101 protein-coding genes and 5 pseudogenes (2 of these 106 only partly in view) are annotated in these 115343 nt (G+C 72.1%); 46 read left to right on the top strand and 60 right to left on the bottom strand.

The genetic code is table 11. The features are described from left to right. Together QP939_RS45440 and QP939_RS45435 are read left to right on the top strand one after the other, a co-directional pair. Window positions 1-212, top strand: the 3' portion of a protein-coding gene (locus tag QP939_RS45440) for an alpha-amylase inhibitor (protein ID WP_285453033.1). Its footprint begins 109 nt before the window's first position; the window shows 212 of its 321 coding nt (coding positions 110-321); its start codon lies beyond the left edge, outside the window; the stop codon is at window positions 210-212. Window positions 213-262: 50 nt separating this feature from the next. Further along, the gene (locus QP939_RS45435; protein ID WP_285453032.1) at window positions 263-541 is read left to right on the top strand and encodes an alpha-amylase inhibitor; all 279 of its coding nucleotides are present in this window, start codon (window positions 263-265) and stop codon (window positions 539-541) included. A gap of 72 nt (window positions 542-613) precedes the next feature. Here the strand turns inward: QP939_RS45435 and QP939_RS45430 are convergent, their stop codons facing one another. After that, window positions 614-1087: a winged helix-turn-helix transcriptional regulator gene (locus QP939_RS45430; RefSeq protein ID WP_285453031.1), complete on the bottom strand. Its 474-nt coding sequence runs from the start codon at window positions 1085-1087 to the stop codon at window positions 614-616. Window positions 1088-1138: 51 nt separating this feature from the next. On the opposite strand from QP939_RS45430, the gene QP939_RS45425 reads away from it, so the two are divergent. The 3 genes from QP939_RS45425 (at window position 1139) to QP939_RS45415 (ending at window position 3882) form a co-directional block, all read left to right on the top strand. After that, window positions 1139-2263 (top strand): MFS transporter, encoded by a 1125-nt coding sequence (locus QP939_RS45425; RefSeq protein WP_285453030.1) that lies wholly within the window; start codon window positions 1139-1141, stop codon window positions 2261-2263. A gap of 99 nt (window positions 2264-2362) precedes the next feature. After that, window positions 2363-3115, top strand: a complete 753-nt coding sequence (locus QP939_RS45420) for an SDR family oxidoreductase (RefSeq protein ID WP_285453029.1) — start codon at window positions 2363-2365, stop codon at window positions 3113-3115. After that, entirely contained in the window at window positions 3112-3882 is a 771-nt protein-coding gene (locus QP939_RS45415) for an SDR family oxidoreductase (RefSeq protein WP_285453028.1), read from the top strand. Before QP939_RS45420 ends, QP939_RS45415 begins: the two co-directional genes overlap by 4 nt. Window positions 3883-3945: 63 nt before the next feature. Here QP939_RS45415 and QP939_RS45410 read toward each other — a convergent pair whose 3' ends face one another. The 8 genes and pseudogenes from QP939_RS45410 to QP939_RS45375 all read right to left on the bottom strand — a co-directional run bounded on the left by QP939_RS45410 (window position 3946) and on the right by QP939_RS45375 (window position 10959). After that, window positions 3946-5880: an acetoacetate--CoA ligase gene (locus QP939_RS45410; protein ID WP_285453027.1), complete on the bottom strand. Its 1935-nt coding sequence runs from the start codon at window positions 5878-5880 to the stop codon at window positions 3946-3948. Then, window positions 5870-7146, bottom strand: a pseudogene (locus QP939_RS45405) (MFS transporter). The gene QP939_RS45410 and the pseudogene QP939_RS45405 overlap by 11 nt, the downstream one beginning before the upstream one ends. A gap of 29 nt (window positions 7147-7175) precedes the next feature. After that, window positions 7176-7907, bottom strand: coding sequence for an isocitrate lyase/phosphoenolpyruvate mutase family protein (locus QP939_RS45400; RefSeq protein WP_285453026.1), 732 nt, complete (start codon window positions 7905-7907; stop codon window positions 7176-7178). A gap of 31 nt (window positions 7908-7938) precedes the next feature. Further along, on the bottom strand, window positions 7939-8259 hold the full coding sequence (locus QP939_RS45395; RefSeq protein WP_285453025.1) for a DUF3870 domain-containing protein: 321 nt from the start codon (window positions 8257-8259) through the stop codon (window positions 7939-7941). Between the two features lie 47 nt (window positions 8260-8306). Next, window positions 8307-8768 (bottom strand): cupin domain-containing protein, encoded by a 462-nt coding sequence (locus QP939_RS45390; protein WP_285453024.1) that lies wholly within the window; start codon window positions 8766-8768, stop codon window positions 8307-8309. A 169-nt stretch (window positions 8769-8937) separates the two neighbouring features. Continuing rightward, a complete protein-coding gene (locus QP939_RS45385; RefSeq protein ID WP_285453023.1) occupies window positions 8938-9465 on the bottom strand; it encodes a dihydrofolate reductase family protein in 528 nt (175 codons plus the stop codon). Between the two features lie 145 nt (window positions 9466-9610). After that, entirely contained in the window at window positions 9611-10417 is an 807-nt protein-coding gene (locus tag QP939_RS45380) for an enoyl-CoA hydratase-related protein (protein WP_285453022.1), read from the bottom strand. A 29-nt stretch (window positions 10418-10446) separates the two neighbouring features. After that, window positions 10447-10959, bottom strand: coding sequence for a hypothetical protein (locus QP939_RS45375; RefSeq protein ID WP_285453021.1), 513 nt, complete (start codon window positions 10957-10959; stop codon window positions 10447-10449). Window positions 10960-10996: 37 nt separating this feature from the next. Here QP939_RS45375 and QP939_RS45370 point away from each other — a divergent pair, with 37 nt between their 5' ends. Continuing rightward, window positions 10997-11431 carry a MarR family winged helix-turn-helix transcriptional regulator gene (locus QP939_RS45370; RefSeq protein WP_285453020.1) on the top strand — a complete coding sequence of 145 codons (435 nt, stop codon included), beginning with the start codon at window positions 10997-10999 and terminating at the stop codon, window positions 11429-11431. Between the two features lie 92 nt (window positions 11432-11523). Then, window positions 11524-14580, top strand: coding sequence for a glycoside hydrolase family 2 TIM barrel-domain containing protein (locus QP939_RS45365; protein WP_285453019.1), 3057 nt, complete (start codon window positions 11524-11526; stop codon window positions 14578-14580). 43 nt (window positions 14581-14623) lie between these two features. Here QP939_RS45365 and QP939_RS45360 read toward each other — a convergent pair whose 3' ends face one another. Next, a complete protein-coding gene (locus QP939_RS45360; RefSeq protein ID WP_285453018.1) occupies window positions 14624-15403 on the bottom strand; it encodes a hypothetical protein in 780 nt (259 codons plus the stop codon). A 245-nt stretch (window positions 15404-15648) separates the two neighbouring features. Continuing rightward, a complete protein-coding gene (locus QP939_RS45355; RefSeq protein WP_285453017.1) occupies window positions 15649-15939 on the bottom strand; it encodes an antibiotic biosynthesis monooxygenase in 291 nt (96 codons plus the stop codon). 60 nt (window positions 15940-15999) lie between these two features. On the opposite strand from QP939_RS45355, the gene QP939_RS45350 reads away from it, so the two are divergent. From QP939_RS45350 to QP939_RS45335, 4 genes and pseudogenes are all read left to right on the top strand, one after another. Further along, window positions 16000-16632 (top strand): TetR/AcrR family transcriptional regulator, encoded by a 633-nt coding sequence (locus QP939_RS45350; protein ID WP_285453016.1) that lies wholly within the window; start codon window positions 16000-16002, stop codon window positions 16630-16632. A gap of 65 nt (window positions 16633-16697) precedes the next feature. Next, a pseudogene (locus tag QP939_RS45345) lies at window positions 16698-18349 on the top strand (AMP-binding protein). Further along, entirely contained in the window at window positions 18349-19308 is a 960-nt protein-coding gene (locus tag QP939_RS45340; protein ID WP_285453015.1) for a phosphotriesterase family protein, read from the top strand. The pseudogene QP939_RS45345 and the gene QP939_RS45340 overlap by 1 nt, the downstream one beginning before the upstream one ends. Window positions 19309-19350: 42 nt before the next feature. Next, window positions 19351-19974 (top strand): TetR/AcrR family transcriptional regulator, encoded by a 624-nt coding sequence (locus QP939_RS45335; RefSeq protein ID WP_285453014.1) that lies wholly within the window; start codon window positions 19351-19353, stop codon window positions 19972-19974. Here QP939_RS45335 and QP939_RS45330 read toward each other — a convergent pair. Then, window positions 19971-20837: an alpha/beta fold hydrolase gene (locus QP939_RS45330; RefSeq protein WP_285453013.1), complete on the bottom strand. Its 867-nt coding sequence runs from the start codon at window positions 20835-20837 to the stop codon at window positions 19971-19973. The genes QP939_RS45335 and QP939_RS45330 overlap by 4 nt on opposite strands. A 219-nt stretch (window positions 20838-21056) precedes the next feature. Next, window positions 21057-21230 (bottom strand): hypothetical protein, encoded by a 174-nt coding sequence (locus tag QP939_RS45325; protein ID WP_285453012.1) that lies wholly within the window; start codon window positions 21228-21230, stop codon window positions 21057-21059. A 93-nt stretch (window positions 21231-21323) separates the two neighbouring features. On the opposite strand from QP939_RS45325, the gene QP939_RS45320 reads away from it, so the two are divergent. From QP939_RS45320 to QP939_RS45310, 3 genes are all read left to right on the top strand, one after another. Next, window positions 21324-22841, top strand: a complete 1518-nt coding sequence (locus QP939_RS45320) for a PucR family transcriptional regulator (RefSeq protein WP_285453011.1) — start codon at window positions 21324-21326, stop codon at window positions 22839-22841. A 120-nt stretch (window positions 22842-22961) separates the two neighbouring features. Next, window positions 22962-24209: an NAD(P)/FAD-dependent oxidoreductase gene (locus QP939_RS45315; protein WP_285453010.1), complete on the top strand. Its 1248-nt coding sequence runs from the start codon at window positions 22962-22964 to the stop codon at window positions 24207-24209. A gap of 18 nt (window positions 24210-24227) precedes the next feature. After that, complete coding sequence (locus QP939_RS45310) at window positions 24228-24659, top strand: GreA/GreB family elongation factor (protein ID WP_285453009.1); 432 nt, start codon at window positions 24228-24230, stop codon at window positions 24657-24659. 59 nt (window positions 24660-24718) lie between these two features. On the opposite strand, the gene QP939_RS45305 is transcribed toward QP939_RS45310, so the two are convergent. The 6 genes from QP939_RS45305 to fabG form a co-directional block, all read right to left on the bottom strand. Then, window positions 24719-25813 (bottom strand): acyl-CoA dehydrogenase family protein, encoded by a 1095-nt coding sequence (locus tag QP939_RS45305; protein ID WP_285453008.1) that lies wholly within the window; start codon window positions 25811-25813, stop codon window positions 24719-24721. Continuing rightward, on the bottom strand, window positions 25810-26994 hold the full coding sequence (locus QP939_RS45300; RefSeq protein ID WP_285453007.1) for an acyl-CoA dehydrogenase family protein: 1185 nt from the start codon (window positions 26992-26994) through the stop codon (window positions 25810-25812). Before QP939_RS45300 ends, QP939_RS45305 begins: the two co-directional genes overlap by 4 nt. After that, window positions 26991-28214: an acyl-CoA dehydrogenase family protein gene (locus QP939_RS45295; RefSeq protein WP_285453006.1), complete on the bottom strand. Its 1224-nt coding sequence runs from the start codon at window positions 28212-28214 to the stop codon at window positions 26991-26993. Before QP939_RS45295 ends, QP939_RS45300 begins: the two co-directional genes overlap by 4 nt. After that, the gene (locus tag QP939_RS45290) at window positions 28215-29240 is read right to left on the bottom strand and encodes a phosphotransferase family protein (RefSeq protein ID WP_285453005.1); all 1026 of its coding nucleotides are present in this window, start codon (window positions 29238-29240) and stop codon (window positions 28215-28217) included. 104 nt (window positions 29241-29344) lie between these two features. Further along, window positions 29345-29797 carry a MaoC family dehydratase gene (locus tag QP939_RS45285; protein ID WP_285453004.1) on the bottom strand — a complete coding sequence of 151 codons (453 nt, stop codon included), beginning with the start codon at window positions 29795-29797 and terminating at the stop codon, window positions 29345-29347. Between the two features lie 5 nt (window positions 29798-29802). Beyond that, window positions 29803-30564 (bottom strand): 3-oxoacyl-ACP reductase FabG, encoded by a 762-nt coding sequence (fabG, locus tag QP939_RS45280; protein ID WP_285453003.1) that lies wholly within the window; start codon window positions 30562-30564, stop codon window positions 29803-29805. A gap of 668 nt (window positions 30565-31232) precedes the next feature. Here fabG and QP939_RS45275 point away from each other — a divergent pair. Next, complete coding sequence (locus QP939_RS45275; protein ID WP_285453002.1) at window positions 31233-31448, top strand: hypothetical protein; 216 nt, start codon at window positions 31233-31235, stop codon at window positions 31446-31448. Between the two features lie 306 nt (window positions 31449-31754). After that, complete coding sequence (locus QP939_RS45270) at window positions 31755-32594, top strand: phosphatase PAP2 family protein (protein ID WP_285453001.1); 840 nt, start codon at window positions 31755-31757, stop codon at window positions 32592-32594. On the opposite strand, the gene QP939_RS45265 is transcribed toward QP939_RS45270, so the two are convergent. From QP939_RS45265 to QP939_RS45245, 5 genes and pseudogenes are all read right to left on the bottom strand, one after another. Next, complete coding sequence (locus tag QP939_RS45265) at window positions 32499-33440, bottom strand: DMT family transporter (protein WP_285453000.1); 942 nt, start codon at window positions 33438-33440, stop codon at window positions 32499-32501. The genes QP939_RS45270 and QP939_RS45265 overlap by 96 nt on opposite strands. A gap of 5 nt (window positions 33441-33445) precedes the next feature. Beyond that, window positions 33446-34348 carry a universal stress protein gene (locus QP939_RS45260; RefSeq protein ID WP_285452999.1) on the bottom strand — a complete coding sequence of 301 codons (903 nt, stop codon included), beginning with the start codon at window positions 34346-34348 and terminating at the stop codon, window positions 33446-33448. 36 nt (window positions 34349-34384) lie between these two features. Beyond that, window positions 34385-34498: pseudogene (locus QP939_RS45255) on the bottom strand (hypothetical protein); the annotation flags it as partial. Window positions 34499-34563: 65 nt separating this feature from the next. Then, a complete protein-coding gene (locus tag QP939_RS45250; RefSeq protein WP_285452997.1) occupies window positions 34564-34761 on the bottom strand; it encodes an RGCVC family protein in 198 nt (65 codons plus the stop codon). Beyond that, on the bottom strand, window positions 34758-35798 hold the full coding sequence (locus QP939_RS45245) for a fatty acid desaturase family protein (RefSeq protein ID WP_285452996.1): 1041 nt from the start codon (window positions 35796-35798) through the stop codon (window positions 34758-34760). Before QP939_RS45245 ends, QP939_RS45250 begins: the two co-directional genes overlap by 4 nt. A gap of 550 nt (window positions 35799-36348) precedes the next feature. On the opposite strand from QP939_RS45245, the gene QP939_RS45240 reads away from it, so the two are divergent. Beyond that, complete coding sequence (locus QP939_RS45240; protein ID WP_414641912.1) at window positions 36349-36540, top strand: SDR family oxidoreductase; 192 nt, start codon at window positions 36349-36351, stop codon at window positions 36538-36540. A gap of 101 nt (window positions 36541-36641) precedes the next feature. Here the strand turns inward: QP939_RS45240 and QP939_RS45235 are convergent, their stop codons facing one another. The 6 genes from QP939_RS45235 to QP939_RS45210 form a co-directional block, all read right to left on the bottom strand. Further along, window positions 36642-36794, bottom strand: coding sequence for a hypothetical protein (locus QP939_RS45235; protein WP_285452995.1), 153 nt, complete (start codon window positions 36792-36794; stop codon window positions 36642-36644). Window positions 36795-36817: 23 nt separating this feature from the next. After that, window positions 36818-38143: a tachylectin-related carbohydrate-binding protein gene (locus QP939_RS45230; RefSeq protein WP_285452994.1), complete on the bottom strand. Its 1326-nt coding sequence runs from the start codon at window positions 38141-38143 to the stop codon at window positions 36818-36820. Window positions 38144-38207: 64 nt separating this feature from the next. Beyond that, the gene (locus tag QP939_RS45225) at window positions 38208-39521 is read right to left on the bottom strand and encodes a tachylectin-related carbohydrate-binding protein (RefSeq protein ID WP_285452993.1); all 1314 of its coding nucleotides are present in this window, start codon (window positions 39519-39521) and stop codon (window positions 38208-38210) included. Window positions 39522-39658: 137 nt separating this feature from the next. Then, the gene (locus tag QP939_RS45220; RefSeq protein WP_285452992.1) at window positions 39659-40462 is read right to left on the bottom strand and encodes an ABC transporter permease; all 804 of its coding nucleotides are present in this window, start codon (window positions 40460-40462) and stop codon (window positions 39659-39661) included. After that, window positions 40459-41220, bottom strand: a complete 762-nt coding sequence (locus QP939_RS45215; protein WP_285452991.1) for an ABC transporter permease — start codon at window positions 41218-41220, stop codon at window positions 40459-40461. Before QP939_RS45215 ends, QP939_RS45220 begins: the two co-directional genes overlap by 4 nt. A gap of 3 nt (window positions 41221-41223) precedes the next feature. Then, complete coding sequence (locus QP939_RS45210; protein WP_285452990.1) at window positions 41224-42216, bottom strand: ABC transporter substrate-binding protein; 993 nt, start codon at window positions 42214-42216, stop codon at window positions 41224-41226. Between the two features lie 129 nt (window positions 42217-42345). Between QP939_RS45210 and QP939_RS45205 the strand changes: the two genes are divergently transcribed. Then, a complete protein-coding gene (locus QP939_RS45205; RefSeq protein ID WP_285452989.1) occupies window positions 42346-43044 on the top strand; it encodes a class I SAM-dependent methyltransferase in 699 nt (232 codons plus the stop codon). A gap of 9 nt (window positions 43045-43053) precedes the next feature. On the opposite strand, the gene QP939_RS45200 is transcribed toward QP939_RS45205, so the two are convergent. Together QP939_RS45200 and QP939_RS45195 are read right to left on the bottom strand one after the other, a co-directional pair. Further along, a complete protein-coding gene (locus tag QP939_RS45200) occupies window positions 43054-44196 on the bottom strand; it encodes a M48 family metalloprotease (RefSeq protein ID WP_285452988.1) in 1143 nt (380 codons plus the stop codon). A gap of 239 nt (window positions 44197-44435) precedes the next feature. Further along, a complete protein-coding gene (locus QP939_RS45195) occupies window positions 44436-44990 on the bottom strand; it encodes a TetR/AcrR family transcriptional regulator (RefSeq protein WP_285452987.1) in 555 nt (184 codons plus the stop codon). A 64-nt stretch (window positions 44991-45054) separates the two neighbouring features. Here QP939_RS45195 and QP939_RS45190 point away from each other — a divergent pair, with 64 nt between their 5' ends. The 6 genes from QP939_RS45190 (at window position 45055) to QP939_RS45165 (ending at window position 62233) form a co-directional block, all read left to right on the top strand. Next, window positions 45055-45933, top strand: coding sequence for an alpha/beta fold hydrolase (locus QP939_RS45190; protein ID WP_285452986.1), 879 nt, complete (start codon window positions 45055-45057; stop codon window positions 45931-45933). Between the two features lie 78 nt (window positions 45934-46011). Beyond that, window positions 46012-49638, top strand: coding sequence for a CHAT domain-containing protein (locus QP939_RS45185; protein ID WP_285452985.1), 3627 nt, complete (start codon window positions 46012-46014; stop codon window positions 49636-49638). A gap of 33 nt (window positions 49639-49671) precedes the next feature. Next, a complete protein-coding gene (locus tag QP939_RS45180) occupies window positions 49672-50430 on the top strand; it encodes a hypothetical protein (RefSeq protein ID WP_285452984.1) in 759 nt (252 codons plus the stop codon). 92 nt (window positions 50431-50522) lie between these two features. Then, entirely contained in the window at window positions 50523-50909 is a 387-nt protein-coding gene (locus QP939_RS45175) for a helix-turn-helix domain-containing protein (RefSeq protein ID WP_285452983.1), read from the top strand. Continuing rightward, window positions 50910-51218, top strand: coding sequence for a hypothetical protein (locus QP939_RS45170; RefSeq protein WP_285452982.1), 309 nt, complete (start codon window positions 50910-50912; stop codon window positions 51216-51218). A 92-nt stretch (window positions 51219-51310) separates the two neighbouring features. Then, window positions 51311-62233: a calcium-binding protein gene (locus QP939_RS45165; protein WP_285452981.1), complete on the top strand. Its 10923-nt coding sequence runs from the start codon at window positions 51311-51313 to the stop codon at window positions 62231-62233. Between the two features lie 309 nt (window positions 62234-62542). Here the strand turns inward: QP939_RS45165 and acnA are convergent, their stop codons facing one another. The 5 genes from acnA to QP939_RS45140 are packed head-to-tail and all read right to left on the bottom strand — an operon-like array spanning window position 62543 to window position 68344. Continuing rightward, window positions 62543-65128 (bottom strand): aconitate hydratase AcnA, encoded by a 2586-nt coding sequence (gene acnA / locus QP939_RS45160; RefSeq protein WP_285452980.1) that lies wholly within the window; start codon window positions 65126-65128, stop codon window positions 62543-62545. Beyond that, on the bottom strand, window positions 65125-65985 hold the full coding sequence (locus QP939_RS45155) for an amino acid ABC transporter permease (RefSeq protein ID WP_285452979.1): 861 nt from the start codon (window positions 65983-65985) through the stop codon (window positions 65125-65127). The genes acnA and QP939_RS45155 overlap by 4 nt, the downstream gene beginning before the upstream one ends. Continuing rightward, on the bottom strand, window positions 65982-66626 hold the full coding sequence (locus tag QP939_RS45150; protein WP_285452978.1) for an amino acid ABC transporter permease: 645 nt from the start codon (window positions 66624-66626) through the stop codon (window positions 65982-65984). The genes QP939_RS45155 and QP939_RS45150 overlap by 4 nt, the downstream gene beginning before the upstream one ends. Before the next feature lie 13 nt (window positions 66627-66639). Next, window positions 66640-67581, bottom strand: a complete 942-nt coding sequence (locus QP939_RS45145; protein WP_285452977.1) for a transporter substrate-binding domain-containing protein — start codon at window positions 67579-67581, stop codon at window positions 66640-66642. A 25-nt stretch (window positions 67582-67606) separates the two neighbouring features. Further along, window positions 67607-68344, bottom strand: a complete 738-nt coding sequence (locus QP939_RS45140) for an amino acid ABC transporter ATP-binding protein (protein WP_285452976.1) — start codon at window positions 68342-68344, stop codon at window positions 67607-67609. Window positions 68345-68470: 126 nt separating this feature from the next. Between QP939_RS45140 and QP939_RS45135 the strand changes: the two genes are divergently transcribed. The 6 genes from QP939_RS45135 (at window position 68471) to QP939_RS45110 (ending at window position 73937) form a co-directional block, all read left to right on the top strand. Next, window positions 68471-69301, top strand: coding sequence for a dienelactone hydrolase family protein (locus QP939_RS45135; RefSeq protein ID WP_285452975.1), 831 nt, complete (start codon window positions 68471-68473; stop codon window positions 69299-69301). A 44-nt stretch (window positions 69302-69345) separates the two neighbouring features. After that, window positions 69346-70254: a MurR/RpiR family transcriptional regulator gene (locus tag QP939_RS45130; RefSeq protein ID WP_285452974.1), complete on the top strand. Its 909-nt coding sequence runs from the start codon at window positions 69346-69348 to the stop codon at window positions 70252-70254. 177 nt (window positions 70255-70431) lie between these two features. Next, window positions 70432-71175, top strand: coding sequence for a hypothetical protein (locus tag QP939_RS45125; protein ID WP_285452973.1), 744 nt, complete (start codon window positions 70432-70434; stop codon window positions 71173-71175). Continuing rightward, the gene (locus QP939_RS45120; RefSeq protein WP_285459993.1) at window positions 71124-71636 is read left to right on the top strand and encodes a CopD family protein; all 513 of its coding nucleotides are present in this window, start codon (window positions 71124-71126) and stop codon (window positions 71634-71636) included. Before QP939_RS45125 ends, QP939_RS45120 begins: the two co-directional genes overlap by 52 nt. A 37-nt stretch (window positions 71637-71673) precedes the next feature. Then, window positions 71674-72516: an alpha/beta hydrolase family protein gene (locus QP939_RS45115; protein ID WP_285452972.1), complete on the top strand. Its 843-nt coding sequence runs from the start codon at window positions 71674-71676 to the stop codon at window positions 72514-72516. Further along, entirely contained in the window at window positions 72513-73937 is a 1425-nt protein-coding gene (locus tag QP939_RS45110; RefSeq protein ID WP_285452971.1) for a serine hydrolase domain-containing protein, read from the top strand. The genes QP939_RS45115 and QP939_RS45110 overlap by 4 nt, the downstream gene beginning before the upstream one ends. Here the strand turns inward: QP939_RS45110 and QP939_RS45105 are convergent. Beyond that, window positions 73927-74853 (bottom strand): NADP-dependent oxidoreductase, encoded by a 927-nt coding sequence (locus tag QP939_RS45105; protein WP_285452970.1) that lies wholly within the window; start codon window positions 74851-74853, stop codon window positions 73927-73929. The genes QP939_RS45110 and QP939_RS45105 overlap by 11 nt on opposite strands. Window positions 74854-74944: 91 nt before the next feature. On the opposite strand from QP939_RS45105, the gene QP939_RS45100 reads away from it, so the two are divergent. Then, window positions 74945-75718 (top strand): AraC family transcriptional regulator, encoded by a 774-nt coding sequence (locus QP939_RS45100; RefSeq protein ID WP_285452969.1) that lies wholly within the window; start codon window positions 74945-74947, stop codon window positions 75716-75718. A 5-nt stretch (window positions 75719-75723) separates the two neighbouring features. Here QP939_RS45100 and QP939_RS45095 read toward each other — a convergent pair whose 3' ends face one another. Beyond that, the gene (locus tag QP939_RS45095; protein WP_285452968.1) at window positions 75724-76605 is read right to left on the bottom strand and encodes a MurR/RpiR family transcriptional regulator; all 882 of its coding nucleotides are present in this window, start codon (window positions 76603-76605) and stop codon (window positions 75724-75726) included. A gap of 10 nt (window positions 76606-76615) precedes the next feature. Next, window positions 76616-77068: a hypothetical protein gene (locus QP939_RS45090; RefSeq protein ID WP_285452967.1), complete on the bottom strand. Its 453-nt coding sequence runs from the start codon at window positions 77066-77068 to the stop codon at window positions 76616-76618. Between the two features lie 156 nt (window positions 77069-77224). Between QP939_RS45090 and QP939_RS45085 the strand changes: the two genes are divergently transcribed. After that, complete coding sequence (locus QP939_RS45085; RefSeq protein WP_285452966.1) at window positions 77225-78757, top strand: MFS transporter; 1533 nt, start codon at window positions 77225-77227, stop codon at window positions 78755-78757. Between the two features lie 219 nt (window positions 78758-78976). Here the strand turns inward: QP939_RS45085 and QP939_RS45080 are convergent, their stop codons facing one another. After that, complete coding sequence (locus QP939_RS45080) at window positions 78977-79312, bottom strand: cupin domain-containing protein (RefSeq protein WP_285452965.1); 336 nt, start codon at window positions 79310-79312, stop codon at window positions 78977-78979. Between the two features lie 71 nt (window positions 79313-79383). Here QP939_RS45080 and QP939_RS45075 point away from each other — a divergent pair, with 71 nt between their 5' ends. Continuing rightward, entirely contained in the window at window positions 79384-80319 is a 936-nt protein-coding gene (locus QP939_RS45075) for a GlxA family transcriptional regulator (protein ID WP_285452964.1), read from the top strand. A 66-nt stretch (window positions 80320-80385) separates the two neighbouring features. Then, the gene (locus QP939_RS45070) at window positions 80386-81336 is read left to right on the top strand and encodes a zinc-binding dehydrogenase (RefSeq protein ID WP_285452963.1); all 951 of its coding nucleotides are present in this window, start codon (window positions 80386-80388) and stop codon (window positions 81334-81336) included. Window positions 81337-81422: 86 nt separating this feature from the next. Here QP939_RS45070 and QP939_RS45065 read toward each other — a convergent pair whose 3' ends face one another. Next, complete coding sequence (locus QP939_RS45065; protein ID WP_285452962.1) at window positions 81423-82334, bottom strand: LysR family transcriptional regulator; 912 nt, start codon at window positions 82332-82334, stop codon at window positions 81423-81425. A 131-nt stretch (window positions 82335-82465) separates the two neighbouring features. On the opposite strand from QP939_RS45065, the gene QP939_RS45060 reads away from it, so the two are divergent. The 3 genes from QP939_RS45060 to QP939_RS45050 all read left to right on the top strand — a co-directional run bounded on the left by QP939_RS45060 (window position 82466) and on the right by QP939_RS45050 (window position 85681). Then, window positions 82466-83167 (top strand): SDR family NAD(P)-dependent oxidoreductase, encoded by a 702-nt coding sequence (locus QP939_RS45060; RefSeq protein WP_285452961.1) that lies wholly within the window; start codon window positions 82466-82468, stop codon window positions 83165-83167. 29 nt (window positions 83168-83196) lie between these two features. Then, window positions 83197-83556: a YybH family protein gene (locus QP939_RS45055; RefSeq protein ID WP_285452960.1), complete on the top strand. Its 360-nt coding sequence runs from the start codon at window positions 83197-83199 to the stop codon at window positions 83554-83556. 115 nt (window positions 83557-83671) lie between these two features. Beyond that, window positions 83672-85681: a phosphocholine-specific phospholipase C gene (locus tag QP939_RS45050; RefSeq protein WP_285452959.1), complete on the top strand. Its 2010-nt coding sequence runs from the start codon at window positions 83672-83674 to the stop codon at window positions 85679-85681. A gap of 52 nt (window positions 85682-85733) precedes the next feature. Here QP939_RS45050 and QP939_RS45045 read toward each other — a convergent pair whose 3' ends face one another. Both QP939_RS45045 and QP939_RS45040 read right to left on the bottom strand, forming a co-directional pair. Continuing rightward, on the bottom strand, window positions 85734-86909 hold the full coding sequence (locus tag QP939_RS45045) for a sialidase family protein (protein WP_352249139.1): 1176 nt from the start codon (window positions 86907-86909) through the stop codon (window positions 85734-85736). A 105-nt stretch (window positions 86910-87014) separates the two neighbouring features. After that, the gene (locus QP939_RS45040; protein WP_285452958.1) at window positions 87015-88016 is read right to left on the bottom strand and encodes a zinc-binding dehydrogenase; all 1002 of its coding nucleotides are present in this window, start codon (window positions 88014-88016) and stop codon (window positions 87015-87017) included. Window positions 88017-88135: 119 nt separating this feature from the next. On the opposite strand from QP939_RS45040, the gene QP939_RS45035 reads away from it, so the two are divergent. Beyond that, a complete protein-coding gene (locus QP939_RS45035; protein ID WP_285452957.1) occupies window positions 88136-88912 on the top strand; it encodes a helix-turn-helix transcriptional regulator in 777 nt (258 codons plus the stop codon). Here the strand turns inward: QP939_RS45035 and QP939_RS45030 are convergent. Further along, on the bottom strand, window positions 88883-89362 hold the full coding sequence (locus QP939_RS45030; RefSeq protein ID WP_285452956.1) for a helix-turn-helix domain-containing protein: 480 nt from the start codon (window positions 89360-89362) through the stop codon (window positions 88883-88885). The genes QP939_RS45035 and QP939_RS45030 overlap by 30 nt on opposite strands. A 19-nt stretch (window positions 89363-89381) precedes the next feature. Next, window positions 89382-89630: a hypothetical protein gene (locus tag QP939_RS45025; RefSeq protein WP_285452955.1), complete on the bottom strand. Its 249-nt coding sequence runs from the start codon at window positions 89628-89630 to the stop codon at window positions 89382-89384. A 111-nt stretch (window positions 89631-89741) separates the two neighbouring features. Here QP939_RS45025 and QP939_RS45020 point away from each other — a divergent pair, with 111 nt between their 5' ends. Genes QP939_RS45020 through QP939_RS44995 form a run of 6 tightly spaced genes read left to right on the top strand, consistent with a single transcriptional unit; the run spans window position 89742 to window position 95082 of the window. Then, window positions 89742-90386, top strand: coding sequence for a helix-turn-helix domain-containing protein (locus QP939_RS45020; RefSeq protein WP_285452954.1), 645 nt, complete (start codon window positions 89742-89744; stop codon window positions 90384-90386). 37 nt (window positions 90387-90423) lie between these two features. Beyond that, window positions 90424-91575, top strand: coding sequence for an NAD(P)/FAD-dependent oxidoreductase (locus QP939_RS45015; RefSeq protein WP_285452953.1), 1152 nt, complete (start codon window positions 90424-90426; stop codon window positions 91573-91575). Beyond that, window positions 91572-91865 (top strand): (2Fe-2S)-binding protein, encoded by a 294-nt coding sequence (locus tag QP939_RS45010; protein WP_285452952.1) that lies wholly within the window; start codon window positions 91572-91574, stop codon window positions 91863-91865. The genes QP939_RS45015 and QP939_RS45010 overlap by 4 nt, the downstream gene beginning before the upstream one ends. Further along, window positions 91862-93172 (top strand): FAD/NAD(P)-dependent oxidoreductase, encoded by a 1311-nt coding sequence (locus QP939_RS45005; RefSeq protein ID WP_285452951.1) that lies wholly within the window; start codon window positions 91862-91864, stop codon window positions 93170-93172. The genes QP939_RS45010 and QP939_RS45005 overlap by 4 nt, the downstream gene beginning before the upstream one ends. Next, window positions 93169-94080, top strand: a complete 912-nt coding sequence (locus tag QP939_RS45000) for a dihydrodipicolinate synthase family protein (RefSeq protein ID WP_285452950.1) — start codon at window positions 93169-93171, stop codon at window positions 94078-94080. The genes QP939_RS45005 and QP939_RS45000 overlap by 4 nt, the downstream gene beginning before the upstream one ends. Further along, the gene (locus QP939_RS44995) at window positions 94081-95082 is read left to right on the top strand and encodes a proline racemase family protein (RefSeq protein ID WP_285452949.1); all 1002 of its coding nucleotides are present in this window, start codon (window positions 94081-94083) and stop codon (window positions 95080-95082) included. It begins immediately after the preceding gene. Here the strand turns inward: QP939_RS44995 and QP939_RS44990 are convergent. The 7 genes and pseudogenes from QP939_RS44990 to rocD all read right to left on the bottom strand — a co-directional run bounded on the left by QP939_RS44990 (window position 95079) and on the right by rocD (window position 103851). Beyond that, a pseudogene (locus tag QP939_RS44990) lies at window positions 95079-95790 on the bottom strand (integrase core domain-containing protein). The gene QP939_RS44995 and the pseudogene QP939_RS44990 overlap by 4 nt on opposite strands. Window positions 95791-95926: 136 nt before the next feature. Next, window positions 95927-96277: a darcynin family protein gene (locus QP939_RS44985; protein ID WP_352249131.1), complete on the bottom strand. Its 351-nt coding sequence runs from the start codon at window positions 96275-96277 to the stop codon at window positions 95927-95929. Beyond that, a complete protein-coding gene (locus QP939_RS44980; protein WP_285452948.1) occupies window positions 96274-97164 on the bottom strand; it encodes an SDR family oxidoreductase in 891 nt (296 codons plus the stop codon). The genes QP939_RS44985 and QP939_RS44980 overlap by 4 nt, the downstream gene beginning before the upstream one ends. A gap of 103 nt (window positions 97165-97267) precedes the next feature. Beyond that, entirely contained in the window at window positions 97268-98824 is a 1557-nt protein-coding gene (locus QP939_RS44975; protein ID WP_285452947.1) for a glucuronyl esterase domain-containing protein, read from the bottom strand. 99 nt (window positions 98825-98923) lie between these two features. After that, the gene (locus tag QP939_RS52340; RefSeq protein ID WP_285452946.1) at window positions 98924-101743 is read right to left on the bottom strand and encodes an aldehyde dehydrogenase family protein; all 2820 of its coding nucleotides are present in this window, start codon (window positions 101741-101743) and stop codon (window positions 98924-98926) included. Continuing rightward, window positions 101740-102552 (bottom strand): GDSL-type esterase/lipase family protein, encoded by an 813-nt coding sequence (locus QP939_RS44965; RefSeq protein ID WP_285459990.1) that lies wholly within the window; start codon window positions 102550-102552, stop codon window positions 101740-101742. Before QP939_RS44965 ends, QP939_RS52340 begins: the two co-directional genes overlap by 4 nt. 107 nt (window positions 102553-102659) lie before the next feature. Further along, window positions 102660-103851: pseudogene (gene rocD / locus QP939_RS44960) on the bottom strand (ornithine--oxo-acid transaminase). A gap of 72 nt (window positions 103852-103923) precedes the next feature. Here rocD and QP939_RS44955 point away from each other — a divergent pair. Beyond that, a complete protein-coding gene (locus QP939_RS44955) occupies window positions 103924-104697 on the top strand; it encodes a PIG-L deacetylase family protein (protein ID WP_285452945.1) in 774 nt (257 codons plus the stop codon). Window positions 104698-104778: 81 nt separating this feature from the next. Here the strand turns inward: QP939_RS44955 and QP939_RS44950 are convergent, their stop codons facing one another. The 4 genes from QP939_RS44950 to QP939_RS44935 all read right to left on the bottom strand — a co-directional run bounded on the left by QP939_RS44950 (window position 104779) and on the right by QP939_RS44935 (window position 109535). Next, window positions 104779-106182: a family 2B encapsulin nanocompartment shell protein gene (locus tag QP939_RS44950; protein ID WP_285452944.1), complete on the bottom strand. Its 1404-nt coding sequence runs from the start codon at window positions 106180-106182 to the stop codon at window positions 104779-104781. A gap of 14 nt (window positions 106183-106196) precedes the next feature. Beyond that, a complete protein-coding gene (locus QP939_RS44945) occupies window positions 106197-107294 on the bottom strand; it encodes a family 2 encapsulin nanocompartment cargo protein terpene cyclase (protein WP_285452943.1) in 1098 nt (365 codons plus the stop codon). A gap of 27 nt (window positions 107295-107321) precedes the next feature. Next, entirely contained in the window at window positions 107322-108173 is an 852-nt protein-coding gene (locus QP939_RS44940; protein WP_285452942.1) for a geranyl diphosphate 2-C-methyltransferase, read from the bottom strand. 264 nt (window positions 108174-108437) lie between these two features. Continuing rightward, complete coding sequence (locus tag QP939_RS44935) at window positions 108438-109535, bottom strand: AI-2E family transporter (protein WP_285452941.1); 1098 nt, start codon at window positions 109533-109535, stop codon at window positions 108438-108440. Between the two features lie 129 nt (window positions 109536-109664). Between QP939_RS44935 and QP939_RS44930 the strand changes: the two genes are divergently transcribed. Next, the gene (locus QP939_RS44930; protein WP_285452940.1) at window positions 109665-110606 is read left to right on the top strand and encodes a glycoside hydrolase family 43 protein; all 942 of its coding nucleotides are present in this window, start codon (window positions 109665-109667) and stop codon (window positions 110604-110606) included. 698 nt (window positions 110607-111304) lie between these two features. Here the strand turns inward: QP939_RS44930 and ligD are convergent. The 3 genes from ligD to QP939_RS44915 all read right to left on the bottom strand — a co-directional run. Then, window positions 111305-113266 (bottom strand): DNA ligase D, encoded by a 1962-nt coding sequence (gene ligD, locus QP939_RS44925; protein WP_285452939.1) that lies wholly within the window; start codon window positions 113264-113266, stop codon window positions 111305-111307. A 47-nt stretch (window positions 113267-113313) separates the two neighbouring features. Next, window positions 113314-114891, bottom strand: a complete 1578-nt coding sequence (locus QP939_RS44920) for an FUSC family protein (protein WP_285452938.1) — start codon at window positions 114889-114891, stop codon at window positions 113314-113316. Window positions 114892-115045: 154 nt separating this feature from the next. Beyond that, window positions 115046-115343, bottom strand: partial view of a TetR/AcrR family transcriptional regulator gene (locus QP939_RS44915; protein ID WP_285452937.1) — the 3' portion only. Its footprint extends 260 nt past the window's final position; 298 of the gene's 558 nt are visible here — the last part of the coding sequence; its start codon lies off the right edge, out of view; the stop codon is at window positions 115046-115048.

The following is a 115343-nucleotide window of genomic DNA, read 5'->3' as shown; positions in this document are numbered from 1 at the left end:
TCCGCATCGAGCAGTGGGAGACGCAGGACGTCAAGAACAAGGAGTGGAACTCCTGGGCGAAGATGACGAACACCTGCGACGACACCTACACCGTGCGCATGATCTGGTCCTGGGCCCGCGACGGCGACTGCCGGATCCTCGACCCGGGCCGGTCCTGGACGGAAGGGCGGTTCGGCCCGCACCCGTCCGTCACGGAGTTGCGGCTGTGCTGAGGGAAGGGAAACCGCTCGTGCGCGCACGCTGGTGGACATCCGTTTTCGCCGTGGCACTGGGAACGGCGCTGCTCACCCCCGCCGAGGCCATGGCCGCGCCGGCGGACGCCGCGCCGGGCTGCGTTTCCGTGCGGCAGTGGGACGACTGGACGATCACCGGCTACCGGTCGTATGCCGAGGTGAAGAACAACTGCCTGTGGGAGTACCGAGTGCGGGTCATCTGGAAGAACGACCTCGACGGCTCCTGCAAGTCGGTCCGGCCCGGCGCCGGCTTCACCGAGTGGCGCCAAGGCAAGATGCCCTCGGTCGACGAGATCCGGCTCTGCTGACGCGCCCGAGGCGGAGCCCGCGCGGCGCTCAGAAGTCCACCGGGTCACCGATCCGTGAGCGGCCCGAAGCCGTCATCGCCGTCCAGCTTGGCGGGCGTGGCGCACGGAAGTCGTGTCGCTCGTCAACCGCGTGCCGTCCGCGGTTGCCGGGACGAGCGGCGGGACCACCTCGCCGTCCGGGTCGACCAGGAGCGAATGGGGTTCTCCGTCGGCGAAGGCGTGCCGCTCGCCCCACTGCCGGAGCGTGACGATCACCGGGAACAGGTCCTTGCCCGCCTCGGTCAGCGCGTACACCCGGCGTTTGCCCGACGGCGCTTCGACCTGGGTCAGGAGGCCGTGGGCGGTGAGCTTGCGGAGCCGGTCGGTGAGGATGTTGCGGGCGATCCCGGTGCGCTGCTGGAAGTCGGTGAACGAGCGGGCGCCGTCCATCGCGTCGCGGATGATCAGCAGGCTCCAGCGGTCGCCGACCACGTCCGCCGTCCGCGCGAGCGGGCACTCCGGGTCCGTCCACACGGCTTCCTCCTGTGAGTTGCGTTCTGAAACCATTCTGACCTAACCTCCGAAGAGTTGCAAACTGCAACCAATTGGAGGTGGGGGATGAGGCTGCTGCCGGCCGCCGTGTGCGCGGTGGCCGTCGCCGGGGTCTACGCGGGGCAGCCGGTACTCGGCCCGATGGGACGCGACCTTGGCGTCGTGCCGGGCGCCGTCGGGTGGTTCGTCGCCGCGGGGCAGTTCGGCTACCTCGCCGGGCTCGTCCTGCTCGTGCCGCTGGGGGACATGCTCGACCGCGGTCGTCTCATCGCCGCGCACCTGACGCTGGTCGCGGCCGGGCTGGCGGTCACGGCCTTCGCGCCCGTCGGCTGGGTGGCGTTCGGCGGGCTGGCCGTCGCGGGCCTCTTCGCGGTGGTCGTGCAGACGGCGGTCGCGTACGCCGCCGCGCTCGCCCCGCCCGGCGAGCGCGGCCGGACGCTCGGCGTCGTCACCTCCGGCGTGGTGGCCGGGATCCTGGGGGCCCGGGTGCTGACCGGGGTACTGGCCGACGTCTGGGGCTGGCGCGCCGCCTACCTCGCCCTCGCGGTCCTCGCCGCCCTGCTGGCCGTGGTCTGTTTCCTGGTGTTGCCGCGCGATGTCCGTGCCGGGGCCGACCGGTACGGGCAGGTGCTCCGTGCGTTGGTCGGGTTGTTCACCCAGCGCGTGTTCCTCGGCCGCGGGCTGATCGCCTTCTTCCTCTTCGCGTCCTTCGGCACGCTCTGGAGCGGGATGGCGTTGCCGCTGGCCGGGGCGCCGTGGCACCTCGACGAGACGCGGATCGGGCTGTTCGGCGTCGCCGGGCTCGCCGGGGCGCTGGGCGCCGCCCGCTCCGGGCGGTGGAGCGATGGCGGGCACGCCCGCCGCGTCACCGGCGGTGCCCTCGTCCTGCTGCTCGGCTCGTGGCTCGCGATCGGGCAGCTCGGCTGGTCATTGGTCCTGCTGGCCGTCGGGGTGCTGGTGCTCGACTTCGCCGTCCAGGCTGTGCACGTCGGCAACCAGCACGTCCTCACCGCCGCGTACCCGGCCCGCACGAGCAGTGCGATCGGCGGCTACATGGTTTTCTACTCCCTCGGCTCCGCGCTCGGCGCCGCCGCGACCACCGCGGTGTACGACGTCGCGGGCTGGACCGGCTGCGCCGTTCTCGGTGCGGTCTTCGCGCTCGGCGCGCTCGTCGTGTGGGCGCGGGTGTGACGTGCGTCAGCCTTGAGACCATGGCAGCATCGCGCATAATGGGCACCTGACCGACCGCTTGGTATGTGCCGGGCACCACAGCGAAGGAGACACACTGCCGTGAACTCGTTCAAGGATCGCGTCGCGATCGTCACCGGGGCCAGCCGGGGCATCGGCCTCGGGATCGCGAAGACGCTCGTCGAGCGCGGCGCCAAGGTGTGCATCACCGCGCGCAAGCCGGAAGCCCTCGAAGAGGCGGCCAATTCGCTCGGCGGCCCGGACGTCGCCATGTTCGTGCCCGGCAAGGCCGACGACACAGACCACCAGGACGAAGCCGTCGCGAAGACCATCGAGACCTTCGGCCGCCTCGACTACCTGGTCAACAACACCGGCATCAACCCGGTCTACGGGCCGACGCTGGACATCGACCCGGCCGCCGCGGCGAAGATCCTCGGCGTCAACGTGCTCGCGCCGCTGGGCTGGACCAAGCGCGCCCGCGACGCGTGGATGGGCGAGCACGGCGGCGCCGTCGTCAACGTCGCGTCGGTCGCCGGGCTCGGCGCGTCGCCCGGCATCGGGATGTACGGCGTCAGCAAGGCCGCGCTGATCCGGCTGACCGTGGAGCTGGGTGCCGAGCTGGGGCCGAAGATCCGGGTCAACGCCGTCGCGCCGGCGGTCGTCAAGACGAAGTTCGCGACCGCGCTCTACGAGGGCCGCGAGGAGGAGGTCGCCTCGGCGTACCCGATGAAGCGGCTCGGGGTGCCGTCCGACATCGCGGGCGCGGTGGCGTTCCTGCTGTCCGACGACGCGGGCTGGATCACCGGCCAGACGATGGTGCTCGACGGCGGCGTCACCCTCGGCGGTGGCCTGTGACGGGCGTCGTCGTCACCGGGGGCGGCGGGGGCATCGGCGCCGCCCTGGCCCGCCGCTTCGCCGCGGACGGTGCCCAGGTGCTGGTGGCGGAACTCGACGGCGACAAGGCCGGGGAAATCGCGGCCGAAGTCGGGGGCACGGCGTTCGCGGGCGACGTCGCGAGCCCCGAGGGCGTCGCGAAGCTGATCGACAGCGCGCGCGAAACCCTCGGCGAGATCGACGTTTTCTGCGCGAACGCGGGCATCGCGCCCTTCGGCGGCGCCGAGAGTTCCGAAGAGGTCTGGGCGCGCACGTGGGACGTGAACGTGATGGCGCACGTGCGCGCGGCGAACCTGCTGCTGCCGGCGTGGCTGGAGCGTGGCAAGGGGCACTTCATCGCGACGGTGTCCGCGGCCGGTCTGCTGACGAGCCTCGGTTCGGCGCCGTACTCGGTGACGAAGCACGGCGCGCTGGCGTTCGCCGAGTGGCTTTCGGCGACCTACCGGCACCGCGGGATCACGGTGCAGGCGATCTGCCCGCAAGGGGTGCGCACGGCGATGCTGGAGAGCACGGGCACGGCGGGACAGCTGCTGATGGGCGCGTCGGCGATCGAGCCGGAGCAGGTCGCGGACGCGCTGTTCGCGGCGATGGCGGAGAACCGGTTCCTGGTGCTGCCGCACCCGGAGGTGGCGGGCTATTACGCGGCGCGCGCGACCGAGACGGATCGCTGGCTCGGCGGGATGAACAAGCTGCAACGCAAGGTCGAGGCGGCGCTGGAGGCCGAGTAGGCGTCGTGAGTGTTCAGGGCGGTTAGAACCGCCCTAAACACTCACGAGAAGGTGACCACGGGCTCAAGCGGTGGCGGCCCGGCGGCGGTGGAGGTCGACGAACGTCGCGACCGCCCCGTGGCCGGTCGTCGCGCCCGTGTTGATCACCTCCGCCGCCGGTCTTCCGCGCAGGATCTGCTTGACCGGGGCCTCCAGCTTCTTGCCCGTCAACGTCCGCGGGATCGCGGGCACCACCTCGATCACGTCCGGCACGTGCCGCGGCGACAACTGGCCCCGCAACGCCGCCTTGATCCGCGCCCGCAACGCCTCGTCGAGCCGCACCCCGTCGGACAGTGCCACGAACAACAGCAGCTCGCCCGGCCCGCCACCCGAATCCTCGAGGTGCACGACCAGGCTGTCCGCGATCCCGGGCAGGTCCTCGACCACCGCGTAGAACTCGGCCGTCCCCAACCGGACGCCGCCGCGGTTGAGCGTCGCGTCGGACCTACCGCTGATCACGCAGCTTCCGTGCTCCGTGAACCGCACCCAGTCCCCGTGCCGCCACACCCCCGGATACGTGTCGAAGTAGCTCGCCCGGTACCGCTCGCCGCCCGCGTCGTTCCAGAACGAGACCGGCATCGAGGGCAACGGGGCCCGCACCACAAGCTCGCCCAGCTCGTCCACCACCTCGCGGCCGTCCGGGTCGAACGCCGCGACGTCCACCCCGAGGCACGGGCCCGGGATCTCGCCCCGGTACACCGGCAACCACGGATTCCCCGCCACGAACGCACTGCAGATGTCCGTGCCGCCGCTCATCGAGTTGACCGCGACCCCGAGCCGCCCGGCCGCCCAGTCGAACCCCTCCGCGGGCAACGGCGACCCCGTGACGCCGAGCGTGCGCAACGACGGCACCTCCGGCTCGACACCCTCCGCACGGCACGCCATCAGGTACGCCGGGCTGGTCCCCAGGAGCGTGGCCTCCGCGCGGGCGGCGAGCCGCCACTGCGCCGTCAGGTCCGGCCACTGGGGATTGCCGTCGTGCAGGACCACCGTCGCCCGCCGCACCAGCGCCGACACCAGGATGTTCCACATCGTCCACGCCGTCGTCGTGAACCACAGGACGCGGTCGCCCGGGCGCGTGTCCATCGTGAACGCGTGCAGCTTCAAGTGCTCGAGCAGGATCCCGCCGTGCCCGTGCACGATCGCCTTCGGCAGCCCGGTCGTGCCCGACGAGTACAGCACGTACAGCGGGTGGTCGAACGGCACCGGGAGGAATTCCAACGGCTCCTCGGAGGCCAGCAGCGCGGCCCACGTCAGGGTGCCGCTCGGCACCTCCTGCCGTCCATGGGGGACGCCCACCACGTGCCGTAACGTCGGCAGGCCCGCCCGGATCGCCGCGACGTCGCCGGCCTTGTCGACGTCCTTGGCGCCGAACGCATACCCTGGCACGGCGAGCAAGACCTTCGGCTCGATCTGGGAGAGCCGGTCGAGCACCGAGCGCGCCCCGAACTCCGGCGCGCACGACGCCCAGACCGCGCCCAGGCTCGCCGTGGCCAGGAACGCCACCAGCGCCTCGGGGATGTTGGGCAGGTAGGCCGCGACGCGGTCGCCGGGGCCGACCCCGAGCCGTCGCAGGCCCGCCCGGGCCCGGGCGACCTCGGCGCGCAGCTGCCCGAAGGTCAGCCGCCGCTCGGCACGACTGTCCGAATAGGACACCACGGCGAGTGCGTCGTCGTCGCCGTGGACCAGGGCGTGCTCGGCGTAATTCAGAGTAGCGCCGGGAAACCACTGCGCGCCCGGCATCGTCGCGGACGCGAGCACGCGCTCGTACGGCTCGTGGGCGCGCACGCCGAAGTGGTCCCAGATCGACGCCCAGAACGCTTCCGGCTCGTCGACCGACCAGCGCCACAGCGCGTCGTAGTCCGCAAAGGACAGTCCGCGCTCCGCGGCCAGCCAGTCGGCGTAGCCGCCGAGCGCCGTGCCCGCGAGGCCGGGCGCGCGCAGGATCTCAGGCGACATCGAGCACCGCCTTCTCCGGCACCGCCGCGACGGCCGTCCGGCGGACCCGGAAGTCCAGCAGCAGCGCCAATCCGGACGAGGCCAGGAGCGCCACCCCGAGCACCAGGACCGCGACCGTGTAGCTCCCGCTGACTCCGCGCAGCACGCCGGTGATCTGGGGCCCGAGGTAGCCGCCGATGTTGCCGAGCCCGTTGATCGTCGCCAGGCCCGCGGCCAGCGCCGGGCCGGACAGGAACGTGGACGGGATCGCCAGCTGCGTCGGGATGCACGCGTACAGGCCGATCCCGGCCACGCAGAACCCGGCGACGGCGGCCGCGGGCTGGTGCAGCAGGAACCCGGCGGCCAGGAACCCCACCGCGGCCGTCGCCGCGGCGGCCGCGTAGTGCCGGGCGCGTTCCTGCTTGCGGTCGGAGTGGCGGGCCCACCAGATCATCGGCCCGACCGCCAGCAGCGGCGGCAGCGCGGCCACCCAGCCGACGGCGTTCGTGCCCAGCCCGAACTGCCGGAGGATCTGCGGGAGGAAGAACTGGTAGCCGAACAGGCTGAACGTGAACAGCAGGAAGACGACGACGAGGACGGCGACCCGCGGGTTCAGCATCCCGTGCCGGAATCCGTGCCCGCCAAGGGTTTCCCGGGCCGTCTCCGCGCGCAGCCAAGCCCGCTCGTCCGGGGCGAGGAACGTCGCGTCGGCCGGGTCGTCGCGGATCACGCGGTAAAAGACGAACCCGAGGACCACCGCGGGCAGCCCGGTGATGAGGAACAACCAGCGCCACCCCGCCAGCCCGCCCAGGCCGTCCAGCCCGGTCAGGATGTGCGCCGAGATCGGTGTGGTGATGGCGGAAACGGGCACCGCGGCCGCCATCAGGGCCATCGCGGCCGCCCGGCGGCGCGGCGGGAACCAGCGGGCGATGAAGAACAGCATGGCGGGGAGAAGCCGGCTTCGGCGATGCCGAGCAGCAGCCGCAGGCCCAGCAGGCTGCCGGTGCCCTGCGCGGCCGCGGTGGCCATCGTGACCACGCCCCAGCTGACGATGATCCGGGCGACCCAGATCCGGACGCCGATCCGGGACACGACGTAGTTGCTGGGGATTTCGAACAGCGCGTAGGTCCAGAAGAAGACCCCGGCGATGAGCCCGTAGGCGGCCGGGCCGATGCCCAGCTGCTCGTTCATCGTCAGCGCCGCGACCGACACGTTCAGCCGGTCCAGGTAGAGCACGAGGTAGCAGAGGGCGATCAGCGGCAGGAACCGGCGCGCGACCTTGCGCATCGTCCGGTCTTCGAGGGTCGACGGCGTTGTCATGGACCCGGCCTCCTGGTCAAGACGCGCTCGAGCGGTTCGGTCGAGCGGGGGAGCGAGACGGCCGTGACGAACACGGCCTTGATGCCGGCGGGCAGCTCGTCAGCCGGCGGCAGTTCGTCGCCGTGCCGGGAGTGCACGGCGAGCGTGCCGCCGACGGCGGCCGCCAGTTCGGTGATGGTCGCCCGCAGTTCGTCGCGGGTTTCGGTGCGGAGTGCGGAATTCAGCAGCGGCAACGTGATCTCGGCACCGGCGTCGGCGTAACGGCGGAGCCGGGCGGCGGTGTCGGCCCGGTCGTGTTCGAGGCCGTCGGCGCGGGCGACGAACACGACGGCGGACACCGCCCGACTCCGGCCGATCGCCGCCGCGAGCTCGTCGGCGGCGCACAGGACGCCGTCGTCGCCGGAGTCGCCGATGACCACGCCCGCGGCACCGGCGTCTTCGACCGCGACGCAGGTGGCCACGGGGTCACCGAAGCCGTCCTCGCCGTCGACGATCACCGGCACCGGCGAGCTCGCGCAGACGAGCCGCAGGTACTCGACGTAGGTGTCCCGGCCCGCGCGCGGGATCGCGGGCGCGTCGAACAAGGCGCGGCCGACGGCGCCGCCGGACAGGAACACCGCGCGAGCCCCGGCCTGTGCGGCCAGCCGGGCACTCAGGGGGTCGTGACAGCCCGGGACGACCACGGGCCCGTCGGCCAAGGCCGCGCGCAGGCGCGTGCTTGCGGACATACTGGTCCTCCGGAAGGAAGCGCGGAACCCGCTAGTGCGCGCGGTGCGAGGCGTAGCGACGCCAGGCGTCGTGGATCGCCTGCTTCAGCGAGCCGGTGGCGTTGCTGAGGTAGTTCGCGTCGATCTCGGCGAGCACCGGCGTGATGTCCGCGGTGAAGTCGACGCCCAGCAGCAGCTCGGAAACCCAGGTCCGGACCATGGCGCTGATCGCCGTCGAGTCCACTTCGACGACCGCGCCGGTTTCCCGGTCGATGCGCAGGCTGACCGAGAGGAACTCGTGGACGCCGTGCGCGGCGGAGGTCTTGGGCACCTTGGCGTACCCGACGACGATCAGGCTGGCGCGGCGTCCCATGGGGACAGTCTCGCACCACCCGCGCCCGTCGCGGGGGAGGACGGCGGTCATTCCGCCAGCTTCTCGACGACGGCGGCGTCGAAGCCGTCGGTGACGAACTCCGTGACCGGCGTCCCGGCGAGCGCGGGCGTCTCCCGCTCGTCGAACAGGCCGACGGCGAACTCGCGGATCGTCGGGTCCGCCTGCAGGCCGGGGCTGTGCACCTCGACCATCTCGCACGGCGCGTCCGACTTGTTCCACGCCCAGTGCACGGCCCCGGCCGGGATCCGCAGGAAGTCGCCGGCCTTCAGGTGGAAGGCGCGGTCCTCGATGAACACCCAGACCGCACCGGCGCGCAACAAGTTCAGCTGTTCGCAGTCGTGCCGGTGCGGCCTGGAGTGGTAGCCGGGCGGGCGGGTCGCGAACATCAGCGACGCCGAATTCCCGTAGACGGCCTGGGTGCTGAACGACGTGTCACCCATGTCGGCGACTTCTTCGTGCACCTGGTCGCCGGGTACGTGCAAGGGCATGCCGGACTCCCTCGGGACCGCGGACGCGCGAGGTCCGCGTGGCGGCACACGACGCGACGCCGGCCAAGGGAGAGGATCCGACCGTGGTGCGGGTGGTCCGGCATCGCCGGTCAGGCCGCACCGTCGGGATCGTCTGTTGGTCGGCCCAGGCTAGACGCAGGACCGGCGGCTACACAAGACGCGGCCCGGCGACCCGGTACCAGTTCGGCCGGAGCGGTTCGAGCGCGATGGTGGTGCCGCCGGGGTGGTCGAACATCCGCACGCCGTCGCCGAGGAGGACGGGCACGGGCAGGGCGAGGATCTCGTCGAGCAGCCCGGCTTCGAGGCACTGCCTGCCGACGTCGGCACCCAGGACGTTGACGTACTTCTCCCCGGCGGCCGCCTTCGCCGCTTCGACGGCTTCGGCCAGGTCGCCGACGAAGGTGACGCCCGGCGTCGCGGGGGCGGGGCGGCGGGTGAGCACGAACTGGGGGCCGTCCCAGCCGCCGCCGAAGGCTTTGCCCTCGGCTTCGGTGCCGCGGTGCGGGTCATCGCCCTCGAAGGTCCGGCGGCCGACGAGCAGCGCGCCGATGTCGGGGATCAGCTCGTCGACCACCGGGTCCGGGCCGAGGTGCGGGGTCAGCCAGGACATGTCCCCGCCGGGCCCCGCGATGAAGCCGTCGACCGAGCAGCTGAACGCGTAGAGCAGTTTCGCCATGGTTCCCACCTTCGCCGGTTGGTGCGGTCAGTGGTACTGACGGCGGTGGGGGCGAAAAGTCATCGGCGTGGGCTGAAGGGGACGTTCAGTGCATCTGATGCGGTGAAGGGCCCTTTCCTCGCATCAGATGCCAGGAAAGTCCCCTTCAGCTCACGGCCGGGTGGGGCGGGAACTCCGGTGGGCGCCGCTCGTTCCAGCTCGCCAGCCCTTCGGCCAGCTCGGGACGGCCGAACGACTCGATCATCAACGCCGTCGCCTCGCGCGCCGCCTCCTCCAGTGGCAGCGCGGCCTCCCGCTCGAACTGCGCCTTCATCACCGCCATCGACCGCGGGGCGCTGTGCGTCGCCAGCTCCGTCGCGTACGCGTGGGCGCGCAGCCCCAGCTCCTCGGCCGGGACCACCTCCTGGACCAGCCCGTACTCCTTGGCCTGCTCGGCGGTGAACGTCCGCCCCGAAAGCAGCAGGTCACGGGCCCGGCCGCGGCCGACGAGCTCCGGCAGCAGCTTCGCGATCCCGTACTCGGCGATCAGGCCGCGGCGGGCGAACGCCGTCGTGAACTTCGCGCCCGCCGCCGCGAACCGGACGTCCGCCGCGCACGCGATCACGAACCCGAGGCCCGCGCAGCCGCCGTTGATCGCCGCGATCACCGGGACGCCGACCGTGGCCGCCGCCAGGACGTCGCGGAAGTTCTCGTGGCCGCCGCCGTCCGACGGGGGTTTCGCCGCGAGGTTGTCCAGCAGGCCCAGGTCGGCGCCCGGGCAGAACGCCTTGCCCGCTCCGGTGACGACGACCGCGCGCACCGCCGGGTCCGCGTCGGCCTGCCGCAGCAGCGCCCCGTAGCGGGCCTGCATCGGCACGTCCATCGCGTTGTTGCGCTCGGGCTTGGTGAAGGTCACGGTCGCGACGGGGCCGTCCGCCGCGTACCCGACACCATCCACAGTGGACTCGCTCATCGGCCGCCTCCTCGGGGTCGGCCACCATACTAAGCGGTTGCTTGGGGATCCGTCACGCGCCGGGCGTGGAAGCGCTGCCGGACCCGGGGCGCCGTCGACCCGGGCGGGGTCTCCTCGGCGCGCCACTCGAAGCTGTCGGCGGTCAGCTCGGAAAAGATCCACGACCGGCCCTCGGCGTCGATGCGGAACCCGTCCTCGGTCGGCGTGCCGACGAACGGGATCACCCAGCCGCGTACCGGACCCAGCCAGGTGGAGCGGAACTTCCCGAGCGACGGGTCGTAGAAGCGCAGGCTCATGCCCCATTCCCCGTCCGAGCCCGCGGCGGCCCGCGTCGCGCGCGACGGGCTGATCCACACGTCGGTGAGCGCGCGGCCGTCGAGTGCCCAGCCGAAGTGCCACTCGCCGTCGGTGACGTCGACGCCGCCGTCGTCGCGGACGTTCTCCACGACGAGCGACCAGCTGCCGATCAGCGGCGCGAAGACGGACAGGTGCTCGGCCAGTTCGGAGCGGGGCGCGTCGGCGAGGAGGACGTCGGCAATCATGACAGCATGATGTCGAATAGGTAGTATGCTGTCAATTATGGACGAGGTCACCGGATACCGCCTGCTCATCGCCGACGTCTACGAGCTGGCCGGGCTGAGCCGCCGGATCAGCGAACGCGAAGCCGCGGCGCACGACACGACCGTCGCGCGCTGGCACGTGCTCAGCGCGGTCTCCGAGGAAGCCTTGACCGTGCCCGCGATCGGACGGCGGCTCGGCCTGGTCCGGCAGGCCGTCCAGCGCGTGGTCGACGACCTCGTCGAGGCGGGCCAGCTGCGCGCCGAGCCGAACCCGGCGCACCGGCGCTCGCCGCTGTTCGCCTGCACGCCCGAAGGCGCGGACGTCCTCGACCACCTGTGGGCGGAAAGCGAACCCGCCCGGCGGGAGACGGTGGCCGCGGCCGGGGTGACCGTCGGCGAGCTCCGCGAGGCCCGCGCGGTGTTACGCCGGTTGATCGACGCGCACGAGGGCTGAGAGTTCGAAACTATCGAACCCTTTGGTCAACCGGAAACCCTTGTGCAATAGTGCTTTTCGCCCGACAGCACCGCCGCGGAAGGGACCTGCCGATGCCGAACTCCCCGAGCCGACGTCAGGTGCTGGGCGGTGTCGGCGCCGCCGTCGTCACGTCCGCGCTCGCGCCGGTCGCCCGGGCCGCCGAGACGCTCACCCGGCCGGACCTCGCGCTCACCGGCCGCGTCACCGACCTCGGCGCCGGGTGGCGGTTCGCGCTCGCCAACCCCGACGGCGTCACCGATCCGGACGGCCGGTTCGCCCGGGCCATGGACCCGGCGTTCGACGACACGGCGTGGCAGGTCGTCGACGTCCCGCACGACTGGAGCATCGAACTCCCGCCCACCGCGGAGGGCACCCAGAGCGGGTCGGGCTTCTTCCGCGGCGGTCTCGGCTGGTACCGCAAGACGTTCACGCTGCCGCCCTCAATCGCGGGCAAGCGCGTGTCGGTCGAGTTCGACGGCGTCTACTCGGACGCGCACGTCCACCTGAACGGCGAGCTGCTCGGCAACCACCCGTACGCCTACACGGGCTGGAGCTGGGACCTCACCGGCAAGGCGCACACCGACGGCCGGACGCCGAACGTCCTCGCCGTGCGGGCGGCGAACCCGCTGCCGAGCAGCCGCTGGTACTCCGGCAGCGGCATCTACCGACGCGTCCGCCTGGTCGTCACCGAGCCGGTGCACGTCGCCCGGCACGGCACCTTCGTCACCACCCCGGACATCGCCGCCGGGCGCGGCACCGTGCGGGTGGCCACGGACGTCGCGAACGACTCCGGCGGTGCGGTCGCGGCCGAAGTGCGCACCACGGTCACCGATCCAGCGGGCCGGGTGGTCGCGAGCGGCTCGGCGACCGTGGGAGTACCCGCCGGGCAGACGGTCACCGCGGTCACCACTCAGCGCGTCGACGAGCCGAAGCTGTGGTCGGTCGAGCAGCCCGTGCGGTACCGGGTGCGTACCGACGTCGTCGTGGCCGGGCGCGTGCTCGACACGACGACCACCACGTTCGGCTTCCGGTACACGGAGTTCCACCCGGACAACGGGTTCTCGCTGAACGGCGAGCCGATGAAGCTGCGCGGGGTCAACCTCCACTCGACGCAGGGCGCGCTGGGCGCGGTGGTCGACGCCGCCGCGCTCGAGCACCAGATGCGGCTGATGCTCGCGATGGGCGTCAACGCGCTGCGGACCGCGCACAACCCGCCCGACCCGCAGCTCGTCGAGATCTGCGAACGGCTCGGGATCCTGATGATGGTGGAGGCGTTCGACTGCTGGCGCACCGGCAAGCTCGAGTTCGACTACCACCGGGACTTCGACGCGTGGAGCGGGCGTGACATCGCCGAAATGGTGCACGCGGCCAAGAACTCGCCCGCGGTCGTGCTGTGGTCGATCGGCAACGAGGTGCCGGACGCGTCGATGGCGGGCGGCCCGGCCATCGCCGCCGAGCTGATCGCGGCGGTGCGCGCGATCGACCCGACGCGGCCGGTGATCATGGGCTCGGACCGCTACCGGAGCGTGCCCGCGCCGGGGTCGCCGCAGGACCTCATCCTCCGGCAGCTGGACGGCCTCGGCGTCAACTACAACACCGCCCAGTCGATCGACGGGCTGCACGCGGCCTACCCGGACAAGTTCTTCTTCGAGTCGGAGTCGTCGTCGGAGACCTCGACGCGCGGGGTGTACCAGGAGCCGGACCTGCTCAACACGGGGGAGAACCACACGCCCGGCAAGCGCGCGACGTCGTCCTACGACAACAACCTCGCGTCGTGGACGTTCAGCGGCGAGTACTCGCTGAAGAAGGACCGCGACCGGAAGTTCTGCCAGGGCCAGTTCCTCTGGGCCGGGCAGGACTACCTCGGCGAGCCGACGCCCTACGACGTCTTCCCGGTCAAGACGTCGTTCTTCGGCGCCGTCGACAGCGCCGGCCTGCCGAAGGACGCCTTCCACCTCTTCCGCAGCCAGTGGACGACGGCGCCGATGGTGCACCTGACGCCGATGGACTGGACGACCCACCGGCCCGGCGAGCCGGTCAGCGTGTGGGTGTACTCCACTGTGGATACCGTCGAGCTGGTGCTGAACGGGAAGTCGCTCGGCGTGCGGAAGTTCGACCGGAAGACCACTGTGGACGGACGGCCGTACCTGGAGACGAGCGAACCCGCCGGCGACGACAAGAACGACCCGTCCGGCAGCTACACCAGCCCGAACGGCGGCACCGGCAAGCTGCACCTGACCTGGACCGTGCCCTTCGCGCCCGGCACGCTGACGGCGATCGCCCGGGCGGGCGGGCGCGAGGTCGCCCGCGACACGCTCGTCACGGCCGGGCCGCCGCACGCCGTCACGTTGACCGCCTCGCCCCGGAGCGAGGGCGGGGCGATGTCCTTCGTGACCGCGACGGTCGTGGACGCCCACGGCGTCGTCGTGCCCGGCGCCGAGCCGGTGCTGCGGTTCGCCGTCCGCGGGCCGGGGCGCGTCGCCGGGGTGGACAACGGCCGGCAGGAACTGGCGCAGAGCTACCAGCAGCCGACGATCCCGGCGTTCCGCGGCCAGGCCGTCGCGGTGATCGCGGCGACCGGCGGCCGGCGCCCGATCACCGTGACGGCGACGTCGCCCGGCCTGGTGGCGGGGACGGTCACCGTGCCGGGAACGAGTCTCGGGCAGCGCAACGGCCCCGGCGCGCGAGCCGTGGAAGTGCCCGCACCGCCGGAGTTCGCGGCGGCGGACGCGAGCTATTCCGGCGCCCCGGACACGCTGCCGTCGGCGATGCTCGACGGCGACCCGGCCACCGGCTGGTCGAACGCCTACACCAAACAGGCGACGGCGACGTTGAAGGCGGTCAGCCGCCCGCGTCCGCGGGACTGGGTGTCGCTGGCGTGGCGGCAACCGCGGCGGGTCGGCATGCTGACGGCGAACTTCGTCGTGGGCGCGACGTTGGCGTTGCCGGACACCGCCGAGGTCTCCTACCGGACGGCCCGGGGCTGGGAACCGGTGCGGAACCTGAAGGTCACGTGGGGCACCGACGCCCCGACGACGTTCACGTTCGACCCGGTCGTCACCACGGAACTGCGGCTCACCATGACCGCGAAGTCCTTCCTCCGCATCAACGCCCTGTCCGTGTCGTGAGTGTTTAGGGCGGTTAGAACCGCCCTAAACACTCACGACCGGGTCAGCGGGTGCAGGGGGCCAGGGCGTCCAGGCCTTGGGGTTTGGCGGCCGTGCGGCCGATCGCCGTCGCGATGCGGTTGATCGTCGCGACGCGCTTGTCTTCGAGCGGGCCGAGGATGGCGTTCTGGACGAAGTTCGGGCCGCCTTCACCGGCGCTGGTCACCAGGCGGTTGTTGGCTTCGGCGATCTGGGTGTCGAGCAAGTCCAGGTTGCGCTGGACCTCGGCTTGCGCCTGAGCCGGGATGGCGGGGAGCCGGCTTTCCACGTCGGGGCAGGAAATCTGACCAGCTTCGTTCTGAACGGGCGGTGGGGCCTGAGAGGTGGTGCCCGGGGCGGACTGCCCACTCAGTGAGCACGCCGCCAGGCCGCCCAGGTTCCGCGGTTTCTCGCCCTGACGGCCGATGGCGATGGCGATCCGGTCGATGGTCGACGTGCGTTTGTCCTCGAGCGGGCCGAGGATGGCGTTTCGCACGAAGTTCGGCCCGCCCTGGCCCACGCTGGTGGCGAGGCGGTTGTCGGCTTCGGCGATCTGGGTGTTCAGCAGGTCCAGGTTGCGCTGGACCTCGGCTTGTGCCTGGGCGGGGATGGCGGGGAGCTGTCCGGCGACGTCCGGGCACGTGATCCGTCCGGCCGCCTGGCCGCCGGAAGCGGCGTTGGCGCTGCCGGGCTCGCCGACGGTCGTGGCGACCACCAGCGCCCCGGCCGCGATCGCGAGCCCGAGGGCGGCCGTCGCGATCTTCGTCCGCCGGGAAAGGCGATGTCGTCCAAGGGAGGCAGGCATGAACGACCCACTTTCGAAAGAGATGGCGTTAGCGCGAACACAGGGCCGGCCGACGCCATGGTGGCCTTTCTGCCTGCGGTTTGTCCAGGGTCAGGACGTCGGAAAAGAAGATCTGAACCATTTCGAACCGCGGTCCGTGTAGTGCGGTGAAGGGCGACGTCCGGCCGCATTGTTTTCGGGCGTCCCGTGATTGTCGTGCGCCATTTCCGGGAAAGCGGCCGCCCGGGGATGGGCGGTCGGTCCGGTCACTGTTCGTCGACGATCTGCACTTCCTCCGCGGTGACGTCGGAGACGAGCGCGAACGCGGCCGCCGCCTCCGGCCGGTCGGCCACCTGCCGCCGGACGGCCTGCAGGTGCTCGGCCGAGTCCCAGCGCCAGATCCCCACCCACGTCCGGTCGTCCAGCCTGCCCAGCCGCGCTTCGGAGAGCCCGTCGGTCAGCGACCGGACCGTCGAAACCAGCGTCGTGTGCCGGGCTTGCACTTCTTCCGCGTCGGCCGGTTCGGCCTGGAACCGCGTGATCGCCACCATCGTCATGTCCGCCATCCTTCGCTAGAGTTGACTTCTAGTGAGCAACTCTAGAGGTAGGCTAAGGTCATGACCGAAGTCAAGCGACCGAACAAGCGGGCCGAGAAGGCCAAGGAGACCCGCCGGCGGATCCTGGCCGCCGCGCACGACCTGTTCGTCGAACACGGGTACGGCGCGACCAACCTGCAGGACGTCGCCGCGCGGGCGGGGGTGGCCGTCCAGACGATCTACTTCGTGTTCGGCAACAAGCGGACGCTGCTCAAGGAGCTCGTCGACGTCACGATCGCCGGGGACGACGAGCCGGTCGCCACCATGGGCAGGCCCTGGTTCCGCGAGGCCTTGGCCGCCGAGACCGCCGACGCTCAGCTGAAGGTCCACGTCGCGGGGACGCGGGCGATCCTGGAGCGGGTCGCGCCCATCTCCCGCATGGTGGCCGCCGCGGTCGCGGCCGACGCGGACGTCGCCGAACTGTGGCCCCGAGGCGACACCCCGCGGCTCGAGGTCCACACCGCCGCGGCGCGGGCGCTGGTCGCCAAACCCGGTGCGCGCCAAGGGCTTGCCGCGGACTACGCCGCCGACGTCCTGTACGCCCTGCTCAGCACTCAGTGCTACCTGCTGTTCGTCGAGGACCGCGCGTGGACGCCGGCGCGGTGGGAAGAGTGGACCCGCGACACCTTGCGCGCGCAGCTCTGCACCCCTTGACGCGGACCACCGCGGCCTCCTAGCGTCGACATACCGACCGGTCGGTGTCCAAGGGAGGTCGCTGGATGAGCTGGTACGACGCGAAGCCCTGGCTCGCGAGCTACGACGAACGGGTGCGCGCCGCGGGACCGGCGAAGCCCACCACGCTGCCGGAAGCGTTCCGCCGCGCCGCGGACCACGTGCCCGACCGGACGGCGATCGCGTACTTCGACGCGCGGCTGAGCTACCGCGAAGTCGACGAGCTCTCCGACGGCGTCGCCCGCTACCTCGCGCTGCACGGCTTCGAGCGCGGCGACCGGCTCGCCTTGGTGCTGCAGAACATCCCGCAGTTCGTCATCGCGCTGCTCGGCGCGTGGAAGGCCGGCGGGATCGTCGTCCCGGTCAACCCGATGTACCGCGAACGCGAGCTGACGCATGTGCTCACCGACGCGGGTGTCAAGGCGGTCGTCTGCTCGCAGCGGGGCTGGAACGCCTACATCGGCGAGACGGCGGCCGCGAACGGCGTCGGCATCACGCTCACCACCAGCGAGCTGGAGTTCCAGACGCGCGACGACGAGCGCGTCTTCGCCAAGATCGAGAAGGAAGAGACCCCGGGCGCCGTCGAGCTGCTCGAAGCCGCCGTCACGCCCGGCCCGAAGCCGCCGGAACCCGCGTTCGCGCTCGGCGACACCGCGCTGATCAGCTACACCTCCGGCACGAGCGGCACGCCGAAGGGCGCGACCAACACCCACGGCAACATCGGCACCAACGCCGCCGGGCTCGGCTCGTTCAGCGGACTTCCCGCGGGGTCGACGCTCTTCGGGCTCGCGCCGCTGTTCCACATCACCGGCATGGTCTGCGAAGTCGGGTCCGCGATCGACATCGAGGGCACCCTCGCGCTGGCCTACCGCTTCGACCCCGGCGTCGTGCTCGACGCGTTCCTCGAGCACAAGCCGTCCTACACCGTCGGGCCGTCCACGGCGTACATGGCGCTGATGGCCCACCCGTCCTTCAGCCGCGAACACTTCGAGTCGTTCGCGCTGCTGTACTCCGGCGGCGCCGCGCTGCCGCCCGCCGTCGTCGAGGCCTTCCGCGCGAAGACCGGGCACTACATCCACAACGGCTACGGCCTCACCGAAACCACGGCGGGCTGCATCGTCGTCCCCGGCACGCTGGAGGCGCCGATCGACCCGGCGTCCGGCACCATCTCGATCGGCCTGCCGGTGCCGGACACGATCGTCCGGATCCTCGGCGAGAACGGCGAAGAGCTGCCGTTCGGCCAGGCGGGCGAAATCGCCGTCGAGGGCCCGATGGTCGTCTCCGGCTACTGGAACCGTCCCGACGCGACGGCCGAGGCGCTGCCGGGCGGGCGGCTGCTCACCGGCGACATCGGGTTCATGGACGAGCGCGGCTGGGTCTACGTCGTGGACCGCAAGAAGGACATGATCAACGCGTCCGGCTTCAAGGTGTGGCCGCGCGAGGTCGAAGACGTCCTGTACACGCACCCGGCGGTGCGAGAGGCCGCCGTCGTCGGGATCGCCGACGAATACCGCGGCGAGACGGTAAAGGCCTACGTCAGCCCGGCGCCGGGCGCGACGGCCGACCCGCAGGACTCGTCGCCTGGTGCAAGGAACGGCTCGCCGCCTACAAGTACCCGCGCACCATCGAAGTGCTCGACGAACTGCCGAAGACGACCAGCGGCAAGATCCTGCGCCGCGAACTGCGGGCGAGGGGCTGATGGTCGAGACGGTTCGCGGCGCGATCGCGCCGGAAGCACTGGGCCGGGTGCTGATGCACGAGCACCTCTTCGTGCTGAGCCCCGAATTCGCCGAGAACTACCCGGAACACGAAGGGTTCCGCGAAGACGAGCACGTCCCCGAAGCGATCCGGCGGCTCAAAGAACTGAAGGACGCGGGGATCGACACGATCGTCGACCCGACGGTGATCGGGCTCGGCCGCTACATCCCGCGCGTGCAGCGGGTGGCCGCCGAGGTCGAGGTCAACATCGTCGTCGCGACCGGTCTCTACACCTACAACGACGTGCCGCACTACCTGCACTTCCGCGGGCCCGGCACGCTGCTGCAGGGGGAGGACCCGCTGGTCGGGATGTTCGTCGGCGACATCCGCGACGGGATCTCCGGCACCGGCGTCAAAGCCGGGCTCCTCAAGTGCGCCACGGACGAACCGGGCGTGACGCCGGGCGTCGAGCGCGTGTTGCGCGCGGTGGCGAAGGCACACGTCGAGACGGGCGCGCCGATCATGACGCACACCCACGCGGGCACCCGGCGCGGACTGGAGCAGCAGAACGTCTTCGAGTCCGAGGGCGTCGACCTGGGCCGCGTGCTGATCGGGCACTCCGGCGACTCGACCGACCTGGGGTACCTGACCGAGCTGGCCGACCGCGGGTCGCTGCTGGGCATGGACCGGTTCGGCCTCGACCTGCTGCTGCCGTTCGAGGAGCGGGTGAACACCGTGGCGGCGATGTGCGAGCGCGGGTACGCGGGCAGCATGGTGCTCTCGCACGACGCGTCCTGCTACATCGACTGGCTGCCCGCCGAGCAGCTGCCGGCGCTGACGCCGAACTGGCACTACCTGCACATCACCCGGGACGTGCTGCCGGCGTTGCGGGAGCGCGGGGTGTCCGAAGCGGACATCACGACGATGCTGGTCGACAACCCACGGCGGTTCCTGACCTGAGCCGTTATCCTGGTGCGTCCGCGACGGAGAGGGGGTCTTGCCGTGACCCGAGCAAGCACCCGCAAGCCGGGCGAAGCGACCGGCGACGACCAGGCCGCCGTGCCCCGGCGGCTGCTGGAGCACGCGACGAAGCTGTTCGCCAAGAAGGGCTTCGACCGCACGTCGGTCCAGGAGATCGTCGAGGCGGCGGGCGTCACCAAGGGCGCGATGTACCACTACTTCGGCTCGAAGGACGACCTCCTCTACGAGATCTACGCGAGGGTGCTGCGCGAGCAGACCCGCCAGCTGGAGAGCGTGGCCTCATCGGGAGCCCCGCTGCGCGAGCGGCTGGCGGCGGCGGCCTCCGACGTCGTGGTGTCCAGCATCGACAACCTGGACGACAACACGATCTTCCTGCAGTCGATGCACCAGCTGTCGCCGGACAAGCGCAAGGCCGTGCGCGCGGAGCGCCGCAAGTACCACGAGCGCTTCCGCGGGCTGATCGAAGAAGGACAGGCGTCGGGCGAGTTCCGGACGGACAAACCGGCCGACGTGATCGTCGACTTCTTCTTCGGGTCCGTGCACCATCTCGGGTCTTGGTACCGGCGGAGCGGGTCGTTGACCGCTCGGCAGATCGGGGATCACTACGCCGATCTGCTGTTGGACGCCCTGCGGCCGCCCGGCTAGTGGCGGCCGAGGTGGTCGAGCAGCAGGGCGATCACCTCGTCCGCCGCCTCCAGGGCCATCCACTGGCTCGCGCCCTCGACGATGTGGAACCGGTACTCCGCGTCGATGTGGTGGACCGTCAGCTCCGCCGCGCCCTGGCCGAGGTACGGGTCCTCGCTGCCCCACAAGTACAGCGTCGGCACCGTGACGCGGCCCGCCGGGACCGCGGAAAGGTCGTTGGCCGCGCTGCGGTACCAATTCAACGTCGCCGTCAGCGCGCCCGGCTCGGAAAGGCGGGCCACCGTGCGTTCGAGGATTTCGACTGGAATTCGGCGGCCGTAAACCGCGCGTAGTTGCGCGGCCTCGTCGCGTAACAGGAATTTCTCCGCTTTTCCCGCGCCGTGGCGGAAGAAGCCGATGTAGCCGAGGTCGTGGGCCTGGCCGTCGTCCATCGCGATCGCCTGCCGCAACGCCGCCGGGTGCGGGGTGCCCAGCACCGTCAACGACCGCAGGCGGTGCGGGTGCCGCGTCGCCAGCGTCCAGGCCACCATGCTGCCCCAGTCGCGGGCCACCACGTGGAAGCGCCGCGCGCCCTGGCTGTCCGCGAACGCCAGCGCGTCCGCCACCAGCAGGTCCAGCGAGTACTCCTCGACGTCTTCCGGCCGCGCGCCGCGGGCGTAGCCGCGCTGGTCGACCGCCACCGCGCGGTAGCCCGCCTCGCCGAGCGCGTGCAGCTGCTCGGTCCACGAGTCGGCGAACTCCGGCCAGCCGTGCAGGAACAGGACGAACTCGCCCCGCTCCGGCCCCGCCGCGAGCGCGCTGTGGTGGTGACCGCCGACGGCGATCGTCGTTTCCTCCAGCGGCCGCGCGACAGCGAATTCCATGGCGCCAAGGCTAAAGCCGGAACGCCGGGGGAAACCATGGGAAGAAGGGCACTTTCGGCACCCTTTTGCATCCGAGTGTCCTGGCTCACAGCATTTTCGCTCAGATGAGCGAAAATTCGTGAACCGCACGCCAGGGCGGCCGGGGGGAGGGGGCCGCCCTGACGGCGGGGTGTGTCCGTACGCGCCGGGTCTCGTTCGCGCCGGTTCGCACAGACAGCTTCAGGACGGCCGTTCGGGCTCGCGCCGTCGCAGCAACGCCATGTCGCTCGCGTAGCCCGCCGCCACCCGCATGAGCATGTCGCGCTCGACGCGCAGCAACGCGTTCTCCTTGCGCAACCAGGCCAGCTCGGTGCCCGCGTCGGGGTCGGGCGGGAGGGGTGACTCGGCGGTCATGTCCCCAGGATGACCCGGCTCGCGCGGCCGCCGATTGTCGGATCGGCACAATCACGGCCGAGTAGAGTGTCGGATCTCGACAGAGGAGTGGTGATGGTCAGGCTGGACCGGCTGGTGAACGTGCTCGGCGGGTACGGCCTGCGGCTGGCCCGGTGCCCCATCCCGCGGTCCACCGAACTGGGCAGCGTGGTCCTGCGCGAGGAGGTCGGCGGGCAGGCCGCGGTCGGCGACGTCCTCCTCGCCATCGGGGCCGGCTCGGCCGAGCAGGCCGTGCGCTGGGCCGTGGCCGCGCGGGCCTCGGTCGTGCTGGTGCGGGACCCGGGCACCGTCCCCGACGGCGACGAGCCGGTCGCCGTCGTGGTCGTCGACCCGGCCGTGTCCTGGAGCGCCGTCGCCGCCGTCGTGTACGGGCTCGTGCTGGAAGGCCGGGAGACCGAGTCCGGCCGCGGGCCCACCGACCTGTTCGCACTGGCCGACAGCCTCGCCGAAGCCGTCGGCGGCGCCGTGACCATCGAGGACCGCCTCTCCCGCGTGCTCGCCTACTCCCTGCTGCAGCGGCACGCCGACCGCGCGCGGGCCGAGACCATCCTCGGCCGGCAGGCCCCCGAGCCGCTGCTGGCGTCCTTCGCCGCCAACGGCGTGCTCGCGCACCTCGGCTCGTCCGACGAACCCGTGTTCGTCCCGGCCGATCCCGGTCACGGGCTGAACGGGCGGATGGCCGTCGCCGTGCGGGCCGGGCGGGAACTGCTCGGCTCCGTGTGGGTGGCCTGCCCCGAGCCGCTGGACGGCGCCCGGCGCACGGCCTTGACCGACGGCGCCCGGACCGCCGCGCTGCACCTGCTGCGCTCCCGGGCCAGCGCCGACCTCGAACGCCAGGTGGAGACGGACCTCGTGCTGCGCCTGCTCGAAGGGACGGCGGACGCGGCGGTCGTGGCGAGCAGGCTGGGCCTCCCACCCGGGCCGGTGCGCGTCGTCGCCGTCCGCGCCGGCCTCGCCGGGCAGGAGCGGCACGCCGCCTTGCTGCTCGCCTTCGACCGGGCGACCACCGGGTTCGGCTGGTCGCGGCCGGGACGCAGTGCCCTCGCGGCCGACAGCCTCTACACCCTGCTGCCCGGCGACGACGTCGCCGCCGCCCGGACCTTCGTAGCGTCGCTGCGCACCGCGGTCGAGCCCAGGGGCACGCTCCGCGCGGGCATCAGCGCGCCCGCGGAGGCCGGCGACCTGCCCGCGGCCCGGCGCGAGGCGGACGAGTGCCTGGCCCTGCACGAGACGCGCCCCGCGGACCTGGTGCCCCCGGCGTACGAGGAGTCGTGGGACGACATCCTGCTCCAGCGCCTGCGCACCGCCGCCCACTCGGGCCGCGCACCCGCCCGGGGACCGGTGGCGGAGCTGCGGCGGCACGACACCGAGCACGGCACCCGCTACGTCGCCACCCTGACCGCCTGGCTGCACGCCCAAGGTGATCCGGCAGCGGCCGGGAAACGGCTGGGCGTCCACGAGAACACCGTCCGGTACCGGCTGCGCAAGATGACCGAGCTGACCACGCTCGACCTGCGGGACGGGAGCAAGCGGCTCGCGCTGACCATCGAGCTGGCAGCCCTCGACGCCTGACCGTTTGGAGCTTCTCGCCAAAGCCTCCCGGCCCGTTTGTCGGATCCGGACAACCGGCCCGTCCGTCGCCGCCACCACCATCGGAGGCGAAGGCACCAGAGCGGTGCCGTGGAGGTGGTCGTGGACAACTTCGGGGACGGCCCACGCTCGGTCGTGGTCGTCGGCGCGGGCGTCGTCGGCTTGTCGACCGCGTGGTTCCTGCAGGAACGCGGCGTCGCGGTGACCGTCGTGGACCGCGACCGGGTCGCGGCCGGGGCGTCCTGGGGCAACGCCGGCTGGATCTCGCCCGGGCTGGCCATCCCGCTCAACGAACCGGCGGTGCTGCGCTACGGCCTTCGCGCGCTCTTCGACCGGCAGGCGCCGCTGCACGTCCCGGCGACCGCCGATCCGCGCCTGTGGACGTTCCTCGCGAAGTTCGCCGCGCACTGCACGCCCCGGTCCTGGCACCGCGCGGTGCGCGCGAACCTGCCGCTCAACGAGGAGTGCGTGGAGGCGTTCGACGTACTGACCGCCAACGGCGTCGACGCGCCGACGACCGAAGCGCCGATCACGGCGGTCTTCGAGTCCGCGGCCCAGGCCGACGTGCTCCGGCGGGAACTGGAGCGGCTCGTCGCCGCCGGGCAGGACATCGACTACGCGGCCGTCGACGACGTCCGGGAATTCGTCCCGCAGGCGAGCGAGCGGATCCGCGCGGGCATCGTGCTGCGGGGCCAGCGGTACGTGAACCCCGGCTGGTTCACCGAGTCGCTCGCGCGGTCGGTGGTCGGGCGGGGCGCCACCATCCGCCACGGCTTCGACGTCCGGTCGATCCGGCGGCACCCGCACGCGTTCTCGGTGCGGTCGGCCACCGGTCAGTCGGTTTCGGCCCAGGCCGTGGTGCTGGCGACCGGCGCGTGGCTCGGCAAGCTGGGAAAGCCTTGGGGCGTCAAGGTTCCGGTGCGCGCCGGGCGCGGCTACTCGTTCACCGTGCCGACCGACCGGCCGGTCGCGGGCCCGGTCTACCTGCCGGACATCCGGGTGGCCTGCACGCCCTACCACGGCGGCCTCCGGGTCGCCGGGACGATGGAGTTCCGCGGCGCCGACGCCGCGCTCGACCCGGCGCGCATCGACGCGATCATCGCGTCCGCGCGGCCGCTGCTCACCGGCGTCCGCTGGGACGAGCGGAGCGACGCGTGGGTCGGGCCGCGCCCGGTCAGCGCCGACGGGCGGCCGCTCATCGGGGCCACCGCCGATCCCGGCGTCTTCGTCGCCGGCGGGCACGGCATGTGGGGGCTGACCCACGGCCCGGTCACCGGACGGCTGCTCGCCGAGCGGATCACCACCGGCAAGCAGCCCGAGGCGTTGCGCGAGTTCGACCCCGCCCGCTGACTCCCCGAGGAGAGCACGATGACCTGGCTGACCCCGGCAACCCACGCGCGCCTGCGCGCCGAACTGGCCGAACTGCTCCGCACCGGCGCCCCCGGCGACGACTTCGCCGAGGTCCAGTACCGCCAGACCCGCGTCCGGCAGCTGCAGGACCTGCTCCGGGACGCGGTGGTGGGCGAGGACCCGCCGGACGACGGCGTCGCCGAGCCCGGCATGGTGCTGACCGTCCGCTACGACGACGACGCGACGACCGAGACGTTCCTGCTGGGCTTGCGGGACGACGCCGCCGACCTGGAGGCGTGCTCGCCGGACTCCCCGCTCGGCCTCGCCCTCACCGGCGCCCGGCCGGGGGAGCGGCGCACGTACCGCGTTCCCAGCGGCGGCACCGTGGGCGTGACCCTGCTGGACGCCGCGCCCTACAGCCGCCACCGCGACGTGGCCCCGGCTCCGTGAAGGCCTCCTTCCTGGGCAAAAATGCCGGTAAGGAGGCCTTCACGGACTGCCGGGCGGGGTCAGGCGGGCAGGTTCACCAGGTCGGCCAGCCGGGCGCGGTGCTTGCCCGGCGTGCCCAGCGCGAGCTCGTCCGCCTTGGCGCGCTTCAGGTACAGGTGCGCCGGGTGCTCCCAGGTCATCCCGATGCCGCCGTGCAGCTGGATCGCCTCTTCGGTGGCCTTCACCGCGATCGGCGCGTTGCGGGCCTGCGCCACCGCGACCGCGATCGGCACGTCGGTGCCGGTGGCCAGCGCGTCGGCCGCGTTGCGCGCGGCCGCGCGCGCGAGGACCAGGTCCGTGTAGAGGTTCGCCAGCCGGTGCTTCAGCGACTGGAACCCGCCGACCGGGCGGCCGAACTGGTAGCGCCCCTTCAGGTACGAAACCGTCTCCGTCAGCGCCCACTCCGCGACACCGGTCTGTTCCGAAGCGAGGATGCCCGCGCCGAACAGCAGGGCGTCCTCCAGCGCGGCGGCCGCTTCCGGGCCCGACGCGACGAGCGTCGCCGGAGCGTCCGAAAAGGACACGTCGGCCACGCGCCGGGTCAGGTCGAACGAGACCAGCTCCGAAACCGTCGCGGCCGAGGCCTCGACGACGTACAGCGCGGGCCCGTCCGGACCGGCGGCCGGGACGACGAGCAGGTCCGCCACCGACGCGTCGGCCACCGTGCCCACGCGGCCGCTCAACGTCCCGGAAGCCGACGCCGTCACCGACGACGGGAAGCCGGCGCCCGGTGCCGTGGACAGCGGCACCGCCAGCGCGCCGATCGCCCGTCCCTCGGCGAGCCGCCGGACGAAGTCGGCCGCACCCGCGCGGACCAGGGCCGTCGTCGCCAGCACCACGCTGCCCAGGAACGGCACCGGCGCGACGCTGCGGCCCAGCTCCTCGGCCACCACGGCCACCTCGCGGGCCGACGCGCCGTGCCCGCCCAGCTCCTCGGGCACCGCCAGCCCGGCGACGCCGACCTCGTCGGCCAGCGTGCGCCACAGCTTCAGGTCGTAGCCCTCGGCCGTCTCGATGCGCGCCAGCAGCGCCTCGGCGCCCGCCTTGTCCTTGAGCAGGTCGCGGACCGAAGCGCGGAGGTCTTCCTCGACGTCGGAATAGAGCAGATCGGTCATCGGGGGAGGTCCTTCCAGGCGACGTCCTTGTCGACGCGCGGCTCCGAGGGCAGCCCCAGCACGCGCTCGGCGATGATGTTGCGCAGGACCTCCGAGGTGCCGCCCTCGATGGAGTTGCCCTTCGCGCGCAGGTAGCGGTAACCGGCTTCGCGGCCGGTGAAGTCCACAATGGCCGGACGGCGGAACGTCCAGTCGTCGTAGGCCAAGCCCTCTTCGCCGAGCAGCTCGACCTCGAGGCCGGTGAGGGCCTGGTTCAGCTCGGAGAAGGCGACCTTCATGGCCGAACCCTCCGGCCCGGGCGCGCCGACCGCGAGCTGCTGGCGCAGCCGGGTCCCGGCCAGCCGCAGCGTCTCGGCCTCGACCCAGCGCTGCACGAGCCGGTCCCGCAGCTCCGGCGTGCGCAGCTCGGGACGGTCGCGCCAGGTCTTCGCGACGATCCCGATCAGCCCGCCTTCGCGCGGCTGGACGTGCCCGCCGATGGCGACGCGCTCGTTCATCAGTGTGGTCTGCGCGACCTTCCAGCCTTCGCCGACCGCGCCGAGGCGCTGGGTGTCCGGGATCCGGACGTCGGTCAGGAAGACCTCGTTGAACTCGGCCTCGCCGGTGATCTGGCGCAGCGGCCGGACCTCGACGCCGGGCGCGGTCATGTCGCACAGGAAGTACGTCATGCCCTGGTGCTTCGGCACGTCCGGGTCGGTGCGGGTGACCAGGATCGCCCACTGCGACTCGTGCGCGCCGGACGTCCAGACCTTCTGGCCGGTGACGATCCAGTCGTCGCCGTCACGGACGGCCCGCGTGCCCAGCGCGGCGAGGTCGGAGCCGGCGCCCGGCTCGGAGAACAGCTGGCACCACACCTCCTCGCCGGTCCACAGTGGACGCAGGTAGCGCTCGCGCTGCTCCGGCGTGCCGAAGGCGAGGATGGTCGGCGCGGCCATGCCGAGGCCGATGCCGATCCGGCGCGGGTTGTTGTCCGGCGCGCCCGCGTCGGCGAACGCGCTGTCCACAACGGACTGCAGGGCGCGCGGCGCGTTCTGGCCGCCGAGCCCGGCGGGGAAGTGGATCCAGGCGAGCCCGGCGTCGAACCGCGCCCGCAGGAACTCCAGCCGGTCGGTCGACTTCGGGTCGTGCGACGCCAGGAACTCGTTCACCTGGCGGGTGAGGTCTTCGGCGGTGACAGTCACTTCGCGCCCTCCGAGAGGTACTTCTTGAGTTCACGGCGGGCCAGGGAGCGCTTGTGCACCTCGTCCGGCCCGTCGGCCAGCCGCAGGGTGCGGTTCCCGGCCCACATCGCCGCCAGGGGGAAGTCCTGGCTGACGCCGCCCGCGCCGTGCACCTGCACGGCCTTGTCGAGGATCCACTCGACGGTGATCGGCGTCGAGATCTTGATGGCCTGGATCTCGGTGTGCGCGCCCTGGTTGCCGACGGTGTCCATCAGCCACGCGGTCTTGAGCACCAGCAGCCGCTGCTGCTCGATCTTGACGCGGGACTCGGCGATCCAGTCCTGCACGACGCCCTGCTGCGCGATCGGCTTGCCGAACGCCTCACGCGAAATCGCGCGGCGGCACATCAGTTCCAGCGCGCGCTCGGCCATGCCGATGGCGCGCATGCAGTGGTGGATGCGGCCGGGGCCGAGCCGGGCCTGGGCGATGGCGAACCCGTCGCCTTCACCGGCGATCAGGTTTTCGACCGGCACGCGGACGTCCTCGAAGAGCACCTCGGCGTGGCCGCCGTGGTCGCTGTCGTCGTAGCCGAAGACGTGCATGCCGCGCTTGACCGTGACACCCGGGGTGTCGCGGGGGACCAGGATCATGCTCTGCTGCTTGTGCGGCGCGGCGTCCGGGTCGGTCTTGCCCATCACGATGAAGATCTTGCACGCCGGGTTCATCGCGCCGGAGATGTACCACTTGCGGCCGTTGATGACGTACTCGTCGCCGTCGCGCCGGATGGCGGTCTCGATGTTGCGGGCGTCGGAGGAGGCGACGTCCGGCTCGGTCATCGCGAACGCGGAGCGGATTTCCCCGTTCAGCAACGGTTCCAGCCACTGCTTCTGCTGCTGCTCGTTGCCGAACATGGCCAGCACTTCCATGTTCCCGGTGTCCGGCGCGGCGCAGTTGAGCGCGGTCGGCGCGAGCCGGATGCTGCGGCCGGTGATCTCGGCCAGCGGCGCGTACTGCAGGTTGGTCAGGCCCGCGCCGTGCTCGCCGGGGAGGAAGAAGTTCCACAGGCCGCGCTTGCGGGCCTCGGCCTTCAACTCGTCCATGACCGGCGGGATGGCCCACGGGTCGTCGCGTTCGGCGAGCTGCTGCTCGAACACCGGCTCGGCGGGGTAGATGTGCGAGTCCATGAACTCGAGGAGCTTCCCGCGCAGCTCCTCGGTCTTCTCGTCGAACGCGAAGTCCATTTACTTCTCCTCTTTGAGAATCTCGTTGCCGTGCGCGATGAGCAGCGGGACCCCGGCCCCGACGCCGTCGAAGCCCGCGCCGACCGTCTTGCCCTGCGTGTAGCGGTAGTGGATGCCCTCCAGGATCACGGCCAGCTTGAAGAAGGCGAAGCTGACGTACCAGTTCAGCTGCGAGACGTCCCGCCCGGAACGTTCGGCGTAGCGCTGGACGACTTCGTCGGTCGTCGGGTAGCCGGGCGCCGAGCTGGCGTTGGAGACGAACTGCAGCGACACCTTGTCGCGTTCGGCGTAGGCCACCAGCAGCGCGAGGTCGGTCAGCGGGTCGCCGAGCGTCGACATCTCCCAGTCGAGCACCGCCGAGATCTCGTCGTTCCGGTCGACCAGGACGTTGTCCAGACGGTAGTCGCCGTGGATGATCGACGGCTTTCCGGACACCGGCACCGCCGCGGCGAGCCGGTCGTGCAGCTCCTCGATGCCGTCGAGGTCGCGGCTGCGCGAGGCGTCGAGCTGCTTCTTCCACCGCCGCAGCTGCCGCTCGAGGAAACCCTCTGGACGGCCGAAGTCGCCGAGCCCGACCGCGGCCGGGTCGACGGCGTGCAGGTCGACGAGCGTGTCGACCAGCGCGTCGGCGATCACCCGGGTGCGGGTTTCCCCGAGCGCCGCCAGCTCGTCGGCGGTCCGGTAGGGCGTGCCCTCGACGAAGCTCATGACGTAGAACTGCGCCCCGACGACGTCGGCGTCCTCGCACAGCAGGATCGCTTCGGGCACCGGGACCGCGGTGTCGCGCAGGCCGGAGATCACCCGGAACTCGCGGGTCATGTCGTGCGCGGTGGGCAGGACGTGCCCCAGCGGCGGGCGGCGCACCACCCAGCGCGACCGGCCGTCGCCCACCACGTAGGTGAGGTTCGACCGGCCGCCTTCCACGACGTCCGCGGTCAGCTCCCCGGCGACCAGGCCGGGCCGGTGCGCGTCCAGGTGGGCGCGCAGGCGGCCCAGGTCGAGACCCGGCGGGTCGGTCGGGTTCATGCAGTCTCCTCTTCGTCGAGGGGAGCATACCGACTAGTCGGTATGACGTACAGAGACCAGCGGGAAGCGTCACTTTCGTAGGGAAAGTGACGCTTCCCGGGGTGTCACGCGAGGAACCGGGTGACCCACTCGGCGACGCAGGCGGGCTTCGCCTCGCCGTCGATCTCGACCGTCCACTTCGACACCGCCTGCTTGCCGCCCGGGATGTCGGTGATCTCGACCAGCTCGGCCCCGGCGCGCACCTTCGAGCCGACCTTCACCGGCTGCGGGAAACGGACCTTGTTGAGGCCGTAGTTGATGCCCATCTTGATGCCGTTGACCTTGTAGATCTTCGGGCCGAACGCCGAGAGCAGCGACAGTGTCAGGAAGCCGTGGGCGATGGTGCCGCCGAACGGGCCCGCGGTCGCCATCGGCTCGTCGACGTGGATCCACTGGTGGTCGTCGGTGGCGTCGGCGAACAGGTTCACCCGGTCCTGGGTGACCTTCAGCCAGTCGCTGTACCCGAGGTGCTCGCCGACCGCCGCGGCGAAGGCGTCCAGGTTCTCGAACTCGCGCATCGGCCTCAGTCCTTCGGTCCGCCGGCGGCGTAGATGACCTGGCCGGAGATGAACCCGGCACCCTCGCTGACCAGGAACGACGCGAGGTGGGCGATGTCGTCGGGCGTGCCGACGCGCTGCACGGGGATCTGCGACGCGGCGGCGGCCTTGAAGTCCTCGAAGCCCATGCCGAGGCGCTCGGCCGTCGCGGCGGTCATGTCGGTCGCGATGAAGCCGGGCGCGATCGCGTTCGCCGTGACGTTGAACTTGCCCAGCTCGATGGCGAGGGTCTTGGTGAAGCCCTGCATGCCGGCCTTGGCCGCGGAGTAGTTGACCTGGCCGCGGTTGCCCAGCGCCGAGGTGCTGGAGAGGTTGACGATCCGGCCGTATTTCTCCTGCGTCATGTACTTCTGCACCGCGCGAGTCATCAGGAAGGAGCCCTTGAGGTGCACGCCGAGCACGGAGTCCCAGTCCTGCTCGGTCATCTTGAAGATCAGGTTGTCGCGGGTGATGCCGGCGTTGTTGACCAGCACGACGGGCGGACCGAGCTCATCGGCGACCCGGGTGACGGCGGCCTCGACCTGCTCGGCGTCACTGACATCCAAGGCAACCCCGACGGCCTTGCCACCCTTCGCGACGATCGCCTCGGCGCCCTGCTTGACACCGGCCTCGTCCAGGTCGAGCAACGCGACGGCGAAGCCGTCATCGGCCAGGCGCGCCGCGACGGCGGCACCGATGCCACGGCCGGCACCGGTGACCACGGCGACACGGGAAGGAGAATCGGTCACGGGGGACCTCCTCGTCGTTGAGAAGCGGGCTCGTGCCCGCGAGCCTACTAAGCAGTTGGTCACCCGACCATACGCGGGAGTGATCCCGTGGGTGGGACCACATGCGCAGGATCATAGTTGCGGCCTTGGGCCGGAACGGGATTGCTCCGTTCGGCTGACCGCATCAGGTAGTCCGGCCTCGGTTGGTCTTGACGTGCGGAGTGTCGCCCTTGATGTCAATCCGACCCGCCTCCGCGGCATGACCAGCGCGTCGCCGCGGGCTACGGCCGCGATCACCCGGCGGTGGAGGCCTTCCGTGGCCAAGGCGGCGCGCCGGGACACCATCACGTGCGGGTGCGCCGCGTAGGACCGCAGGTCCAGGCGCCGGGCGCACGGGGGCCCGGCGCATCGCCACGACCAGCGGGTCCTCCGCGGAGTTCTCGGCCAGCACCCGGAGCCGGGCCCGCGGCGCCCGCTCCTGGAGGTGGCCGATCAGCTCCGCGCCACCGAGTCCCCGTGCCCGCACGGGGACTCGGTGGTGAGAGCGATCGCGTAGGTCCGGATAGCCGGACTGTGTCCGCATTGATGGGCGAAAGGTCCGTTTCGTCCTGGTATGGTGGCGCCCGTTGCTGCGCTCCGCAACCGGCTGATCGCGCAGGGTTGTACGCATCGATCGGAAAGGGCACCAGATGAGCCTGTTCGACATGATCAAGGACAAGGCCGCCGAACTGCTGGGCGGCGCGAGCGAGAAGGTCGGCGAGGTTGCCGACGGGGTCGCGCAGTCGGCCGCCGACGTGACCGAGTCGGGGCGGCAGATCGTCGACTCGGCGAGCGCGCAGGGGATCGACGCCCTCGGTGCGACGGGCGCGGTGGACGACGCGATCGATCCGAACGCGCGCGGCTGAACCACCCCGCGCGGTGATGGCGGTGTCCGTCGACTTCCTCGGCGGGCCCGGCACCAGTGGCGGCCTGGCCGCGCTTTCCCGCGTGGGCTGGGCCCGTCGGGCCACCCGTTCCGCACCGGAGCCAAGCCGGAATTCCTGGCCGGCGAAACGGTGCGGTTCCGGCGAGCGCCACGCCGAGGCGGTGGTCGTCGGGTTGGGTACTGGACGTCGCGGGTCATCGGGACCGCCGCCGGGCGGCGGAGGGTCCGGAGCCGAGCACAGCTCTCAGCCGCCGCGGCACTCCGCGGTAGTCGCTAGGGTGGTCGGGTGACCGCACCGCCGTGGACACGCGTGCTCGTCCGGGGTACCGGTGGGCGACCCGGGGTGCTCGTCGAGCTGATCCTTCTGCTGCTCTGCTTTTGGCTCTTCACCCTTCTCGGCGCGGCCGCGGGCACGGATTTCGCGGCCGCCGAAGCAAATGCACAGGCGGTTCAGTCCGCGGAACACGCGATGCACCTCGACGTCGAGCGGAGCGTGAACGGCTGGCTGGCCGGGAATCCGGTCGCGAGCCGGATCGCGGTGTATCCCTACCGGCTGTACTACGCGGTGGTCGCCGGCACCCTGCTGTGGGTGTTCGCCCGGCACCCCGAGGTCTACCGCAAGGTCCGTTCGACGATGGTCGCGATGATGGCGCTCGTCCTGCCGGTCTACTGGGCGGTGCCGATGTCGCCGCCGCGGTTCGCGCTACCGGGTGCCGTCGACATCGTTGCCCGGTACGACATTCTGGGGGAGGGCGCCCGGTACGGCTGGACGCATCCCAGCCACCACACGGCGATGCCCAGCATGCACGTGGGCTGGTCGCTGTGGTGCGCCTACGCCGTGTGGTGCGCGCTGCGGGGCACTCGTCCACGCGCGGCGCTGGTGGCGTGGTTGTTCCCGGCGCTGATGGTGGCCGACGTGCTCGCCACGGGGAACCACTACGTTCTCGACATCGTGGGCAGTGTCGCGCTGCTGGCCGTGGCGATCGTGGCCGCGTCGCTGTGGGGCCGCCTCGCGGCGCGCACGCGGCGGTCACGGTCGCTGCCGGCCGCCGGAGCCGGATGGCTTGCGGGAGATGAAACAGGCACCGGCCAGGATCGCCGCGCTGCCGGTGATCTGCCACGGTGAAGGGCGTTCGCCGAGCAACACGGCGCCGAGCGCCAGCGCACCGATCGGGGTGAGCATGAGCAGGGCCGCGCCCACCTCGCCGGCCAGCCGCGGTGTCGCGAGCGCGACGAGCAGCCACCCGGCGACCTGGCCGCCGAAGGCGACCAGGACCAGCCAGCCGAGCTGTGCCCAGCCCGGCGCCAGCGTCATGCCGTTCCAGAGGAATCCCGCGCCCAGTGCCACCAGCGCCGCGCTCGCGACCACGTACTGGTAGGACTGCACGGTCCGGCCACCGCTGCCGCCCCGGCGCAGCAGGAACAGGAACCCCGAGTAGCACGCGGCCGCCAGCAGCGCGTGGACCGTGCCGGCGAGCGGGTCGCGGCCGCCGGCCCCCTGCTCGAGGACGCCGCCGGTGAGCACGATGCCGATGATCATGACGGGCAGGATCGCCAGGAACCGGCGGCTGACCGGCTCCCGGTCCACGACCAGGGCGAGCAGCGGCACGATCACCACCTGGGCGTTGACCAGCACGGTGGACAGGCCGGCGCCGACTTCGCCGATCGCCTGGGTCCACCACAGCGCGTCGCCCGCGAACAGGGTCCCGGCGGCCAGCGCGTACCCACGCTGCCGGTTCGTCGGCGTGCCTTCGCGGCGCCATTCGAAGATAACCAACGGCACCAGCATCACCGCGGCCAGCGCGCAGCGGTAGAAGGTCGCCGTTCCCGGCGAGGCGCCCGAGATGCCGATCAGGACCGCCGAGGTGGAGACGCCGAGCGCCCCGGCGGCCATCGCCCACGGCGACGAGAGGATCGACGGCCACGGCGTGGCCGGCTTCGTGCGGCCCCGATGCGTCGTTTCCGCGGGCATCGGCGTCACCCGGCGTGCACGACCGCGACCGGGCACGGGGCGTGGTAGATCATCGCGTGGCTCACGGAGCCGAGCAGCAGCCTGCCGAAGGTGCCGCGGCCGTGGCTGCCGACGACCAGCAGGGCGGCGCCGTCGGCGGCGGCGTCCAGCAAGGCGCGAGAGGGCCGGTCCACGCTGACCGTCCGGCGGACGACGACACCGGGATGCCGTTCCGCGTGGCCGGCGAGGGAATCGGTGAGCAGCTGCTGCCCGCGCCGTCGGATGTCCGGCCAGTCCTCTGCCCAGCCGCCGACGGGTTCCATGGCGTGCATCGGCAGGTCGGTCCAGGCGTGCACGGCCAGCAGCTCACGCCCGCGCCGGTCGGCGAAGTCGTAGGCGAAGGCGACGGCCGCGGAACTGATGTCCGATCCGTCGACGCCGACCACCACCGGCCCGGCCGCGCCGGCCGCGTCGTCCGGCCGGACGACGACCACCGGGCGTTCGCAGGTGTGCACGACTTCGGCGGCCGTCGAGCCGAGCACGGCCCGCGGCAGCGCACCCTGCCCGGACGCCCCGATCACCAGCGCCTCCGCTCGCTGGGCGACGCGGGCGAGCGTCTCGGCGGTCCGGCCCTTTTCGACGCGGGTCCGCACGGTCAGCTCCGGCCAGGACCGGCGGAGTTCGTCGCCGATTCCGGACAGCAGGCTTTCGGCGTGCGTGCGCGCAGTCAGCTCCTGCTCCGCCGCCACGGTGCCGGGGACCGGGTGCGGACCGGACGACGGCCAGTGGACGACGTACACGGCTTCCAGCGCACAGCCGCGGCTGCGCGCCTCGGACGCCGCCCACTCCACGGCCGCCCGGGCCTGCTCCGACCCGTCGTAGCCGGCCACCACCCGGCGCTCGCCGACCGGAGGTTCGGGCTTGTCCATGGGAACCGGCTACCCGGCCGGGGCCACGCTAACCGTGGCTCCGGCCGCCGGGTCGTCGAACAGCCGCCGCGCGCCGAAGCCGACGACGTCGTTGCCGACGTCGCGGATCGGCCAGACCCGGCGCCGGTGGAAGCGGTCCATCGGGCCCCGCGGCGCAGGCGGCTACCGTCCCCGGCGAAGCCGCGCACAGCCGGCGGTGGGTCCGGCGCCACCGGTCATGCGGGCCGCGGCTGGTCGCCGGTGGTCTCGACGTGGTCCTGCGCCGTGCCGCAGACGCAGCCGCGATCGGTTCCGCGGCCCGCCGCCGTCGCGGCGCAGTAGCGGTGCGCTATCGCGTCGTGCGTGCCGAGGGGGTGCGGGCAGCTCGGGCACTGCGTGCCGGAACGGGGCACCCCCGGCGCCGGGGTGTTCACGCCGCCACCTTCGCCTTCCGCCGCAGCGGTTCGCCCGCCTCGTGCAGGTGCTGCAACACGTACCCGTAGGACCGCCTCCAGCCGCACTGGGCGTAGGAAATCTCGTGCCGGGCGCAGAAGTCCCGGACGATCACCTGCGCGTGCTTGAGGTTCGGGCGGGCCATGCTCGGGAACAGGTGGTGCTCGATCTGGTAGTTCAGGCCGCCGAGGGCGAAGTCCGCGACCGGACCGCCGCGGACGTTGCGTGAGGTCAGTACCTGCTTGCGCAGGAAATCCAGCGTGTGCCCGGCCGAGACCATTTCCATGCCTTTGTGGTTGGGCGCGAACGAGCAGCCCATGTACAGCCCCCACAGGAACTGGTGCACGAGGATGAAGATGATTCCGGTGAGCGGCGAGAGCACGACGAACACCGCGGCGAGGTAGGCCGCCAGGTGCGCGATCAGCAACGCGGACTCGAGCTTGTGCCGGCGGACATCCTTGCGCCACACGGCTTTCACGCTGGACACGTGCAGGTTGAGGCCTTCGAGCAGCAGCAGCGGGAAGAACAGGAACGCCTGGTACTTCGCCATCCACCGCAGGAACCCGCGCTTGCGCGAGCTCTGCGCCTTGCTGAACGCGAGCGCGGCGATGTCGACGTCGGGGTCCTCGTCCTCGTTGTTGGGATTGGCGTGGTGGCGCGCGTGCGTGCCGATCCACCAGCCGTAGCTCAGTCCGGTGAGTCCACCGTGGACGAGCCCGGTGGCGTCGTTCGCCCGGCGGCTGCGGAAGATCTGCCTGTGCCCGGCGTCGTGGCCGATGAAGGACAGCTGCGCGAACATCATCGCGAAGAACGCGGCGAGGAACAGCTGCCACCAGGAGTCGCCGAGGTAGGCGAAGGCGACCCAGCCCCCGCCGAAGGCGACGAGGTTGAGCCCGATGCGCACGGCGTAGTGCCGGCGCCGTCGCTGGAGGAGGCCGGCGGCCTTGACCAGCCGGGACAGCTCGGCGAAGTCACTGCCGGCCGCGGCCGGTGTATCCGGAAGTCGGGTGGAAGTCATCGGCGTCACCGCTCTGGTTAAGTCACAAAGGCTTGTCCAGCAACGGTTTCCGTCCCCGACGGGGGCCGGGTCCGGTCCGGGAAAAGGGCACTGGGGCCTGGTCGCGGTGGTACCGCGTCCTGCCAGCAGCCTCCCACTCCGCGGCCTTGCTGGCAATTCCCCGCGGACCGCCGAAGAGGTGTACAGTCGGCCGCATCGGGATGACGGTGACTTACCGCACATCCGTGATCTTCCGGCCGGATCGCTCCGACCGGGGACAGGAGCCGAGTACGGGCCGGGAACCGCTCGTACGCAACCGTGCCGGCCGATCGGCCGGCGAGCAGCCGCCCGTAGTCGCGCAGAGCGACACCCGAGGCGCCCAGTTGGGTTGCTGCAGCGTGTTTGTCCCGGTGTGGCTCCGGTCAAAGGTGGCTCGTCGGCGAGCTTCGGCGTCACCGCGCTTCGGCGCGCCGACGAGCCACCACCCTCACGAAGGAACGTGCGAGAGGGGCAGCCACCCGTCGATCAGGGACTCGTGGGCGGCGAATCGCGCCAGGCGTTCAGGAAATCGGTGATCAGCCGGTGGTCGGCGGCCGCCCGCTTCGCCGCCAGCATCCCGATGAGGCGCATCGGGAAGCCGGAAGAGGTCGCGCGGGCCGCCCTTTTCCTCGCGTTCGACGCGACCTACACCACCGGCGCCGAGCTCGTCGTGGACGGTGGCGGCACGCGGGTCCGGGTCCCCGGACGGGACGGGATGCCGTGACGGTGAAAAGCCGGAAGCCGTCCTGTGCGTGCGGGAGCTGCTCCCTGAAACGCGCGAAGGCACGCCGGCGGGGGCCGACGTGCCTTCGATCGAGGATCCCGTCACTCGGTGCGAGCCGGGTCCGGGTGGTTCTCCTCCTTCGGCTCCGGGCTCCGCACCCAGTGCAGGTTGTCCGGTTCGGGCCACCACCCCTGCGGGTCCGGGCGGGGCCCGCCGCTCTTCTCGCGCCACCAGGGTGCCGGTTCGTCTCCCATGCCGGGACCGTCCGGGCCGGCGGTCAGACGCCGAACGGCTGGGCCGACAGCAGCGTCTGCGTCCAGCCCCCGGTGTCCACCGGGTCCGTGCCGAAGCCCTGGATGTCCGAGCCGTCGAAGTCGAACGGGTTGTGGTCGTGGTAGCGGTACAGCGCGCCGTCGCGGGTCTGGCCGTAGTACAGGCCGTAGCCGGGTGAGACGATCTGGTCGAAGCTGCTCCAGCGGTCCGCCAGCGTCACTCCGCTCCACGTGTAGTCGGCCGCGATGTGGTACGACCGCAGGACACCCGTGGTGCTGATGCCGATCAGCCAGTCGTCGCCCGTCGCCGCGATCGTGCGCATCGTGAACCCGCTTCCGATCACCGCTCGCTGGCCGATCTGGGTGCTCGCGGGCTTGGGCCGGGACACCACGTACGACATCAAGGTGCTGCCCGCGATGCCGTAGAGGTGGCCGTGGCCGTCGTAGGTCAGCATGTCGTGGGTCCAGCCGCTGCCCAGCGCCACCGGGGTGCCGAACTGCAGCGAGTTGTTGTTCGTGATGATGTCGACGCGGTAGAGCACGCCGGCCGGCGACGTCGCCAGCACGGTGTTGAAGTTCAACGTCGCCAGCGCCTTGGGCACGAACCCGAGGTTGTCACTCGAGACGAGCGTCTTCGTGCGGTCGCCGGTCTGCGAGTTGATCGTGCTGTAGGTCAGCCGGCCGTCGGCCAGTGAGCCGTAGACCGACACCGTCGTCGAGGCCGGGCTGCTCAGCTCGTCGACGATGCGCTGCGCGTCCGCGGCCTGCGGCTGGTAGCGGTCGGGGTAGGCGGAGCGCTGCACCCGCCGGCAGACGTCGCCGATCGTCGCGGTGCGCCAGCTGCCGTTCGGGTAGAAGTCCTCCATCACGTCCAGGAACGCGTTGGTGGCCCAAGCCGGGTTGAGCCGCTGCGTCGCCGTTCCCCAGGAGTCGAGCTGCTGGAACAGGCCGAGGCTGGTGTGGTCGACCTGCTCGCTGATGTTTTCGATCGTGGATTCGACGATGGTGGTGGTGATCGCGATGACCGCGGCGCGCTCGTCGAGCCCTCGGGCCTGCACGGCGTTGATGACGGCCCGGGCGCAGGACACGCGGTACGGCGTCATGTAGCCCTTCAACGCACCCGTGAGGACGCTGTTGAGGCGGGTGGCCGCCGCGCTGTCCGCCGCCGTCGGGCCGCCCGTGACGCACGGCGCCGTCGTGTAGGCGGCCAGCTGCTGGACGCGGGCGGCCATGGCGTCGGTCTCGGTGGTGGCGCTCGCGGCGGTGGCGCCGGCGGTCAGGATGGACAGCGCGGCGAGGCCCGCCGCGATCGATCTCGTGGTGATGCGCATGGGAAAGCTCCAGGTGGGCGGGGCGGTGCCGCGGCCGGGCCGCGGCACCGCCTGGGGGAAGGGGTCAGGCGCCGGGCGGGGAGACGTAGCCGGAGATCAGCACGTTGTCCGCGCCGGACCGGGCGGTGTCGGGGTCGATGACCCGTCGCGTCACCTTGTTGCTGACGTTGCCGCCGACGACGGTGAGCGTGCCGTCGGGGTGCACGGCGGTGATCACGTCGACGTGCCCGCCGGTGGTGCCGTCCGGCGCGCCGTAGATGACCCAGTCACCGATCTTCGGGCTGCCGTGGGTGCTGCTGGAGCGGTACTTGAACAGGCCGTGGTCGACGCCCCACTTGCCGAGGGCGCGGGCGACGTAGGTGCTGCGCGGCACGCCGGAGACGCCGGCCGCGGACCACGTCCAGGTCGCGAACATCGCGCACCAGTCGAGCGCGCCCTGGTTGCAGGCGTCGTTGTACTTGTCGCAGCTCGCTTCGGTGGTGCCGACCTCGCCGGTGGCGAGGGTGGCGATCTTCGAGCGCAGCGGCTGGACCGGCGTCGTGCTGGTGCAGCCGGCGGGGTCGGCCGAGAGCAGGTACTGCGTCCAGCCGCGCGAGGCGACCGGGTCGTCGAGGTGGTAGGCGATGTCCGTGCCGGAGCCGTCGGCCGGGTTGTCGTCCTCGTACCAGTACATGGCGCCGTCGGGGTTCTTGCCGTAGTACAGGCCGCCGCCGGGGGAGACGAGGTTCTCGAAGCTCTGCCAGCCGGCGTCGTCGAGCTGGGCGCGCGTGTAGGTGGTGCCGGTCTGCGAAACGGCGTAGCTGATCAGCTGGCCGTCGGACGCGGTCGCGATGAGCCGGTCGTCCCCGGCCGCGGCGAGCGTCTTGAGCGCGAACCCGCCGCTGCCGATCTCCCGGCGCTGCCCGATCTGGTTCGTCCCCGGCTTGGTCGCCGAGACGAGGTACTGCAGCAGCGAACCGCCCGACGTCGTGCCGTAGAGGTGACCGTGGCCGTCGTAGGACAGCAGGTTGTGGGTCCAGCCGTGCTGGAGGTCGATCGGGTCGTTGAAGGTGAGGCTGGCGCTGTTGGTGACGACGTCGACGCGGTAGAGCACACCGGCCGTCGAGGTCACGAGCACCGTGTTGAAGTTGAGCGTGGCCACCGCCTTCGCGGTGAACCCGAGGGTCCTGGACGAGACGACGACGTGCGTGATGTTGCCGTTGTCCGGGTCGATCGTGGTGTAGCTGAGCCGTCCGTCGGGCAGCACGCCGTACACCGAGACCCCACCGGCGCACGACGCCGCGGCGGAGGCGGGGGTGGTGGTCAGCACGGTCGTGGCCAGGCCGCTGAGCAGCACGAGAAACGCCAGCACAGCGGCGCGAACTCTGTTTCCGAACATGGGAAACCCTTCGTGGAATGGAAGAATTGTGTCGGCCGCGGCCCCGGGAAGGCGGCTCGACGGGACAGAGCTTATGAGGGGTTTCCGGGTCGCCGCATGAGCGAAGGAGGCCATTGGCCGCATGCGGACAAGACGGCTCAGCGGAGCGCCCGGCCGCCGAGGACGCGGTTTTCGGCGAGCAGGAACAGCCAGTTCAGGAGGTTGCCGAGGATGCCGACCAGCGCGATCCACGCCCACACCGCGGGCAGGTCGAAGCTCTGGCTGGCGAGCTGGAACCGGTAGCCGATCCCGTTGGTGGCGCCGACCAGCTCGGAGATCACCATGAGCACGAGCGACAGGCCGAGCGCGATCCGCAGGCCGGAGCAGATCTTGGGCAGCGACGCCGGGAGGACGACGGTGAACAGCAGCCGCGCCGGCGAGGCGCCGTACACCCGCGCCGTGTCGACCATGACCGGCTCGACCGACTGCGCGCCCTGCACGGTGTTCAGCAGCACCGGCCACACGACGCCGAACACGATCGTCGCCAGCTGGACCGGGGTGCCGATCTTGAACAGCACGAGGAAGACCGGGAGCAGGGCCGGGGCCGGCAGCGCGCGGCCGAAGTTGACGACCGCGTCGGCGTAGTCGAGCCCGGCGCGGGACCGGCCCAGCACGAGCCCGAGCGCGATGCCGGCCGCGCCGCCGGCGAGCCAGCCGCCCAGCAGGCGCCCCAGGCTCGGCACGATGTCGTCGACCGCCACCGTCGTCAGGAACAGGTGGCTCGCCGGGCCGGAGAACCACAGCTCGTGCATCTTGCCGGCGATCTCGAGCGGGGTCGGGAAGTACGCGTCGTCGAAGTACGCGGTCAGCGCCTGCCAGACGAGCACGCACCCCGCGAACACCGCCCACCGCCGGACGAACCCCGTCACGAACCGGGCCGGCGCCTCCGTCCGCTCGGTCACCGCGGCTCCCCGGGCGCCCACACGACGAACTTCCGTTGCAGGGCCGCGAAAGCGCTGTTGCTCAGGTAGCCGAGCACCCCGGCGAGCACGGCGCCGGCCAGCACGATGTCCAGCCGTCCGCTCTCTTCGCCGTACCGGATCAGGTAGATCCCGATGCCGCGGTCGCCGCCGAACACCAGTTCCGTCGAGAACACCACCAGCAGCGCGAACGTCGCCGCGATGCGCAGGCTGGTGATCGCGAACGGCACCACGTCGGGCAGCTTCACCCACAGCAGGACCGACAGCCGGCCGAGCCCGAACGACCGCGCGGTTTCGACGTACCCGCGGTCGACTTCGCCGAGGGCGTAGACGATGTTGAGCAGGATCGGCCAGACCGCCGCGTACACCGCGAGCGTGATCTTCGTCCGCGGTCCGTCCACGAGGACGATGGAGAACAGCGGCCACCACATGATCGCCGGGATCGGCCGCAGGAACTCGATCACCGCGCCGACCGCCGTGCGCACCACCGGGATGCTGCCGAGCACCAGGCCGGCGGGAACGGCGACCAGCACGGCGACGCCCACTGCGATCAGCCACGCGAGGAGCGTCGCGACCAGGTCGAGCAGGAACTCGCGCTCGCCCAGCATCCGGACCAGCGCGACGGCGACCTCGGACGGCGGCGGGAAGTACTCCCGCGTGATCACGCCGGAGCGGCTGAACCCCTCCCAGGCGAGCAGGAGCGCGGCCACCCCGGCGAGGCGGCGGAGGAACCGGCGCATGACCTACGGCGCCGGTGCCCGGTAGACGATCGGGGCGACGTCGAACTTCCGCTTGAGCTCGCCGTAGGTCAGCATCAGGTCGGCGACCTTCTGCAGCCGGGCCGGGTCGACCGAGGTCGGGAAGACCCCGATGCCGACGGCGTTCGCGACCGCCGGTTCGAGCTTGGCGTAGTCCTGCAGGGTCTTCCGGACCGTCTGCTGGTCGGCGAGGTCTCCCTGGCCCTTCGCCATGGCGCGGGCGAAGGCGGCCGTCGTCTTCGGGTTGTTCTGGACGAAGCTCGCCGGCGCGACGTAGCCGCTGATCGAGAAGTCCGCGACCGGCCCGGTCGCCCGGTCGGCCACGACCTTGACGCCGAGCTTCTGCTTGGCCGTGGTCAGGTTCGGCTCCTGCAGCGACATGACGTCGATCTGCCCGGTCTGCAGGGCGTTGAGCGCGTTCGCGGTCGGGATGACCTTGAACTGGACCTGGCCGGGGTCGGCACCGGCGGCTTTGATGACCGCCTTGCTGGTGAGTGTCACGTTGCCGACCAGCGCGTTGACGCCGATGGACTTGCCCGCCAGGTCCTTCGCCGAGTTGATCGGCGACTGCGGCATCGCGACCAGGGCCGTCATGCCCTCCTTGGCCTGCAGGCCGTCCGCGACCGCCCGGAGATCGGCCGTTCCTTCGGACTGGGCCGCGAGGAACGACGTCCAGTTGCCGAAGGCGAAGTCCAGCTCGCCCGTCTTGAGCTTGGGCACCGCCTCGGTGGCGCTCTTGATGGTGACGAGCTCGACCTGCAGCCCCTCGGCGCCGAAGTAGCCCGCACCGCGGGCCCGCTCGAAGCCGGCGATGTCGATCAGCTGCGGGATGATGCCGACCTTGACGGTGGCCTTCTCGACCTTGTCGTTGCCGCCCGCGGCGGTGTCGTCCGACCCCCCGAGCAGGCCGCAGCCGCCCAGGGCGGTGACGGCGACGACGGCGACTGAGGCGGTGATCCACCGCCGGAATGTGCGCATAACCCCTCCCTCGGTCACGGGAGGGGAGAATACCGGGTAATTGTCCACACGCTGGGCGGCAATGGGGAAAATGAGGAGACATCGGTGTCCAAAACGGACGAATTTCGCCCCGAGAACAGAATCGGCGCGGTGCTCGTGAGTTCGCGCTCGCTCGACGAGTACCGCCGGATGTTCGCGCTCACCGACGCCGACCTCGCCGGGCGCGTCCTCGACTGCCCCGGCGGCGCGGCCAGCCTGACCGCCGAGGTCACCGCGGCGGGCGGGACCGCGCTGGCGTGCGACCCGGTGTACGAGCACCCGGTCGAGCAGGTGCGGGCGACGGCGCTGGAGAGCCTGGGCCGCGGATACGCCTACCACCAGGCCAACCCGGACGAGTACGTGTGGACGTACTTCCGCGACCCGGACCACTACCTCGAGTCGCGGACCCGGTCGGTGGAGCTGTTCGCCGCCGACCGCGCCGCGCGCCCGGAGAACTACGTCCGGGCCGCGCTGCCCGCGTTGCCGTTCGCGGACCGGCGGTTCGACCTGGTGCTGAGCTCACACCTGTTGTTCAGCTACGCCGACCGGTTCGACCGCGAGTTCCACGTGGCGAGCCTGCGCGAGCTGGCCCGGGTCGGCCGCGAGGTCCGCGTGTTCCCCTTGGTGCCCATGGGGATGACCGAAAACCCGGAACTGGCGCCGGTGCGCGCCGCGCTGGCGGCCGCCGGGCTGCGCACGAGCGTCCGGCCCGTGGACTACGAATTCCAGCGCGGCGGCAACGCGATGATGACGATCACGCGGGAAAGCGGGCCGTCACCCCGGATCGGGGGAGACGGCCCGCTGACCTGAACCCGGGACTCAGCCGTGCGCCGCGGCCAGCGCGGCGGCCGGCTGGTCGGCCGGTGGCATCAGCTTCGGGTACACCTTCTGGAACTTCTCGATCATCTTGGCGGACGGGACGACCCGGTTCGGGTTGTCCTGGCTCGTCGCCTGCTTTTCGCCCCAGGCGCCCGCGGCCTTGCGCTGGTCGGGCGTGCCGTGGCTGTGGTAGCAGTCGCCGATGGACGCGTCCAGGTAGGTGACCTCCTGCTGGGTGCGCGCGTCCCACGCGTAACCCTTGGCGTGCGCGACGAAGTAGCCGCCGTAGGCGTCCGGGCCCATCTCGGAGGACTCGTTGCGCGGGTGGTTGTCGTGCGCGAAGTCGACCTGGTGGCCGTATTCGTGGCCGACGACGGACTCCACCGAGACGTCGTCGAACCCGAGGAGGTTCACCGTGTCGAGCAGGCCGTCCCCGAGCGCCACGCGCTTGCCGCCGAGGCTGTCGGCCGGGGCGGCGAACGCGTTCAGGGTGAGCAGCGGGTTGCGGCCGCCCTGCAGGCCGGGCACTTCGTAGAGCACCTTGGTGGCGAGCGCGGCGGCGTCCTTCACCTTCGACGGCGCGAGGCCGAGGCTGAAGGTCTGCGCCATCTTCGCCTGGCTGCCGAGATCGGTGCCCTTCCAGGCGACGAGCTGGATGTTCCAGCTCTCGATGTCCCAGAATCCGCGCAGTTTCCCGATCGTGTCGGTGGCGCGGGCGGTGTACTGGCCGTCGGTGCCGAAGACCTGCGGGGTCTTGTCGGACGCGACGCCCTGGACGTAGAGCTGGCCGAGCGCCGACAACGCGTCGAGCGCCTGCCCTTCGAGCGGGGTGAGCTGCGACGCGAGCTTGTTCGCGTACGTCAGCAGCGAACCTTCGGTGCACCCGGGGATCGGGCCCTGCGCGGCCCGGCTCCGGGGGCCGATCCGCGGGACCGGCGACTCGATGAGCCGGTCGACGCCGCGCACGGCGTTCGCGGGCAGTCCGTTGTAGAGGTCGGTGACGTCCTGGTAGAGCTGCGCGACGTCCTGTTCGACGGTGGACGGCGCGGCCGCGGCCGCGGGAACGGCCGTGGCGAGCGCGAGTGCCGCCGCGGTGCCCGCCGCCGCGAGCGTGCCGCCGAGGAATCTTTTCCGGCTGGGCAAAGTGGTCCCCTCTCCTGATCCGTTTCAAGATCACCAAGCACCGCCACAGTAGGGCGGTGATCGACGACGAAACCGGCGCCGGAACAAGAACCCCGAGATGGCTCACGACGTTCGAAGGGTTTTCGCCGTGCGGAGATCGGCCGAAAGTACTAGGTGCGAGACTGATCGCGGTCAGGTGTAACTTCCGACCGGATCCGGGTTCCCGCCGGATTCGACCTCCGTCTGATGTGGACTGCCGGCTAGGCCTCCGGGACGAGGGAGCGCACCGCGCGCTCGACGGCCGGGCGCACGTCGAGTGCCGGGTCGATCGTGAGGCGGTGCAGCAGCAGGCCGTCGCCGAGGGCCATCAGCGCCCGGGCCGCCGGGACCGGGTCGGGGATGCCCACCGCCGTGACGATCCGCTCGGTCCAGCGCTCGAACTCCTGCCGCTGGCGCCGCAGCGGGGCCCCGAGTTCGGGGTCGGGCGCCAGCTCGAGGAAGAGCGCGTAGCGCGCTCGGGTGCGCACGGCGAACGGCCCGGTCAGCAGCTCGGCCATCGCGCAGAGGCCGTCGATCAGCTCTTCGGGGCCCGTCACGAGCGGCAGGCCCGCCGGAGCGAAGTCGGCGCGCTCGTGCTCGGCGATCCAGTCGACGACCCCGGCCAGCAACGCCCGGCGGGTGCGGAACCAGTTCGACGTCGAGCCGGCGGGCAGCTCGGCGCGCGCGTCGACGCGGGCGTGGCTGAGCGCCCGCACGCCCTCGGTGCCCAGCAGTTCGACGGCCGCGTCGAGCGCGCGCTCCCTGGTCGTGGGCATGGACTCCCCTCCGGCGCCGGCCTACTATGAACATAGTATCCGCCCGGGGGGCGAAGGAGCCGGCATGTCCACATCCGAACCGCCGTTACCCGAGGCACCCGGTTTCACGCATCTCTTCGTCGAAACGCCGGGCCTGCGCAGCCACGTCGCGACCGTCGGCGATGGCGAGCCGGTCGTGCTGCTGCACGGCTTCCCGCAGCACTGGTGGCAGTGGCACGCGATCGCCCCGGTGCTCGCCGGCAGGGGCTACCGGGTGCTCTGCCCCGACCTGCGCGGCGCCGGGTGGACGACCGCGGACGACCCGCGCATCGAGCGCGAAACCCGGCTCACCGACCTCCTCGGCGTGCTCGACGCGCTCGAGGTCGGGCGCGCGCACTTCGTCGCGCACGACATGGGGGCGATCACCGCCGTCCAGCTCGCCTACGGCCATCCCGAGCGGGTGCGCACGCTGGTGCAGCTCTCGGTGCCGCCGGTGTTCATGTCCTTCAGCCCCAAGCTGATGTCGGGCATGCGGCACATGCCGGGTCTGATCTGGCACCGCCCCGGCCGCTCGCTCGCGGGCCTCTTCTCCGCCGGATACGTCGCCCGGCCGATGCCGGCCGAGACCCTCGCCACCCACCTGGCCCCCTTGGCTCGCCCCGAAATCGACGGCGCGGTGCGACGGCTGTACCGCGGAATGGTGCTCCCGGTGTCGACGCAGTTCGCACGCGGGGTGTTCAGCAAGCAACGGCTGCGCCCGCCGACGCTCGCGGTGTTCGGCCGGAAGGACCACCCGTACGACGAAGGACTCGTCCGCCGCCTCTGCGGCGACTCGGCGAAGTACGCCGAGCGCTTCGAACTCGCGTTCATCGACGACGCGGCGCATTTCATCACCGACGACGCTCCCGACGCGGTCGCCGAGCTCGCGCTCGACTGGTTCGACCGGGCGGAGCCCGCCCGCTGAATTTCCCGGTTCCGGACCGGTCCCGGAAGCGAAACGCTAACCTCGTGCGGGCCGGGTCACGCGCGAGGAGTCTTTTGCATGGTCATACCGGGAATGGACGTCGACGATCCCATCGTGCAGTTGTCCGGCCGGATCACGGCCCGCGTGAACGGTGACGATCCGCGAGCCGCCCTCGACCCCGGTCTGCTCGACGAAGTCGCCGCCCTGCGACGCCTGGTCGCCGGACGAGGAGGCGATCGCCAGGCACGCAAAGTGTTGTCCCTGCTGACCGACTACACCGCGGCCTGCGTGCACTTCGCCCGCCACCGGCAGCTCGGCGCGCGGGACGGCGAACAGGATCTCCGCGCCGCGATCGAGCTTTTCCGGTCCGTCCACGAATACCTGCCCGAATACGTGCCGTGGTCGCTGCGGAGCCTGTTCGGAAAGGGGGCGGAGGTCGTCGACGGCACCATCGTGGAACGGGCGGAAACCCTGGTCCGGGAAGGCACCCGGCTCGTGCGGGAGGCCACCGCCCGGCACGATTCCGAGCTGCTCCACCGCGGTGTCGCCGTGCTGCGGGAGGCTGTCGATGCCACCCCGGCCGGGCACCCGCTGCACGGGCAGCGCCTGACGAGCCTGTGCGCCGGGTTGCTGGCCCAGCAGGAGCTGACCGGCGACGCACAGGCGGCGGCGGACGCCGTGGCCACCGCACGGAAAGCCGTCGCCGTCACGAAGCCGGGCTCGCCCTTCCACGCCGACAGCCTGCACAACCTCGGCCGCGTGCTGCGGGCGCGGGCGATCGTCACCGGGGACCAGGCCGTCGAAGACGAGGCGGCCGAGGCGCTCGACCGGGCGGCCGCCGCGCTGCCCGACGACCACCCGGACCGGGCGGACTGCCTGCGCGAGCTCGGCCTCCTGCTGGTCCTGCGGGCCGAAGCCCGGAACGACGGGGCCGCGATGGCGCGCGCGGTCGACACGCTCCGCCGGGCTGTCGCGGCCGCGGGGGAGGCGCACCCGGGGTACTTCGAGCTGCTCGAGCAGTTCGGGCTCATCCTCGCGCTGGCGCACGACCGCACCGGCGACCGGCGGCACCTGGCCGAGCACGCCGAGGTGTTCCGCCGCGCCGTCGCGCTCATGCCCGCCGCGCACCCGGAGCGTCCGCGGTTCCAAGGCCGGCTGGCCGCCGCCTGCCGCCAGCTGTTCGCGAACACCCGTGACCCGGCCGCCATCGAGGAAGCGGTGTCCGTGTCCCGGGCCGCACTGGCCGAAGCCCGCTCGACGGCGCGCCGCGCGTCGGCCCTCGGTGAGCTGGGGTCGGCCTTGACCGAGCGGTTCTCGGTGACGGGCGACCCCGCCGACCTCGACGCGGCGGTCGATGCCTTGCGCCAGGCCATCTCCGCGGACCCGGCCGAACCGCTGTGGCGGTCGGGACTGGCCTCGGCCCTGCTCGCCCGGCACCTCGCGACCGGCGACGCGGCGTGCCTCGACGAGGCGGTCCGGTCCGCACGGGCGGCGGTGGCGGCCAGCTCGGCCGACGATCCGATGCGCCCGCTGCGGCGGAACCTGCTCGGCCGGGTCCTCTGGCACCGCGGCGATCTCACCGCCGACCGCGAGTCGCTCGCCGAAGCCATCACGACGCTCGGCGCGGCGGCCGAGGAACTGCTCGACGACCGGCCCCTCCAGCTCACCATCCGGACCAACCTCGGGTCCGCCTTCGGAGTCCTGTACCGGCTGACCGAGGCCGCGGACGCGCTTCACCGGGCCGTCGCCGCCTTCCAGTGGGTGGTCGACCACCTGCCCGCCGGCCACGTCAAACGCGGGTTGTACCTGGGAAACCTGGGCAGCGCCCGGTTCCGGATGTACCGGCTCACCGGGGAGCGGGCCGACCGCGACGCGGCGATCGGCATCCTCGCGGAGGCGGTCCGCCTCCGCGAGCTGCCCGACCCGCCGGGGTTCCTCGCGAACCTGGCCACCGCGCTGATGGACCGGTACGACGAGACCGGCTCCGCGGCCGACCTCGACGTCGCCGACCGCTCGGCGCGGCACGCGCTTTCGCTGCTCCCGGACGACCACCCGACGCGATGCGTCGTGCTCACGACGCTGGGGCGCCTGCAGCTGGCCCGCCACGTGCGCGACGACGACCCGGCGGAGCTGACGCGGGCCCTCGCCACGCTGCACACGGCCGCGACGATGCCGACGGCCTCACCCGAGGCCCGGATCCTGGCCGCGCGACTGGGTGGCGACGCGGCCTTGAACGCCGGGAACGCCGAGGCGGCACTCGCCGCGATGACGGTCGCCGTCGAGCAGCTCCCGCTGGTGAGCGGCCGGCAGCTGAGCCGCCCGGACCAGGAGCTCCAGCTGGCCCGCAACCCCGGCGTCGCGTGCGACGCGGCCGCGTGCGCGATCGCCGCCGGACAGCCGGAAAAGGCCGTCGAACTGCTCGAAGCGGGACGCACGATCCTGCACGCCCGGGTCCTGGAAGGACGCGGCGACCTCGCCGACCTGTCCGCTCGCGCGCCGGAGCTCGCGCGCCGCTTCGCCGAGCTGCGCGACGACCCGGCGCTCACGGGCTCGGTGACCGCGGTGGCCCCGGACGGTGCCGAACACCTGGACCGGCGGCACGAACTCGCCCGCGAATGGGCCGGTTTGGTCGCGACGATCCGCGCGGAATACGGTGATGCCGCCCTGTTCCGGTCGCCCCGGTTCGCCGACCTGGTGCCCGCCGCCGCGGACGGCCCGGTCGTCGCGATCAACGTCAGCCGCTACCGGTGCGACGCGCTCGTCCTGACCGCGTCGGGGGTCCGCGCGGTCGCGCTGCCCGGGCTCGAGCTCACGGACCTGGTCGAGCGGGCGGGCGAGTTCCTGCAGGCGCTCGACGTCGCGTGCGGCGGCGCGAAGACCGCCGCCGAACTCGACGCCGCCGAGCAGACCGTCGCCGCGACGATCGACTGGCTGCGGAGCACGATCACCCTGCCGGTCATGGCGACGCTCGACACCCCGGTCCCGCGGATCTGGTGGTCACCGACGTCGGTGCTGTCCTTCCTGCCGGTGCACGCCGCCGTCGCCGACCCGACGGTGTCCTCGTACACCCCGACCGTCGGCGCGCTCCTGCGGGCTCGTGGCCGCGGTCGGCCGGAGACGCCCGGCCGGGGGATGGTCGTGGCCATGCCGCACACGCCGGGCCACGCCCGGCTGCCCGGCGTCACCCGCGAATGCGACCTGCTGACCGAACTGTTCCCGGAGACCGTCGTGCTGCGCGGTCCGGACGCGACCCGCGCCGCCGTCCTGCGCGAGCTCCCGGAGCACGGGTGGGTGCACTTCGCGTGCCACGGCCGCAACGACGTCGTCCAGCCCTCGGATAGCAACGTCCGGCTCTGGGACGGCCCCCTGTCGGTCCGGGACCTCGCCGAGCTGGACACCGACTGCGGCGTCCTGGCCGTGCTGACCGCCTGCGAAACCGCGCAGGGCAGCACGCTGCTCGCCGACGAGGTCCTCCACGTCGGTGGCGCGTTCCACCTGGCCGGGTACGTTCACGTGATCGCCACGCTCTGGTCGGCGCACGACACCGCGTCAGCCGAGCTGACCGAAGCGTTTTACCGTGAGCTGGGCGGTGCCGGGGATGCCACCGGCAGCGCGCGGGCCCTGCACGCCGCCGTCCGGGAACTGCGCGAGCGGTACCCGGACCGGCCGTCGCGCTGGGCCCCGTACCTCCACGTCGGCCCCTGAGCCCCGATCGATCCGCACCGAGGAAGGCCTGCCGTGGCAGCGATGTTCGAGCAGTACACCCGCGAAATGCGCGCGCAGTTCGACTACCTGTCGGCCTGGCCGCCCCACACCCACCTGGAGCTCGGCGACGTCGGGATCCTCCGCCGCGACAAGTTCGAGCGGCAGACCACGCTGACCGAGCTCGGCATCCCCTTCAAGGTCCGGCAGCGCAGCCGCGACATCGACCTCGACTACTGCTCGGCGGGCAACGTCAGCATCACGGTCTCGGGTTCCGCCGACGCCGTGGCGGCCGGGCCCCTGCGCATCGCGGTCTCCTTCGCCCGGGAGCACGGCGTCGTCTTCCAGGCGAAAGCCTGTCACAGCACGGAAATCGCCGACCGCTACACCCTCGGCCGCACCGTGCTCGCGCTCGCCGAAGCCGGGCGCTGGCCCCGGGACCACGTGGTGATCACCGAACTGCTCGGCACCGGACCGGCCGTGGTGCTGGTCTCCAGCAACCACGACGCCCGGATCGAACTGGCCGCGACCGTCCCGGCGCCGCTCGACGCCCTGCCGCTCGCTTCGGCGTCCGCGGCACTCGATGTCGTCAGCTCACGCGGGATCGGCGTCAAGTTCATCGCCCCGGACGGCCTCACCCCGCTGTTCCGGGCTTCCGGCGTACGGCGGCGGTTCTTCGGCGAGGACCGCTTCGAACACCGCGGTGAGGACAACGGCAACGGTGCGCCGCTCGCCGGCGACCTCCCCGGCGCGCCCGCCGAATTCGTCGAGTTCGACTACGAAGACCTCGCCTGAGTCCCCCGGGTGGCTGGCTCCCCGTAACGTCCTCGTGGCGTCGTGCGACTGTCACCGCGGCGGGGCCATCCGGCCCAATACGGGAGGCGCGGATGCTCACGGACGGCTCTGACCTGCGCTTGACCGAAACCGACGCCGAGGGGGACGCGGGCCGGGCGAGAGGGCGGAGTGTGCTCGCCGGGGCCTTCGCGCTGCTGGAAGTGCTCGCCGACGCCGAAGCCGAGCTCGGCCTCACCGAGGTCGCGCGGCGGGCCGGGCTGCCCAAGTCGACCTCGCACCGGTTGCTCGAACAGCTCTGCGGGATGGGCGCGGTGGAACACCGGATCCGGGGCTACGGTGTCGGGCCGATGTTCGGCCGCCTGTGCGAAGGCCGCGGCCGGACCCACGCCTGGATCCGGGCCGCCGTCGGGCGGCCCGCGGTGCGGCTGGCCAAGCTGACGCGGACCGACGTCGTCGTCGGGGTGCTTTCCGGCTCCTAAGTGCTCGTGGTCGCCACCTTCGCCGGGCACTCGGCGCGGCTTCCCGTGATCCGGCCCGGTACCGTCCTGCCTTCGCCGACCCCGCTCGCCGACGTCCTGCTCACCGGCGCGGACGTCGGTGCCCGGTCCGAACAGGTCGCCGGGCGCAGCTGTGCCGCGGCCCCCGTCCACGCCCCCGACGGCCGGGTCGTCGCCGCGCTCGGGGTGCTGAGCTCGTGCCCGGGTGAGCTGGCGCGGCTGCGGCAGCTGGTCGGGATCGCCGCGGCCGAAGCCGCGCGTGAGCTGACCGGCTTTCCGCGGGTCCGCTGAGCGGACCCGGGCCTTCCCGGAGATCCGTCCCGTTTGTCAATCTCGCCCGGCGGCGCCCGGCTTCCGTGCGCCCGCGGACGTGGAGGGTGACCATGGGCTCGAGAAGGTGGCTCGGACTGACCACGGTGTTCGCGCTGGCGTTCGGCGGCAGCGTCGTCACCGCCGCGCCGGCGCACGCCGCGAGTCCCGGCGTCGGCACGCTGGTGAACGCGCTCGCCGCCCCGGCGAACAGCTTCGCCGCGTGGTCGAAGGGCCTGGGCACCCTCGGGCAGCTCGCCAAGCCGCTGCCCGCCGTCCAGACCAGCCCGGGTGCCGCGCTGGGGTTCGACACCCTGGCGCAAGACGCCTTCCACACCGGTGACAAGAAGTTCGCCGACGCCGTCGGCGACGCCGATCTCGACATCGACCAGCCGATCACCCTGTCCGGAGATCGCACCGGGACGCTGAAGACGACGCTGAGCACCGTCGGCGAGGACAAGAAGCTCGACCTGACCCTGACGGTCTCCCGGGTGCTGAACGACCAGGCGCTGAGCGTCCCGATCCCGATCGGCGACGGCACCAACGCCCCGCAGTCGGCGTTCTCGTCCACCGGCGGCGTGCGGCTCACCGTCGCCGCCACGCTGAAGTTGACCGTGGTCTGGGACAAGGCCCATGACAAGGCGTACTTCGTCAACGACGGGACGACCCCGGCCCTGACGGTCGACGCCGAAGCGAACATCGCCGACGCCAAGGCCGTCAAAGCCGCGGTCGGCATCCTCGGGGTCAAGCTCGTCGAGGCCGACTCCTCGCTCAGCCTCAAGGCGCACTTCGCCGCCACCGTCAACGATCCCGACAACGACGGCAGGCTGGCCTTCACCAACTTCGACGGCACTGCGGGAGAACTCGCCCAGAACGGTTCCCTGGCCGGCCTCGTCAGCTTCGGCTTCGCGAGCCCGGCCGGATCCCTGACCGGTTCGCTGCACCTCGCCGCGGCCCCCGCCAGCTCGTTCTCCCTCGACCTGCCCGCGGTGGACGCCAAGATCGGCCTCAACTGGCCGGACATCGCCACCGGCACCCCGCAGATCACGCCGGAGGGCATCGGCACGGTCGGCCCGTTCCTCAACATGACCCCGCGCGACCTGGCCACCGGCCTGGCACAGCTGGCCACGACGCTGACGTCGATCCAGCGCGCGAAGTGGGGCGACGCGGCCAACCCGATCGGCAACCTCGACCTGCCGTTCCTCAAGGGCTCGCTGGCCGACGCGATCCAGCTCAACGAGTCGATCAAGAAGTTCCTGACGGACAACACCAAGACCGCGGCGGACCCGGCGCAGGCGGGCGAGCCGAAGTTCGTGTCCCTGCAGGAAATGCTCGACAAGCTCAACACCGCGGCGAACCTGCCGGGTGACTCGAAGATCGGCATCTCCGACGTCCACTTCCCGCCCGGCACGACCAAGCTGGACTTCAAGATCACGTTGTCCCGCCAGGCCCCCGCGACGGCGATCGACCTCAACGCGGCCGCCGCGGCGTCGTCCGGCCCGGCGGGTAGCCCGGCGAAGACGACCTACACGCAGACCACCCTCAAGGACGAGAACCAGAAGTGGAAGCCGGGGGAGTTCGCCGGGCGGCACGTCGTCGCCGGCGCGGCCGGGGCGACGGTCGAGAACAACGACGAGCACACGCTCTTCCTCCAGGCGCCCGGCTGGACGCCGGTGATCCCGGTGGCCAACGCGCCGTACACGATTTCCGGGATGCAGGGCGACGTCGGCGTCGTCCAGCTCGGCAACGACCTGAAGAGCGGCGGGCGCGGTGTCGGTGAGGCCAACGCGGTCAACGCCACCGCGAAGGTGAAGCCCAGCTACGCCGCCGCCGTCACGCTCGTGCTCGACCTGCAGAACCCGACCGTGCACAACCCGCCGATCGAGCAGAAGAACCCGGACGGCAGCACGACGCTCGTCGGCGCGACGCCGACCGGGCCGGACCGGGTGCTGCTGCGCACGTCCGGCAGCCCCTCGCTGTTCACCGCGGACTTCCCGATGGACGCGGGCATCGACCTGTTCGCCAACGCCGGCTTCCTGCAGGTCGAGCTGAAGGGCGCGGCGCACGTCTGCCACCCGGCCGCGGGCGCCGACTGCGCCGGGACCCCCGCCGCCGACGACCACATGCTCCAGGTCACCCTCAAGGACCAGGGCGACCTGACCTTCGGTGGCGTCGTCGACAAGCTGCTGCACGACCCCGGTTCGCTGCTCGACTTCCAGGTGCACGTCCGCGGCGCGGGCGGCGTCGACGCGAGCGCGCCGGGCACCGGTGACTTCCTCAAGGGCGCCACCGCGCACGCCGGGTTCACCTGGAACGACCTCACCAAGCTGTCCGGGTCCGAGGGCCCGCAGTTCAGCACGAGCGACCTTTCCGAGCTGGCGAACTTCGACTTCGACCCGGCCAATCCGAAGGCGCTGTTCTCGATCATCCTCAAGACGCTGCAGACGCTGAACGCGTCGATCAGCGACGCCTCCCCGGCCGGGGCCGCGGTGTTCGGCACGAAGATCCCGCTGGTCGGCCGTTCGCTGCGGGACCTGCTGCGGGCCGACGAATCCGGTTCCGGCCCGACGGTGACCTACGGGCCGAACTTCGTGAAGGACGCCGCGCGCAGCGTCGAGAAGGGCAACGCGTTCCCGCCGACGCTCGTCGGGCGCACCGTCGTCGCCGGGACCCAGGTGGGCATCGTCGGCAGCGTCAGCGCGGACACCCTCACCCTGGCCGCGCCGTGGGCCAGTCAGCCCTCGCCCTCGACGGCCTACGTGATCCGGTCCGAACTGGACGACGTCATCTCGATGCTGGAGGCGGCGCCGTCGGACAACCTGCAGCGGCTCGTCCAGACGGTCAACGACCGGTTCAAGGGCAGCGTGCCGGTGCAGTTCGAGTACGCCGACCTCGCCGGGACGCCGTCACTGATCATCCGGCTCGACTGGAAGCGCGCGTACCACACCAGCACGCCGGTGCAGTTCGACTTCAGCCTGCCCGCGGGCAACCAGCGCGTCGCCGGGGTGCAGGGCGACGGCTCCGTGTCGCTCGGCATCGGCGGCGAGGTCAAGATGGGCCTGGTCGTGCCGCTGGCACCCGGGCCCGGCCCGGCCGACGCGAACGCGCTGCGCATCCTGGACGACTCGTCGATCGGCGTGAAGCTCGACGCCGCCGTCGAGAACGCCACCATCGCCACCACCCTCGGCCCGCTGACCGTCTCGCTCGGCAACCCGAAGTCGCCCGACAAGGCGACAGCGAAGGCGTCCTACTCGCTCGACCTGGCGAAGAGCGGCGGCACCGGCGCGCCGGTCACGTTCTCCGAATTCGTGGGCGCGGTCGGCCCGTCGGTCAACGCCGCGAGCACGGCAGTGAACTGCGGGCTCGACGGCAGCACACCACTGGCCCTGTGCGCCAAATTGCCGCTGTACATCAGCGAAGACGGCGGCGCGACCTACACCAAGGTGATCACCGACGAGACCAAGGCGAACGACTTCGCGTTGCGCCTGCCCAAGTCGACGACACCCGATGATTACTTCAACCTGGCCGGCGCGGCCATCGACGGCCACCCGCGGCTGGAGACCCCGGATCCGACGCTGCTGGGCCAGGAACTGGGCAAGCGGCTGATCGACTTCGGCAGGCTCGACGGTCTCGACAGCTACCTCAACCTGGCGGAGCAGGCACTCAACACCGCCAGCTTCGGCGGCAAGCTGCCGCTGCTCGGCGACGACCTCCAGCAGGGCGCGGACTTCATCGGCAAGCTGCGCACGGCGATCCACACCGCGCTGGACCAGCTGCCCGCGGACGGCCACTTCACCGACATGGCCGCGGTCCGCGGCTGGGTGAACGACCAGCTCGGTGGGAAGCTCGCCGCCGCGGGCCTCAACCCGGACACCGTCACCGTCGACACGTTGTGCAAGACGCGGCTGGGCACGGTCGGCGTTCCGACGGTCAAGCTGCACGACGGCGCCACGGCGGCGGACAAGACCTACCGGTACGTCGTCGCCTCCTACGCGACGATCAACGGGGAGAAGAAGCAGGCCAAGGCGAGCGACCCGGGCTCGATCACGAACGGCCCGGCGGCACTGTCCACAACGGACTCTCTGGACATCTCGTGGGAGCCGGTCGACAGCGCTTCGGGGTACATGGTGTTCCGTGAGGAAGTCGGCGTCTTCAAGCTCATCGCGGACGTCACCGACACCAAGACCACCGACACCGGTGCTGCCGCGATCGGCGGGGCGCCGGAGAACCCGGCCGACAACCCGCAGCCGCACGATTGCGCGTATAACGACCTAGACGCCGTGACCATCAGCCTCAACGTCAGCCAGGGCGACTTCAGCGGCGACCTGCTCAACTGCACCGGACTGCCCGCGGGCCACGAGTGCCTCAAGAAGTCCGTGCCCCTGGACCTGGGCATCCCCGGGTTCTCGCTCAAGGCCGACGGCGGCGCGGGCCCCGAGGTCCAGCTCGGCTGGCGGCTGCACCTGGCCATGGGCATCAGCCGCAGCGAAGGGTTCTTCGTCAGCACCAAGGACTCCGCGCAGCCGGAGTTCGCGGTCGGGCTGAACGTCACCCTGCCGCAGAAGATCAACGCGCAGCTCGCGTTCATCAACATCACCGCGGAGAACTGCACCAAGGACTTCAGTGCCGACGACTGCAACGCCGCGGCCGCGCCCCCGGCCAACGCCGTCCTGCCGCTGTTCGGCGGCGCGTTCAAGATCGACCTGATCGCGCCGGACGACCCGACCAACGGCCGGCTGCACCTGACCGACCTGCAGAACGCCGGGCTGGACCGGCTCGCCGACGTCAAGCTGCACGCGAGCGCGGACATCAACTGGCTGCTCAAGGCGCGGCCGGGCGACGACGCCGGGTTCCCGGGCATCCAGGCGAACTTCCGCCTGCACTGGGCGTGGAACAACGCCAAGCCGGGCACCAACAGCGCCGACGGTGGCAACAGCCCGCTGACGCTGGCCTTCGACAAGGTCGCCATCGACAGCGGCGAGATCTTCGGGAAGATTCTCAGCCCGATCGTGAACAAGATCAAGCAGGTGACCGGCCCGCTCGACCCGGTGATCAAGACGCTGTACGCGCCGATCCCGGTGCTGTCGGACCTGTCCCACCTGGCCGGCGGCGGCGACGTCACGCTCGTCTCCCTCGGCAAGGCGTTCACCACGATCGCCGGTGGCCCGGACCTGAAGTTCGTCGACACGATCGCCGGGGTCGTCAACTTCATCAACAACTTCCCGACGTGCACGACGAAGTGCCTGATCCCGCTCGGCTCGTTCGAGCTCGGCGGGCAGAAGGCCCTCGACACCACGGCGACACCGGACAACACGGAAAGCCTGATCAGCGGCAAGAAGGACGCCGGTGGCGGCACGACGTTCGCGCCGCTGCTCGACACGATCAACGGCAAGAACTCCAACACGAAGTCGGTCAACCCGATGACCACCCAGGCGTCGGCGGCCGGGTTCAGCTTCCCGGTGTTCGAGAAGCCGGCGTCCCTGTTCAACGTGCTGCTCGGCGGCGACGTCGACCTGGTCAAGTTCGACTCCGGGCCGCTGCGCCTCGGCTTCGACTGGCGCCAGCAGTTTGGGCCGGTGTACGCGCCGCCGCCGGTGGTGATCACCCTGCACGGCTCGGCGACGGTGTCGCTGCGGATCGTCGCCGGGTTCGACACCTACGGCATCCGCAAGGCGTTCGAGGCGGCCCGCGCGGGCAATCTCGACTTCGGCAAGGTGGGCAACGCCTTCCTGCAGAGCTTGTTCTTCTACACCACGGAAAACGGCAAGCCGATCCCGGTCGTGTCCTTCACGGGCGAGATCGCGGCCGGCGCCGCGGTCACGGCGGTGATCATCACGGTCGGCATCGAAGGCGGGCTCGGGCTCACCGTGTCCTTCCTGTGGAACGACCCCAACCACGACGGGAAGTTCCGGATAACGGAGTTCCTGCAAACCGCGTTGAACAACCCGATATGTCTGTTCACCGTGTCCGGGCGGCTCTACGTCTTCCTCAAGCTGTACGTGACGGTCGGGTTCGGCCCGTTCTCGGTGTCGTTCAGCTTCACGATCGTCGACGTCACGCTGCTCGACTTCACCGCGACCCCGAACTGCACACCACCACCGCCGAAGCTCGGCGGGCTGAGCGGGGACGGCAAGACGTTGGTCGTGTACGCGGCCGCGCTCGGCCACACCACGCAGCGCGGCGGCGGCGCGGGTGACCCCTACGAGTCGGACAAGCAGGAGAAGGAGACCGTCAAGATCACCTCGCTGCACGACTACGCCAACGCGGCGAACCCGGCGTTCACCGGCGTGGCCGTGGACATGCTCGGCATCCGGCGCGAGTTCCGGAACGCGAACATCGAACGGGTCGTCGTGGACGGCCGCGGCTACACCAAGCCGATGAGCGTGACGTTCATCGGGGACGCCAAGGCCGACACCGCGAAGGACGGCCCACCGCCGCCCACCGCGCAGTTCGACCGCGACGCGATCGTGTTCGGCGGCACGCAGAACGACCAGATCAAGACCGGCATCGGCAACTCCTGGATCGACGGCGGTGGCGGTGACGACGTCATCGTCACCGGCGACCGGACCGTGCTCGCCGCGAACAAGACGAGCTACGTCCGCGACGATGCGAAAGCCCGCGTCGCGGGTGGCCCCGGCGTCGACAGCATCACCGTCGGCAACGGCGTGGACGTCGTCGCGGGCGACTCGAGCCTCGGCGCGCCGCCCCCGCTGACGTCGATCGGGCTCAAGGAGCTGCCGAACGACGGCCGCGACGGCGGCGACCCGATCGCCGACGGCAGCGGCGGCCCGACCGTCTCCGTGCCGAACTGGGCCTCGCTGCCCGATCCGGCGGGCGGCACCGGGACCGGCGACGCCGGTGACACGATCAAGCTCGGCCTCGCGAAGTCCACGGCGTACGGCAACGGCGGCGACGACACCCTGAGCGTCGCGGCCGACGACCCCCTCAAGGACGTGCCCACGTATCCGCAGGCGCTGTTCGTCTCGCAAGGGGCGACGCTCGTCGGCGGCGACGGCAGCGACCGGTTCGCCGGCGGCACCGGGGCCGACCAGATCTACCCGGCGGGCCAGGTCGATCCCGGCATCGACGGCTACGGCTCCGACGACGCCAACACCACCGGCGGACCCGCGGGCGGGCCGATCAACACCATCGACACCGGCAGCGGCAACGACACGGTGTACGGCGGCAAGGGCCAGGACCGCGTCACCGGCCACTCCACCAAGGACCAGCACGACGACTTCCGCGGTGGCGGCGGCAACGACATCCTGTTCGGCGGGTACGGGCCCGACACGCTCTACGGCGGGCCGGACGACGACTACGTCATCGCCGAACCGTCCACCTTGGACTTCCCGAACCCGGGGAAGACCGACGGCTTCGGGCCGTTCTACGTCGTCACGCACACCCCGCTGCCGACGGGGATCACCCCGTCCCACAAGACGCTGGTCGGCGGCCTCGGCTTCGACCACGTCATCGGCGGCGACGGCGGCGCGGACGTCTACGGCGACAAGCAGACGACCCCGTGCAAGGCGGGGACGCCGATCCCGTCGACCCCGGTAGACGAGTCGGTCGATGACCCGCTCGACGGCAACGACCGGATCATCGGCGGCGCCGGCGTGGAGAACGTGCGCGCGGGCGGCGGTGACGACAACGTCGATGCCGAAGCGGGCGATGACCTGGTGTGCGGCGAGAAGGGCAAGGACGCCCTGCACGGTGGCCGCGACGCGGACCAGGTCTGGGGCGGCTCGGACGACGACGCCGTCTACGGCGATTCCGGCGCCGACACGCTGTACGGCAACGGCGGCGTCGACACGATGTTCGGCGGCGACGACCCCGACACCATCGAAGGCAACGACGGGAAGGACTGGGTCTCGGGTGGCCTGGCCGGCGACACGATCGTCGGCGGCACCCGGGCGGCCGGGCAGGCCGACGACGGCGACCAGCTGTTCGGCGACAGCGGCCCGGACACGATCATCGGCGACAACGGTGATCCGCTGGCGGCCGGCGGCCCGGTGTTCGACCTGGCCAGCACCGACCCGGCGCTGGGCGGCGACGACACGATCTCCGGCGGGTTCGACAACGACGCGCTGTTCGGCGGGCTGGAGAACGACACGGTCTTCGGCGGGAAGGACCCCGACCGCATCGAAGGCAACCCGGGCGCCGACAAGCTGAACGGCGAGGCCGATGCCGACGACATCATCGGCGGCAGCCACCAGACGCCGGGCAACCCGGCGGTCAAGAACGCGACCGGCTACCCGGACGCCGGCGACACGATCTCCGGCGGCGGCAGCGACGACGTGATCGCCGGCGACAACGCCACGATCACCGGCACCGGCGGTGGCGACACCGGCGACCCGGTGACGCGGGGCCGCGGGCTGTCGGCCGGACGGCACGTGGTGCTGTTCGACCTCGGCTACACCCCGGCGGCGGGCACCTCCGGCGGCGACTCGATCTACGGCGGCGAAGCCACGGACGTCATCTACGCCCAGGGCGGCGCGGACACCGTGCACGGCGACGCCGGGGACGACTACGCCGAAGGTGACCAGGACGCGGACAAGCTGTTCGGCGAGTCCGGGCAGGACGACCTGGTCGGCGGCTCCTCGTACGTCGAATCGGGCACGGGCCAGGGCACCGCGGGTCAGCTCGACGCCGGGGACACCATTTCCGGTGGCGACGACGCCGACCTGATCACCGGTGACAACGCGCTGCTCACGCGGGACGCGGGCATCCCGAAGAGCCCGATCACGCAGGGGCGCTTCGACACCGACGTTCCCGCGTCGGCCCCGATGGTCCAGCGCAGCATCCAGCTGTACGACCTCGGCGACGGACCGGTGCCGAACACCTCAGGCGGCGACGACATCACCGGGGACAACGGCTGCGACGCGATCCTCGGCCAGTCCGGCAACGACCGGATCAAGGGCAACGCCGACGGCGACTACGCCGAAGGCGGGCCCGGCCGGGACTGGCTCGAGGGCAACGGCGGCGACGACGACCTCGTCGGCGGCAGCTCGGTCATCTTCGGGACCGACACGGCGTTGACCACCCAGGGCCAGCCGGACACCGGTGACGCCGTGTTCGGTGGCGCGGGTGACGACGTGGTGCTCGGCGACAACGCGATCACCGACCGGATCGCGCCGCCGTCGCCGTACCTGCTCCGCGTGGGCAGCAACGGGACGTTCGAGACACAGCGTTCGCTGCGGCTGCTCGACCTCTCGTGGAGCAACGGGTTCCTCGGCGCGCCCACGCGTCCGGTGGCGGGCGGCGACCAGCTGTCCGGTGGCGGCGGCGTCGACGTGATCTTCGGCCAGGACGGCGACGACCAGATCTCCGGCGGCGCGAACGACGACTACGCCGAGGGCAACGGCGGGCACGACACGGTGTTCGGCGACCGCACGCTGGCCGAAGCCGGGATCGCGATCGCGCCGGCCACCCCGGCGTGGCCGGGCACGGCGTCGGACGACCTCGGTGACGTCTCCGCGCCGAACGGGCAGGACGACCTGCTCGGCGGCAGTTCGCTGGCGGTCTTCCGCGACACGGCCGACGACGTGCACGGCGACGGCGCCGCCGACTTCATCCTCGGCGACGGCGGCACCGCGGTGCGGGACATCGTGGACCAGACGGGAAAGCCGGTGGCGCTCGGCGACGACCTGTCGAAGGTCTCCCTGCCGCTGACCAACCGGATCTACGCCAAGCGCTACCCGGCGACCCCGCCGGCCGGGGCGGCGTTCGTCCGCCACGGCGCGGGTGGGGCTCCGACCCGCTTCTGCACCACCACGCAGGCCACCTGTGAGGCGCCCGGCGCCTGGGGTGCGGACAACCTGTGGGGCGACGCGGGCGAGGACACGCTGTACGGCCAGGACGGGAACGACCTGATGTACGGCGACACCGGCACGGCGACGGCTCCGGGTGACGGCGCCGACGACATGTACGGCGAGCTGGGTGACGACCGGATGTGGGGCACCGGCGGCGACGACGCCATGGTCGGCGACCGCGGCGGCATCGTCGACGTGTACCAGGACGGTTCGAACAAGTTCGTGATCGACAACAGCCAGGTGCCCCAGATCCACTACGAGGGATTCCTGGCCGGCTCGGTCACCCGGCAGGTCGACCTGCAGCACGACGTCAACGGCGACGCGTTCGCCGCACCCGGCACCGCTCCGGCGATGCCGCACCGCGGCGACCTCGAAGGCGGCACCGACCGCATCCGCGGCGGCGACGACCACGACTCGATCCACGGCGGCTACGGCGACGACCTGGCCAACGGCGATTCGGGCGGGGACAACGTCTTCGGCGACGACGGCGCGGACGTGCTGTGGGGCGGCAAGGGCGGCACCGACGCGGCCAACCCGAACGACCGCGGCGTCAACGACTCGCTCGTCGACTACGTGCTCGGCGGCAAGGGCGCGACGACCGGCCCGTCGGTCGACCCGGTGACGGGAGCGCTGGGTTCGGACATCATCGACTGGCGCCCGCGCGGAACGTACGGCACACCGGGATCGTCGACGTGCTCGGCGAACCCGTGGCCGCAGACGTTCGGCAACGGCAAGAACGCGGTCACGGTGGACCCGTGCACGTGGTTCGAGATGACCAACCTCGACAACGCCGACGTCGCGGACAACCAGCACCACCAGGGCATCGACTGGATCTACGGCGGCTGGGACCGTGACGTGCTGCAGGCCGACGTGGCCGACAACGGCCCCAACCAGGGCGACCGCCTGCTGGACTGGGGCGGGGCGTACAACCTGTACACCCACTGCAATGCGGCGTACGGCGGGTACAACGACGTTCGGCAGTGGAGCCCGACGCAGCAGGACTTCCTGCAGCGGTGGGCGCACTCCCTGGGCGCGGGCCAGGCCCCGGCCGACGTGACGACGACGGGCACGTCGGCGTACGACGAGCTGGCGCTGGTGTACCAGGCGGACCTGCAGGACCACGGGGCCGGACCGGCGTTCCCGACCACGCCGGGCCACTTCGACAACCCGAACGCCTGCGCACCCTGAGAGGAGAGCGATGACGAGCGGGCGCCCGGATTCCGGGCGCCCGCTCGCTATGCGGATTCCCAGGCGCTGTACTTCCACGGCTCGATCGGCACCTTTGACACGCGGAAGGAGACGATCGGGTTGGCCGGCGCGGTGAGCAGCGATTCGCCCATGATCGTCCCGAGCCCGACCGCCGCCGTGAGCGCTTTGTTCGTCTGCGAGCTAGCTATTGCACACGCCCGGGCCAGAGGTGCTCGCCTGGTGAGCGATCGGCCGTGATCATGCCCGAATGGCTTAGTGTCGCCTCGGCTGACGCCTGCGTGAGGTCGGTCAGCCGGCCGCCGTGGTGCGGCCCGATCCGGCGTCCCCCACGAAATGCCGCAACACCTGGGGCAGCACGCCGCCACTCGCGTAGTGCACCGCCTCCTGCGGGGTGTCGAGCCGGGCCCGCACCGCGAACTCGAACGCGGCCCCCTCCCGCGGCCGGACTCGCACGGTCACCGGCCGCTCCGGGTCGGCGACCGCCTCCGGGATGCCCAGCAGGTCGAACTCCTCCGTGCCGTCCAGGCCCAAAGAGTCCGCGCTCTGCCCCTCCGCGAACTGCAGCGGCAGCACACCCAGCTGCACCAGATTCGACCGGTGGATCCGCTCGAACGACTGAGCCAGCACCACCCGGACCCGCAGCAACGCCGTGGCCTTCGCCGCCCAGTCGCGCGACGAACCGGTGCCGTACTCGCGGCCCGCGACCACCAGCAGGGGAGTCCCCGCGAACGACCGGGACGCCTCGTACACCGGCACCGCCGCACCCGTGACGTCGCGGGTCAGGCCGCCCGGCGCGAGCCGGTTTTCCAAGCGGGGATTGGCGAACCCACCTCTGACCATCACCTCGAAGTTGCCGCGGCGGGAGGCATACGTGTTCAGCTCGGTCTCGCCGAGCCCAGTCAGGTACCGGCCCGCGCAGCTCGACGGCGGGATGCGGCCCGCGGGGCTGATGTGGTCCGTCGTCACCGAGTCGCCCAGCAGCAGCAACGCCCGGGCGCCGGTCAGGTCGGCCGGGGGCGCGGCCGGGACGTCGAGGAACGGTGGCCGCCGCAGGTAGGTCGAGCCGGACGGCCAGGCGAACCGGTCGCCGTCCGCCGCGGGCACTTCGGCCCACAGCGAGTCGCCGTCGAAGACGTCCGCATACGCGTCGCGGAACAGCTCCGGCGTGAGGTGTGCATTGACGACCGCGTCGATCTCCGCGTCGTCCGGCCAGATGTCCGCGAGGAAGACGGGGGAGCCGTCCGGGTCCGTGCCGAGCGGCTCGGTCGTCAGGTCGGCCGTGACCCTTCCGGCCAGCGCGTACGCGACGACCAGCGGCGGCGAGGCCAGGTAGTTGAGCGAGACGTCGTTGTTGATCCGGCCGTCGAAGTTCCGGTTCCCCGACAGCACGGACGCGACGACGGTTCCGCGTTCCGCGACCGCCGCCGCGGCTTGGGAGAGCAGCGGGCCGGAGTTGCCGATGCACGTCATGCAGCCGTAGCCGACCAGCTGGAAGCCCAGCTCGTCCAGCGGTGCCGTCAGCCCGGCCCGCCGTAGGTATTCCGTGACGGTCTTCGACCCCGGCGCCAGGCTCGTCTTCACCCACGGCTTCGCCGAGAGGCCGCGCGCGCGGGCGTTGCGGGCGAGCAGCCCGGCGGCGACCATCACGTGCGGGTTGGACGTGTTCGTGCACGACGTGATCGCCGCGATGGCCACCGCACCTTCCGGCACCGGACCGTCCGAAGTGGACCCCAGCGCGCGGCTGACGCTCGCAGGGACGTCGGCGAGCGCGACGCGGTCCTGCGGCCGCCGCGGCCCGGCGAGGGACGCGGTCACCGCGGAGAGATCGATCCGCAGCCGCTCGTCGTAACGCGGGTCCGCGTCGGGGTCGTGCCAGAGGCCTTGCTCCTTCGCGTACGTCTCGACGGCCGTGACGTGGTCCGCGCGACGGCCGGTCAGGCGCAGGTACGCCAGTGTCGTGCCGTCGATCGGGAACAACGCCGCGGTGGCGCCGAACTCCGGGCACATGTTCGCGATCGTCGCGCGGTGGGCGAGCGGCAGGCGCGCCACGGCCGGGCCGGTGAACTCGACGAACTTCCCGACCACCCCGTGCGCCCGCAGCCGCTCGACGACGGTGAGCACCAAATCGGTCGCCGTGGTACCGGTGCGGAGCTCGCCGGTCAGCTCGACGCCGACGACCGGCGGCACGAGCAGGCTCAGCGGCTGCCCGAGCAGCGCGGCCTCGGCCTCGACCCCGCCGACACCCCAGGCCAGCACGCCCAGCGCGTTGACCATCGTGGTGTGGGAGTCGGTGCCGGCGCAGGTGTCCGGGAACGCCCAGCCGTCCCGCTGCTCGACCACGCTCGCCAGGTGCTCGAGGTTGATCTGGTGCATGATCCCGGTGCCCGGCGGGACCACGCGCAGGCCGAGCCGGTCGCCCCACTTGAGGAAGCGGAAGCGTTCGCCGTTGCGCGCGTACTCGATTTCGACGTTGCGCCGCACGGCGTCCGGCCGCCCGGAGACCTCGGTGGCGATGGAGTGGTCGACGGTCAGGTGGGCGGGCACGCGAGGGCGCACCGCGGCCGGGTCGCCGCCCGCCTCGGCCACGGCGTCGCGCAGCGCGGCCAGGTCGGTCAGCACCGGGACGCCGTTGGTGTCGTGCAGGAAGACCCGCGACGGCGAGAACGCGACGACGCCCTTTTCGCCGCGCGCGAGCGAGGAGATCCGCTCGGCGGTGACGGTCCGGCCGTCTTCGTGGCGCAGCAGGTTTTCCAGCAGGATCTTGTGGCTCAGCGGGAGCCGGTCCGAGCCGGGCACGGCGTCGACGCGGTGCACGCGGTACCGCTCGCCCGCCAGCTCGAGCTCGGACCGGCTCCCGAAACTGTTCCCCGTCACGAAACGCTCTCCACCACGGCCGCCGGTACCGGTGAGTCGGCCCGGGCGACGCGGGCTCGCCGACGCCGTCGCGGCGGCCGGTCCAGCAGGTCGGCGATCCGCGACAAGCCGAAGTTGATGACGATGTAGAACGCGGCCGTCAAGGCGTACGCCTGCAGGAAGTTCGCGTTGTACTCGCCGAGGACCTGCCCGTTGCGCAGCAGTTCCGGGTAGCTCACGACGTAGCCGAGGCTCGACTCCTTGAGCGTCCGGATCACCTGCGTCACCAGGGCCGGGCGCAGCGCGCGGAACACCTGGGGCAGCACCACCAGCCGCAGGGCCTGGCCGCGGTGCAGTCCGATCGCCGCCGCCGCGTCGAACTGGCCGCGGTCGAGGGAGTTCACGCCGGCGCGGACGATCTCGGCGAACACCGAGCCCGCGTGCAGCACGATCGGGATGGACAGCACCCAGAACGGCGGCAGGTTCCACCCGAACGCGGGCAGGCCGATGAGGAAGAAGTACACGAGCAGGATCAGCGGGATCGCCCGGAACAGCTCGATCGCGGCCGCGCACGGCACGGACAGCCAGCGACGCGGCGACAGCCGGCCGAGGCCGAACACCGTGCCGAACACCAGCGACATCGCCGCGCACGACAGGCCGATCCGCAGCGTCATGCCCAGGCCGTCGAGCAGGTAGCGGATGTTGGGCCAGGACGCCAGCGGCGCCCACAGCCGGGACGAGAGCTGGCCGACGTGGCCGAGCTGGGCGATGGCCCCGGCGAGCAGGCCGAGTACGACGAGAGAAGCGACGACTGTCGCGATGCGAAGCCGTTTCTTCCCCCGGGGACCCAGTTCGTCGAACAACACGGTGGACTTCATCGCCGGATCCGGACCTTCCGTTCGATGACCCCGGTCAGCTGCCCCGCGGTGAGGGTGATCAGCAGGTAGCCGATCGCCGCCGCGATGAAGCTGGGGATGGGCTGGGCGTGGTCGAGGTTGAACTGCCGCGCGGAGCCGGTGAGCTCCTGCACGCCGACGGCCGCGCCGAGCGCCGAGGCGAGGCAGACGTTGATGAAGATCGAGCCCAATGGCTGGGCCATGGACCGGAACGCCTGCGGCAGCACGACCTGCCGCAGGACGCCGGAGAACGGCAGCCCGAGCGCGCGGGCCGCTTCGATCTGCCCGGTGGGGACGGCCGCGATGCCCGAGCGGACCGTCTCGCACACGTAGGCCCCGAAGTACAGCCCCAGGCCGAGGACGACCGAGCCGAACAGCGGCACGGTCGCCCCGACGTAGGGCAGCCCGAACACCACCATGACCAGGACGAGCAGCAGCGGTGCGTTGCGCAGGCACTGGACGTAGAGGCCGGCCGCCGCCCGCAGCGGGGCGATCGGGCCGACGCGGCAGACGCCGAGCACGGTCCCGATCAGCACGGCGAGCGGGAAGGCGAGCACGGCCAGCTCCAGGGTCACCAGCAGGCCGGTGAGCAGCTCACCGATGTGGTCGAACAGGACGGACATGGTGGTTGGCCTCTCAGGAACCGGGCACGGAGCCGATCTGCGGCGGCTGCGGCGCCGGCGTCTTGACGAGCTTGCCGACCGTGGCCTGCCAGAGCTTGGTCCACGTCCCGTCGGCCTCGATCGTCTTCAGGAACTGGTTGACGACGTCCTTGAACGCCGGGTCGTCCTTGGGCAGGCCGATGCCGAACGGGTTCGACCCGAACGTCGCGTCGAGCAGCTTGACGTCGTTCTTGGTCGCGACGACCCCGTACAGCGACGCGTTGTTGAGCGTCATGGCCTCGGCGCGGCCCTGCTCGACCGCGGCGACGCACTGGGCGGCGGTGTCGAACAGCACCGGCTGCGCGGTCGGCACGGCCTTCAGCAGCGCGTCCTTCGCCGCGCCCGACTCGGTCGCCACCTTCTTGCCGGCGAGGTCGCTCGCCTGCTTGATGGTCGTGTCGGTCGTCTTCACGACGATGCCGCTGGCCGCCATGTAGTAGGGGCCCGCGAAGTTGACGAGCTTCGCGCGGTCCGGCGTGATCGTGTAGGTCTGGATCGCGGTGTCGATGGTGTGGTTGCCCAGCAACGCTTCCCGTGTGTCGGAGCCGCCGCTCTGCAGCTTTGCGTTCGGCTTGCCGAGCAGGTACTTCGCCAGCAGCTGGGCGATGCCGGCGTCGAAGCCGGACAGCTTGCCGCTGGCCGGGTCGAGCTGGGAGAAGCCGATCGTGTTGCGGCTGCCCGCGAACGACAGCTCGCCCTTCTGCCGGATCTTGTCGAGCATCGGCGTGCTGGGCAGGTTCTGCCCGACCGGGCCGGCGTCGACGACGGCGGACTGGTCGATCCGGCCGGCGATTTCGGCGCCGGCCGGCTTGGCCGCGGCGCCGGGGGCCTGGTTGGGGGCGCTGCCGCAGGCGGTCAGCGCGGCCAGCAGGGCGGCGGTGAGGACCGCGGTGCCTGCCGTGGTGCGGAGGGTCATGGGTGCTCCCGGGGAGTGGTGGGGGTCAGTGCTGGAGGACTTTGGACAGGAAGTCCCGCGCCCGGTCGGTGCCGGTGCGGTCGAAGAACTCTTCGGGGGTGCCTTGCTCGGCGATCCGGCCGTCGCTCATGAAGACGACGCGGTCGGCGGCGCGGCGGGCGAAGCCCATTTCGTGGGTGACGACGACCATGGTGGTGCCGTCGGCGGCGAGCGAGGTCATCACGTCGAGGACTTCGTGCACCATTTCGGGGTCGAGCGCGCTGGTCGGTTCGTCGAACAGGACGAGCTTCGGGTTCATCGCGAGCGCGCGGGCGATCGCGACCCGCTGCTGCTGCCCGCCGGAGAGTTCGGCGGGCAGCTTGGCGGCCTGGTCCCCGACGCCGACCCGGTCGAGCAGGCGGCGGGCTTCGGTTTCGGCGTCCCGCGGCGACATCCCGCGGACCTTGATCGGCCCGAGGGTGACGTTGTCGAGGATCGTGCGGTGGCCGAAGAGGTTGAACGACTGGAAGACCATGCCGACGTCGGCCCGCAGCCGCGCGAGCCGCCGACCCTCCGCGGGCAGGGGTTCCCCGTCGAGGGTGATGGTCCCGGAGGTGGTCCGCTCCAGCCGGTTGATGCACCGGCAGAGCGTCGACTTCCCGGATCCGGACGGCCCGACGACGACGACCACCTCACCGTGGTGGATGTCGAGGTCGACGTCGTGCAGCACTTCGATGTCGCCGAAGCTCTTGCACAGGCCGCGGATGCTGACGAGCGGTGTCATGGGTGGCCTTCCAGACGGAAGTGATCGCTACATTTCATGAGATGTTGTAGCCTGAGCTACGGATAAGATAGACCGCGCTACCGAAATGTCAACACCTGTCGTAGCCGCTACAGCCGAGGAGCAGTCATGACGAGTCCGCGTCCCAGTGCCGGCGCGCGAGTCCTGGATCCGGTCGAGTACTACCACTCGGGCGCGACCGCGTTCTTCGCTTCGCAGCGCGACCAGCGGTTCTCGTACTGCCTCTACGTGCCCGGCGCGCACCGGACGGCGAAGGCGCCGCTGCCGCTGACCGTCGTCGTCCACGGCACCCAGCGGATGGCCGAGCGCTACCGCGACGCCTACCGCGGCTTCGCCGAGGAGCGCGAAACCGTCGTGCTGGCCCCGCTCTTCCCGGCGGGCATCGGCGAACCGGGTGACCTCCACGGTTTCAAGCGGCTCAGCTTCCACGGCGTGCGCTTCGACCGGGTGCTGCTCGACATCGTCGACGAGGTCGCGCGGCGGTACCGCGTCGATGCCGCGAAGTTCGCGCTGCACGGGTTCTCCGGCGGCGGGCAGTTCGTGCACCGCTTCGCCTACCTGCACGCGCACCGGCTCTCCGCGCTGTCGATCGGCGCACCGGGCCGCGTCACCCGGATCGACCCGCGGGTGCCGTGGTGGCCGGGCACGGCCGACCTGCGCGAGCGGTTCGGCGTGGACCTGGACCTGCCCGCGCTGCGCGCCGTCCCGGTGCAGATGGTCGTCGGCGCGGAGGACACCGAGACCTGGGAGATCGCCGAGCCGGGGGTCGACGCCGGGGGAGACACGCGGGTCGAGCGGCTCGCCTCGCTGCGGGACAACTTCACGCGCCACGGCATCGACGTGCGCTTCGACGTCGTGCCGGGCCTGGCGCACCGCGGGCTCGAGCTGCAGCCCGTCGTGCAGGACTTCTTCGCCGGGGTCCTCGCCGGGCGGTCGTGACCGGCGTGGACGACTACGATGCGGCGGTGCCGAGGGGAGAGCAGATGACCGAGCAGAGCGGCGAAGACCGTTCGCTGAGCGCGCGGATCAACCAGAGCCTGGCCGGGATGTCCCGGGCCGAGCGGATCGTCGCGGAGTACCTGCGCGACCACGCCCGGCACGCCATCTTCGCCACCGCGGAGCAGATCGGCGGCGCGACGCGGACCAGTGACGCGACCGTCGTGCGCACGGCCAAGTCCCTCGGGTTCGACGGCATGCTCGACCTGCGCCGCACGCTCGCCGCGGAGGTGGTCGTCGAAACCAGCGCGGTGCACCACTTCCAGGTCGATCGCGCGGACGACGACGGCGACTCGGCGATCGCCCGCGTGTTCACCGAGGCGGCCGAGCGGCTCGCCTCGACCTGGCGGCTGGTCGACGAAGACGACTTCGCCGCCGCCGTCGGGTTGCTCGACGAAGCCCGCGAGGTGCTCGCGTTCGGGCTCGGCGGGTCCGGGCTGGTGGCCCGCTACCTCGCCCTGCGGCTGACGCGCATGGGGCGGCGGGCCCGCGCCAGCTGGGCGACCGGGTTCCAGCTCGCCGACGACCTGCTGGGCCTGCGCGCCGACGACGTCGTCGTGCTCTACACCCCGAGCCGGCTGCTGGCGGAGATCGAAGTGGTGCTCGACCACGCGCGCACCGTGGGCGCGCGGGTCCTGCTGGTCTCCAGCACGCTGCAGGCGCAGTTCGCCGACCGCGTGGACGTGACGCTGACGGCGCCCCAGTCGGCGAGCAACTTCACCGGCGAGATGCTCGCCGCCGAGGTGCTGACCGACGCTCTGGTGCTGCAGCTGGCTTCCCGCGACGAAGCCCGCTCCACCCGGGCTTCGGAGCTGCTGACGTCCCTGCGGTCGGAGCTCGTCCAAGGCGGCGAGCGCTCGGCCCCACCGAAGCGAAGGCGCAAGCGTCAGGCCTGACGTCCGTTCCCCGCGCCGCCGTGCACCCGCTCGGGGGCGCCTTCGGCGTGCCCGGAATCCACAGTGGACGTCGCGGAGTCCTTGCCCGCCAACGTTGTAGCGAATATTTCAGTCTTCCATTTCAGGAAGGATCGGCTACACTTCCGGCATCCCCCTACTCCCGCCGAGGAGATCGCCGTGATGTCGTTCCTGCTCGCGCAAGTCCCGGCCGCCGTCGCCAACCCCGTACCCGCAGCGTGGCGGGTCATCACCAAGATGGCCTACTTCGCCGGGTTGATCGGGTCGATCGGCGCCACGATGCTCCACCTGCTCGTGCTCCGCCCGGTCCTCAAGCGACGGTCCGTCGACCCCGCGGACCGCGCGGTGCTGCACCGCCGGACCAGCCTCCTGCTCGCCGTCATCGGGACCTGGTTCCTGGTGGCCCTGTACTTCCAGATCGCCGGCAAGGCCGCCCGCGTGAAGGGCGTCGAAATCCCGTACAGCCAGGCATTGCGGCCCGGCACGATCGCGAAGTACGTCAGCGTGCCCGCCAAGCGCGGTGAGTGGGTTTCCTCCGGCGCGCTCACGCTCACCCAGTACCTGCTCTGGGGTGCCTCGGCCGTCGTGCTGATGCTGCTGTGGTCGCCGAAGCTGCGCGCGCACCTGACCGGCATCGCGTTGTCCGGGCTCGTCCTGAACTTCGTCGCCTACCAGGTCACGTTGCTGCCGACCGACTTCGGCAAGGAGACGGTCGACTCGCTCGTCGACAGCCTGCTGGACCACCTGCACGTGTTCGCCGTGTCCACGTGGGTCGGCGGGATCGCCTCCCTCGTCGTGCTGGCGACGGCGCGGCGGCGGCTCACCCCGGCGCCGGCACCACCTGGGCCGGGATCTGGACCCGCTTCAGCACGGTCGCGCTGTGCGCGGTCGGCTGCCTGCTGATCAGCGGCCTCTACCTGGCCTGGTCGCTCGTCGGCAGCCCCGGCGAGCTGCTCACCACCAGCTTCGGCCGGTTCCTGCTCGTCAAGGTCTGCCTGGTGGCGACCATGATCGGCATCGGCGCGCTGAACGAGTTCGTCCTCATGCCCCGCATCGGCCGGGCGCGGGCCGCGGGCGCGGAGGGTTCGGTCTTCCGGCTCGCCCTGCGCGTGTTCCCCGGCTTCGTCACCGCCGAGGTGGTGCTCGCCGTCGGCGTGCTCTTCGTGCTGTCGTTCCTGACCGGTTCGGCCCGCGTCGAGGCCGGCGACCCCGACCCGACGCTCAGCGGCGGCATCGTCGGCATCGGCGTGCTGCTGGCCGTTTTGCTCGCGATCTCCTTCGTCACCACGGCGAAGCTGAGCGAGCGGCTGTCGCGCCCCGCCGCGGCCCCGGCGCCCGAACCGGTGCCGAGCGCCGAGTTCTGACCCCGTTCGTCACGACGTCCCAGGAGGACACCGCTCCATGACCGGCACGACCGACCTCGCCTCCGAACGCGCCCACTTCGTCGGTGGCACGCCGTTCTTCGCCTCCCAGCACGACCAGCGCCTGTTCTACGCGCTGTACGTGCCCAAGGACCACACGCCGGACGCCGAACCGCTGCCGCTCGTGGTCGTCCAGCACGGCACCGGGCGGTCGGCCGAGCTCTACCGCGACCGCTGGAAGCAGTTCGCGATCGAGCACCGGTGCGTGATCCTCACCCCGCTGTTCCCGGCGGGCCTGATGGAGCCGGGCGAGCTGCACAGCTTCAAGTTCCTCGAATACCGCGGGCTGCGCTTCGACGAGGAGCTGCTGCACATCGTCGACGAGGCCGCCGCCGCGTTCAACGCGCGGCCCGAGCGGTTCTTCCTGCACGGGTTCTCCGGCGGCGGCCAGTTCGCGCACCGGTTCTACTACGCGCACCCGGACCGCCTGGCCGGCGTGTCGATCGGCGCGCCGGGCCGGATCACCCAGCTCGACGACAGCCTGCCGTGGTGGCTCGGCACCGGCGGCTTCGAGGACCGCTTCGGCATCCGCATCGACCTCGACGCGCTGCGCCGGGTGCCGGTGCAGATGGTGGTCGGCGAAGAGGACGTCGAGACGTGGGAGATCACCAACCCGGGCGGTCCGAACTGGATGGACGGCGTGGAGACGACCGGCAGCACCCGGGTGGAGCGGCTGGAAACCCTGCGCGACAACTTCGTCGCGCAGGGCATCGCGGTGCGGTACGACGTCGTCCCCGGCGTCGCGCACCGGGGCACCGGCGTGGTGCCCGTGGTTCAGGACTTCTTCGGCGGGCTGCTGGTCGAGGCGCGGAGCGTCCGGTGAGCGCCGCGGTCGCGTCCCTTTTGGACACGCTGGCCGAGCGGGGCATGCGGGTGCACTCGCTGCTCGTGCACCGGCACGGCGAGCTGGTTCTCGACCTGTGGCGGTGGCCGCACGAACCGGGGCTGGTGCACAAACTGCACTCGGCCACCAAGAGCTTCACCGCCGCCGCGGTCGGGTTCGCCGAGGCCGAAGGGTTGCTCGACCTCGAAGACCCGGTCGTGGACTTCTTCCGCGGCCGCCTGCGCGAGGCACCGGGGGAGAACCTGAGCCGGATGCGCGTGCGTGACCTGCTGACCATGCGGACCGGGCACGCGCGCGGCCTGTCCGGTGCGACGACCCGCCTGCGCAAGACCGGCTGGGTCGACGAGTTCCTGGACGAGCCGGTCGTCGACCGCCCCGGCCGCGGCTTCCGGTACAGCAGCACGACGAGCCACGTGCTGTCGGCGATCGTGCAGGAGGTCGCGGGGGAGCCGGTCGACGAATACCTGCGGCCGCGGCTGTTCGAACCCTTGCGTATAACGGACTACACGTGGGAACGGGATCCGGCCGGGGTGTCCAGCGGAGGCAACGGCTTGTCGCTGCGACCGCACGACCTGCTGTCGTTCGGCGTGCTCCACCTCCAGGACGGCGTGTGGGACGGCCGCCGCGTGCTGCCCGCCGGGTGGGTGCGGAAGGCGTCGGGCCTGCACGTGCGGCGGGCGGTGAGCGGCGAGTGGAACGGCAAGGAGCTCGTCCCGCCCGGCCCGGACGCGGTCGCGGACTCCGGCTACGGCTACCAGTTCTGGGTGACCGAGGACGGCGTCTACACCGCGTCCGGGCTGTTCGGGCAGGAGTGCATGGTGTTCCCCGACCACGACGCCGTCGTCGTGGTGACGGGCGCGATGCCCGATCCGGAGTACCACGACCTGCCCGGCATGCTGCGCGAGACGTTCCGCGAAGCGTTCGACGCGGACGACGGGTTCGACGGGCTCGCCGGGCGGCTTTCCCGCGAACCCGACTCCCTGGAGTCGCCTGTGGACGGTCCGCGGTTCCGGCGGGCCTACGGCTTCGCACCGAACGATCAGGACGTCCGGTCCCTGGTGGTCGAGGTGGACGGCGACGCCGTGCGGCTCGAGGTCGAGGACGACCGGGGGACGCACGTGCTCGAGCACGGGCTGGGGAGGTGGGTGCCGCAGCGCACGGGCGTGAGCGTCTGGCGGCTGCACCACTCCTACCAGGACGACGCGGCCCCGGTGCTGGCGGGCGCGCGCTGGTCCACTGTGGACGAGCTGGAGCTGACGTGGCACTTCCTGGAGGGCCCGTTCATCGACCGGCTGACGCTGCGGTTCGACGGCGACGACGTCGTGCTCGACCACGGCGTCAACTGCAACTCCGGCCCGACGGCGCTCCCGTCCGCGAAGGGATCGGTGATCAGACGGTGAGGACGACCTTGCCGCGGAGGTGACCGCGCTCGATCAGCCGGTGGGCGTCGGCGATGCGCTCGAACGGGAAGGTCTCCTGCACGTGGACCCGGAGCTTGCCCTGCTCGACGAGCTCGACGAGACCGCGCAGGGCGACCGGGTCCGGATCGACGCCGATGCCGCTGAAGCGCTTGCCCGCCGCCTCGAACTTGGCGGCGAGCACCGTGTCCTCATCGGCGACCGCCGTCACGAGGTGACCGCCGGGGCGAAGCACCTCGAGCGAGCGCTCGGCAGCGTCGCCGCCGAGGGTGTCGAGCACGACGTCGATGTCCCGGACCACCTCGGCGAAGTCGGTCGTCGTGTAGTCGATCACCTCGTCGGCGCCGAACCCCTCGACGAACTCCCTCTTGCTCCCGCTGGCGGTGGTGACCACGTGCGCGCCGAGCGCCTTCGCGAGCTGGATCGCGACGTGGCCGACCCCGCCGCCTCCGCCGTGGATCAGGACGCGGTGGCCCTCGGTCACGCCGCCGTGGTCGACGAGGCCCTGCCACGCGGTCAGCCCGACGACGGGCAACGCCGCCGCCTCGACGTGCGAGAGGGACGGTGGCTTCCGCACCAGGTGCAAGGCCGGCGCGGCCACGAACTCGGCGTACGCACCGGCCGCCCGCGGGAACAGCGGCATCCCGAACACCTCGTCGCCGGGCCGGAACCGCCACGTCGCCGCCGTCTCGACCACGCCGCTGATGTCCCAGCCGAGGACGAACGGCGGCTGCCCGAGCAGCGGGAACTCACCGGCACGCAGGCGCGGTTCCAGGGGGTTCAGCCCGATCGCCGCGACCCGGACGAGGACTTCGGTCGGCAGCGGCCGGGGCGCGGGCGCGTCGACGACGGTGAGGACCTCGGGGCCCCCGAAGCTGTGCTGGGTGATCATTCGCATGCCTCGACGATGTCCTGCCGGGACCCGGGCGTGCCACCGGTGTCGCGCCGGAGAATGCCGGAAACCCGCCACGCGGGCTAGGGTGGTGGCCGTGACCGAACTTGTCCACGAGCCGGTGTTGTCGACCGACGATGCGGCCTCGTGTGGGCCACTGGCCCACGGCCAGGACGTCGCCGCGCACTTCCACGACTTCGGTCAGCTCAGGTACGCCGCCTCCGGGGCACTGGTCACGACGACCGAGGCGGGCACCTGGGTGGCGCCCGCCAACCGCATCACCTGGGTGCCGCCGTTCCACGTGCACAGCAGCCGCTCCTACGGTGAGACCGACGTCCGGCTGCTCCGGGTGCCTGCCGAACTGGCCGGGCAGCTGCCCGCCGAACCCTCGGTGTTCACGGCCAGCGCGCTGCTGCGCGAGGCCTACCTGGCGAGGACCGGCGACCCCGAGCCGGTCGACGGCGCCCGCGCCCGGCTGCTCCTCGACGTCGTCCTCGCGGAGCTGGCGCGTGCCCGGCGGGAGCCGCTGCGCCTCCCGGAGCCGGGCGACGCCCGCCTGAAGGCCGTGACCGATTTGCTGCACGCGGACCCGGCCAGCCCGGCGACCCTGGCGGAGCTGGGCCACCGGACCGGGTCGAGCGAGCGCACGCTCAGCCGCCTGTTCGGCAGCGAGCTGTCGATGAGCTTCCACCAGTGGCGGACGCTGCTGCGCATCCAGCGGGCGCTGCTCGAACTCGGCGCGGGCACTTCGGTCACCGACACGGCGATCCGGCTGGGGTGGTCGAACCCCAGCAGCTTCATCGAAGCGTTCACCGAGCTGGTCGGCCAGACACCCGGCCGCTACCGCGCCGCCGCACGCGGCCACGGCTGACCTGGTCAGTCGCGGCGGGAGCGGAGGTCACGCGGGGCGAGCCGGTCGCGCAGGTCGGCGAGCAGTTCCGTGTTCGCCGACATGGCGCCGGGGTCCCGCTTGGCGACCGCGAGCAGCAGGCAGTCCAAGACAAACGTCGTGGTGAGGCCTTCCTGCGTGAGCCCGGTCCCCGAGCGCACGGCGGGGAGCGTCACGTCGACCAGACTGTCCAAAGTGGCCCCGAGCGAGTCGGTGAGCAGCAGTACCCCAGCCCCGGCGGCACGCGCGTGGCGGGCGGCGGTCGTCATCTCCGGCAGCAGGCGCAGGGGCGCGTTCAGCACGAGGACGTCGCCCGCCTCGACGGTGAGCAGCTCGTCGGCGAGCCGGAACCCGGTGGCCGAGGTGCTGCGGGCCCGGCGGCCGAGCCGCCGCAGCCGCGTGGCCAGGTAGCGCATGGGCAGTTCCGAGACGCCGAGCCCGTACCCGACGACTTCCCGCGCCCCGGCGAGCAGCTCGACGGCGGCGGTGAAGGCGGGCTCGGCGAGCATCCGCCGGGTCTCGGTGAGCCGGTCGATCGATTCGGCGAGCAACTGGTCGAGCTGCGACCCGCTGTCGTCGCCCGCTTGCTCGACGCGGTGCCGCAGCTTGGTGGCGGGCGTGTCGGAGACGACCTGCTCGCCCACGGCGCGCTTGAGCTCGGGCAGCCCCGAGTAGCCGAGCGACTTGACGGTCCGGACGACGGTGGCGTCACTGGTGCCGCTGAGCGCACCCAGCTCCCCGGCGGTGGACAGCACGATCATCCCGGGGTGCTTCCACAGGTATTCGGCCACCCGCCGCTCGGCGGCCGAGAGGCTGCCGATGCGCTGCCCGATCCGCTCGGCCAGCGGGCCGGATGGTGCTTCGCTCACGCCGGGCAGCCTACCGAGCCGACCCCGGACACGGCCCGAAGTACAGGCATTCGACGACCGCCCGCGCGTCGAGGTCGCGGGCCCGCGACTCCAGCGTGTCCAGCAACGCGGCGACCGGCGCCAGATCGACTCCGCCGTCCGCGGTCAACGGGAAGAACCGCTCGCGCGTGTCGTGCTCGGCGCAGCCGCTGCCGCGCAGGTTGCCCGCCGCCACGATCGTGAACACCTCTTCGCCCTCCTCGCCGAACGTGAAGTAGCCCTGCAGCGGGACCGGCGTCGTGTCCGAGACCTCGTTGATCCGCTCGCCGCCGAAGCTGGCCGGGTAGTGCCAGCCCGCGTTCGGGTCGTTCGCGAACCACGCCTCGCCGGGGTCGCTGTCGCCGTCGAGGTGCCAGCCGCGGGCGGTGAGGAACTCGTGCACGCTCCGCTGGCGGGTGAACCGCGGGTCGGTCGGCGTCGTCATCGGGGTCCCTTCGAACGCGGCGGTCTGGGCACGCTCAGTGTCGCGCCCGCCCGTTCGCCACGACCGGGTGACCCTCGGCCGGAACCGAGACGCGGACGCCCGGGCAGTCTCGAATCCCGTGGGTAGCGTCGGACCGACCGACGACGGAGGAGGGGTATGCGAGCGGGTTCGCGGCTCGCGGACGAGGTCGCGGTGCCGCCCGGCCGCCGCGCGTGGACGGTCGGCGTCATGTGCACGGCGGTCGGCCTGGTGATCGCCATGGTGACCATCGTGAACGCCGCCCTGCCCGCGCTGGCCTCCGGCACCGGCGCGACCCAGGCCGAGCAGACCTGGATCGTCGACGTCTACACGCTGGTGCTCGCCGCCCTCGTCCTGCCCGCCGGCGCGGTGGGGGACCGGCGCGGGCGCCGCGGGGTGCTGGTCGCCGGGCTGCTGGTGTTCGCCGCCGGGTGCGCCGCGCCCGTGTTCCTCGCGACGCCGTTCTGGCTGGTCGCGGCCCGTGCGGTCACCGGGCTCGGTGCGGCGATGATCATGCCCGCGACGCTGTCGATCATCAACGCGAGCTTCCCGCCCGAGCGGCGGGGACGGGCGATCGGGATCTGGGCGGCCGTCGCCGGGGTCGGCGGGCTCGGCGGGCTGGTGCTCGCGGGGGTGCTCCTGCGGCACTTCTCGTGGCATTCGGTGTTCCTCGGCCCGGCGGCGCTGTCGGTGGTCCTGGTGGCCGCGAGCCTGACGGTCCCGACGTCGCGCGACGGCCACCCGCGCCGGTTCGACCTGCCGGGCGCGGTGCTCGGCGCCGCCGCGATCGGGGCGGTCGTGTTCGGGATCCTGCGCGTCGCCGACCTCGGCTGGGGCCACGGCCTGGTGCTGGGCTCGATCGCGGGCGGCCTGGTGCTGGCCGCGCTGTTCGTGGTGCACGAGCTGCGGACCGAGGCGCCCCTGCTGGACGTGCGGTTGTTCGGCGACGCCGCCTTCGCGACCGGCTCGGTGTCGGTGACGGTCCAGTTCACCGCGGCGTTCGGCATGTTCTACGCGCTGGCGCAGTACCTGCAGCTGGTGCGGGGGTATTCGGCGCTGGACTCGGGGCTGGCGTTGTGGCCGGTCGCGGTTTCGCTGTTCCCGCTGTCGCTGGCGTCGGCGCCGCTGGTGCGCCGGTTCGGGCTGCGGGTGGTGACGTGCGCCGGGCTCGCGGTGGTCGTCGCGGGCATGGTGCTGATCGGCGCGCTCGACGCGGACAGCGGCTATCCGGAGCTGGCGGTGGCGGTGTGCGTGCTGGGCGCGGGGATCGGCGTGACGGCCCCGGCGGCGACGAGCGCGATCCTCGACAACGTCCCGCCATCCCAGTACGGCGTGGCATCGGCGGTCAACGACGCGACGCGCGAAATCGGTGCGGCACTGGGGATCGCGCTGGTGGGCAGCGTGCTTTCGGCGGCGTACACGGATTCCGTCGGCACGGCGACGGCGGCGCTCCCACCGGCGGCCCGCGAGGCGGCCGAGGGCTCGCTCGCGGGCGCGCTGGCGGTGGCGTCGACGGCGGGTCCGGCGGGCGGCTCGGTGGCGGTCGCGGCGCGGGACGCGTTCACGCGCGGGATGGGGATCAGCATGCTGGCGCTGGCGGTGTTCGTGACGGCGGGCATCCTGGCGGCGGCGGTTTTGGGCCGACGGCGGCGGGTTCAGCCCCGGGGGTAGCTGGTGGCCCCGGTCGGCGAGGCGGCTGAGGGATCGCGCGCGGGCGCGCTGGCGGCGGCCGCTCAGCCCCGAGGTAGCCGTTGGTCGCGGTCCGCGAGGTGATCGAGGGCGCGGGCGTGTTGGCGTGGCGTCGGCGGGCCGCCCAGCCCCGGTCGCCGCGGCCCGCGAGGCGGCCGCGGGTCGCTCGCGGGCGCGCTGGCCATGGCGGCGGCGGGCCGCTCAGCCCTGCGGATAGAAGAGGAACAGCGTGCAGCCCGTAGCCGACTGCGGCAGGTGCCAAGAGCCCGCCGGAGCGTGCAAGAACGTGCCCGCCGGGTAATCCCGCGCCCCGTCGTTGAACGTCCCGGCCACGACGTACACCTCCTCCGGCCCCGGCTCGTGGACGTCGCGGCGCGGCCACGTCGTGCCCGGGTCCATCTCCAGCACGTTGGCGTGCGCGCCGTCCGGTCCGGTCCACAGTGGACGCAGGCGGATGCCGGGGAACAGCTCGCGGACGCGGGATTCCGTGACGGAGACGGCGGTGTAGCCGTCCTGGGTGAGGATTTCCGGGTGCATGTCTCCCACCGTGCCGCGGGCGAGCCGCGCCGGACAGCGTCGGGAACGACACCATGGGGTACTTTCCTGCCATGCATCGCGTGGTGGCCCTCGTGCGGCCGGTGCAGTCGACCTTCGAGCTCGGCATCGCCGCCGAGGTCTTCGGCACACCCCGCGCCGGGGTGCCCCAGCACTACGTCTTCGACGTCTGCACGGAAACCCCGGGCCCGGTGCCTACGTCGGCCGGTTACGCGATGGCGGTGCCGCACGGACTCGACGCGCTCGCCACCGCGGACACCGTCCTCATCCCGGGCTGGGCGCCGCTCGAGGCGCCGCTGCCGGACGCCGTGCGCCGCGCGCTGCTGCGAGCGCACGCCCGGGGCGCGCGGCTCGTCACGATCTGTTCCGGCGTCTTCGCGCTGGCCCGCACCGGCCTGCTCGACGGCCGCTCGGCCACCACGCACTGGGCCCGCGCCGAGCAGCTGCGCCGCGAGTTCCCGCAGGTGCGCGTCGAGCCGGATGCGCTGTACGTCGACCACGGCGACGTCGCCACGAGCGCCGGGGCGGGTGCCGGGATCGACCTGTGCCTGCACCTCGTGCGCACGGACCACGGCGCCGCGCACGCCGCCCTCGTCGCGCGGCACATGGTGATGCCGCCCCACCGCGACGGCGGCCAAGCGCAGTACGCGCCACCGTCGTCGCCCGCCGACGCGCTCGACGGCCTCCTCGAGTGGGCCGGGGCCCGGCTGGGGACGCCGTTGTCGGTGGCGGAGCTGGCCGCGCGGCTGAACGTCTCGCCGCGCACGCTGGCGCGTCGGTTCGCCGAGCAGCTGGGCACGAGTCCCGGTGCCTGGTTGCTGGCGCGGCGGGTCGCCGAGGCGCGGACCCTGTTGGAGGAGACCGACTTGCCGGTGGAGGCGATCGCGGTCCGGGTCGGGCTCGCCAGCGCGGTGAACCTGCGACGTCGTTTCCGTGCCCTGGTGGGCACGACTCCCGGCGCCTACCGCCGCGCCTTCCGGCGGTACTGAGGCAGAACTCCGGCGGCCGCTCTCACTTCCGGTTCCGCCGCCCGGATCGCGCCTAGCGTCGCGGACGTGAAGACAGTGGTGATCAAGCGGTTCGGCGGTCCCGAAGGCCTGGCCGTCGCGGACCGGCCGGAGCCCGTGCCCGGCCCCGGGGAAATCTCCGTCGCCGTCGAGGCCATCGGGGTCGGCGGGGTGGACGTGCTCATCCGCAGCGGTGCGCTCGCCGCCTACGGGTTCGGCGAAGGCCACATCCCGGGCGGGGAGGTGGCGGGCACGGTGACCGCCGTCGGCGCCGGGGTCGATCCGGTGTGGAACGGCCGCCGCGTGTGGGCGTTCACCGGCACCGGGGGCGGTTACGTCGAACAGGCGGCCGTCGCGGTCGACGACGCCGTTCCGCTCCCGGACGGCCTCTCCGCCGTCGACGCCGTGACGCTCGGCAGCGCCGGGGTGGTGGCCCACTTCGGGCTGGCCCACGCGCGCTTCGCCCCCGGCGAGTCGGTGCTGGTGCGTGGCGCGGCGGGCAGCATCGGGATCACGGCGGTGCAGCTCGCGGCGCGCGGCGGGGCGGGCGCGGTGGCCGTCACGACGTCGTCGCCCGCGCGGGGCGAGCGGCTGCGGGAGCTGGGCGCGACGCACGTGCTGGACCGGTCCGGCACCGGCGGCGAGGGCTACGACGTGGTCTTCGATGTCGTCGCGGGCGCGGACCTGCCCGCCTTCCTCGGCAGGCTCAACCCGAACGGGCGCCTGGTGGTGGTCGGCGCGGTCGGTGGCCAGCCGCCGCCGGACTTCGGCACGGCGCTGATGACCGCGTTCCGGAAGTCGCTGACGTTCGCCACGTTCAGCGCGGACACCGTGCCCGCTTCCGAGCGCCGGGCCGTGCGGGCCGCGCAGTTCGAGGCCGCGGTGCGCGGGGAGCTGGTGACGGTGGTGCACGAGGTACTGCCGCTGGCGGAGGCGGTCGCCGCGCACCGGATGGTGGACGCCGGTGAGGTCTTCGGCCGGATCGTGCTGGTGCCGTAACGGGGTGCGGGCCGCGCGGTTCGGGACGGGTCCGCGGCGACCTCCCGACGTGCTGCCGCCGCCGAGGACTCCGGCCGGATCGCGCTCTAGCGTCGTGCGGTGTGCGGGTCGTCGGCGGGCAGCCACCCGGCCGGGTCAAGCACTCCCGGCCCGACCTCCCGGCTGAGCGCCTCCACCGCCGCCAGGACCGGCGCGCGGGTCTCGTCCTGCCGCGACACCAGCGACCACGTCCAGAACGGCGCCGGGTCCACCACCGGCCGCCGGGCGAGGTCCGCCGGGACCGGGGCCGTCTGGCCCTTCGGCGAGTTGAGGACCGGCCGCCGCAGCCGTCGCACGTGGTCGAAGAACGCCGGGCCCGTCACCCCGCCGTCCTCGGTGCGCACGACGGTCGCGCCCGTGTCGCGGGCGAACTCCTCCGCGAAAGCGTTCCAGGAAGCCCAGCTTTCCGTGTCGTCGTCGACCAGCACGACGACGTCCCGGGCGCGGACCGGGCCAGTGCCGGTGCCGATCGCGTGCAGGCGGTCCGCGCCGAGCAGCCGCCCGGCCAGCCCGTGCTCGGCCAGCTCGGCCGCGCGGGCCCAGCAGATCGCCAGGTCGAGGCTGCCGTCGGCGACGCGGCGCAGCTGGGCGTGCGACGGCAGCACCCACGTGTCGACGTGCAGGTGCGCCACCCCCGCCACCCGGTCCATCAGGTCGGCCGGATGCCAGTTGACGTAGCCCAGCCGGACCGGTTCCCGCGCGGCGATGCCCGCCGCGGTCCGGCGCAGCTCGTCCGCCTGCTCCAGCAGGGCCCGGACCCGGGGCAGCAGCGACTCGCCGCACTCGGTGAGCGTGACCGACCGGCGGTCGCGGTCGAACAGCCGGACGCCGAGGTCCCGCTCCAGCGCCTTGATCTGCTGGGACAGGGACGGCCCGGCGATGCGCAGGCGGTCGGCGGCCCGGCCGAAGTTGAGTTCTGTGGCGACGGCCACGAAGTACCGAAGCTGGCGTAGCTCCATTGTGGCAGCTTAATGCGGTGGGAGGACAGACCTCCCAGCTGGGAGCGAACCGGTCGTGGCGAAGCCGCCCCGGCCCGCCGCACAGTCGGCTCAGGACGAACGAACCATTCCCCCACAGGAGGTCCACAGTCATGAGCACGCAGAAGGTCGCGGTCGTCACCGGCGCCTCGCAGGGCATCGGCGCGGCACTGGTCGAGGCGTACCGCAAGCTCGGCTACCAGGTGGTCGCGAACTCGCGGTCCATCACCCCGGCCGGCGACGCCGGGATCCTGACCGTCGCCGGCGACATCGCCGACCCGGCGGTCGGCGCCCGCGTGATCGAGCGCGCCCTCGAGACGTTCGGCCGCGTCGACACGCTGGTCAACAACGCCGGCGTCTTCGTCGCCAAGCCGTTCACCGAGTACACCGCCGCCGACTTCGACCTGGTGACCGGCGTGAACCTGCGCGGCTTCTTCGAGGTCACGCAGCGGGCCATCGCGGCGATGGCCGACGGCGGGCACGTCGTCAGCATCACCACCAGCCTCACCGACCACGCGAACAGCGCCGTGCCGTCGGCCTTGGCGTCACTGACCAAGGGCGGCCTCAACTCGGTCACCAAGTCCCTCGCGATCGAGTATGCGACGCGCGGGGTCCGGGTGAACGCCGTGTCGCCCGGCATCATCCGCACCCCGATGCACCCGGCCGAAACCCACGACGCTCTCGCGAGCCTGCACCCGGTCGGGCGGCTGGGGGAGATCGGCGACATCGTCGACGCCGTCCTGTTCCTGGAGAACGCGCCGTTCGTGACCGGGGAGATCCTGCACGTCGACGGCGGCCAGAGCGCCGGCCACTGACTTCCCTGGCCGAGGAGAGGAAAACCACCATGACCACCGCACGGGACATCCTCACCGGCGTGCTCGACGGCTGGCGGTCGGCCGTCGGCGCGCACGACCCCGACCGCGTCGCCCGGCACTTCACCGAGGACGCGATCTTCCAGGGCCTGCACCCCTACAGCGTGGGCCGCGACGGCGTCGCGAAGTACTACGACGCCCAGCCGCTCGGCCTGACCGCCGACTACCGGGTGCTGGAGGCCCGCCGCCTCGCCGACGACCTGGTGCTCGGCTACGCGGGTGTCGAGTTCGGCTTCACCGACCGGCCGCCGCTCCCGGTCCACCTCGGCGTCCTGCTCCGCCGGACGGGCGACACCTGGCTGATCGCGCACTACCAGGTGTCGCGGCTCTGACCGGACGCCAGGCGTTCACGAGGGTTTCTCCTGGAGTTGGCTCCGGGCCGGGCCTAGGTTCTCGGTGTACCGAAGATACTGGCCCGGCTCTCCACCACGAACCCCCGGAGTCCTCATGACCGACGTGAACCGTCGACGGTTCCTGCAGCTGGCCGGCGGCACCGCCGCCCTCTCGGCCCTGTCCACCAGCATCGCCCGCGCGGCGGAAATCCCCGCCCACCACCGCACCGGGACGGTGCGCGACGTCGAGCACGTCGTGGTGCTGATGCAGGAGAACCGCTCGTTCGACCACTACTTCGGCACGCTGCGCGGGGTGCGCGGCTTCGGCGACCCGCGGCCGGCGACCCTGGCCAACGGCAAGGTGGTCTGGGCGCAGTCGGACGGCAAGCGGGACATCCTGCCCTTCCGGCCCGAAGCGGACAACCTGGGCCTGCAGTTCATCCAGGACCTCCCGCACGGCTGGAACGACACGCACGCGGCGTGGAACGGCGGCAAGTACGACAACTGGGTGCCCGCCAAGGGCTCGACCACGATGGCGTACCTGACCCGCGAAGACATCCCGTTCCACTACGCGCTCGCCGACGCGTTCACCGTGTGCGACGCCTACCACTGCTCGTTCATGGGCTCGACCGACCCGAACCGCTACTACATGTGGACCGGCTACACCGGCAACGACGGCGTCGGCGGCGGCCCGGTCCTCGGCAACGACGAAAAGGGCTACTCCTGGACGACCTACCCCGAGCGGCTCGAGCGGGCCGGGGTGTCGTGGAAGATCTACCAGGACATCGGCGACGGCCTCGACGCCGCCGGCGGCTGGGGCTGGATCGAAGACGCCTACCGCGGCAACTACGGCGACAACTCCCTGCTGTACTTCAACTCCTACCGCAACGCCAAGCCCGGCGACGCGCTGTACGAGAAGGCCCGCACCGGCACGAACGCGAAGGCGGGCGAGGGCTACTTCGACCGCCTCCGCGCCGACGTCAAGGCGAACCGGCTGCCGCAGGTGTCGTGGATCGCGGCGCCGGAGGCGTTCTGCGAGCACCCGAACTGGCCGGTGAACTACGGCGCCTGGTACATCGCGCAGGTGCTCGACGCGCTGACGGCGAACCCGGAGGTCTGGAGCAAGACCGCGGTGTTCATCACCTACGACGAGAACGACGGCTTCTTCGACCACGTGATCCCGCCCTACGCCACCGCCGGGCAGTCCACTGTGGACACCACGGGCGAGATCTACACCGGGTCGGCGCAGCAGCCCGGCCCGTACGGGCTCGGCCAGCGCGTGCCGATGCTGGTGGTCTCGCCGTGGAGCAAGGGCGGCTGGGTGTGCTCGGAGACGTTCGACCACACGTCGATCATCCGGTTCATCGAGGGGCGGTTCGGGGTCGAGGAGCCGAACATCTCGGCGTGGCGGCGGTCGGTGTGCGGCGACCTGACCTCGGCGTTCGACTTCGCGCGGACCGACACGAAGGTGCCCGCCCTGCCGGAGACCGCCGGTTACTTCCCGCCGGACCGCGAGCGGCACCCGGACTACGTGCCGAAGGTCCCGGCCCAGGCCGTGCTGCCCAAGCAGGAGCGCGGGCTGCGGCCGGCCCGGGCGCTGCCGTACGACCTGGCGGCCGACGCGGTCGTGTTCGGCGGCGACCTCAAGGTGACGTTCGCCAACCACGGCCGCGCGGGGGCGTCGTTCTACGTCGTCACGCCGTCGGGTGCGCCGCGGACGTACACGGCGGGGGCGGGCCGCTCGCTCACCGCGGCGCTGCCGGCGTCGGGCGGCTACGACTACACCGCCCACGGGCCGAACGGTTTCCTGCGGCAGTTCCGGGGGAGTGCCGCCGGACCCGAGGTGAGCGTGCGCCGCGAAGGCGATGACCTCGCCTTGGTGCTGACGAACCCCGGCACGGCCGCGGTGAAGCTGACGGTGACCGACGCGTACGGGCACCACACGACGACCCGGCGGCTGCGGCCCGGCGCGCGGGTGGTCGAGACCGTGCCGACCCGGCGCAGCAACAACTGGTACGACGTCACGATCACCGCCGACCACGACCCGAAGTTCCTGCGGCGGCTGGCCGGCCACGTCGAGACGGGCCGCCCGAGCACGAGCGACCCGGCGATCCTCACGGACTGAGCGCGAGCCGCGGCGTCGACCTCCGGGACGGCGCCGCGGCTGCGTCTTCGCATCAGCCCAGCTGGCCCAGCGGGAGCCGCTGGAACACGATGCGCTCGTAGGGACCGGCAGTCCCCGTCTCGTACAGGACCCCGACCGTGCCGGGGCCCGGCTGGACGAGGTCGGAGTAGGCCGCCGGGCCGGTGGTCAGCGTCCGGCCGGGCTGCCAGGTGTGCCCCCGGTCGGTGCTGAGCCGCAGCCGCATGACCGTTCGCGTGGCGGGGTCGGCGGGGCCGGAGAACACCAGCAGGCCCGGGATCGTCGTCTGCAGCACGCTGCCCTCGACCTTCGGCCCGGACAGCGTCGGCTGCACCTGGTACGGCCGCACGAGCGTCCGGCCGCCGTCGGTGCTGTAGCCGTCGACGCGGTGTTCGGCCGCGGAACCCTGGTTGCGGCTGGAGAAGTAGAGCGTGCCGTCGGGCAGCTCGGTCGCCGTCGTCTCGTTCGCGGCGACGACCCCGTCGGTGCGGTCGCCGGTGAAGCCGATGTGCCAGGTGCGGCCGTCGTCGTCGCTGTAGAGGTCGTGGCCGCCGTAGTACTTCGCCTCGGTGCCGACGTCGGCCGAGCCGGGCGGCGGCGCGCTGGAGTGGTTGGCGGGCACGACGATCCGGCCCGCGTGCGGCCCGTGCCGCAGCAGGGTCGCGTGCCCGGGGCCGGTGGCGTACCAGCGCCAGTCCGGCAGTTTCGTCTCCGCGGTGATGTCGCGCGCGGCGCTCCACGTGCGGCCGTCGTCGTCGCTGCGCCGGACGAACACGCGCCGGGTGTCCTGTGCGGACGCTTGCCCGGACATGATCTGCTTCTCCGAGACGAGTCCGTTGTGGACGGTCAGGAGCACGAGGTCGCCGTCGCGCGCGAGCACCGGCGTGGGGTTGCCCGCGGTGGCGTCGCCGTTGTCGTCGACCACCGACAGCGGGCTCCACGTGCAGCCGCCGTCGCGCGAGGTGCGGGACACGGTCTGGATCGCGCCCGAGTCACCCGCAGAGTCGCGCCGGCCTTCGGCGAACGCGACCAGCGCGCCGTCCCCGGCGCGGACCACGGCCGGGATGCGGAAGGTGTCGTAGCCCTCGGTGCCGGAGGTGAAGGGCACCGAGGACGTGCACCCGGTCGCGGCCGAAGCCGCGGGGACAAAGGGTAACCACGCGGCCGCCGCCGCGAGCAGAATCGTGCCGAACCTGCGGATCGGTGCCACCGGTACCGCCTCCTCGCCGAGGGGACATGGGATGTCTGACGTCCTATGTCCGGACAACCTAAGGACCGGCACGCGGTTCGTCAAGGAGCTGTCGGCGCCTCGTGCTCACGGCACGAGCGCGACGAAGCCGAGGCCCGTCGTGCGTTCCGCCAGGTCGAGGGCGGCCGCCGGGTCGTCGAGCCCGGCCGTCAGCAGCTCGATCGCGGACAGATCGAGGAGCCCGGCGCGGACGAGGTTCCACACCGTGCGCACCGTGTCCGCGTCGCTCATCCAGGAGCCGCGGAGGGTGATCCGGCGGTGCATCAGGTCGCCGTACGGGATGGGGAGGTCCTGGCGCACGCCGCCGACGAGCACGAGGGTGCCGCGCGGGCGCAGGCTGTCGTAGGCGGCCATGGTCGCGTCCGCGGTCGGGGTGGCGCCGAGCGCGTCGAGGGCGACGTCCACCGGGCCGATGCCTGCCGCGTCCGCCGCCCGGTCGCCGGTCAGCCGGTGGACACGCACGCGGGGGCTCAGCTTCGCGAGGCGGTCGAGCGCCTCTTCGTTGCGCCCCACCGCGGTCACGGTCGCGGCGCCTTCCGCCAGGGCGACCAGCACCGCCGCGCCGCCCAGCTGACCGGTCGCCCCGAGCACCGCGACGTCACGGCCGGTGAGCGAGCCCGCCGCGTGCAGGCCCGCGGCGGCGATGCAGAGCCACGGCAGGAACGCCAGGCGAGCGAGGTCCGGGTGGTGTTCCGCACCGGGCAGCTTGATCATCGTCTCTTTGGGACAGAGGGCCTTCTCCGCGAAGACACCGTCGCGCCACACCGCGCGCATCCGGTCGGTGCGGGCGCTGCCGTCACCGGAACCGCCCAGGCCGACCCAGCCGACGAGGATCTCGTCGCCTTCGCCCGCGTCGAGCAGGGCCGTGTCGAGGACGATGTCGCCCGGGGCGACGTGGAAGACGTCGGGAGCCACGTCGAGCACGCGCCCGACGCACGAGGGCCCCAGCGTCAGGGGGACGGGCAAGCCGCCGCGGTTTCCCTTCACCACCGCTTTCGTGTACGCCGGGAGGTGGGCGGCGAGCACCTCCACGAGCACGCCACCGCCGCGGAGGGCAGGCTCCGGCACGTCGGAGAGGCGAACGTCGTCGTCTTGTGCAGCAACAGTCCAAGCACGCATGAGATCAGCCTCGCGCGGCGTTAAGCTGGTATCCAGAATCCGGTTATTCTGGTACTGGAGGTTCCAGGGTGAGTGTCGAGCTGGGCACGTTCCTGCGCAGCCGCCGAGAGCGGCTCACGCCGGCCGACGCGGGCCTGCCGGTCACCGGACGGCGTCGGACGCCCGGGTTGCGCCGCGAGGAGCTGGCGCTGCTGGCGGGCATCAGCGCCACTTGGCTGACTTACCTCGAGCAGGGCCGCGCCGTCCGTCCGTCCGATCAGGTGCTCGACGCGCTGGCCCGGGCGTTGAGGTTGTCCGGCGCCGAGCGGGAGCACTTGCGCCGCCTCGCCGGTGGGGCCGAGACGCCGGATTCGGACGTCCCCGAGGAGGTGGCGCCCGAGGTCGCGGGCGTCCCGGCCCTGCTGGGCGACAACCCCGCGTACGTGACCGGCATCTGTTACGACGTCCTCGCGCACAACGCCGCGGCCGAGGAGCTGTTCCAGGGCATGGCGCCGGGCGGCAACGTCGTGCGCTGGATGTTCACCGAGCCCGCCGCGCGCGAGGTCCTGGTGGACTGGGAGCGCGAGGCCCGCACGATCCTGGCCCGCCTGCGCGCGATCGCGGGCCGCAACCCGGAGCACCCCCGCGTGACGCGGCTCGTGGCCGAGTTGACCGAGGCGAGTTCCGAGGTGCGCGCGTGGTGGCCGCGGTACGAGATCCGGTTCAGCCAGGCGGGCCACAAACGCCTCCGCCACCCGCGGCTGGGGGTGGTCACCGTGCCGCACGCTTCGTTTCATGTGGCCGAGCGGCCGGAGCAGACCTTGGTGGTCTACGACCTACGCGCGGCCGTCGACGGCGGCGCGTAGGAAGCTGTCGCGCTCCGCCGACCCCGGCCGCAGTCCCAAGGCGTCGGCCAGCTGCCGCACCGTGTCCACCACGAGGCCGAGGGCGTCCCCGCTCTCGAGCCGCCGGACGGTGCGCACGGACACCTCCGCGCGATCCGCCAACCGTTCCTGCGTCAGGGACTTCTGTTTGCGTACCTGGCGGAGCAGTTCGCCGAACTCGCCGACCGGCTCGATGACCGCGTCCGCCTCCGGGAAGCCCGCCGTCCTCAGGAAGGTCTCGCGGTCGGCCGGACCCAGATCCAGCGCGTGGGCCAGCCGCTGCACTGTCTGGAACTGAGGCCGGGAATGGTCGCCTGCCTCCAGCCGGCGGACGGTGCGGACCGACACGTCGGCGTCCCGGGCCAATTCCTCCTGTCCCAGGGACTTCCGCTTTCGCGCCTGCCGGAGAAACACCCCGAATTCGCTGGTCACCGCCGTGCTCCCGACTCGGTCACCAGGCCAGGGAACCGGCAAAGCGTGGCAGGTTGACCGCTTTTTTTTGGAGGAGCGCGCGCTTCGAGCCCTTCCGGGGCTTCAGCTCCGCGCACCACGCGGTGCCGGTGAGCGTCAGCACCATGATCCCCAGCCAGACGAAGTGCGCCGTCGACGGCTGCCCGGTGTACGCCGCGAGCGCACCGAACGTCGGACCCGCGGCAGCCAGCAGCCCCATCACGGGCGCGGGCGGTCGGCGAGGCGTCACCCGTCCAGTGTGGCAGCTCGGCGCCGGTCCGTGCCACAACGGCGTCGGGCGGGCGGTGCCGTGGCATCATGGCCCTGGCCCGATCGGCAAGCCGAACGAAGGACCGGGCGAATGTACGCTTTACCGAACGGCAGGACGAACGTGGCAGAAGACGGCGGGCCGTCGATCCGCGACATGCTCGCGGTGAACCTGCGCGAGGCGCGCTCCGCCAGGGGCCTGTCGCTGTCGGAGCTGTCCCGGCGCTCCGGGATCGGCAAGGCGACCCTCTCGCAGCTCGAGGCCGGCACCGGCAACCCGACCATCGAAACCGTCTTCAGCCTGTCGCGGGTCCTCGAAGTCGCCATCTCCGACCTGCTGGACCACCGGCCTCGCGGCGGGCTGACCGTCGTGCGCGCCGCCGAGGTCGAGGTGCTTCGCGGCGAGGGCGTCGACCTGCGGCCGCTGCGGCGGATCGAGGCCGACGACAGCGTCTTCGAGGTCTACGACCAGGTCGTCCGCGGGGACGCCCCGCAACGCTCGCAAGGCCACGTCGGCGTCGAGCACACCGTCGTGCAGGCCGGTGAACTGCACGTCGAGGTCGCCGGGCACACCGTCGACCTCGGGCCCGGTGACTACGTCGCCTTCGACGCCCGCGAGCCCCACAGCTACACCGCCCTCGCCGCCCCCGTGCACTCCGTGCTGCTCCTGCAGTACCGCGCCGGGGAACGGCTCGACGGGCGGCCGCACCCGTTGACACCTCCGGCTCAGGAGACCTAACCTCCGATCGTTCGCTATACCGAACGCTGGAGGGTCGATGAACCGAACGCGGGTGGTGGTGATCGGCGCCGGGGTCGTCGGGGCCGCGTGCGCTCGGGAGCTGACCCTGGCGGGCTTCGACGTCCTGGTGCTCGACCGCGGCCGTCCCGCCGGCGGCACCACCTCCCACGGGGAGGGCAATCTGCTGGTCTCGGACAAGGAACCCGGCCCCGAACTCGTGCTCGCGCGGCTTTCGGCGCGGTTGTGGCCGGAAGCCGTCGCCGACCTCCGGGATCCGCGGACGGAGTTCGACGCCAAGGGCGGCATCGTCGTCGCCACCACGGACGCCGGGGGCCGCGCGCTCACCGCGTTCGCCGAGGCGCAGGCCGCGGCCGGGGTGCGCGTCGAACCGCTGTCCGCGGCGGAACTCGCCGTGGCCGAACCCGCGGTGACGCGGGAGGTGACCGTGGCCGTCCGCTACCCGGAAGACGCGCAGGTGCAACCGGCCGGGGCGGCGCTGGCCCTGCTGGGCGCGGCGCTCGCCCGCGGCGCCCGGCTGCGCGTGGACACGGAGGTGATCGGCGCGCGCGTGACGGGCGGCCGCGTCACCGGCGTCCGCGTGCCTGGCGAGGTGCTCGACGCGGACGTCGTCGTGAACGCGGCGGGTCCGTGGGCGGGCGAGGTGTCGACGCGCCTGGGTGCCCCGATCGCGGTCCGGCCCCGGCGTGGCGAGGTCCTGGTGACCACGCCGATGCCGGGCGTGGTGCGGCACAAGGTCTACGACGCGGACTACGTCGGCGCGGTCGGTTCCGGCGACGGCGAGCTGCAGACGTCGGCGGTGGTGGAGTCGACCCGCGGCGGCACGGTGCTGATCGGTTCCTCGCGCCGCCGGGTCGGGTTCGACGACGCGCTCCGCCCGGACGTGCTGAGCGCGATCGCGGCGACGGCGCTGCGGCTGTTCCCGTCCCTGGCCGACGTGGCGGTGATGCGGGCGTACGGCGGGTTCCGGCCGTACGTCGACGACCACCTGCCGGTCCTGGGCGAGGACCCGCGGCTGGCCGGGCTGTGGCACGCGACGGGGCACGAGGGCGCGGGAATCGGCTTGAGCGTGGGCACGGCGCGGCTGGTGCGCGAGCTGCTCACCGGCGCGACGCCGTCGATGCCGGTCGGCGAGTTCACTGTGGACCGTCCGGCGGTGCTGGCGGCATGAGCGGCTACCTGGCCCCCGGCGACGGGACGAACCGCCCGATCCGGCTCACGGTGGACGGCGAGCCGGTGACGGGCATCGCGGGCCAGACGGTGGCGGGTGTCCTGCTCGCGGCCGGCCGGATGTCCTGGCGCACCACGAGATCCGGCGCGCCTCGCGGGGTGTTCTGCGGCATCGGGGCGTGCTTCGACTGCGTGCTGACGGTGAACGGGGTGCCGGACGTCCGGGCATGCCGCCGCCGCGCCGCGGACGGCGACGAGATCCGCACCCAGTCCCGGCAGGAGGGCGCATGAGGCGCATCGTGATCATCGGCGCCGGACCGGCCGGGCTGGCGGCGGCGGAGCACGCGCTCCGCGCCGGTGCCGAAGTCACGGTTCTCGACCAGGCCGACGCCCCCGGCGGCCAGTACCACCGGACTCTCCCCGCCGCCTACGAATCCCGCCAAGAGCGGGCCGCCTCCGAACGGCGGCAGCAGATCCTCGACCGCTGCACCTGGTGGCCCGAAAGCACGGTCTGGGCCGTCGAGGGCCGCCGCGTCCATGTCCTGCGCGGCCCCGCCGACGGCACCCGGCGGCACCGCCACACCCTCGACCCCGACGCCCTGATCCTCGCCACCGGCGCCCACGACCGCACCCTGCCCTTCCCCGGCTGGCAGCTCCCCGGCGTCTACACCGCGGGCGCCGCCCAAGCCCTCGCGAAGGGCGAACGCGTCGCGATCGGACGGCGCGTGCTCGTCGCCGGGTCCGGTCCCTTCCTGCTCCCCGTCGCCGAATCGCTCCTCAAGGTCGGAGTCACCGTCGAAGCCGTCCTCGAGGCCGGCTCGAAAGCGACCGTCCTCAAAGGATGGGGCCTCCAGACACACAAAGCCGCCGAACTCGCCCGGTACGTCACCACCCTCGTCCGCCACCGCGTGCCGTACCACTTCGGCCGTGCCGTCGTCGAAGCGCGCGGGGACGACCGGGTCCGCGAAGTCGTCACCGCGAAAACCCGCCCTGACTGGTCCACAGTGGACGGCACCGAACGCACCCGCGAAGTCGACGCTGTCTGCGTCGGACACGGCTTCGTGCCGCAACCCGAACTCGCCGTCGCGGCCGGGTGCCTGCTCGACGGCGGCTTCGTCCGCGTCGACGACCACCAGCACACCAGCGTCCCGGGCGTCTTCGCCGCCGGGGAGATCACCGGCATCGGTGGTGCCGTCGGCGCCGCGGCGGAAGGCGCCGTCGCCGGGTGCGTGGCCGCCGGTGGGACACCGTCCCGTCGGCTGCTCCGCCGTCGCGATCGGGCTCGCGCCTTCGCCGGACGGCTCGCCGCCGCGCACCCGATCGGCGCGGCCTGGCCCGGCTGGCTGCGGGACGACACGATCGTCTGCCGGTGTGAAGAAACCACCTACGGCGACTTGAAAACCGCCGTCGCCGATCCGGCCGCGCCCGGGCCGCACGCGCTCAAGCTCGGCACCCGCGCCGGGCTCGGGCCGTGCCAAGGCCGGATGTGCGGCCCGACCGTCGCCGAACTCTGCGGCGGCGCCGAACGCCACCACCGTCCGATCGCCCAGCCGATCCGTCTGGGCGAGCTCGCCGACCCGAAGGAGACCCCAGCATGAGCACCCGCGACCTCGGCGGCGTGGTCGTCGCCGCCGCGTTGCCCTACCGCGTCGACGACTCGGCCCCGGCCGGGCTCGCGGTCGACTACGACGCCTACGCCGAGCACTGCCGGTGGCTCGTCGACAACGGCTGCCGCGGCGTCGGCCCGAACGGGTCGCTCGGCGAGTACTCCTCGCTCACCGACGAGGAGCGCCGCCGCGTCGCCCGCACCGCGATCGACGCCGTCGGGAACGACGGGATCGTCGTCGTCGGCGTCCACGGCCCCGGCGCGCACCAGGCCAAGTACTGGGCCGAAGCCGCCGCCGAGGACGGCGCCCACGGCGTGCTCTGCCTCCCGCCGACGCTCTACCGCGCCAACCGCGGCGAGGTGCTCGCCCACTTCGAAGCGGTGGCCTCGGCCGGGCTGCCGGTGATGGTCTACAACAACCCCTTCGACACGAAAGTCGACTTGACGCCCGACCTCCTGGCCGAGATCGCGCAGATCGACAACGTCGTCGCCGTCAAAGAGTTCTCCGGCGACGTCCGGCGCGTGCTCGAGATCCGCGAATGCGCCCCGGAGCTGGCCGTGATCAGCGGCGCCGACGACGTCGTCCTGGAAAGCCTGCTGATGGGCGCGACCGGCTGGTTCGCCGGGTTCCCCAACGTCTTCCCGGCCGAGTCGGCGCGGCTGTACGAGCTGGCCACCGCGGGCAAGCTCGAGGAGGCCAAGGCCCTCTACGAACCGCTGGTGGCCGCGTTCCGCTGGGACTCGCGCACCGAGTTCGTCCAGGCCATCAAGCTCGGCATGGACATGGTCGGCCGCTACGGCGGGCCGTGCCGCCCGCCGCGAGGACCGCTCTCGGACGTCCACCGCGAACAGGTCCGCGCCGACATGGGCCGCGCGCTGGCCGCGCTGGGGGTGGCGTAGATGCGGTCCTCCCGCGCGATCACGGCGGTCGATTCGCACACCGAAGGCATGCCCACCCGGGTCGTGACCGGCGGCGTCGGCGTCATCCCCGGCGAGACGATGGCCGAGCGCCGTCGGCACTTCATGGCGCACCTCGACCACCTCAGGCAGTTCCTCATGAACGAGCCGCGCGGCCATTCGGCGATGAGCGGCGCGATCCTGCAGCCGCCGTCCCGGCCGGACGCCGACTGGGGCGTGGTCTACATCGAGGTGTCCGGCTGCCTGCCGATGTGCGGCCACGGCACCATCGGCGTCGCGACGGTGCTGGTGGAGACGGGCATGGTCGAGGTGACCGAGCCGAAGACCGTGGTGCGCCTGGACACCCCGGCCGGGCTCGTGCACGCCGAGGTCGACGTGCGCGACGGCCGGGCCGAGCGGGTCAAGCTCCGCAACGTCGCGTCGTTCCTCGCCGAGCGCGACGCCGTCGTCGACGTGCCCGGCCTCGGCGAGGTGCGCTACGACCTGGCCTACGGCGGGAACTTCTACGCCATTCTCGACCTGTCCCAAGTGGACATCCCATTCGAACGGTCCGAAAAGGACCGGATCCTGACCGCGGGGCTGGCCATCATGGGGGCGATCAACGAGCAGCGGCCGCCGAAGCACCCGGCCGACCCGCTGATCGGCGGCTGCAAGCACGTCCAGTTCCTCGCCCCCGGCTCGGACGCCCGCGCGTCGCGCAACGCGATGGCCATCCACCCGGGCTGGTTCGACCGCTCGCCGTGCGGCACCGGCACGTCCGCCCGGATGGCGCAGCTGCACGCGCGCGGCGAGCTGCCGCTGCACACGCCGTTCGAGAACAGCTCGTTCATCGGCACGACGTTCACCGGCGAGCTGGTCGGCGAGACGGAGGTGGGCGGGGTGCCGGCGGTGATCCCCGAGTTCTCGGGCCGGGCGTGGATCACCGGCACCGCCACCTACCTCCTCGACCCGGACGACCCGTTCCCGGCCGGGTTCGTGCTCTAGGTGTGATGTCCTGGGAGGTCGGTCAGCCGGGTGGCCGGCGGCTTGCCGCCGGTTGAGCTGTGGGGTCGGTGATAATTGTAGAAGTGCAACCAGCCCGGTAGCGCCGCCCGACGCTGGCTCTCGGACGGGTAAAGGCGGGCGTAGGCCCAGCCCTCGGCGAGGGTGCGGTGGAACCGTTCGATCTTTCCGTTGGTCTGCGGTGGCTGGTGAGCCAAGCGACCGCCCGGCGCAGGACTACGGTGGCGGCGGTTTCGTCGGCGTGGATTTCGGCGTACGCGACGCGGGAGTGGTCGTCGATGACCGTGTGGACGAAGGCGGTGCCGGTGCGGGGCTTGTAGTCGGCACTGCGGGGCAGGCCAGGAGTGGCGCTTTGTGGCGCTCGCTTGCTGTCGGCCGACGTAGCGGTGCCCACCGCCGTCGGGGATGTTGCCGAACTTGGTGACATCCATATGGATCAGCGAGCCGGCCGGCGATCTGGGCCGGGCCCAGCCGCTTGCGCCACCGCAGCCGCACGATCGCCCGGACCAGGTGTTCGGGGGTGCGGGCCGGGCTGCGGTCAGTCATCCCGGCCACGCCTTCGGTGCGGTAGCGGTCGGCCCCTTTCGCGGCGGTCTTGGCGGCGACCATGAACATCTTCGCCGCTGCGGTGCAGGTCCAGCCCTGCTCGACGCTCAGGCGCGCGAGGCGTAGTCGGGTGCGTAGGGTCAGGGTGGGACACGAAGGCCTCCGGTGGATGAAGCGGTTCCTAGACAGCTCCACTTCACAACCGGAGGCCTTCACCTGTCTGTGCGACAGGCCACCAACGGGTCACCTCAACTCGGGACAACGTCCCTGGACATCACATCTAGGTCGCGACGCTCGCGACCGCGTCGACGCCGTAGTTGCGCGCGTACCCGTTCTCGACCCCGACCAGGATCTCGGCGACCTCGAACCAGCGGTCCCAGAACGGCGTCTCGCGCAACGCGTCGACCAGCAGCTGGTAGGCCTCGTGGTCGACGGCCTCCCAGACCCAGACGTCGGTGACGCGCGCCGAGTAGAACTCGGTGTCGTAGAACCGCGACCGCACGCCCTTCGTCCGTTCCTCGATGGCCGGGACGACCTGGGTCCGGAACGCTTCGATCCGCTGCTCGACCGTGAGGGCGAGCCAATCGGGGGTGGTCTTGACCAGCATGAACGCCGTCACGGTCGGGTTCACGCGTACGCACCGCCCTCGATGTCCTCGACCAGCGTGGGGCCGGTCGGCGTCCAGCCGAGCAGTTCGCGGGTGATCGCGCTCGACGCGGCCATGTCCAGCCCGAAGAACCGGCCGACGAACCCGAAGTGCCCGGCCGCCTCCTCCGGAGCCAGCGAAACCACCGGGAGGCCGAGGACGCGCCCGACCGCCTCCGCGATCGCGCGAGTCGTGACGGCTTCCTCGGCGACGGCGTGCAGGCGCGACCCGGCTGGCGCGCCCTCGAGGCCGAGCCGGACGAGCTCGGCCGCGGCGGGGCGGTGGACCGCGGCCCACGCCGTGGTGCCGTCGCCGAGGTAGGCCGAGACGCCGTGCTCGCGGGCCGACGCGGTGATGGCCGCGAGGAACCCGTGGTCGCCGACGCCGTGCACCGATGGGGCGAACCGGACGCTGACCGCCCGCACGCCCTTCTCGGCGTATTCGAGCGCGAGGTTTTCGCTGCCGCCGCGGTGGGCGCCGGGGCCGACCTCGGGGGAGACGTCGGTCTCGACCGCGGGACGGTCCCGGACCAGACCGGAAAGCCCGGCGGCGAGGACGAACGGCCGGTCGGTGCCGACCAGGGCGTCGGCGATCGTCTCGACCGCCGCCCGCTCAGCTCGGTTGCTCTCGGCCGGGTTCGCCCAGTCGTGCTTGTTGGCGAGGTGGACGACGCCCTGGGCGTCGAGGGCGCCGTCGCGCAGGCCGGCCAGGTCGTCGAGGTCGCCGCGGCGAACCCGCGCGCCCTTCTTGGCCAGCGCCAGGGCCGCGGCTTCCGACCGGGCGAGGCCGGTGACCTCGTGCCCGGCGGCGAGCAGGTCGTCGACGACGGCCGAGCCGATCCAGCCGGTCGCGCCGGTGACGAACACGTGCATGGGGTGCTCCTTCTTCGGTGAACTCGGTTCGAGTCCGAAGTTAGGAGCCGCGACGCGGCTCGTGCCACGCAACTTTGGCAAGAGCGGATTGCGTTAGACGCAACTAACCGCAGGTCGCGGTCGTCCCCGTGCCGGTTCCGGTGCCCTGGTAGCCGAACTCGGTCGATTGGCCCGCGCCGAGGTTGCCGTTGAAGCCGGCGTTGGTGAACCGGACCGTGCCGGTGTCGCCGCTGCGCCCCGCGTTCCACGCGCTGGTGATCGCGGCACCCGCGGGCAGCGTCGCGGTGACGGTCCAGCCGGTGATCGGCGCGGCGCCCGCCGTGACGCGGACCGTCGTGACGAACCCGCCCGACCACTGGTTCACCGACACCGTGGCCGTGCAGCCGACCGGGAGCGGCGTCGTCGGTGTGGTCGGCGTGGTCGTACCTGGGCCGTCGGTGAGGGTCGGGGTCGGCCAGTCCCGCCACTCGGCCAGGTTCCCGGCCTTCTTGGCCGAGATCCGGAACGTACCCGCCGCGCTGCCGGTCTTCAGCAGGAACTTCTGGATGTTCTGCTGCAGCGGCGTCCGCCATTCGGGCCGGGACGCGCAGTGGGTGCCGTCCTGGACGTCGGACCAGTAGGTGATGTTCTCGCCCGCGCCGAGTCCTTTGTAGACCTCCGCACCGGCCAACGCCGCGACGCTGCCGGAGCGGGCGCCCAGCCAGTCGACGTGCGGGTTCTCCATGATGAACAGCCCGCGCGGCGCGACCAGGGCGACCAGTTCGTGCGTGTCCACCGGCAGGGCGCCCGGGTTGCCGGTGTACGCGCTGAACGCGTCGCCGAACCACGGCTGTTCCCCGTAGGCGTTGCTCAGCGGCTGCGAACCGCTCTCGCCGGGGATCCCGCGCAGGATCGGCACCCCCGCGGTGCCCGACTCGATCGGCATGGTCAGGGCGATGCGCTGGTCGAGTGCGCCGATCGCGAAGGCGCCCTTGCCGTAGCGCGAGCAGCCCGTGACACCCAGCGCGTCGGGCTTGAGGATCCGCCCGCCCGACTGCTCGACGACGTCGATGATCCGGCTCACGCCCCACGCCCACGCGGCCAGCAGCCCGGTGCTGCTCGTCGCCCCGTAAATGCTGTAGAACGCGCCCTGTTTGTTGTTCCGCGGCGTTCCTTCTTTACCCACCGCCAGCGGGTCGTAGGTGATGACGGCGGCCCCGGCGGCCTTGATGGTGGCCGTGTCCGCGCCGAATCCGCCCACCACGACGACGGCCGGGAACGGCCCGGTCCCGCTCGGCAGTTCGACCCCGGCGGAGAAGCTCGCGCTCCGGCCGTTTTCGGAGACGTTCACCGTGATGCCGGTGTTCGAGACGCTGCCGGTGACACTGGCCGGTTTCGCGTGCTTCTCGCCGTAGATCGTCCGCTCCGCGAGCTTCTTGATCTCCGCCCGGCGGCACCGCCAGTCGGCCTTCGCGGTGATGCGCGTGCCGTCGATCTTCTTGAAGGGATCGGGAAGTTTCGCGGTCGACGGCCACGAACCGGGCACCGAGACGGGGCAGTCCGCGCCCTCGTCTTCGACCGCCGCGGCGGCGGCTTCCCCGGTGACGGTGAGCACGCCGCCGACGGCGAGCAGGGTGGCGACGAAGAAGACGACGGCCGAACGGATCCGGGAACGGCGCACCGGAGTTCTCCCTTCCGGGGAAACGAATGCGAAAACGGTAGAACCGTTCAGTTTCCGCCGTCAAGAACGAGGCGCGCCGCGAAACTTTCGAAATCGGGCCTATTTCGAAAGTTTCGCATTCGCGTGTTCGGCGTCGACGCGGGTCGTCACCCCCGTTTCGACGATCGTGCGGGTCGCATCGACCGAGGCGTAGGTCCACAGGATGCGCATCGGCTCGGTCGCCGACGCGTTGCGGAACCGGTGCGGGGTGCCCGCGTCGACGTAGGTCGTGTCCCCGCGTTCGAGGCGGTGCTCGGTGCCGTCGATCTCGACGATCGCCGTCCCGTCCAGGATCACCACGCTCTCCGGGCAGTTGTGGGTGTGCAGCGGGATGCCCGCGCCGCCGTCGAAGTGCGTGGTGCCGTTGAGGAACACCCGCGCGCCGACCGCGCGCGTCACCAGCGGCACGGTGCTCGCCCCGCCGCCGCGGTTGTGCGCGGGCAGCTCGGCCGGGCGCAGGACCGAGGGCGCGAACGACGTCGCGCCCGGGCCGCGCCACACCGTCTTGACGTTGGTGAACTCGCGGATCCCTTCGGCGCCGAGTTCGCGGCCGTAGCCGGACTTCTTGACGCCGCCGAAGGGCAGGCGCGGGTCGGACGCGACCATCCCGTTGACGAACACCGCGCCCGCGTCGAACCGCGGCACCAGCGCGGCGGCGCGCTCGAGGTCACGCGTCCACAAGGCTGCGCCGAGACCGAACTCCGTGCGGTTGGCCAAGGTGACCGCTTCGTCGGCGTCGGCGACGCGGGTGATCGCGGCGACCGGCCCGAAGGTCTCCTCGTCGAACACCGCCATCCCGGGTGTCACGTGGTCGAGCACGGTCGGCGGGTAGAACCAGCCCGGCCCGTCGGCGGGTTTTCCGCCCAGCAGCAGGGAAGCGCCCGCGTCGACGCTGCGGACGACCTGGTCGTGCAGGGCCTCGCGGAGGTTTTCCCGCGCCAGCGGGCCCACCCGCAGCGCGGCGGCCGCGGCGACGAACTCCCGGACGAACTCGTCCGCCACGGCTTCTTCGACGATGAACCGCTTGGCGTTGACGCAGCTCTGCCCGCCGTTGACGAACCGGGCCGTGACGGCGGTGGCCGCGGCGGCGGGCACGTCGGCGTCGGCCAGCACGACGAACGGGTCGGATCCGCCCAGCTCGAGGACCTGCTTCTTCAGCGCGGCCCCGGCTTGCGCGGCGATCTCGGCGCCGACCCGCGTCGAGCCGGTGAAGGTGACGGCCGCGATCCGGTCGTCGGCGATGAGCCCGGCGACGGCGTCGGTCTCCACCAGCAGCACCCGCACCAGGCCGTCGGGTGTGCCCGCGTCTCGGACCAGGTCCGCGATGGCCAGCGCGCACTGCGGCACGTTCCCCGCGTGCTTCAGCACGATGCCGTTGCCCGCGGCGAGCGCGGGCGCGGCGAAGCGGAAGAACTGCCAGAACGGGTAGTTCCACGGCATCACGGCCAGCACCACGCCGAGCGGGTCGTAGACCACCACGCTGTCCGGCGGGACCGGCCGCTCGGCCAGGTAGGCCGGCGCCTGCCCGGCGTAGTGCTCGCACGTCACCGCGCACTTCTCGATCTCGGCTTCGGCCTCGGCGAGCGGCTTGCCCATCTCGGCCGTGATCAGCCGCGCGTACTTCTCCTTGCCGTCACGGAGAATCCGCGCGAGTTCGCGCAGGAGGCCCACCCGTTCGGTGACGTCGACGGTGCGCCAGCGGGCCTGGGCGGTGACGGCCGCGTCGAGTGCCGCTTCGACGTCCACAGGGGACTGCGGGCTGAACCGGGCCAGCTCGGTGCCGGTGGCCGGGTCGACGGAGAGGATCATCGGCTTCCGTTCTTCGTGAGGGCGTGGGCGACCGCTTCGGCGTACCCGGCGGTGCTGAGGGAGCCGCCGAGGTCGCGGGTGCGGGTGGCGGGGTCGTCGAGCACGGTGTCGACGGCCGCGGAGATCAGGTCGGCGGCCTCGACGAGCGCGGGGTTGCCGTCGCGGCGGCCGCGCCAGTCGAGCAGCATCGCCGCGGAGAGCACGAGGGACGTCGGGTTGGCGACGCCGAGTCCGGCGATGTCGGGCGCGGAACCGTGCTGGGCCTGGCCGACGCACAGGTCGTGCCCCGCGTTGATCGAGCCGCCGAGGCCGAGCCCGCCGGAGAAGCTCCGAGGCCTCGTCGGACAGGATGTCGCCGAACATGTTGGTGGTGACCAGCACGTCGAAGCGGTCGGGCGTGCGGATCAGCAGCGCGGCGGTCGCGTCGACGATCAGCTCTTCCAGCTCGACGTCGGGATAGCGCTCGGCGACCTTCCGGACCTCGCGCAGGAACAGCCCGTCCGACAGCTTCAGCACGTTCGCCTTGTGCACCGCGGTGACCTTGCGACGGCGGCCGCGCGCCAGCTCGAACGCCGCGACGGCCACCCGTTCGGCGGCCTTCGCGCTCACCTTGCGCACCGACAGCGCGAGATCGGGGTCGGGCATGAACTCGCCGGTGCCGGCGTGCATGTTCCGATCGGCGTAGAAGCCCTCGGTGTTCTCCCGCACGATGACCAGGTCCATCGGGGCGCGCAGCAGGCTCAGCCCCGGCCGCGAACGGCACGGCCGGACGTTGGCGAACAGCTCGAACACCGTCCGCAGCTCGGCCGACGGGTTGATCCCGCCCTCGGCACGCGGCGGGTAGTCGTAGTGCGAGACCGGGCCGAGCAGGACGCCGTCGACCTCCGGGATCCGCGCCATGACCGCGTCCGGCAGCGTGGTGCCCTCGGTCTTGAGCGAGGCCAGGCCGATGTCCCGGGTCTCGATGTCGAGGCCGAGCCCGAGCAGGTCGTCGGCGGCGGCGAGCACGTCGAGGGTGGCGGCGGTGATCTCGGGGCCGATGCCGTCGCCCGGCAGCACGAGGATCTTCACGGGTGGAGCCCTTCGGGGTCGGGGAGGAGGGCGGCGAGGTGCGGCCGCAGGCGGTCGGCGATCAGGCGGTAGCCCTCGGCGCCGGGGTGCAGGCCGTCGTCGAGAAGACCGGCGTCGGCCGGGCCGAGGATCGAGGTACCGTCGACGACGGGCAGGTCCGGCGCGGCGGCCGCGACCTCGGCCCGCACGTCGGCCAGCGTCAGCCCCAGCGCGTTCGGCTGCTGTTCGCGCTCGGGCGCGTACAGGGGAGTGGTCAGCAGGATCGGCGTGTCGGGGTGGCCCTCGCGGATCGTGCGGACGAATCCCTCCAGCGCGGGCCCGAGCGTGCGCGCGGAGAACGACGCGGCGCCGTGGATGTTGACGCCGACGCAGAGGCTGATCACGTCGGCTTCGGTGTCGCGGATGAATCGCGCCACGGCCGGGTCGAGGTGGCACTCCCCGGCGAAGCCCAGGCAGCGCAGGGACCACCCGAGCGCCGTCGCGACGAGCGCGGGCCACGTTTCCGACGGCCCGGCGGCGAGGCGGCACTGGGTGATCGAGCTGCCGTAGGCGATCCAGCGCGGCCCTTCCGGCACCGGGGCGACGTCACCGCGCACGTCGAGGGCGCCGAGGCTGACGTGGCTGGACTGCGGCAGCCAGACCCGCACGCGCTTGCGCCCGGCGGGCAGGCCGTCGACGTGGACCGTCGGCGCGCGGCGCACGAGGGTGCCGTCGATGACGACGTCGACGTCTCCGGGCCCGGTGATCTCGACGTCCCAGCCGAAGCCGCGGGCGTCGGTGTCGAACTCCAGCCGCACCCCCGCGGGCATCCGCGCGACCTCGTCGAGCCGCGGGTGCAGCGCTCCCAAGGGCAGGCGCCGGGGGACGAGCCGTCCGGCCACCTCGACGAGTTCGGCGTGGCCGCGCAGGAGTTCTTTCACGAGCGGAGTTCTTCGGCCAGCTGCGCGACGGCGTGCCGCAGGTCGGCCTCGCTGATGACGAGCGGGGGAGCGAGCCGGATGGTGGAGCCGTGGGCGTCCTTCGCGAGCACGCCGCGCTTCAGAAGGCCTTCGCAGACGTCGCGCCCGCTGCGCCCGACGACGTCGATCCCGGCCCAGAGCCCGAGGCTGCGCACCTGGCGGACGTTCGGGGAGCTCGGCGAGCAGTCCCTGGAAGACCGCGCCCAGCTCGGCGGCCCGGCGTTGCGGCTCCCCGGTGGCGAGCTTGCGGACCACGGCCGTGCCGACCGCGCAGGCCAGCGGGTTGCCGCCGAAGGTGCTGCCGTGCTGGCCCGGCCGCAGGACACCGAGGACGTCCCGCCGCGACACGACGGCCGACACCGGGACCAGGCCGCCGCCGAGGGCCTTGCCCAGCAGGTAGACGTCCGGCACGACGCCGAAGTGTTCGCACGCGAAGGTGTGCCCGGTCCGGCCGAGGCCCGACTGGATCTCGTCGGCGATCATCAGCACGGAGTTTTCGGTGCAGGCCTCGCGCACGGCGGCGAGGTAGCGCTCGGGCGGCAGCACGACACCGGCTTCCCCTTGCACGGGCTCGAGAAGCACGGCGACGGTGTCCTCGGTGAGGGCCGCGCGCAGGGCGTCGGCGTCACCGAAGGGGACGGTGTCGAAGCCGGGGGTGAAGGGGCCGAAGTTCGCGGTGGCGACGGGATCGTCGGAGAAGCCGACGATGGTCGTGGTGCGGCCATGGAAGTTGCCGCCGGCCACGACGATCCGCGCGCGCCCGGCGGGCACGCCCTTGACGGTGTAGCCCCACTTCCGGGCGACCTTGATCGCGGTTTCGACGGCCTCGGCGCCGGTGTTCATCGGCAGGACGAGGTCCATGCCCGCGAGGGCGGCGAGTTCGGAGGTGAAGGTGGCGAGCCGGTCGTGGTGGAAGGCCCGGCTGGTCAGGGTGAGCCGGTCGAGCTGCTCGTGGGCGACGGCGAGCAGTTCCTTGTCGCCGTGGCCGAAGTTGAGGGCGCTGTACCCGGCGAGCAGGTCGAGGTAACGCCGCCCGTCGACGTCGGTGACCCAGGCGCCCTGCCCTTCGGTCAGCACGACGGGCAGGGGGTGGTAGTTGCGAGCGGTACTGGAGTCGACGCGGCTGATCTCGTCGGTCGTCGTGGTCACGGGTCTACGGTAGCGAATCTTTCAGAAGATGCAAGTTTGTAGTGACGACTACGACGCCCGAGGTCTGTCAGGATGTCGGGTATGACACCGCTGCCCGCCCTGCCCGAGGAGTCGTTCCGCCGCGTGCTGTGCGTGGTCGCCCACCCGGACGACATGGAGTACGGAACATCGGCAGCGGTGGCCCGCTGGACGGCGGCGGGCATCGAGGTCGGTTACCTGCTGCTCACCCGAGGCGAGGCGGGCATGCCGAACCCACCCGAGGAGACGGCCCGCCTGCGCGTCGCCGAGCAGCGGGCCGCTTGCGACGTGGTCGGGGTGTCGCACCTGACGGTGCTCGAGCACCCGGACGGGGTGCTGGTCTACGGGCTCGACTTGCGTCGGGATATCTGCCGGGAGATTCGCCGCTTCAAGCCGGACGTCGTGCTCGGTGTCGGGTATGACGTGGAGACGCCGTTTGGTTTCGACCAGGCTGACCATCGCGCGGCTGGGCTCGCGACGCTGGATGCGTTGCGGGATGCCGGGAATCGGTGGGTGTTCCCGGAACAGGTCTCCGAGGAGGGCCTCGAGCCGCACTCGCCGCGGTGGTACATCGTTCCAGGTTTGCCGGGTTCGGGTGCTACCCATGGGGTCGATGTGACCGGGGAGCCGTTGCGGCTTGGGGTTGCCTCGCTTGAGGCTCATGCCGCGTATCTGGCCGCGCTTCCTGATCACCCTGCTCCGGCTGACTTCATTCCGCAATTTGCCGCTATGTGCGGGAAAGCCATGGGTGTTGAGCATGCTGTGCTGTTCCGCGCCCATGATCTGCAGGCTCCGCCGGAGTTTCCCGCCGAGGACGCGGAGGACTGACCGCGGCCGGACTCGTGTGACGGCGCGCCAACGCCCCAGGTCGCGGAATCCGCGAACCCGGGGCGTGAACTCGTGCCCGGCTCAGCCCTCCCGGCCGAGTTCGGCGTTGTCGAGGATGGCGAGGGCGTCGGGGACGAGGACGGCGGCGGAGTAGTAGGCGGAGACGAGGTAGGAGATGAGGGCTTGGTCGTTGATGCCCATGAAGCGGACGTTGAGGCCGGGTTGGTATTCGTCGGGGAGGCCGGTTTGGTGGAGGCCGACGACGCCTTGGGTGTGTTCGCCGGTGCGCATGAGCAGGATGGAGCTGGTGCGGGTGTCGGTGACGGGGATTTTGTTGCAGGGCAGGAGGGGGATGCCGCGCCAGGCGGGGACGTGGTGGCCGCCGAGGTCGACGGCGTCGGGGTAGAGGCCGGCTTTGGTGCATTCGCGGCCGAAGGCGGCGATGGTGGTGGGGTGGGCGAGGAAGAAGGCGGGGTCTTTCCAGACCAGGGTGAGGAGTTCGTCGAGGTCGTCGGGGGTGGGTGGGCCGGTGCGGGTGGGGATGCGCTGGGCGAAGTCGGCGTTGTGCAGGAGCCCGAAGTCGGGGTTGTTGATCAGTTCGTGTTCTTGGCGTTCGCGTAGGGCTTCGATGGTGAGGCGGAGTTGTTGTTCGATCTGGTTCATGGGCTGGTTGTAGAGGTCGGCGACGCGGGAGTGGACGCGCAGGACGGTTTGGGCGACGGAGAGTTCGTATTCCCGGGGTTGGGTTTCGTAGTCGACGAAGGTGGCGGGCAGGACGGGTTCGCCGTCGTGGCCGGAGGCGAGGGAGATTTCGGCTTCGCCGTGGTCGTTGCTGGCCGCGGAGCCGCGGGCCCGGTAGCGCTCGAGATGGGCTTGGAGGGTGTCGGAGCGGGTGAGGAGGTCGTCGAAGGCGGTGCGGGGGAGGGTGAGGACGGTGCAGGTGGTGACGGCTTTGGCGGTGAATTCCCAGATGCCGTCGGGGTCGATCAGGGCGGTTTCGCCGAAGTGGTCGCCGTCGGCCAGGGTGCCGAGGGTGGTTTGGTCGCCGTAGGCGCCGGTGCCGGTTTTGGTGATTTTGCCGTGGGCGATGAGGAAGACCTGGTCGGCGGGGGAGCCGAATTCGACCAGCGCGTCGCCGGGGGCGTATTCGTGCTGGGTGAACCGGCCCGCGAGTTCGGTGAGGACGTCTTCGTCGTCGTAGCCGCGCAGGGGGGCGAGTTCGCCGAGTTCGGGTGGGATGACGCGGACGTCGGTGCCGGTGGTGGTGAAGGTGACGCGGCCGTCGCCGACGGCGTAGGAGAGGCGGCGGTTGACGCGGTAGGCGCCGCCGGAGACTTCGACCCAGGGCAGCAGTTTGAGCAGCCAGCGGGAGGAGATGCCCTGCATCTGCGGGACCGACTTGGTCGTGGTGGCCAGTGTCCGGGCCGCGGCCCGGCCCAGGCTCGAGGGCGCCTGCTCGGCATCCACCGGGTCGGTGACAGTCACAGCGAAAACCCCAATCACTGGTAACGGGGATTGGTGGCGTGCCAGGTGAAGCCGCCACCCATCCAGGAACGGACACCCACGAGGAAGCGCTGCAGCTCCGGCGACGGCACGGCCAGCAGCTCCCGGTGGCCGTCCTCGAACTCGTGGACGATCTTGTTGTGCAGCTCGACGGTGGCCTCGACCGCCTCCTCGACCGGGCAGCCCCGGTCGGCGGCGATCTGCAGGACCATGTTGCAGACCGGTTTCTCGTCCGCCGCGTCCTTGGCCACCGAATGCAGGTCGTTGACGAGCACCGACGCCGTGCCGGCCCGCATCATCGCCTCCCGCACGCGCGGGTCGTAGTAGAACGGCGCCGCCAGCTCGTACCCGCCGACCGCGTCGACCAGCGTCATCGACGTGTAGAAGCTGTCGTGCTGGCGGGCCGCCAGGTACTCCCACGCCGGCGGGTAGCGGCCGGTGTGGCGCCACGCCGCGTAGGCGTCCCAGCTGACGAACATCGAGAACGTCGCGTAGCAGACCCGCTGCACCAGCACGGGGGAACCGTGGCGGCCCAGGTGGTCGATCGCGGAGTTGAGCCCGACCAGGATCGGGTCCGCCCGCAACGCCTCCTCCAGCGGCGCGGTGAACTCCCCGGCCGGCGCGACCGGGTCCATCGCCGCCATGACGAGCGCCAGGCGCGGCGGCAGCTCGGTGGGCGCCGCGCCCAGCGTGCTGTCGTCGGCGTAGTAGTCGTCCGCCGCCCACCAGACCGCGTTGAGCTGCGCCGCGACCAGCAGCCGGTCCGGGTCGTCGCAGTCGGGGTGGGCGAGCATCACCAGCCTGCCGAACCCGGCGCCGGCGATCTGGTCGAGGCCCTTGCCGGTGAACCCGCAGCCGGCCGCCCAGTTGACCAGCCGCCGGTCCACCTCCGCGGCGAGGGCGTCGTCGACGCGGCCCACCACCGGGCAGTACAACGGCGGCGCGCTGCCGTCACCCCACGGCAGGTACGCGTACGCCGGGTCCGGCCCGGGTGCCGGCGCGAACTGCGTGGCGATCCGCGCCGCCGAGGTCCCGAGGCCGAACGGCCCGGCGAGCCCGGCGCCGCCGATGCTCCACTGTGGACACTCGGTCATCGTGTCCTCCCTCGTCACCCGCCCGGCTCAGACGCGGTCGGCGGCGATGAGCAGGTAGTGGAAGCTGCCCTCGCGGTAGGCCGTCAGGAACGGCTGCTCGATGCCGGTGGCGACCGACGACTTCGCCCGCAGCTCCCAGTACGGGATCGTCGCGGCCGTCAGGTCGACGACGTTGATCGGCACGAAACCGTTGGCCGACAACGCCTTGAAGTAGTCGCCGCGCGCGTGGATGTTGCAGATGTAGTGCTGGTCGATCTGGCTCACCGCGCGGGACCGGCCGCCGGTGACGTCGTTGTAGCACCCGGTGATGGTGACGTACCGGCCGCCCGGCTTCAGCTGCCGCGCGTGTTCGGCGAACAGGTCGTGCAGGTCGACGTACATCGTGCTCTCGTTGTTCCAGATGCCTTGGAACGCCGCGGTTTCGAAGCCCGTGTCGAGCATGTTGCGCAGGTGGTAGCGCACCGAGCCGTCGATGCCGCGCCGCCGCACGTGGTCGTTCGCGAACCCGACCTGCTGCTCGGAGATGGAGATTCCGTCCACCTGGCAGCCGAAGCGCAGGTGCGCCATGACGCTGGTGCCGCCGCGCCCGCACCCGGCGTCCAGCAGCCGGTCGGACGGCGCGATCGGGCCGAGGTGGTCGAGCAGGACGTCCGCCTGCGCGGTTTCCAGCCGGTGCATTTCCGCGATGATGGCTTCGTCCCGCCGGGACTCCGGGGTTTCGAGGACCGCCGGGTCGTAGTCGCCGAGCCCGTAGTGGTGGTGGTACAGACCGTCGACGTCGCCCAGCCGGAGGTTCACCGGATCCTTTTCCGCGTTCCAGTAGTCGGCGACCGACTGCTGGTACGCGGTGCGGGCCACGGGCTGGTCGAGAGCGGTCATCAGCGAGCTCCTCGTCGTTTTTCCTTGGCGGGCAAGGGGAACTCCGGGCACTCCGGTGAACTCCCCTCCGCGTTCGACGCTAGTGCGGGGGGTTTCGGCGGGACAAGGGAAGTCACTCGCGCCGCACCGTCGGTGCCCGTCTGGCCCAGCGACGCTCTTGCGCGGGGTGGTCCGCTCCCGGCCCGGCCCCCTCGATCGAGACCGGGTGGCCCACGTCCGGATGACGGAGGGCGACCCTGGGTGGTGGGTCCGCGCGCGGCCGGTTCACGTCCGGTCGAGCCGGTGCACCGCCACCTCCCGCACCACCAGCAGGACCGCGGCCGCGACCGGCACCGCCACGAACGCGCCGACCACGCCCAGCAGCGCGAACCCGAGCAGCACCGCGACGACCGTGACCAGCGCGGGCACCCGGACGGCGCGGCCGACGACCTTCGGCAGCAGAACGTAGTCCTCGACCAGCCGGTAGGCGACGAAGAAGCCCGCGGTGGCGAGCCCGACCGGCACCGAAACCGTCAGCGCGACCAGGCTGGTGCCGACGCCCGCCGCGATCGAGCCCGCCACCGGGACGAGGTCGAGCACCGCGACGAGCACGGCCAGCACCAACGGGTAGGGCACGCCGAAGGCCCACAGCCACGCGAGCGCCGCCACGCCCGCGATCAGCGACACCACGACGTTGCCGACGAGGTACGCGCCGACTTTCCGGAAAACCGCGTCGCCGATCGGGATCACCCGCGGCCGCCGCGACCGCGGGGCCAGCCGGTAGAGGGCCGTGCGCATGCGCGGGAAGTCGGCGGCGAAGTAGGTCGCGAGCACGACGACGACCACGGCGTCGCCGAGCAGCCCGGCGGCCGACTTCGCGACGTCGGCGAGGTGGACGGACCGGACGGCGGCCTCGACGTCGAAGAGCCGGCCGACGTGGCCGAGCACCGTGCTGGGGTCGCGCAGCATCGCCAGGTAGCGCGGCGCGCCGGCACGTAGCTGCGTGGCCTGCTCGGCCAGCGGAACGGCCGCGGCGGCGATGACCGAACCGAGGACCGCGAGTCCGGCGAGGACGACCACGCCGGCAGCGAGCACCCGGGGCATGCGGCGCGCGAGCCGTCCGGTGACGGGTTCGAGGCCGACGGCGAGGAAGAACGCGATGCCGATCAGGAGCAGCACGTCGGAGGCGGCGAGCACGACCTCGGCGACCCCGATCGTGACGGCCACCCCGGCGGCCGCCGTCATGCCGGTGAAGAACGCCGAGCGCCGGTCGAGCGGCTTTCCCGGCGTGCCCAACGGTTTTTCCTGCCGGGCGGCGGCGCCCTCGGCCTCGCCGACGGCGTGCCCGGCGCGGTGCGCACCCCGTCCGCTCGTTGCGTGCATGGACCGGCGGCTACCCCGCCGCGAGCGGTCCAATCCACCCGATCCGGGCGCGCGGGCCAAGTCCACGCTTCCCGGTGACGGCGGCGGCCCGCCGTTGCCGAAACCGTTGCGGCGTCCCCAGAATCGGGCATGGGCTTGAAGCACGCGCTGTTCGTTCCCGTCATCGCCGTCTTGACCGCGTTCTCGGTGTGCCCGCAGGCGGCGGCCGCGAGCGCGCCGCGGCTGATGATCGACCGGGACTTCCCCGACCCGGACGTCGTCAAGACCGCAGGCGGCTATTTCGCGTACTCGACGAGCACGGGGTCCGGCCGGATCCCGCTGGCGAGCGCGACGGCGCCGGAAGGGCCGTGGCGGATCGCCGGCGACGCGCTGGGAGCGGTGCCCGCGTGGGCGAAACCGGACGGCGGGTTCTGGGCCCCGGACGTCACGCAGCTCGCGGACGGGACGTTCGTGCTGTACTTCGCGGCCGCGCAGACGGCGGGTGGCGAGATGTGCCTCGGCGCGGCGACGGCGCCGAAGCCGGAAGGCCCGTTCACCCCGGCAGGCGACCGGCCGCTGGTGTGCGTGCCCGAGGACCACGGCGACATCGACCCGCAGACGTTCGTCGACGCGGACGGGACCCGTTACCTGTTCTACAAGAGCGACGGCGCGGCGAGCGGGGCACCGGCCGCGATCTGGGCGCAGAAGCTGCAAGCGGACGGCCGCACGCTTTCCGGTCCGCGCACCGAGGTGCTGCGGGCGGACCTGACGTCGGAGAAGGCGGTCGTCGAGGCGCCGTCGGTGGTGAAGACGGCGAGCCGCTACCTGCTGTTCTACTCGGCGGACACGTTCCAGAGTTCGGGCTACCACACGGGTTACGCGTCGGCACCGACGCCGACGGGCCCGTACGTGAAGGCCGACGCGCAGTTCCTGTCGACGGACCTCCTCGGCGGCAAGGTCGACGCCCCGGGCGGAGCCGACGTGGTGGACGGGCACATCTACTTCCACGGCTGGCTGGCGGGCGGCCGCACGGCGCGCGGGCTGTACGAGCTGCCGATCTCCTTCCCGGGCGATGTGCCGCAGCTGGGGTGAGGGTGTCACCCACCCGGGTAACGCTCCGGTTGTCCCGGCGGTGGGCGGATATCCGGGGCCGGAGGAAGGGAGACCGTCATGACGGCGTGGTGGGGACTGCTCGGTCTGGTCGGGCTGGTGGGGTGCGTGGGTTTGCTGAGGGGCCGCCACGTGTCGGGTGACCCGCTGGGGCGGTACCCGGAGGCGCGGGAACCGGCGCGGCCGAACGCCGACGCGGCCCATACGCCATTGATGACACCGGCGGTGACGCCGCAGATGCTGGCGGCGCGTGGTCGCGAGGATGGTAGGGCGCCGGATTCGGGGAGTGTGGCGGGGGAGATCCCGGCGCCGCGGGAGGTCGCGGAGCCGCGTGTCCCGGCGGCGGCGATGCCTGGGGCGGGAGGATCGCCTTCGCAGCCGAAAGCGCCTGCCGCGCCGCGACCTTCCCCGCCTGAGCGGCCGGAAGGTGCGGCCAAGCCGGAGCTGCCGCCTTCGCGGGAGTCGGCTGGGTCCGCGCCGGCGCGGCCGAATGCCAAGCGATCAGCTTCGCCGCGGGAGGCCGCTGCGGCACCACAGACCTCCGCGCCAGCGCGGCCGGATGCCGAACCCGAGCAGCCGTCGCAACCGGCCCCCACGCCGCCGGACTCCGCCGACAAGAAATCCCCCGCCAGCCTCCTCCACGGCCTCGTCGGCAAGGCCCGGCGACTCCTCCAACGCCGCTAAGGCAACGGCACCGCGTCGTCGCAGAGTCCGGCGAGGAGGTCGCCGTGGTCGTCGAGGCGGTCCAGGACCTCCTCCGCCGTGAACCTCAAGTGACTCACGTGCTCGCACGCGCGGACCTCCGGCCACGTCACCGGGGTCGAGACCGTCGGGTGGTCGCGGCCGCGCAATGAATACGGTGCCACCGTCGTCTTCGCCGGGTTGTTCTGGCTCCAGTCGATGAACACCCGGCCCGTGCGCTGCGCCTTGGCCATCACCGCCGTCACCGACTCCGGCGTCTCGCGCGCCAGGCGCTGCGCGAGCCGCTTCGCGTACGCCGACGGCGCCGCCGGGTCGTCCGTTCGGATGCCGCAGTACAGCTGCATCCCCTTGGAGCCCGACGTCTTCGCGTACGGCGTCAGCCCGTCGGCGACCAGGATGTCGTGCAGGCGTTCGGCGACGCGGGCGCACTCGACGATCGTGGTGCCCGGGCCCGGGTCGAGGTCGAACACCAGCCGGTCCGTGCCGCCGTCCACCGTCCACTGGGGAACGTGCAGCTCCAGCGCCGCCATGTTCGCCGCCCACACCAGCGCCGGGAGGTCGTCGAGCAGCGCGTAGTCGATGCTGTCGCCGCCGCCGCGCGATCCCGTGCTGGGCAACCGGACCGTCCGGAGCCACGACGGCGCGCCGTTCGGGACGTTCTTCTCGAACCACTTCTCGCCGGTCACGCCGTCGGGGTAGCGGATGAACGTCACCGGGCGCCCGGCGAGGTGCGGCAGCAGCACCGGCGCGACGCGCGAGTAGTAGTTGATCACCTCGCCCTTGGTGAACCCGTCCGCCGGGTACAGCACCTTGTCCAAATTGGACAGGGTGAGCCGCCGGTTCCCGGCCTGCACGGTGATCCGCTGCCCGGACGGCGGTGGCGCGGGCGCGGGTTCGCGCGGCACCGCGCGCGGCGCGACGACGTCGCCGGGCTTCTTGTCGTGCCGCAGCCCGCGCCACGCCGTGTGGCGGACGCGGCCGGCGCGGGTGAACTGCCGGTAGACGATCTCGCCGACCAGCCGCGGCTCCACCCAGCGGGCGCGGACGGTGTCCTCGCGCGGCGGCATCGTGACGAACGGGTGGGTGCGCCGTTCCAGCGCTTCGAGCTGCGCCTGCAGGTCCGCGCGGGCGGCCTGGCTGAAGCCGGTGCCGACGTCGCCGATGTAGACGAGGTCGCCCGTCTCCGGGTCGTGCGCGCCGAGCAGCAGCCCGCCGAGCGTGCCGGTGAAGCTGCGCTGACCGGGCCGCCACCCGCAGATGATCACCTCCTGCGTCCGGATCAGCGGGTGCTTGAGCCAGGAGTCCGGCCGTTGCCCGGGCACGTACGCGGAGTTGCGCAGCTTCGCGACGACGCCCTCGTACCCGGCGGCCGCGGCGTGCTTGAGGAAGTCGTCGGGGGTGCGGCGGTCGGCGGCGAGCTCGTCGAACGTCACCGCGCGGACCACCGAGACGCGGTACGGGTCGGGCATCGGCAGCCCGGCCAGCAACCGCCGCCGCTCGTCGTAGGGCGTCGTGAGCAGTGTCTGATCGCCGAGTCGCAACAGGTCGAAGGCCAGGAACCGGACCGGGAGGTCGTCGAACGGCTTGTCCCGGCCCGCGGTCTGGTGCCGGACGTAGCGGCCGCGCCGTTCCTGCATCAGTTCGAAGTCGATGCGGCCGTCTTCGCCGTAGACGACGACTTCGCCGTCGAGGTAGGCCGCCCGGCCGTCGAGCGCGGGCGCGAGCACGCCCGCGAGCTCGGCGAACTCGTCGGTGAAGTCGATGTTGTTGCGGCTGGTGAGCACGGTGGTGCCGTCCGGGGCGATCCGCATCGCCGCGCGGTAGCCGTCCAGTTTGTACTCGTACGTCCATTCGGGGCCGCTGCGCAGGCGGCCGCCGTCGGCCTTGGCCAGCATCGGGTCGACCCACGCCGGGACGCGGGACGCGTCGGGAGCAGCCATGCCGGACCTCCGTCACCTTCCGTGGTTTCGAAGGTAACCCGTTCGGCCTAGTTCTGCCGGGTTTGCGCAGGTGACTGGAACACCCGCGTCCACGCGTCGACGTCGAGGGGTGGCGGCGCCCAGCAGGCCGCGAGCAGGTCGTAACCGTGGTGGACGAGGGCGGCGTGCGCGGGCCAGCGCGGGCGCAGCCAGCCGAGGTCGTTGTGCGCCGAGTCGATCGCCGCGCGCGTGGTGCCCTCGAGCTCGAACTGCAGGTCGCGGCGCAGGGGCATCACGGGGTCGCGGAGGAGCGTCAACGCGGCTTCGCGGACGCGGGATTCGGTCCAGCGGAACGTCGTCCGGTGCGCGTTCGGCGCGACGAGGTACTGCGACAGCACGGCGAGCGCGACGCCGAGCACGGTCTCCACCAACCGGTCGCGAATGACCGGTCCGGCCACCGCGGCACCCCCGGCGAGCAGCGCCACCGGCGTGATGAAGACGACGGCGACGGCGTAATTGCGCGCGACGAACAGCTCGATGCAGAACTGCAGGACGGCGACGATGGCGACGACGACGAGCCCGGACGACCCGAGCTGGACGAGCACGGCGAACAGGCCGAGGCCGACGGCGGTCCCGGCGAAGCGCTGCAGGCCGCGGACGTTGGCGTGGACGCGGTCGGTGCCCTGCTGCAGGACGACGAGGGCGGTGAGGACGGCCCAGTGCGGCCGCCCGAGCCCGAGCGCGGCGCTGAGGCTCCCGGCGACGGCGCAGGTGCCGCCGACGCGCAGCGCCGTCACCGTCGAGTGGGAGCGGAGGGTCGCCGCGCGGCGCAGCCGGTACCGGACGCCGGGGCGGGGGAGCGGCAGGGCGGCGCGCGGGGCGGTCTCGTCGAGGGCGGGCGGGGTGCCGGTGGCGTCGGCGAAGCGGCGGTGCGCGGTGATCAGGGTGTTCGTGAGTGCCGGGCGGCGGCCCGCGTCGTGGACGGCGTTCCAGGCGGCCGAGATGGCGGCGCCCGCGGCGTGCCGGGTTTCGGCGCTGGGGTTGTCGGCCGTCGCGAAGGTGTCGACGGCGCGGACGGCGCGTTCGACGGCGGTGCGTTCCGGCTTGGTCCGGTCGGCGAGGAAACCGGCCATCGAGACGACGGCGGAGGAGACAGCGCCCGCAGCGGTGCAGGCGAGCAGGGCCGCGGGGTGGGCCCCGGCTTCGGTGGCGACCATCGCACCACCGCAGACGAGGGCGAAGAAGAGCGCACCGGGCGGGCCGAGCCGCAGGGAGTCGACGACGTAGACGGCGATCATCGCCACGGCGGTGACCACGACGATGACGGCGACCGAGGACGGAATCGTGCGGCCGACCGCGGTGCCGAGGGCCGCGGCGAGCAGCAGGAGGAGACCGGCGGTGAGGACGACCCGGGCGCGGACGCGGTAGGGGCGGCCTTCGCCGTAGAGGACGGCGAAGGCGCCGAAGGTGACGAAGAGGGCGACGTCGGCGTGGCCGGTGAGGGCGAGGAGGGCGCCGGGAAGGGCGACGGCGGCCGCGGCCCGGAGCCCGGCAGACCACCGCCGCCCGGCGGCGGGCAGCACGAAGAGGAGAGCGCGCGGCCGCACGACGCGGGGGAGGGGATCTTCGGGCAGAGCGGACGACACGGGACTCATTCCAGCACGCCAGGGGAGAGGGGAGGGGAAGCCGCCCGTGCCGTCCGAGCCCAAGCGCCCCAAGGCGGCCTTGGTTGCGTCTGACGCACCGAAGGCCGCCTTGGTTGCGTCTCACGCACCGAAGGCCACATTGGGGCGCTTGGGCTCAGGCCGGGAAGTACTCCTCCACCGCGCGCCGCAACGTCTCCCGGACCGTCTTCGCGTCGTCCAGCTCGCCGCCGTGGAGCGCTCCGTCTCGCAACAGGATCAGCACCCTCGCCGCGTGGTCGGGCTCCGGGTGGCCCACCTCCTCCGCCTCGGCGCGCAACACCGAGAAGAACCACTGCCGGTGGTCGTCGATCACCTTGCGGACCTGGGATTCCGGGTCCGGGTACTCCGCCGCCGCGTTGAGGAACTGGCAGCCTCGGAAGTCCTCGCCGCACGTCGCGTCGCCCACCACCGCC

Source organism: Amycolatopsis nalaikhensis (assembly GCF_030264295.1).
Classification (GTDB): Bacteria; Actinomycetota; Actinomycetes; order Mycobacteriales; family Pseudonocardiaceae; genus Amycolatopsis; species Amycolatopsis nalaikhensis.
Note: the sequence above shows the minus strand (reverse complement) of the source record. Positions and strands in the feature narration are given on the sequence as shown.

Excerpts from the sequence above, each read along its gene's own strand:
- QP939_RS45430 (WP_285453031.1), bottom strand. The coding sequence starts at position 1,087 with ATGGTTTCAGAACGCAACTCACAGGAGGAAGCCGTGTGGACGGACCCG.
- QP939_RS45425 (WP_285453030.1), top strand. The coding sequence starts at position 1,139 with ATGAGGCTGCTGCCGGCCGCCGTGTGCGCGGTGGCCGTCGCCGGGGTC.
- QP939_RS45410 (WP_285453027.1), bottom strand. The coding sequence starts at position 5,880 with ATGTCGCCTGAGATCCTGCGCGCGCCCGGCCTCGCGGGCACGGCGCTC.
- QP939_RS45400 (WP_285453026.1), bottom strand. The coding sequence starts at position 7,907 with ATGTCCGCAAGCACGCGCCTGCGCGCGGCCTTGGCCGACGGGCCCGTG.
- QP939_RS45395 (WP_285453025.1), bottom strand. The coding sequence starts at position 8,259 with ATGGGACGCCGCGCCAGCCTGATCGTCGTCGGGTACGCCAAGGTGCCC.
- QP939_RS45390 (WP_285453024.1), bottom strand. The coding sequence starts at position 8,768 with ATGCCCTTGCACGTACCCGGCGACCAGGTGCACGAAGAAGTCGCCGAC.
- QP939_RS45385 (WP_285453023.1), bottom strand. The coding sequence starts at position 9,465 with ATGGCGAAACTGCTCTACGCGTTCAGCTGCTCGGTCGACGGCTTCATC.
- QP939_RS45380 (WP_285453022.1), bottom strand. The coding sequence starts at position 10,417 with ATGAGCGAGTCCACTGTGGATGGTGTCGGGTACGCGGCGGACGGCCCC.
- QP939_RS45375 (WP_285453021.1), bottom strand. The coding sequence starts at position 10,959 with ATGATTGCCGACGTCCTCCTCGCCGACGCGCCCCGCTCCGAACTGGCC.
- QP939_RS45370 (WP_285453020.1), top strand. The coding sequence starts at position 10,997 with ATGGACGAGGTCACCGGATACCGCCTGCTCATCGCCGACGTCTACGAG.
- QP939_RS45365 (WP_285453019.1), top strand. The coding sequence starts at position 11,524 with ATGCCGAACTCCCCGAGCCGACGTCAGGTGCTGGGCGGTGTCGGCGCC.
- QP939_RS45360 (WP_285453018.1), bottom strand. The coding sequence starts at position 15,403 with ATGCCTGCCTCCCTTGGACGACATCGCCTTTCCCGGCGGACGAAGATC.
- QP939_RS45355 (WP_285453017.1), bottom strand. The coding sequence starts at position 15,939 with ATGACGATGGTGGCGATCACGCGGTTCCAGGCCGAACCGGCCGACGCG.
- QP939_RS45350 (WP_285453016.1), top strand. The coding sequence starts at position 16,000 with ATGACCGAAGTCAAGCGACCGAACAAGCGGGCCGAGAAGGCCAAGGAG.
- QP939_RS45340 (WP_285453015.1), top strand. The coding sequence starts at position 18,349 with ATGGTCGAGACGGTTCGCGGCGCGATCGCGCCGGAAGCACTGGGCCGG.
- QP939_RS45330 (WP_285453013.1), bottom strand. The coding sequence starts at position 20,837 with ATGGAATTCGCTGTCGCGCGGCCGCTGGAGGAAACGACGATCGCCGTC.
- QP939_RS45325 (WP_285453012.1), bottom strand. The coding sequence starts at position 21,230 with ATGACCGCCGAGTCACCCCTCCCGCCCGACCCCGACGCGGGCACCGAG.
- QP939_RS45320 (WP_285453011.1), top strand. The coding sequence starts at position 21,324 with ATGGTCAGGCTGGACCGGCTGGTGAACGTGCTCGGCGGGTACGGCCTG.
- QP939_RS45310 (WP_285453009.1), top strand. The coding sequence starts at position 24,228 with ATGACCTGGCTGACCCCGGCAACCCACGCGCGCCTGCGCGCCGAACTG.
- QP939_RS45305 (WP_285453008.1), bottom strand. The coding sequence starts at position 25,813 with ATGACCGATCTGCTCTATTCCGACGTCGAGGAAGACCTCCGCGCTTCG.
- QP939_RS45295 (WP_285453006.1), bottom strand. The coding sequence starts at position 28,214 with ATGGACTTCGCGTTCGACGAGAAGACCGAGGAGCTGCGCGGGAAGCTC.
- QP939_RS45290 (WP_285453005.1), bottom strand. The coding sequence starts at position 29,240 with ATGAACCCGACCGACCCGCCGGGTCTCGACCTGGGCCGCCTGCGCGCC.
- QP939_RS45285 (WP_285453004.1), bottom strand. The coding sequence starts at position 29,797 with ATGCGCGAGTTCGAGAACCTGGACGCCTTCGCCGCGGCGGTCGGCGAG.
- QP939_RS45275 (WP_285453002.1), top strand. The coding sequence starts at position 31,233 with ATGAGCCTGTTCGACATGATCAAGGACAAGGCCGCCGAACTGCTGGGC.
- QP939_RS45265 (WP_285453000.1), bottom strand. The coding sequence starts at position 33,440 with ATGCCCGCGGAAACGACGCATCGGGGCCGCACGAAGCCGGCCACGCCG.
- QP939_RS45260 (WP_285452999.1), bottom strand. The coding sequence starts at position 34,348 with ATGGACAAGCCCGAACCTCCGGTCGGCGAGCGCCGGGTGGTGGCCGGC.
- QP939_RS45245 (WP_285452996.1), bottom strand. The coding sequence starts at position 35,798 with ATGACTTCCACCCGACTTCCGGATACACCGGCCGCGGCCGGCAGTGAC.
- QP939_RS45235 (WP_285452995.1), bottom strand. The coding sequence starts at position 36,794 with ATGGGAGACGAACCGGCACCCTGGTGGCGCGAGAAGAGCGGCGGGCCC.
- QP939_RS45230 (WP_285452994.1), bottom strand. The coding sequence starts at position 38,143 with ATGCGCATCACCACGAGATCGATCGCGGCGGGCCTCGCCGCGCTGTCC.
- QP939_RS45225 (WP_285452993.1), bottom strand. The coding sequence starts at position 39,521 with ATGTTCGGAAACAGAGTTCGCGCCGCTGTGCTGGCGTTTCTCGTGCTG.
- QP939_RS45215 (WP_285452991.1), bottom strand. The coding sequence starts at position 41,220 with ATGCGCCGGTTCCTCCGCCGCCTCGCCGGGGTGGCCGCGCTCCTGCTC.
- QP939_RS45210 (WP_285452990.1), bottom strand. The coding sequence starts at position 42,216 with ATGCGCACATTCCGGCGGTGGATCACCGCCTCAGTCGCCGTCGTCGCC.
- QP939_RS45195 (WP_285452987.1), bottom strand. The coding sequence starts at position 44,990 with ATGCCCACGACCAGGGAGCGCGCGCTCGACGCGGCCGTCGAACTGCTG.
- QP939_RS45190 (WP_285452986.1), top strand. The coding sequence starts at position 45,055 with ATGTCCACATCCGAACCGCCGTTACCCGAGGCACCCGGTTTCACGCAT.
- QP939_RS45185 (WP_285452985.1), top strand. The coding sequence starts at position 46,012 with ATGGTCATACCGGGAATGGACGTCGACGATCCCATCGTGCAGTTGTCC.
- QP939_RS45175 (WP_285452983.1), top strand. The coding sequence starts at position 50,523 with ATGCTCACGGACGGCTCTGACCTGCGCTTGACCGAAACCGACGCCGAG.
- QP939_RS45165 (WP_285452981.1), top strand. The coding sequence starts at position 51,311 with ATGGGCTCGAGAAGGTGGCTCGGACTGACCACGGTGTTCGCGCTGGCG.
- QP939_RS45155 (WP_285452979.1), bottom strand. The coding sequence starts at position 65,985 with ATGAAGTCCACCGTGTTGTTCGACGAACTGGGTCCCCGGGGGAAGAAA.
- QP939_RS45150 (WP_285452978.1), bottom strand. The coding sequence starts at position 66,626 with ATGTCCGTCCTGTTCGACCACATCGGTGAGCTGCTCACCGGCCTGCTG.
- QP939_RS45145 (WP_285452977.1), bottom strand. The coding sequence starts at position 67,581 with ATGACCCTCCGCACCACGGCAGGCACCGCGGTCCTCACCGCCGCCCTG.
- QP939_RS45140 (WP_285452976.1), bottom strand. The coding sequence starts at position 68,344 with ATGACACCGCTCGTCAGCATCCGCGGCCTGTGCAAGAGCTTCGGCGAC.
- QP939_RS45135 (WP_285452975.1), top strand. The coding sequence starts at position 68,471 with ATGACGAGTCCGCGTCCCAGTGCCGGCGCGCGAGTCCTGGATCCGGTC.
- QP939_RS45130 (WP_285452974.1), top strand. The coding sequence starts at position 69,346 with ATGACCGAGCAGAGCGGCGAAGACCGTTCGCTGAGCGCGCGGATCAAC.
- QP939_RS45115 (WP_285452972.1), top strand. The coding sequence starts at position 71,674 with ATGACCGGCACGACCGACCTCGCCTCCGAACGCGCCCACTTCGTCGGT.
- QP939_RS45105 (WP_285452970.1), bottom strand. The coding sequence starts at position 74,853 with ATGCGAATGATCACCCAGCACAGCTTCGGGGGCCCCGAGGTCCTCACC.
- QP939_RS45090 (WP_285452967.1), bottom strand. The coding sequence starts at position 77,068 with ATGACGACGCCGACCGACCCGCGGTTCACCCGCCAGCGGAGCGTGCAC.
- QP939_RS45085 (WP_285452966.1), top strand. The coding sequence starts at position 77,225 with ATGCGAGCGGGTTCGCGGCTCGCGGACGAGGTCGCGGTGCCGCCCGGC.
- QP939_RS45080 (WP_285452965.1), bottom strand. The coding sequence starts at position 79,312 with ATGCACCCGGAAATCCTCACCCAGGACGGCTACACCGCCGTCTCCGTC.
- QP939_RS45075 (WP_285452964.1), top strand. The coding sequence starts at position 79,384 with ATGCATCGCGTGGTGGCCCTCGTGCGGCCGGTGCAGTCGACCTTCGAG.
- QP939_RS45065 (WP_285452962.1), bottom strand. The coding sequence starts at position 82,334 with ATGGAGCTACGCCAGCTTCGGTACTTCGTGGCCGTCGCCACAGAACTC.
- QP939_RS45060 (WP_285452961.1), top strand. The coding sequence starts at position 82,466 with ATGAGCACGCAGAAGGTCGCGGTCGTCACCGGCGCCTCGCAGGGCATC.
- QP939_RS45055 (WP_285452960.1), top strand. The coding sequence starts at position 83,197 with ATGACCACCGCACGGGACATCCTCACCGGCGTGCTCGACGGCTGGCGG.
- QP939_RS45050 (WP_285452959.1), top strand. The coding sequence starts at position 83,672 with ATGACCGACGTGAACCGTCGACGGTTCCTGCAGCTGGCCGGCGGCACC.
- QP939_RS45020 (WP_285452954.1), top strand. The coding sequence starts at position 89,742 with ATGTACGCTTTACCGAACGGCAGGACGAACGTGGCAGAAGACGGCGGG.
- QP939_RS45015 (WP_285452953.1), top strand. The coding sequence starts at position 90,424 with ATGAACCGAACGCGGGTGGTGGTGATCGGCGCCGGGGTCGTCGGGGCC.
- QP939_RS45010 (WP_285452952.1), top strand. The coding sequence starts at position 91,572 with ATGAGCGGCTACCTGGCCCCCGGCGACGGGACGAACCGCCCGATCCGG.
- QP939_RS45005 (WP_285452951.1), top strand. The coding sequence starts at position 91,862 with ATGAGGCGCATCGTGATCATCGGCGCCGGACCGGCCGGGCTGGCGGCG.
- QP939_RS45000 (WP_285452950.1), top strand. The coding sequence starts at position 93,169 with ATGAGCACCCGCGACCTCGGCGGCGTGGTCGTCGCCGCCGCGTTGCCC.
- QP939_RS44995 (WP_285452949.1), top strand. The coding sequence starts at position 94,081 with ATGCGGTCCTCCCGCGCGATCACGGCGGTCGATTCGCACACCGAAGGC.
- QP939_RS44980 (WP_285452948.1), bottom strand. The coding sequence starts at position 97,164 with ATGCACGTGTTCGTCACCGGCGCGACCGGCTGGATCGGCTCGGCCGTC.
- QP939_RS44965 (WP_285459990.1), bottom strand. The coding sequence starts at position 102,552 with ATGCCCGCGGGGGTGCGGCTGGAGTTCGACACCGACGCCCGCGGCTTC.
- QP939_RS44955 (WP_285452945.1), top strand. The coding sequence starts at position 103,924 with ATGTCGGGTATGACACCGCTGCCCGCCCTGCCCGAGGAGTCGTTCCGC.
- QP939_RS44945 (WP_285452943.1), bottom strand. The coding sequence starts at position 107,294 with ATGACCGAGTGTCCACAGTGGAGCATCGGCGGCGCCGGGCTCGCCGGG.
- QP939_RS44940 (WP_285452942.1), bottom strand. The coding sequence starts at position 108,173 with ATGACCGCTCTCGACCAGCCCGTGGCCCGCACCGCGTACCAGCAGTCG.
- QP939_RS44935 (WP_285452941.1), bottom strand. The coding sequence starts at position 109,535 with ATGCACGCAACGAGCGGACGGGGTGCGCACCGCGCCGGGCACGCCGTC.
- QP939_RS44930 (WP_285452940.1), top strand. The coding sequence starts at position 109,665 with ATGGGCTTGAAGCACGCGCTGTTCGTTCCCGTCATCGCCGTCTTGACC.
- ligD (WP_285452939.1), bottom strand. The coding sequence starts at position 113,266 with ATGGCTGCTCCCGACGCGTCCCGCGTCCCGGCGTGGGTCGACCCGATG.